The following is a 115,343-nucleotide window of genomic DNA, read 5'->3' on the forward strand; positions in this document are numbered from 1 at the left end:
AGTCGGCACAAACGGGTGTTTCCCAGTCCTGCTGTTCAACGCGGGTAAAACCAAATTGTTTTTCCCAAAGCGATTGCCAATGCTGCGGCCCCGAATTACCCAGGCCCGGGATGATGAGGATAGTTGATTTGAACATGATTTTTCGCATAGTGTTTATTTTTAAGGGTGCTCAAGAGGGCTGCGCCGTTTAAGGATTTTACAGGATTAACAGGATTTTTGAACACGATTGAAAGATTTTACAGGGTTAACAGGATTTTTTTCGAAAGTTTAATGTCGCGTCCTAACTCCCCTTTCACGGGGCCGGGGGCCTTCTGCCGCTTTTTTTATTTCCTGGTTGCGTTGTTGCAGCAAGCGGGTCATATAGCGTTCCAAAAACAGGAAGTTAGCTATAATTCCTAAAAATCCCAAGGGAGCGTCAAACATAAAAATATCCTTCATCAGGGTTTGGTTATTGATGGGATAAAAATAATGTTCGTGACGGAAGGCTTTAAATGCGCCCTTAACCATTTCGTCTGTAAAATAATTGGGATATTCCATTTCGGTAACCCTGGAGGTTAGGGTCTGCCAGATGCCGAAATGCTTTGCCCGCCAGGTAACGGTTTCACCCAGCTCAATCAGACCGCTGGTTCGCCCGGCAATAGCTGTTTCGCCGCTTTGCTGCATCGAATCTACATGCATATCAATGCTCCTGGCCAAATCGAAACACCGGGTAACTGGGGCATTAATGTGGGTGGCTAATTCAATAATCGGCATGATTTTCAGGATTATACAGGATTAACAGGATTTTTGAAGATCGGTAAGATTAATTACAGGATTTTTTTGACAATATGAAAATCAAAAAAAATCCTGTTAATCCTGCAAAATCCTTAAATCCTGTCTAAAACTCCGCATTCTTCGGGAACCTTGGGAAAGGGATCACATCGCGGATGTTGCCCATGCCGGTAACAAACAGCACCAGGCGCTCAAAGCCTAAGCCAAAACCGGCATGCGGGCACGAGCCAAAGCGGCGGGTATCCAGGTACCACCAAAGCTCGTCCTTGGGGATGCCCATTTCGTCCATGCGCTTTTCTAACAGATCCAAACGCTCTTCACGTTGCGAACCGCCCACAATTTCGCCTATGCCCGGGAAAAGGATATCCATAGCGGCTACCGTTTTACCATCGTCATTCTGGCGCATGTAAAACGATTTGATCTCTTTAGGGTAATCGGTCAGGATCACCGGTTTTTTAAAGTGTTTCTCAACCAGGTAGCGTTCGTGTTCGCTTTGCAGGTCGGTACCCCAGCCTTCAACGATATATTGGAATTTCTTCTTTTTATTCGGTGTCGATTCCTTTAGGATCTCGATAGCCTCGGTGTAAGTAAGGCGTTCAAAATCGTTATCTAAGCAAAAGTTCAGCTTCTCTAATAAAGTCATGTCCGATCGCTCGTTCTGTGGTTTTTGCTTTTCTTCTTCGGCCAGGCGTTGGGTTAAAAATTCAATATCATCGGGACATTTATCCAGCGCGTATTTGATCACGTATTTCAGCATGTCCTCGGCAAGGTCCATGTTGTCGTGCAGGTTGTTAAAGGCCACTTCCGGCTCAATCATCCAAAACTCGGCAAGGTGGCGGGTAGTGTTCGAGTTTTCGGCACGGAATGTTGGTCCGAAGGTATAAATATCGCTCAGGGCCATAGCACCCAGCTCGCCTTCCAGCTGGCCGGATACGGTAAGGTTGGTTGATTTACCAAAAAAATCCTGCTTGTAATCTACCTCGCCGGTATCTGTTTTAGGGATGTTGTTTAAATCGAAGTTGGTTACGTGGAAAGCTTCGCCCGCACCTTCGGCATCCGATTGGGTGATAACCGGGGTATGCAGGTAAATAAAACCACGCTCCTGAAAAAATTGGTGCACCGCGAATGCCAGGCTGTTACGCAGGCGGAATATCGAACCAAAGGTGCTGGTACGGAAACGCAGGTGGGCGTTTTCCCTCAAAAACTCCAGGCTGTGTTTTTTGGGCTGGATAGGATATTTTTCGGGATCGCTGTCGCCTAAAATTTCGATATCCTGTGCTATAACTTCAACTGTTTGACCTTTGCCTAATGAAGCGATGAGTTTGCCCGATACGCTTAGCGCCGCGCCAACTGTTATACGTTTTAGCAAAGCAGGATCGGTGTTTTCAAAATCAACAACAATCTGGATGTTATTATTAGTTGAGCCATCATTCAAAGCAATAAAACGATTTGACCGGAAGGCACGAACCCATCCTTTAACTGTTACATCAATATCCGTTTGCTGGCTTTGCAGCAATGCTTTGATCTTTGTGCGCTGACTCATAATGTGTAATTATGTATAAAATTGTGTATTTTTTTGAGCCGCAAAAATACAATTATTTATGTAATGTAACTTTGAATTTGCCATCTAAAAAACTTATACTATCGGCCTTAGCGCCCGGCTGGCTATCATATGTTTTGATGAATTTCAGGTCGAAAAAACCTTGTATGATCATATCTGCCTGGTTAACCGATATAACGCTCACCGAGTTTAGATGGGTAGGGCTAAGGGCATACTTTTGGGTAATGGCGCCGTTTTTTTTGAGCATGTAATATCCCTGGTGATTTTTTAACGGATAGTAGCCAACGCCGCCTATGCTCAGTTTAATTGCAAAAGTTTCCTCTTCGCCGGCCTGGGTTTGGGTGCCGGCTATGGTTGTTGTATCGCCCAGTATGCTGGAGGCAGCAGGTTGTATTTCCCATTTGGCACCGTCTTTATCGGCAATAATAAAATCGGGTGTTACCGGCACTACGCAACATGATTTTTTGGCGCATGAGCCCAAGAGCAATAAGGTAACGAAAAAAAATGAAAGCAGGCATTTTTTCATAACGGTGAAACAGCGGCGGGTTGGCAATAAAGGTTGTACTAAAGGTATACAAATTAAGGGACATGCATTAGGGTATTTAATTTGTGCACAAAGTTGCCCTATGATATATTCGATGGTTAAAGCGCCGGGATGAGGAGCTATTTGCTTAAGTTTGCCGCTCAATTAATTCGTTATCATGAACCCTAAAGTGAGCCTGGTTATTGGCATTTTATGCATCTCGTTTTCGCCAATATTTGTGAAGCTTGCGGGGGTATCGCCAATTGGCTGCGCATTTTATCGGGTGTTTTTTGCCTGGCTTTGTTTGCTGCCCTATTGCATTATCAAAAGCAAGCTCCGGGTTAAAAAAAAGCAATTGGTAATTGCTATCATAGCGGGTGTAATTTTTGCCGCCGATGTAGCCGTTTGGAATTTATCACTGTTAAAAATAAGCGCCACCGTATCAACGCTGATTGCCAACCTGGCGCCTGTTTGGGTTGGGCTGTTCAGTTTCCTGTTATTTAAAAAAAGTTCGGGCAAGTTGTTTTGGATAGGTACGGTAGTGGCCATAGCAGGCATGGTGGTGCTGGTAGGATATCAGCATATTTTACACCTGGAGCTTAACGCGGGTATTTTGCTTGCCGTACTGGCCAGCCTGTTTTACGCTACGTACATCATGACATCAAAAAACATCATGGGCGGCATTGATGTTTTTACCTTTATGTTTTACAGCATGATGGGGGCAAGCGTGTTCCTGCTGGTTGTTAATAATTTTATGGGCACAAGCATTTTGCATTTCCCGGTAAAAGTTTGGCTTTGCTTTTTGGGGATGGGGGTAATTTGCCAGCTTGTCGGCTGGCTTACCATTAATTATTCTTTACGCTACCTCGAATCGACCAAGGTATCTATCGCCTTGCTGAGCCAAACTGTTTTTGCCGCCATACTGGCCGCTATTTTACTGAACGAAAAACTGGAGCTGAACGAGATCATCGGCAGCGTAATTGTGCTGGCTGGTATTGCGGTAACATTTTTAAAGCGCAGGCAAGTAACCATGGTTTAGGTTAAGGATATAATTTATTATCTTCAATTAATGAATTTTCTCCCTTTCGAAAACCTTGTCATTTTAACTCCGCATCAGCCGGCCGAGGTTGAAGCGATATTGCAAAAGGCTGTAATGCCCTCCCGCTTTAATTATGAAAACTGGGTATTTTACAACAAAAGGGAACCATTATTCATTGGTGATGTATTTGACCTTCAATTCAGGTTTGAGCCGCCACATAGCCCCCGAGCGACCATGGTGCCCATAGCCAAAGGAGGTATTGCGCCGCATTTGCAGGGAAGTAAAATAAGTTTGAAGATTTTTCCGTCAATGATCATCTTCATGGTGATTGGCGTGCTTTTTTGCTGGGAAATGGCTTTTATATTTATTTCAAGGACAATTAAAGATAATTTTAGTTATTGGTTGCCTTTCGTAGCCCCAATTTTGGCTTACCTGCTACTTATCGTTTTCTATAAATATGAAGCAAGCGGTGTTAAATCATCGCTGCTTAAATTGTTAGATGGTAAGTTTGCTTAGCGTTGGCGTTTGAATTTTAAAGCCCTCGCCATCAAATAAAAGTGTAATTTAACGTTTGCGGATTTAGGGCAACGCTCATCTTTGCCTACATTTGCATTTTAGCGCATGATCATAAAATCCACCATCGACCGTATTATGGAAGCCACCGACATTGTGGAGGTGATAGGGGAATTTGTGCAGTTAAAAAAGCGGGGCGCCAATTACGTGGGCCTGTCGCCATTTGCTAATGAGCGCACACCTTCGTTTACGGTGTCGCCGGCAAAGGGCATCTTTAAAGATTTTTCGACAGGCAAAGGTGGCTCGGCGGTTACCTTTTTAATGGAGCTGGAGAAATTCAGCTATCCCGAGGCCTTAAAATGGCTGGCCAAAAAGTATGGTATCGAGGTAGAGGAAACCGTTGAAGCCCCCGAAAACCGGGAAGAAGACCTGCGCCGCGAAAGCCTGATGATTGTATCGGGTTATGCCGCCAAATTTTTTCATGAAAGTTTGCTTGAAACAGACGAAGGTAAAAGTATCGGCTTAAGCTATTTTAAGGAGAGGGGCTTCAGTAACGATATCATCAAAAAATTTGAGCTGGGTTACTCGCCCGATCAATGGGAGGCGTTTACCGGCAGCGCCATAAAGGAGGGTTATAAAGAACAATTCCTGGTAGATAGCGGCCTGTCTGTAAAACGGGATAACGGTACCTTGTATGACCGTTACCGTGGCAGGGTAATGTTCCCTATACATAATTTTACAGGCAGGGTTATCGCGTTTGGCGGCCGTACCTTAAAAAAAGATAAAAACGTACCCAAGTATGTAAACTCGCCCGAGAGCGAGATCTACCATAAATCGAACGTACTTTACGGCTTATATTTTGCCAAAAAGGCCATCCGCGAGGAAGATAACTGCTACCTGGTTGAAGGCTATGCCGATGTGCTTTCGGTAGTGCAGGCCGGTATCGAAAACGTGGTGGCATCATCGGGTACATCCTTAACCGTTGAACAGATCAAACTCATCAGCCGGTTTACCAAAAACATTACCATTTTATATGATGGCGATGCCGCGGGTATAAAAGCGGCCATCCGCGGGTTGGATATGATCCTGGAGGAAGGCCTTAACGTAAAGGTAGTAACCTTCCTTGATGGGCACGATCCCGACTCGTACGTACAAGCCAATGGCTCAAGCGCGTTTAAAAAATACATCGAGGAAAATAAAAAGGACTTTATCCTTTTTAAGGCTAATACCCTGCTAAAAGATGCAGGGAACGACCCGATAAAAAAGGCAGGCGTTATCCGCGAAATTGTAGAAAGTATTGCCAAAATTCCAGATTCCATCAAGGCATCGGTGTTCATTAAAGAGTGCAGCTACATTTTGCAGATTGATGAACGCGCGCTGCTATCCGAACTTAACAAAATGCGCCAGGCCAAGGCCAAAAAGGATGGCCAGCAGCAAAATCATAATCGGTACCAGCCGGAAATGCCGCCTGATGAGCCTCATTTTTTTGACGAGGTTGACCTGGCGCCAAGCACTCCTAAAAAAGAGTATTTCCAGGAGAAGGAGATTATCCGCCTGCTGTTGTTATACGGCAGTAAAATGATTGACTGGGATGGCATTGCCAATACCTACATTGGCCCTTTTATGATAGCCGAATTAGGCGATGTTACCTTTGAGCATGAAACCTGCAAGCTATTTGTTGAACTTTATCAAAAAGAGGTTGAAAATGGTATTTTGCCAGAGGATGCCTATTTCATTCACCACGCAAATAAAGGCATTGTTGATATCAGTATTGATTTGCTCAGCTCCAAATATACCCTGAGCGAGAACTGGTACGATATGCACAAGATTACTATTCATGACGAACAGCATAATATGAAGGCCACCATCCTGGGCGCTATTTTTCATCTTAAAAAGCATAAGGTAGAGGGCATGCTGGATAACCTTCGGGTCGAACTCAAAAATGCATCGTCGGAAGCCGACCAGGAAATATTGCTTAACCAGTATATGCGCATGAAAAAGGTTGAAAAAAGTATCTCCGACTTTTTAGGGTCAGTAATTATCAAATAATGGCCCAACACCTTGATCTTGGTCGCGCGGGCGAGGCTTTAGCCAAAACACACCTGGAAAATGCCGGTTATGAAATACTGGACGAAAACTGGACGCACGGTAAAGCCGAAATTGACCTTATTGCATATAAAGACAAGGTTATTATATTTACCGAAGTGAAAACGCGCACCGGCACCGGTTTTGGCATGCCCGAGGATTTTGTTGATGCACGCAAGCAAAAACTATTGGCCGATGCCGCCGACGAATATATTTACATTATGAACCACCAGGGCGAGGTGCGGTTTGATATCATCGCTATTTTGTTTGACAAGGATAAAAATTATATACTAAACCATATCGAAGACGCGTTTTGGCCGTCGGGTACATTATGAAAAAGATGAATAGTAAATTAAAGATATTTTTTGCAGCCGGTTTACTGCTGGCTTTGGGCTGTAACAGTTGCAAACAAAAACCGGCTGATAACGGCGCTGATTATACCATGAGCCCGGAAGCCGGCACCACTTACAAAGCCGGTGATGTAGTGAAGGTAAAAGTGGGCTTGCCTGCCGATACCAAACCCGATTCGGTAGTGTACATGATGGAAGAAACCCGTTTAGGTGTTGCTAAAGATTCATCGGCCATCAGCGTGAAAACAGACAGCATCCCCCTGGGTATAAAACTGATTACTGCCAAAGTGTACCAGGGAGGTAAAAGCCAGGATGTAACTACCAATATTTTGCTGCTGGCTGGTAAAGCGCCCGAAGCTTACAGCTATAAAGTAGAGAAGACTTACCCGCATGACACAAGCTCATATACCGAAGGGTTAGAGTATTTGGATGGCATTATGTATGAAAGTACGGGTGATCCCGGTCATTCTACCATTCGTAAAAACAACCTGGAAACAGGTAAGGCAATACAGCTTACCAAATTAGGCGACCAATATTTTGGCGAGGGGTTAGCTGTAGTGGGCGATAAAGTAGTGCAACTTACCTATCGCGAAAAAGTTGGTTTTGTGTATGATAAGAGCAATTTAAAGCTGCTAAAAACATTTACCAACAACGTAGGCGTTGAAGGATGGGGTATGTGTTTTGATGGTAAAAAACTTTACATGGATGATAGCACCAACAAGATTTGGTTTTTGGATAAGGATACCTACCGGCAAATTGGCTCTATTGAAGTTTGCGACGATAAAGCCAAGATAGATTCTGTAAACGAGCTGGAATATATTAATGGTAAGCTATATGCCAACGTTTACCAAAAGGATGAGATATTGGTAATTAACCCTAAAACAGGTGCTGTTGAGCAAAAAATTGACATGAGAAACCTGTATCCCGAATCGGAGCGGCCCGCCGGCCGCGATTGGGGAAACAACGTGCTTAACGGTATAGCCTACGATGCCGCCACCAAACGCATTTTTGTAACCGGCAAAAAATGGCCCAAAATGTACCAGGTAAAGTTTATAAAGCAATAGTGTTAAGTCGGAAGTACTAAGTCTAAAGTCTAAAATTAAGAAAAACAGATCGTCATTGCGAGGTACGAAGCAATCCCCGATATGYTAAGTCCCACTTAGTTAGGGATTGCTTCGTACCTCGCAATGACGGTAGTTTAGTACATGGATTTGGCCATATCTCGTTGCGCGTCATCACGTTTTTTTATTTTTAAAAGAGCATTTTTTGTAAGTTATTGGCCCTTAATATACTCAAAAGCTCTCACTCCCTGATGCCCGCAATCCTTCCAAACAAACAGCATGCCCGCAAGCGGCTGTTGCTCCAGTTCATTGGCGGTAAGGCCTTTTTGGGCGGTGGTGATGTACAGGTCACTTAGGTTGGGGCCGCCAAAGGTGCAGGATGTTACATTGGCTACGGGTAGGGGTAAGGTAAATAATTTGGTTGCGGTATGCGGGTTCCAGCGGCTTACCTGCCAGCCGTTCCAGTGGGCAATCCACAGCATGCCTTCGGCGTCGATGGTCATGCCATCCGGGTAGCCATCTTTTCCATCGATAGTGATCACCGTTTTTTTGTTGGAGATTGTGCCGCTGTGTACATCAAAATCATAGGCCACCACATTCATGGTCGGTGTATCAATATAGTAAAACGTTTTATGGTCGGGGCTACATGCTATTCCGTTGGATATGGTGGTGCCATGTATTTTGGGTGTGATTTGCAGGTCGGCATCCAACGTATATAATTTCCCGGCGTTCGGCGTTTCGTCAATAGCCATCGACCCGATCCAGAACCTGCCGGCCGGATCGCATTTGCCATCGTTAAAACGGTTTTGGGGCAAATGAGCTTCCGGCTGGGCAAAAAATGCAGGCTCGCCACTTTCACGGTTAACCATAGCCAACCCGTTTTTTAACGCGGCAAGTAATTGTCCATCGTTGCAAACTGTTACCGCGCCAACCATCTGTTTAACATCAATGGTTCTGAAAGCCTTGTTTTCGGGATTGTATTCATGGATATGGCCGCCCATAATATCAACCCAGTATAATAGGTTACTACGCCAATCCCAAACCGGCCCTTCGCCCAAAAAGCTGGCGTGGTTAACTGCTACTTCTACCATTGTGTTATTTTATTTAATGCCATCGGGCAAAGTACTTACAGATGTCCAACCACCATCAACAATCAGGCTTTGGCCGGTAATGTGTTTAGCCTCGTCCGATACTAAAAACAGCGCCGTGTTGGCAATGTCGGTAACGTAAGCCGGCCGCCCCATGGGGGTAATGTTCGACCATACACGTTCATAATCTGCTTCTTCCATAGTTCGTTCGGTTAAGGTGGCGCCCGGCGCAACGGTATTTACATTGATGCGGTAGTGCGAAAGTTCGATCACCAGGTTTTTGGCCAGCATCTCTAACGCGGCTTTGGTCATGGCATAGGCGGCAAGGCTTTTGAGCGCCTGGTGCCCTACTACCGATGAGGTAAAGAGTATTGCCCCGCCATTTGCCTGATCTTTCATTTGTTTGGCCGCCACCTGCGCCAGGAAGAACGAGCCGCCGAGGTTTACGTCCATTACTTTGGAGAATGACTCTTTGGTATAGGCAAAAAAATCGCCATATAAGGTAATGCCGGCATTGGCTATCACAATATCCAGCCGCCCGTATAGCTTTACGGCAGTATCAACCATGCTATTGATGAAAGCTACGTCGCTTGAATCGCCGGGGACGGCTAAACAACTACCCGGATGGTTTTGGTTGATCAGGTCTTCCGCTTTTTTCGCTAAATCGATATCTATATCATTCAATATTACGGTAGCACCTTTTTGGGCCAGCATGCGGCAAATTTCAAACCCTATGCCCTGGCCCGCGCCGGTTATTATGGCTACTTTATTTTTAAAACTCATTATATCAGCTTAATGTGAATCTCTTAAAACCTTACTGCCCGAACCACCCACCAGGAAATCCATATCGGCCCCCAGGTGCGCCTGCTGCACATGGTCAATATACAGTTTTACATAACCACGATTAGTAACCGGTTCGGGCGAAACGTATTGCCGCTTTCGTTCGGCAAACTCTTCGGTGCTAATAGCTACATTTAACGTACGGTTGGGCACATCAAGGGTTATCATGTCGCCGGTTTGGATAAGGGCAAAATTGCCGCCTGCCGCAGCCTCTGGCGATACGTGCAATACTACAGTGCCAAAGCCTGTTCCGCTCATACGTCCGTCGGATATGCGCACCATATCTGTAATTCCCTTTTCCAGTAGCTTTTTGGGGATGCCCATATTACCAACCTCGGGCATACCAGGATAGCCTTTAGGGCCGACATTTTTTAATACCAAAACGCTGTTTTCATCAACCTCCAGCTCGGCGGTATCAATACGGGCTTTAAAGTCTTCAATGTTTTCAAACACTAAGGCTTTGCCGGTATGCTGCATTAAATGCGCACTGGCAGCCGATGGCTTGATCACGGCACCCTGCTCGCACAGGTTACCTCCTAAAATAGCCAGGCCGGTAGCCGTATTAAAAGGCGCATCAACCGTAGTTATTACGTTGCTGTTATAGCCCACGGCATTGCTGTAATTATGGGCAATGGTTTTACCGTTTACCGTGATGGCATCCCTATGAAGTATGCCATCCAGTGCCTTTAAAACAACAGGCAGGCCGCCGGCATAAAACAGGTCTTCCATAAAGTATTGCCCGGATGGCTGCAGGTTGGCTATCAGCGGGATGTTTTTTGATAACGGATCAAAATCCTTCAGTTCAAGTGGTACGCCAATGCGGCCGGCAATAGCCAGCAAATGGATCACAAAATTTGTCGATCCGCCTATGGCGGCGTTGGTCATGATGGCGTTTTCAAAAGCCTGGCGGGTAAGTATGTCGGATAATTTCAGATCTTCCTTAACCATCTCGACAATGCGTAAACCCGAGAGCTGCGCCAACACCTTCCGCCTGGAATCGGCAGCAGGAATAGCCGCGTTGCCCGGCAATGAAAGGCCCAATGACTCAACCATACAAGCCATAGACGAGGCTGTGCCCATAACCGCACAATGCCCCTGGCTGCGGCACATCGCCGCTTCTATGGTGAGCAATTCTTCTTCTATGATCTTGCCCGAGCGTACATCATCATGGTAGCGCCAAACATCGCTGGTGCCTATTTGCTTGCCACGGTGGTTACCCGTAAGCATTGGTCCGCCAGATACCACGATAGTAGGGATATTTACACTACAAGCGCCCATTACCAACGATGGGGTTGTTTTATCGCAGCCGCACAAAAGTACCACGCCATCCAGCGGGTTGGCGCGGATAGATTCTTCTACATCCATACTGGCCAGGTTACGGTACAGCATGGCCGTGGGCTTCATTAAAGTTTCGCCAAGCGACATTACCGGGAACTCGACCGGGAACCCGCCGGCCTCTAAAATACCCCGTTTTACCGAATCGGCAAGCTCGCGAAAATGAGCGTTGCAGGGGGTAAGCTCGCTCCAGGTATTGCAGATGCCTATTACCGGTTTACCTTGAAATTCATAGTCGGGGATGCCCTGGTTTTTCATCCAGGCGCGGTAAATAAAGCCATCCTTGCCTTTACGGCCAAACCATGCCCTGCTTCGTAGTTCTTGCTCGTCCATTAGTTGATATTGTTTTGCAGCCCGGGGGCGTTTATAATTGGTGCTGAAACAAATATAATCGCAATATTTAATTATGGATGCGCATTCATTGGTTGTTTTTTCTTTTGTAGAGGCGCATCACATGCGTCTTCCGTGGGATATTCAGGATTTGCATGGCCGATTTGAAGGCCGGATTTGCATGCTGGAGGGTAATTATGCGTCTTTCAGAAAAAAAATCATAGGCTACCCACCAAATCGCCCAGCACCTTAATACTCTGCTCCACCACATTGTCAAAACTTAGCCCAAAACTAATGCGGATAAAATTGGTGAACCGGGCATCGGTGCTAAAAATCTGGCCGGGGGCAATGCTGATGTTTTGTGCAATGGCAAGCTGGTAAAGTTCAAAAGCGTTGATGTGTTTATCCAGCTCAACCCATAGCGCGTACCCGCCTTGCGGCCTGCTTATTTTAGTGCCCGGCGGAAAATAGGTAGCGATAGCCTGTGTATACCTGAGCGATTGCGTGTACAAAGCCTTGCGCAGGTTACGCATATGCAAATCATACCGGCCGGTTTCAAAAAAATGGGCAATGGCAGCCTGCGTTGGCGTGGCCGCACTGATGGTATGCATCATTTTTAGATTGATGATTTGCTCTTTAAACCGCCCGGGGATACACCAGCCCACCCGGTAGCCTGGCGCTATCGATTTGGAAACAGAAGAGCATAACAATACCCAGCCATCCTTGTCATAGCTTTTGCAGGTACGCGGGCGGCTTTTACCAAAGTATATCTCGCCATAAATATCGTCCTCAATCAGTGGGATTTTTTTGGCGGCTAACAAAGTAACCAGTTGCTGCTTGTTTTCATCGGGCATACAGCTACCTACCGGGTTACTAAAATTGGTAACAAACAGGCATACTTTAATATCAACCTCATTGATGGCCTGCGTTAAATAATCCAGATCGATACCTGAGTCGGGGTTAACCGGAATTTCAAGTACTTTTAAATCAAGGCTGAGCATAATATTAAAAATGCCAAAATAGGTAGGGCTTTCAATAGCGATGGTATCGCCGGGTTTGGTAAGTGCACGCAGGCAAAATATCAGTGCCTCCATGCAGCCCTGGGTGGTAACTACATCATCTTCCGTAATATTACCGCCCCAGTTAAATGCGTTTTTGGCTATCTGTCTGCGCAACGAAACGTTGCCCTGCAGGTTTTCATAATTGATATTGCCAGATGGACTTTTGCGAATAGCCTCCATCATCGATTTATTGAGTTTGGCCATCGGTATCATGCTGATCGGTGGCGATGAGCGCGACAGGCGCAACACGCTATCGCAATCCATGTTTTGGTATACCATGGCTATCATATCGGTAACGCTGGCTTGCGCTATTTTTTGGATGGGCGGCTTTGTGGCCGGCACATGGTTAACTTTTGCAGGCGAAAACTTAACATAATAGCCCGATTTTGGGCGGGCCTCTATCATTCCCATATTCTCCAGCTCCACATAAGCTTTATACGATGTACTGATGCTAATGCCCTGCTCCAGGCTTAATGCCCGTACAGATAGCAGCCTGTCGCCGGTTTTTAACAGCTTTTGTTTGATTTGTTTTTCAATGCGCGATACTATCTGTGCATATAAAAAATCATCGGCCTGGGCTACTAATTGTTTTTCCATATCAAAATCTGTTATGGTCAAAATTAATAAAACTGAATCTGTTTTACTACAGGCAGATACTTTTACTTTGTATTTATAAATGATTTAAAAAAATGGAACTGCAACTCATCGATTATCAGCCCGAATACCAGCCTTACTTCGAAAAGTTTAACAAGGCCTGGCTCGAAGGATTTTTTGTGGTTGAACCGCTTGACAAATGGGTTTTAGAAAACCCCGGCGAAGCCATGCTGAAACAAGGCGGCAAAATATATTTCGCGGCGTCCGGCGATACCATTATAGGCACTGTTGGGCTGCGTTTTATTGAAGATGGCGTTTTTGAACTTACCAAAATGGCTGTTGATAAAGCCTATCACGGCGGCGGGGCTGGCAAATTTTTATGCCAGGCCGGCATAGATAAAGCCAGGGAAATGGGCGTTAAAAAACTTATCCTTTTCTCGAGCCGCGTTTTGAAAAACGCCATTCATATTTACCACAAACTGGGCTTTACCGAGATACCCGTAACACCCGGTACATATGGCCGCGCGGATATCATGATGGAGATAAATTTTAAATAATTGTTTCGGACAAAGGCGCTAACAAAGTAAACAAGTCAATAGAAGCTTAGCGTCTTTGAGCGAAACACTTCAACCCCTACTAAACTAACCATGAACATCACCCCAATAACCGAACAGCAAGTAGCGCAATTACGTGCCGAAACAATTGGCACAACTCAAAAAATACATTTCAACAACGCGGGGTCATCTTTAAACCCCGATGTAGTGGTGGATACCGTAATTAACTACCTGCGCGAAGAAGCAACCCTGGGCGGCTATGAAATTGAAGATAAATACCGGGAGCAATTAAACAATACTTACAACCTGGTAGCCAAATTGATTAATGCCGATGCGGGCGAAATTGCCATTGTTGAAAATGCAAGCACCGCCTGGGGCATCGCCTTTAACGGTATCGATTTTAAGCCCGGCGATGAGATCATTACCTGCGAAATGGAATACGTAACCAATATTATTGGTTTTTTAAATGTTCAAAAAATATTGGGTGTAACCCTTAAAATAATACCCAACGATACACAAGGGAATTTTCCGCTGGATGTTTTTGAACAGGCCATTTCGCCCAAAACAAAACTCATCGCCATAACACAGATCCCGTCGACGGCAGGTGGCATGATCCCGGTTGTGGAGATTGGGAAAATAGCCCGCAGGCACAACGTTTTATATTTGGTTGACGCCTGCCAAAGTGCCGGGCAAATTCCGCTTGATGTAAAAGAGATTGGCTGCGATATGCTATCCGTAACCGGCCGCAAATACCTGCGGGCCCCGCGTGGCACAGGATTTTTGTTTGTGCGTAAAGAGATCCAGGACTCGTTGAGGCTATTGTTTATGGATGGTTACAGCGCACCAACCGTAAGTTTGCATGATTTTAAACCACGAGGCGATGCCCGCAGGTTTGAGTTGTACGAGAAGAACCGTGCCCTCACCCTTGGGCTGGGTAAAGCAGTGGACTACGCCTTAAATATCGGCTTGGACAGGATTTGGGAGCGCATACAATACTTAGCCACCCTATTGCGCCGTGAACTGGCCGCGATTGAGGGGATTACCGTTCATGATTTTGGCGCGCAGCAATGCGGTATTATAACATTTTCGGTAAAAGGATTGGAGAATGCATTTGTAAAAAATAAACTGGCCGATAAAAACATCAATGTATCTGTTGGCAAAGCCATATCCACCCTTATTTATATGGATAAACATCATTTGCCAAGCAACGTAAGGGCATCGGTGCATTATTATAACACGGAGGAGGAGATACAGATACTTTGCGCCGAACTAAAAAGCATGCTTGTCAGCTAAAGTCCATATTGTGTTTACCTTACATTAAAGGCTTCTTAACATCAGGTTTAAATAGTTATTTTTGAAACCGATGTTAAGGAGCCTTTTCAGTTTTTGTCGATTTTTTATTTTCTGGACCATACTGGCCATCATTACCCGTGTGGTGTTCGAAGTCTATTTTCGCAACAAACTTAGTGGCGCCAGCTTTTCGGAGATAGCCCAAACCTTTCAGTACGGGTTCCTGATGGATGCTTCAGTTGCTGCATATATCAGTTCAATTCCACTGCTTGTATTTTGTGTTAACTGGTTTACCAAAAAGCACATTGGCAGTAAATGGCTCAGGTTTTATGTTTACCTGGCTGTGATTATCATCGCTATTGTAACGGTTGTTAACCTCAACATCTTCCGCGAGTGGGGTACCAAGGTGAATTTCAGGGCGTTTGACGTTTTCTTTAACGCGCCATCCGAGGCATTTGCAGCGTCCAGTTCGTCGCCGTTGTTTTTAACTTTTGTGCTGTTTGTGGTGTTGATAGCCGGGGGTGTTTTTCTGTCGAAATACATTATCGATTTTGATTTCAAAAAACCCAACGCGCCACTGATTCTCAAGCCCGTTATAGTGGTTTTATTGTTGGGCATAAACCTGTTGATCATCCGGGGCGGCCTGCAGGTAGCGCCGATAGCCCAAAGCAATGCCTATTTCTCGGCAAAACCCATCCTTAACCAATCGGCATTAAACACCGAATGGAACCTGATCCAGAACGTGGTTGAGAACCTGGAATCGCCGGGTAATCCTTACGTATTTATGCCTGCCGAAAAGGCTTCGGCGATGGTTGATAGCATGTACGCTGTAAAAAAGGACAGCACTTTACACATCCTGACAACCAACCGGCCCAACGTAGTTATTTTTCAACTTGAAAGTTTTACTGCCGACCTCATTGAATCATTAGGCGGCGAAAAAGGCGACTCACCTAACTTTGAAGATTTTATAAAACAAGGCGTTTTGTTTGATAGTGTATACGCAGCCAGCGACCGTACCGACAAAGGCATCGTAGCCATTATGAGCGCTTTCCCGTCGCAGGCTACGCGCACCATTATCATTGATAACGAAAAGCAGGAACGCCTGCCGGCCCTCTCCGGTGTTTTTGCCGACCTGGGTTACCGAACATCGTACTTTTATGGTGGCGAAAGTGAGTTCATGAACTTTAAAGCCTACCTGCTAAGCCACAAAATAACTGACCTGGTAGATAAAAGAGATTTTGAAGCTAAAGAAATGAACTCCAAATGGGGGGCACACGACGATATTTTGTTCCGGCGGAATATCAGTTACCTGAACAAAGTACAAAAGCCGTTTTTTAGCTATGTTCAAACGCTAAGCAACCACGAACCCTTTGAGCTTCCGGTTCCACCGCATTTCCCCGGCGATGATATGGGCAACAAATTCAGGAGTACTGCCTACTATACCGATGCCAGCCTTAAACAATATTTTGATGCCGCTAAAAAACAAAGCTGGTATAAAAACACGCTGTTTATTTTAGTGGCCGATCATGGGCACCGCTTACCGCTGGATAAATCGGAACCTTACCAACCCCGTAAATACCATATCCCCATACTGTTTTTTGGCGACGCCATTAAACCAGAATACCGCGGTCTGAGGGTGAAAAAGCTGGGCAACCAAACAGATATAGCCGCCACCCTGCTGGCTCAGTTAAACCTGCCACATCAGCAATTCAAATGGTCGAAGGATTTACTGAACCCCTACAGCCGGGATTTCGCATTTTTTGACTGGGATAATGGCATGGGCTTTATGCTACCCAACCAGGCTGTTACTTACGATAACGCAGGCCAAACGGTTAGCTATATTCAGACTAAGAACGCACCAAAAGGTTATACTGACAAAACGTTGGACTATGCCAAAGCTTTTATGCAACAGGTGTTTACGGATTATTTGAAGTAGCTGGGTTCAGCGGCTTCTTACAGATCATAAGGATTAAAAATTTTCAATTCTACAATCCTTTTAAAATCCGAGGTGTCATTGGTGATTAAAGTAAAATCGTTGACCAATGCAGTTGCCGCGATAATGGCATCTGGTGTTTTTATTTTTATTGCTTTTTTTATCGTAATAGTCCGCTCAACCAGATCTTCAGTTAGCGGGATGATATTTGAATACTTTAAAAATTCCAGCATTTTTACCTCTTCTGCCTCATCACTGTTGTAACCAAGCAGTTCAATTTTGGTAATAACGGAAATACGAAGCGCCTCATCAAAAATAATATCCAATGATTTAAGCTGACCTTTTGTAAATCGATTAGCAATATAATCTATCAGGACATTACTATCTACAAGGTATCCCATTCAGCCCTGCTCTGGTTAACATGTTCATGCATTAATTTAGCACTTTTTTCGGATAAAAAACCACGTAGTTGAGAGGGTTTAAGCGTTGGGGGCGCTACCTTCACGTTATGCTCGTCTTCTTTTATTTCAAACGCAATTATCTCTATCATTTTGCCTACGAGTTCATCTGGCAAAGTGAGTGTGAGGTTATTTTGATCTGATTTTAAAATTGTGCGTATCATGTATAGCAAATATATGCATTTTAAATACCATTTTATTCAAAGGTGTTAAGAACAACAATTTCGCCCGCTTTATAACTATCAATACATCTCCATAAATGCCTTCAACGCCCTTGATTGTGGTACATCTCTCCGGGTTATCAGTACGGTGGTCATAGTACCTATTTTCTTGTTCATGGCAAAAGTATTTATCTTCCGGTTGTTGTAATACTGGCTAATCACTTCTTCGGGTAATATACTTACGCCAAGGCCGGCTTCTACAAAGTTGATGATGCCTTCGATGGAGTTAACCACGATGCTTTTGTAGCGGATGATGCCTTTTGAACCAAGCCACGATTCCAACCTCGACCTAAAAATACAGCCCTGGTCAAACACCACAATTTTTAAGGGACTAACGGCAATGGCGTCGTCAATATTTTTGATGCCGGCCGGTGCTAAAATAGCCAGTTGCTCGTCTTTAATCATCACCTCCTCCAACTCGGGTATGTTAACCGGCGCAGGCACAAAAGCCGCATCCAGCTTATAATTCATAACATCGCTGATAAGGCTGCCCGCCATGGCCGATCTGAACTCCAGCTCAACCTCCGGATAAGTATCTGCAAAATAGTTTATGATGCCAGGGGCTTTGAGTGCCATGGTGGTTTCAATACAACCTATTTTGATGTGTCCTTTAACCTGGTCGGCATTTTGGATGTCTTTTTTTGCTTCCTCAATCAAGTGGCCTACCTGTTTGCTGTACTGCATCAAAGTTTGCCCGGCGGCCGTCAATTCAACCTTGCGTGATGTTCGGGTAAAAAGCTCGGTGCCAAATTCTTCCTCCAAACTTTTAATGCGTGCCGTTACGTTTGATTGCACCGTAAACATGAATTCGGCAGCTTTGGTAAAACTGCCATTGGCCGCCACGGCTTCAAATATTTTAAGATCGTTGGTATTCATAAATCACAAAATATGATAATATAAATCATTATAAATCGTTTTTAACAATCAAATGTAAGGGTTAGTTTTGAATAAGCGAAACAGCAAATGAAAAACATAACAAAAACAACACTCTCGTTATTAACAGCGGTCAGCCTGGCAGGTAGCCAGTCGCACGCTTTCGCTGTTAAACATTCACAACCAAATAAAAACACCATGGAAACCACTCAAGTTCATTACCGCAACATTAAAGCTAACGGGCTGAACATATTTTACCGCGAAGCCGGATCAAAAGATGCCCCCGTAATTTTATTGCTGCACGGCTACCCAACATCATCGCACATGTTCAGGAACCTAATACCCATACTTAGCGAAAAATACCACGTGATAGCCCCCGATTTACCTGGCTTCGGCTATTCAGACGCGCCCGACCATACCCGGTTTACCTACACATTTGATAACCTGGCCAACACCATGCAGGCTTTTATAGACGAACTTAGCCTTAAACAATTTGCACTATACATATTTGATTATGGTGCGCCAACCGGGTTAAGGCTGGCAATGGCCAATCCCGAAAAAATCACCGGCATCATATCACAAAACGGCAACGCCTATGTTGAGGGCCTGGGCGACGCGTGGAACCCTATCCAGCGGTACTGGAAAGACGATTCAAAAGCAAACAGGGATGCCTTGCGGGATTTTGTGAACCTAAAAATAACCTGGTTCCAGTACCACGAAGGTGTAGCCGATTCATCATTGATAGCCCCCGAAAGCTACACTTTAGACCAATATTTTTTAGATCGTCCCGGAAACGTGGAGATTCAATTGGATTTAATGAAAGATTATAAAACCAATGTGGAACTGTATGCAAAATTTCAAGCTTATTTTAGGCAATATGAACCTAAATTCCTGGCTGTTTGGGGCAACAAAGATCCCTTCTTTTTACCAGCCGGTGCCGAAGCTTACAAACGCGATAACCCTAACGCTACCGTTAAATTTTATAATACGGGGCACTTCGCTTTAGAAACCCATGTTAACGAAATTGGCGGCGATATTTTAAATTTTATGGCGGGTCTTTAAGCCAAAAAAGCACAGGAGCACCAACGGAAAAGCACAGAGCGATATGCCCTGTGCTTTTCTGCTTATCGTGCTTGCCCGACCTAAAAACCTGCCGTTGCCGATGCTGTTTCGCCACTATTCCTTGCGGGAGGATCTGTACCCAGTAAATGTTTTACAAAAAAATCGCGCTTCTTTTGTCGCCCGTAAACACCGCCATCGCCGTGGCCCATGCCCGGCACGGTAAGCAAATCGAAAAATTTATTATTTTTTATCAGCGCGTCGGCAAAACGATAGGTGGACTCGGGTGGTACATTGGTATCGGCCTCGCCCACTATCAGCATTAAATTGCCCTGTAGTTTTGCAGCGTTGGTGATGTTTGATTGTTCGGCATAATGCGGGCCTACGGGGTAGCCCATCCATTGCTCGTTCCACCACTGTTTATCTATGCGGTTATCGTGGCAGCCGCAAGCAGAAACCGCGGCTTTATAAAACTCGGGGTGAAACAATACCGCCCCTGCCGAATTTTGCCCGCCTGCTGATGTGCCATAAACACCCACCCTGCTAATATCAGCCTGCGGGTATTTGGCCGCCAGCGCTTTCATCCATAAAATACGGTCGGCAAAACCTGCATCGGCAAGGTTATGCCAGCATACATCATGAAAAGCTTTGGAGCGGTTGGCGGTACCCATGCCATCAATTTGTACCACAATAAAGCCAAGCTGGGCTATACTTTGCATTTCGTTAACGGCTGCAAAGTTTTTAGGTACAAATGAATCCTGCGGCCCGGCGTAAATATTTTCAATTACCGGGTAACTTTTAGCAGTGTCCATATTGGCAGGGCGATAAACTACGCCCCATATATCGGTTATCCCATCGCGCCCCTTTGCTACAAACACTTCGGGCAATTTTATGCCGGTATTTAATAAGGGCGTTAGATCAGGGTGCTCCAACTCCATAACAGTTTTCAGCGTAGCTGTATTTTTGAGCACCATACGCGGCGCAACATTTACCTCCGAGTAAGTATCTGTATAATATTTCCTGTCGGGAGAGAAAGTAAGCCGGTGATTCCCTTTTTCGGGTGTAAGCTCAACCATATTTTTACCATCCAGGCCCATACGGTAATAATGGATAAAGTAGGGGTCTTCGGCCGTGTTTTTGCCGCTGGCGGTAAACCATAGCTGCCTTTTATTTACGTCAACGCTATCAATATCCCGTACCACCCAATTGCCTTTGGTAATTAGCTTTTCTTTGCCGGTAAGCTCATCAACCAGGTAAATATGTCGCCAGCCATCTTTTTCGGTTATCCATACTACCTCATGCGTTTTGGGCAAATAATATGTATACAGCCTTTGCTCGTAAATAAAAGTATTCGTTTTCTCCTCGATGATATTGCGGGTTTTGCCTGTTTGTACATCCACCTCAATAACCCGGAACCGCTGATGCCCCCTGTCAACCTTTTCATAAGTGTAAAAGCGGCTGTTACCATTGCGCCAGTGCAGTATGGGCGCTCCAAAAAAATCAATCTTTTCGGCATCAACGGGTAGCTTGCTTTTATCGGTTATGTTAAAAATAAAAGGCTGGTACGATGTAAATTCATCGCCCGGCTGGTCGTACTCATGCGATTCGAGCTGCCCCCTTGTGGTGCCGGGTACCGAACTTAATACATAGTATACCTTCTTTGTTTTTTTAGGATCGGTAAGGTAAGCCACCAAATGCTTACTATCCGGCGACCATGAGATTTCGGCATACGGCTTATCATTTGTACCATCAGTTGTAAACTGTATTTCGGCAGAGCCCTTTAATGCCCTGGCATACAAATTCCCGTTCCTGATAAAAGCCGTCCATTGTTTATCGGGCGAAACCGAATCGGTAACATTAGCCTCCCAGCGATAGGTGCGTTTTTGCAGCGGGGCGGTCGGGTCGTAATCCTTAAAAACGGTATCGGTAGTTTTTTCGCAATGGTAGTTACTTAAATCGCATTTGAGCCAGTTTTTGCCGGTTTTAAAAGTAACCTGCTTTTCATCGGTGCCATAAAACATGGTCGCGATGCGTAGTTTATTTGCCGGTACAGGTTTACCTAACGCGGCAGCCACAGCATTGGCCATTTGTTTGGTATCAAAGGCCATTTGTTTGGTTTGTTTTTCGGCATTAACAAAGTAATATTCGGTACCATCGGCTCCTGCGCGCTTGTCATACCAAAATTGCTTGCCGTTTGCCTGCCAGTTGGGCCTGATGTTGGTTACAACCGGGATCTTTTTCCAGGCAGAATCCAACCTGTCGGCGTTGGCATAGGCCTGCAGCATTTGTTGATGGGTTGGCAAATATGGCGTAATCGCCGGTTTTTGGGCATAGCTAAAGTTAGCTGCAAAAACCAGCAACAAACAAAAACGAATGTATCGCATTTGGAGACAGATGAAATTGATGAATATTTTTAATGCCGCCCGGCGTTAAAACCGGGCGGCATTTTGTTATTTATTAAAATCGTAAAACTTCCAGCTGGTGGCAAAATCCCTGGTTAATGGCTGGTTAATAAATGTGGCCCGCATCATTTCAATAGGGATAAGGTTCTGTTTCATAAATGTATCATGAAATTGCTTGTAGCTCATTTTACCACTATCAACCATCTCTTTTTTAAGCTCCATAATTTGCAGGCCGCCCAGCAGGTAGGCTACCTGGTAAAGCGGACTGTAGCCCCCTTCAAAAGAACGCCTTACTTCGCCTGCCGCATTGGCCTTTTCGTGCCCTACACGGTCAATCAAAAAGTCGATACATTGCTGTGGTGTCCATTTACCCAGGTGATAGTTGAGCGAGAAGATGATCCTGGCGCAACGGTGCATACGCCAAAATAGCATCCCTACCCTTTCTTCGGGAGTTTTGGCAAAGCCCTTATCATACAGTAATAATTCCCAGTATAACGACCAGCCTTCTACCCCAAATGGGGTCACAAAATCCTGCCTGTAGGCTTTGTACCTGCTGTTCATAAAATATTGCAGGTTATGGCCGGGTATTAATTCATGCTGTACTGTTCCCCTCGAAAAATAAGGGTTATTGCCGCGCATGCTCATCAGTTTATCCTGCGCTTCCATACTATTGGTTGGGTACGATATCATGATCTCTTTACCACCCAAAAAGAACGGGTTAACCAATTGTCGTTCGGGCGACATCATTGTCATGCCCCAGGTTTCTTCGGCCAATGCCGGTATCGTGATCAGGTCACGCTCCTTAATAAAGCTGATAGCATCGTTATATAATTTCACAATCAGTTCTGGCTGATGACCTACCGGAACATAGCTGTTTTTTACCTTCTCCAATGCTTTTTTCCAATCGCTGCCGAACCCCATTTCCTGCGATGCCTTTAACATTTCTTTATCGCACCAGGCAAATTCTTTATTGGCCAGTTGGATCAGTTCTTCAGGAGTATAGGGTATCATCTCGGCCTGTAACTGGCTTATCAGGGCATCGCGGCCAATGGGCACGCCTTTTATGCCGCTGCTATCGGGCTTTTGGCTTGTTATCACTTTGCCTTTGCTTAAAGCTATATCGCTGTACTTGCCAAGGGCAGCATCAAGGGCTTTATAGGGCGCGGGCACCCACCATGTAAAGGCAGGATCGTATGTATTGTAAAAGCTATAAAAGTCTCTTAGGCGCCCCTTAAGGCCTGCCAGCGCCTCTTTAGTAATGCGAGCCAATGGCATATCCAGGCTGGGAAGTTTATGATATGCCGCGGTATCGGCTTTTAATTGTTTCAGTATGGCGGTTAATTCGGTCGCCACTTTTTCGCCGTCCATAAAATCGCCGTGGCGGCGTTTCTTTTCCAGGGCGTAAATACCATCGGCACATGAAAGGTATTTGGCAACCTGGTTGTACTGTTCCTCTTCCTTTTTCAGATCGCCCAGGTCAAAGTTGATGCGTTTCTTTAGTAAAATATAATCTACTTTACCATAAATGCTCATCGATTCAAAATCGGCTTGTTGTAGTTGCTTCAGATAATCATTATCAATCTCAACCAGCCTTTTGCGTTGCTCGGGCGAATTAAGCACACTCATTTTATACTCATCCTCGTTATGCTCGTTGACATAATAAGGCGAGTAAAAATCTTTAATGGCATTAACATCCTGCCCGTAACGGATGATGGTGCCCGCCATTTCGCTGGTTTGCTCATAAAGGGCGTTGTTAGCGGTAGCCGTTTGCGCCTTGCCCGCCAATGAGCAGGTTGTTAAACAAATTGCAGCAAAAAAGGTGGTGGTTGTTTTTGTGATGGTAAACACAGTTTGTTTTTTTTTATGGTAAGTTAGCTGTTTTATTTAAAAGCTTAAAGCAAAAAGTGCAAGTCTTAAAGCTTTAAGACTGTCGAATTAATTGACCCTGCCTGGGGTATGTTAGCTTGCCGCCCTGCTCAGGCTTACAAGGTTATTATTATATGAATCAAGGTAGCCGCGGGGCGAGTTGCCTATTACAAATTTAAATACCCGGTTAAAATTGGTGATACTTTTAAAACCACATTTGTAAGCTACAGTATTAATACTCTCAAACTTGTGGGCTATTAGTTTTTTGCAGGCCTCGTTTACCCGTATCTCGTTTAAAAACGATATAAAGGTATGCCCGGTATGCTTTTTGAAATACCGGCAAAACGATTCGGGCGTCATAAAGGCTACTTTGGCAACATCCTCCAGCGTTATTTGCTCGCTATAGTGCTGCATAATAAAATTGTAAATATTGCCTATCCTGATCCCCTCATTCTCGGTAATACCGGGCAGGTTGCCATAGGTTGATAAAGGATCGAGCTTTGTTTTCATATTCACCAACGCCTTAAGCAGGTTAAAAAACTGAACTAGCTGATCTGTGCCACCGGCATTTCGTAAAGCTATCATGGTTTGTGATACCTTGTCAGAAGCACTATGGGGTAATTTAAAACCCTGTTGGTGCTGCTGCAAAAACATCTTGCTCGATTTTAGCTCTGGTAAATCAAACAGCGGGGCTAAGGTTCCTTCGGGGTTAAAGAAAATAGTTATAGCCTCAATTTGTTTATCGCCGCCGCTTACAAAATATTCGGGGTTGCTTTTAAACACATGCGGTAAATTGGCGCCCAGTAAAAAAATATCGCCCGATGAATAATCGTGCATGTTGTTGCCGGCAATCAGGGTTCCTTCTCCTTTCTGGATCCAGGTAATCTGTATTTCTTTATGGCGGTGCAAATAAGGATAATGGTATGGAAGAGAAACTTTTTCTGCTATCACACTCTTATCATGGGGTACAGGGATAGTAAATTGTAAAACTTTCATATGAACGATTGTTAATGTTCCCTGAATTTACAATTACTTAACTCTAAAAACCAACAATTGACCCTAAACGGATAAAATGCTGCTATCATCTGTTAATTTCATGCAGATGAAGCTGTTAAAACCGTAACCAATAATGCCTTTTTTAACCATTTCAGCAACAATATTAAATGTTATTTATACAATAATAAAATACTCATTATAACTATCAATCATGCGTTTGCGCCATTATTGAGTAAATTAATTGTATCGCGAACAATTAAAATAAATTTGACAGAAACGGCAGTTTTTGGGAAGAAATTGAATGGGCCGGATACTTTGAGAACCAAAATAGCCAGGTACAAAAACACCCGCATCCTGTTAAGGAATACGGGTGTAATAGTTATGCTATTGTGGGCAAATTATTTAACATCCCACCAAAGCCTGTCTGTAAGCTTAGCTGTTTGCTGTGGCTGTGGGTTTGATGTAATTTCGGCCTGCGGATATAATACCCTGCGTGGTATAGCCGATAGCGCGTTTGGCACTGCCGGCAAAACAGGATATCCGGTGCGTCGGTAGTCGGTAAAATTTTCCAGCGAAAGGAAGTTGGCAATACCTTTTTCTTCGATGATCAACTGCTCGGCATTGCTGCTGGTTAATGCTCTTGAGGCCAGGTACGTGTTGGCGTTAGCTGTACTTACGCCAAGCTTTGTCATGTGCGATAAAACCGCGCTTTGGTAAACAGGGGCTGCGCTTGCGTAGCCCGATGTTATCAATGTAGCCTCGGCCTTTAAAAACAATGCTTCAGAATAATTTACAATATAGTTGGTGGCACCTGTTGCACCATAAAAATCGCCGGGGCGCGAGTAATCTTCCAGCTGGCCAATGGTATTTAAACCTTGCCCCAGTCCGGTATACAGGCCTGTTGCCGTAGCAGGAGCTACCATAACACTCAGGCGCGGGTCGCTACGGGTTGCAAAACCATTAACAAAGGTACTGCCCAACACAACCGTACTGGCCGATATGAAGTTTTGCTGCCATGGGTTTTCGCCGCCGGCCGCGCCGGTATAAGCCATTTTTAAATCATCGTCATTTGATTGCATGCCGTTTGTTAAAGCGGTAAGCGCCAGCTGGGCCTGTGCGGCAGCCGTGTAACCGGGTGCTTTGGTTAAATGCATGTAATAACGGGCTTTTAAGGTGTAAGCCAATTTTTTCCATTTGCTCATATCGCCGGCATAAAAAAAGTCGTCGCCAGATGGGCTTACAGTACTGTTTTTGGCAATATCGGCAATACCGGCATCCAGTAAATTTTGTATCTGGGTATAAATGTCTTTTTGGGCATCATACACCGGTGTAAAGTTAGCGCTTCCTTTAAACGCCTGCGAATAAGGAACATCTCCCCAAAGGTCGGTACCAGTGCCAAGGCAGTATGCGGTTAGTATTTTAGCTATACCTGCATAATTTGATTTACCGTCGGCTGTAGCTTTTTTATTTAGTGTTGCCAGGTTATTTAGGCAGGTTACGTAAAGGTTGGTCCAATCGCCATCCATATCTGAGTTATACATCAGGTAAGTGCCTGCGTTTGGCGCTACCTGGTTAAGGGCCGCCACCTGCATATACTCCTGCACAATTACGGCCACGTTGCCCGCATACAGGCTTGACGATATATCCAGTTCAACAGGTGCCAGGATCTGGGCTTCGGCTACATCAATAGGTTGATTAGGGTTTTGATTTACGTCGATATATTTTTTACACCCCGAAGCACTTATCAGGATACATGACATTAAAATCATTGATATTTTTTTCATGATACTTTTTTGTTTGATAAATGGATTAAAGTGAGAATTTTAAGCTAAAGTCGATAGAGCGGGAAGTTGGGGTAGAGAAGGAGTAAATACCCTGCGATCCGTTTGATGCACCAAATGAACTTACTTCCGGGTCGCCGCCGGTAAAGTGCGGCGCGTAAATCCACAGGTTACGACCGGTTACACTAAAATTAAGCGATTTGAAAGGCGTGCTTTTTAACCAAACTGGTTTTACGGTATAGCCCACGCTCACATTTCTCAATTTAATATAGGTACCATCCTGTATTACCGATTCGGTGATACCATTTATACGCTGGTAATAAGCCTGGCCATTAACAGATATGGTATTCGGCTGACCTGTTGCTGCACTTATACCGTCAACCACCCTTGGGCCGCGGTTCTCGGTAACTTTTGGTGTTCCGTAAAAGTATCCGTAGCCGTCAACATTATTCTGGATGTCGCCGCCTTTTTTAACATCAAAAAAGAAGCTCAGGTTAAACTGCTTGTAGCGCAGGTTGTTGCTAAAGCCGCCTGTCCAATCGGGGTTGGTATTGCCAATTATACCTTGTGTATCATCAGCATAAGGTAAGCCGTTGGCATCTATCAGCAATTTGCCCTGGGCGTTGCGGGCGTAACGTGTTCCATAAATAATACCATAAGGCTGGCCTACAATAAGCGATGTAAAACCATTGCCTAATTGCTGCAAATCGCCGTACAGGTTAAGCACTTTGTTGCGGGTGCGGGTAAAGTTAAGGGTCATGGTCCAGTTAAAATTTTTAGTTTTAATTGGTACTACATTTAGCAATAACTCAATGCCCTTGTTTTGCATTACGCCCGTATTAACTGTTGTACCGCTATAACCAGTTGATGGCGCAATACTTACACCCGGGATAATACCATCGGTAGTTTTCTTGGCAAAGTAAGATGCCTCCAGGCTTATCCTGTTGTTAAAAAAGCCCGTTTCAAATCCTGCTTCAAACTCGTTTATCCTTTCGTTTTTCAGGAAAGGGTTACCCAAAGTTGAACTTAGTAAGAATCCAGACTGGCCCTGGTAAGGGAAAGTAATGTTGCGGATAGTTTGGCTATAGTAAGGTGTGGTAAGCGAATAAGCACCTACGTTACTGCCACCCACGGTAGCGTATGATACCCTGAACTTACCCAGGTTCATGATCTCTTGAAAGTCTTTAGAAAAGAACTCAGAAAATATAAAGCTGGTGGCTGCCGATCCGTAAGGGTAAAAATTATTGGATGTTGATAATACCGAGCTGCCATCGTACCTGCCGGTTAATGATAATATCAGGAATTTTTTGTAATCGATGTTCGTTTGCAGGTAAAAACCAATCCTGCGTACCAGGTAATGATTTTCTGAGTAACTAACTGTTGATGCCGAACTGATGTTATTTAAATCGGCTACAGAAAGGCCTACACCATTGGCATAAGAATCTTCGGTATACTGCGAGAAGATGTTGTTACCCAGGATGCCATCGATATTAAAATCGCCAAATTGGTGGTTAGCGGTCACAATCAGGTCGTTATTAATCTGCCTGAAATTGGCATTATTAACCACGATACGCCCATTAGGGTTTGATACCGATTGGGCCGATTCATGATAGTTATCCTGCTCGGTATACACATCGGCGCCAAAACGCTCGGTTATAGTCAGCCATTTAAGCGGTTTGTAATCTGCCGTGAAGGTTGGCATAAAGCGGTTTACGGCCGATTTGTTAGATATATTGTTAAGCACCCAGTAAGGATTATTCCTGGAGTAACGGTACAAACGCTGGGTGCCGTCGGCATTTTCGTAAGGCTGCAGGTTGTATGATATAGGCGCGGTAAAAATTGTCCATACCGGGCTTTCCAACGCATAACCTTCGGGTAACCTGTCATTTTTTGAGTTGGTATAATTTAACTGGAAAGTAGTGGTCAGGTTTGGCAGTATTTGCGCACCGTATTTGGCAAATATGCTGTTACGCAAAAACGACGTTGTTGGCACTGTACCCTGTTGGTTAAAGTTTGAATAGGAGATGTAATAATTGGAGGCCTCGCCGCCGCCATTAATGCTCACTACGTTGTTATAAGTATGGCCGGTTTTAAAAAACAGGTCCGATTGATTGTATTTTTTTGCAGCCTGACCGTTTATTTTCAGGGTATCCATCAGTGGGCCCCATGAGGTGCTGGTTTTTAGCGTTGTACCATCATAAAACTGCCCGTTTGTTCCCTGGGCATATTTACTCTGGATTTGGGGCAGTAAAGGATTTTCTGACGAAAAATCTGACGAGAAATTGATAGTGGCCTTTTGACCTGCCTTGCCGTTTTTGGTAGTAATGATGATAACACCATTGGCACCTAACGAACCATATAACGCAGTTGCCGCGGCACCTTTTAACACGTTGATGCTTTCCACAATATTAGGGTCCAAATCGGCAATCCTGCTTGTACCAGGGCCGGAGTTAAGGTTGCCTGTTTCGCTGTTATCAACCGGGATACCGTCAATAACCATCAGCGCGTTATTATCGCCATAAAATGACGATGCGCCACGTATAACAATACGTGTTGAGCTGCCGGGGTTGCCGGATGAACTGGTGATTTGCACGCCGGAAACTTTGCCCGCAATGTCATTAACAATGTTAGGGTCTTTTCCCTGAACCAGCTCGGCGCCTTTTACTTCCTGGCTGCTGTAGGTTAATACCCTTTTATCGCGCTTTATGCCAAGTGCGGTAACAACCACTTCGCTAAGCGATTTGTTATCCTCGGGCAACACAACATTAATCTCGGTTTCGCCGGTAAGCTTAACTTCTTTTGGAATGTACCCAATGGCCGAAAAGATAAGCGTGCCGGTACCCGGGTAGCTAATGCTATAGGCACCATTTACATTGGTACTTACACCTTTATTGGTGCCTTTTAACCTGACAGTGACACCTGGGAGGGGTAAGCCTTTATCGTCAGATACTTTTCCTTTTACGGTAACTGTTTGCGCATTAGCGTTAATGCAAAATACAAACAGTGTTACTAAAGGTAAAATGAACTTTTTTAGTAATTGTTTCAACTTCATAAATTAAAGTTTTGGGGTTAAAATCTATTTATCTACAACCTGATTTTCAGATATGTAAATCTATTTGCCCCCAACACTGCATTTTTTACAAAATTTTGCCAAAGCTGCCCATATATTAACTTTCTTATTACAATGGCATTAATAAATTGTAATTATTACATAAAGCCCGCCAATTAAGGCTATTTTACTATTAACATTAATAAAACCCCAAAAATGTCAACGCCACATAAAAAGGGCTAATATCCGGCTAAAACCTGCCAATTATTATCCATAAACATTCATTTCATCCCGGTAATTTTATAAATTGAATTTATAGTATTAACCTTATGCTAATGTTTGTAAACAAGTATTTTAAAATAAGCTGCTGCGCTGTTGTCTGTTTTATTGCTGCCGAAAAAACGCAGGCACAATCTTATTTACCCGAGTGGAACGATACACGCTTTAAAGTAAAACCCATTGTCCCGGTTAAAGCCTATAGCTTCGACTTAAAGGATGTACAGCTTTTAGAGAGTCCTTTTAAAAAGGCCATGCAAGTTGATGCCGCTTATTTATTAACTATTGAGCCCGATCGTTTACTTTCAGGCTTCCGCTCGCACTCGGGCTTACAGCCTAAAGGGAAAATATACGATGGCTGGGAAAACTCGGGCCTGGCCGGGCATACTTTGGGGCACTACCTATCGGCCATTGCCATGCACTACGCATCAACCCGCGACCCGGAGTTTTTAAAACGGTCAAATTATATAGTTAGCCAGTTGAACGAATGCCAGGTGGCGCGTAAAACCGGTTATGTTGGCGCTATACCTAAAGAAGATACCATTTGGGCCGAAGTAGCTAAAGGCGATATCCGCTCGCGTGGGTTCGATTTAAATGGCGGCTGGTCGCCGTGGTATACAGTACATAAGGTTATGGCCGGGCTTTTGGATGCCTATTTATATACCAACAATACACAGGCGCTTAAAATATGCCAGGGCATGGCCAACTGGACAGGCGAAACCATCAAAAACCTTGACGACGACAAGCTGCAGAAAATGCTGCTTTGCGAGTATGGCGGCATGGCCGAAACCCTGGCTAACTTATACGCCATAACCGGCGACAAAAAATACCTCGATCTATCGTACAAGTTTTACGACAAGCGCATATTAGATCCGCTTGCCCAAAAAAACGACATATTGCCCGGCAAACACTCCAACACCCAGATACCTAAAATAATAGCCAGCGCCCGCAGGTATGAGCTTACCGGCGATGTAAAGGATAAAGCCATAGCCGATTTCTTTTGGGAAACCGTTACCGGCTTTCACTCTTACGCAACCGGCGGCAACAGTAACTACGAATACCTTACCGAGCCGGGTAAACTAAATGACAAGCTTACCGAAAACACTACCGAAACCTGCAACACCTATAATATGCTAAAGCTTACCCGCCATTTATTTGCGGTTGAGCCTTCGGCAAGGTTGATGGATTATTACGAAAAGGGTTTGTACAACCACATCCTGGCATCGCAAAACCACGAAACAGGCGGGGTATGTTATTTTGTGCCGCTGCGCATGGGCGGTAAAAAAAGCTACAGTACCCCCTTTGATGATTTTACCTGCTGCGTAGGCTCGGGCATGGAAAACCATGTAAAGTATAACGAAAGCATTTACTTTAGGGGAGCCGATGGCAGTGTTTATATCAACCTGTTCATACCATCGGTATTAAGCTGGAAACAGAAAGGCCTGAGCATTAAACAGGAAGGCAATTTACCTTCGGCCGATCAAACGGCCTATACCATCACCCTTGCAAAACCAGCTACATTTGCTATCCGCATCCGCAAGCCCAAATGGGCAACTAACCCTGCTATCAGCATCAATGGAAAAGCACAGCAGCTAACTGCTGATGCGGAGGGCTATTTTGTATTGAACCGTAAATGGGTTAACAACGATAAAATAACGTTTACCACTCCCGAGAGTTTATATACCGAGGCCATGCCCGATAATGCCAACAGGCGCGCCATATTTTATGGCCCGGTATTATTAGCCGGTGTTTTAGGTAACACCGAACCCGACCCATTAAAGGGGGTACCTGTTTTTGTAACCAGCGAAACCGATCCCAACAAATGGCTGCAAATGGTTGATAAAACGCAGTTAAGCTTCCGTACCGACAACGTTTCAAAACCCGGCGAAGTAAAGCTGATGCCCTTTAACCAAACGAAGGATGAATATTACTCGGTTTATTGGGATGTATTTACACCGGATGCCTGGGTAGTACAGCAAAAAGCTTATGATGAGCAAAAGAAAAAGCAACAGGAGCTGGAAGCCCACACTACCGATGTTTTACGCATAGGCGAAATGCAGCCCGAGCGCGACCATAATTTTGCCGGCGAAAACACTACCACCGGCGAGGACCATCAAAAGAAATGGCGGTCGACAGAGAACGGTGGCTATTTTACCTTTGATATGAAGGTTGACGCACATGTCCAAAGCACACTCATTAACACCTATTGGGGCATGGATAACCGCGGCCGCACATTTGACATTATGATAGATGGCACAAAAGTAGCAACCGAGGATTTAAACAAGTATAAAGAGAGCCGTTTTTACGATATCAGTTACCTGATCCCCATCGAGTTAACCAAAGGCAAGCAAAAAGTAAGCGTTAAATTATTACCTAAAAAAGATAACAGTGCCGGCCCGGTATATGGCAGCCGCATGGTAAAAAACTAACATATGATGACCCATAAAATTAAAATAGCCTGCCTGCTTTCGGCATCGGTATTAGGTTTAAGCAGCAACTTATTTGCCCAGCAAAAAGATTATCCTATTCAACCCGTGGCATTTACCAGTGTGCACGTAAACGATAAATTCTGGGAGCCTAAAATGACGGTAAATGCCAATGTAACTATCCCTTACGTACTTGCGCAGTGCAAAAAGAATGGCCGAATGGACAACTTTTTACGCGCCGCCAAACAATTGGATGGCGATAAGTTAAGCGAATTCCCATTTGATGATACCGATGTGTATAAAGCCATCGAAGGAGCATCATATTCCATGCAAAATAAAAAGAACCCTGCGCTGGATAGGTACATCGATACCCTCATTGGCATTATTGGGGCCGCACAGGAGCCTGATGGTTACCTATATACCTTCCGCACCGTAAACGCCAAAAAACCACACGAGTGGATAGGCGACAAACGCTGGGTGAACGAAGAGGTGCTGAGCCACGAACTGTATGATTGCGGGCACCTGTACGAAGCCGCCGTTGCCCATTACCAGGCCACCGGCAAACGTACTTTGCTTAATATCGCGATAAAAAACGCCGATTTGCTGGTAAAAACCTTTGGACCCGGTAAAATTGAAGAGTACCCCGGCCACCAGATCGTGGAAATAGGCCTATCCAAGATGTACCGCGTTACCGGTAAAAAAGAATACCTTGACCTGGCCAAATTCTTTTTGGATGTACGCGGCCCCAAAGGCGATTCATACAATCAGGCCAATAAAAAAGTGGTTGACCAGCACGAGGCCGAAGGCCACGCTGTACGAGCGGCCTACATGTATACCGGCATGGCCGATATTGCAGCCTTAACCGGCGATACCAAATACCTGAGCGCCATTGATGATATCTGGGGCGATGTGGTTAACAAAAAATTGTACATAACCGGCGGTATTGGCGCAACCGGCAACGGCGAAGCTTTTGGCGATGCTTACCAGTTGCCCAACATGTCGGCCTATGCCGAAACCTGTGCGGCCATTGGCAATGTTTACTGGAACAACCGCATGTTTTTACTGCACGGCGATGCTAAATATATTGATGTGCTGGAGCGTACGCTGTACAACGGCCTGCTTTCGGGCGTTTCGCTTAGTGGCGACCGCTTTTTTTACCCCAACCCGCTGGCATCCATGAACCAGCACCAGCGCAGCGCCTGGATAAGTTGCGCCTGCTGCATCAGTAACATGACACGCTTTTTGCCATCGTTACCGGGCTATGTATATGCCAAAAACAAAAACGACCTGTATGTTAACCTGTTCATGAGCAACACAAGCAATATTAAACTAACATCGGGCAATGTAAACATTGTGCAAACAACTGATTACCCCTGGAAAGGCAAAGTTGATATTACCGTTAACCCGGTAAAAACAACAGCATTTACCCTAAGGATACGCATCCCCGGATGGGCTAAACAGCAGCCTGTTCCCGGCGATTTATATTCGTTTATGAATAAAGTACAGCTGCCTGTCGTGTTATCTCTCAATGGCAAAGCAACCTCATTTGTAACCGAAAAAGGTTACGCCGTACTAAAACGCAGCTGGAAAAAAGGCGATAAGGTAAGCCTTAACCTGCCTATGGAAACCGAAAAGGTGTTAGCCAACCAAAAAGTAAAAGATGACCGGGACCGTTTTGCCTTCGAGCGCGGCCCTATTGTTTATTGCCTGGAAGGTCCGGATAACCGCGATAGCCTGGTACAAAACATCATGATAGATAAAAACGCCATAGCAAACGCCAATTACCAGGCCGACCTGTTAAACGGTGTAGATGTAATTAACGCCGATGGCAAAAGCACCAAGAGACAGCTCAACAGCAATAAGCTTACCGAAACCAGCCAGCAGGTAAAAGCCATTCCCTACTATGCCTGGGCTAACCGCGGGCCAAGCGAAATGACGGTTTGGATCCCTTACGAGGCATCAGCATCCAGACCGCAACCGGCACCTACCATTGCAAGTACCAGTAAAGTAAGTGCATCATTAAAAAATAAAAAGATGTTTGCATCTATCAAAGACCAGTATGAACCGGCCAGCTCCAACGATAACAGCTTCCCCTTCATGCACTGGTGGCCTGCCAAGGATACCACTGAATTTGTACAGTACGATTTTGACGCGGCGCATACCGTAAGCGAATCAAAAGTGTATTGGTTTGATGATGGACCATGGGGCGGTTGCCGTATCCCGGCATCGTACAAAATATTGTATAAAAAAGATGGGCAATGGGTGCCGGTTAAAAACACAACGCCTTATACCATTGGCAAAGATAACTTTAACACGGTAAGTTTTGAGCCGGTAAATACTACCGCTTTGCGGATGGAAATCCAGCTTCCGGTTGATAACTCGGCCGGTATTCATGAATGGGCCGTAAAATAAAGCTGCATAATATTTCAGACATTTTTTTAACCAGTAGGAAATTTTTGTACTTAAAACAGAACGGAGCGATTGTAAATAGTTGCAATGTTCTGTTTTTGTGGCACACTTTATTTGCAATTTAATCAAAAATTAACCAAAATGACGTGCCGATTAAAATTCGGTATCAAACTTGTCTCTCCATCAATACGCAAGGTGGAGAGATATGGAAAAAAGAATTTACCATAAGGCTATTTCAGGGATCAAAATAGCCCTATTTATCATTATAAGCTGCCAGTGGTTTATGGCAAATGCCCAGTCGCTTAAAACGGGCTCCATAACGTACTTAACATTAAATAACGGCCCCGGCAACAATGTTGTTTTAGGCGCTGATATTAAGGACCTCCAAACAGCTAACTTATCCTACCTTGATGGCGATGGCCGTGTTGATGCCGACAGTTGCTTAAAATATGCTTATAATGACCCCAATGTGTTGACTTTGGGCGATAGCTTAAACCTTGACATGGTAGGCATCCGCGCTTATAAAGATAAGGTTGTGAATATTTACTTGTTTTTTAAAATAACGGATGCGTATAAAGTTTTACAAAAATTCATCAGCATGTATGGCCAGTTTACCGACAAGCCCGATAACTACTCAGATATTTATAACTGGAATTCGAGCCTGCTAACTCTTTCGTTACGGTACCAGTACAAGGCCGACCTTGGGGTTGCCATATTTACCAGCAAAACGGTGCAAAACGAAATAGTCGCCGATAAACAAAAAGCAACAACCGGGGATTACAGCCAGGCATTATCCCTCAATAATTAAACTGCTTCTTTCATTTCATTCGGTATTAAGTATTGTAATTTTATATATTGCCGTTAACTATTAAGGCAATGATATACACACTTATGAGATACCTCCTGATCCTGCTTTTTATGACCGGCCTCAACTGTTTTGCGCAGGACTATAAAGCGCAAATAGACCAGTTTCGCCAGGGTTATATGAACGATTTTTTGACCGATACCCACTCGCCATTAAAAAAGGACGACCTTAAAAACCTGCGCTTTTACGATGCCGACAGCACTTACCGGGTTACCTGTAAAGTAACGCTGCTAAGCAACGAAACCAATTTTGTGATGCCCGTTTTTCATGGAACAGGCAGCCAGTACGTTAAATATGCCCTGCTGAAATTCATATTGCAGGGCAAGCCGATGGAACTTACGGTTTACAAAAGTATTTACTTGTCGCAAAACCCTATGTTCAGCAATTATTTGTTCGTGCCCTTTACCGATGATACCAACGGACAGGAAACGTATGGAGGCGGCCGGTACATCGATCTTAAGACAACTGATTTTAAAGGTGCTGCGCTGGTTGTCGATTTTAATAAAGCCTATAATCCATATTGCGCATTCAGTCCCAATTACTCCTGCCCTAAACCGCCCGATGAAAACCGGCTAACTTTAGCCGTAAAAGCCGGCGAAAAGCAGTTTGCGGGCGGCGTAAATCATTAACCTGCATTCATCAACGTCAAAAAATGAGCAGTTTAAATATGCAGGCATTGCGTACAGAAATGTGTTACTGGCGACGGGATTTACACCAATACCCCGAATTTGGTTTTGAAGAACAACAAACCGCTGCCTTTATAGCTGCCAAGCTGCGCGAATTTGGCCTGGACGACGTAACCGAAGGCATAGGCAGCACCGGTGTAGTTGGTACGCTAAAAAAAGGAACCGGTACAACATCGATAGCGTTGCGTGCCGATATGGATGCGCTGCGCATAACCGAGCAAGGCAATTATCCCTACAAATCAAAGAACGATGGCGTAATGCATGCCTGCGGACACGATGGGCACACCAGTATGCTTTTAGGCGCTGCCAAATGGCTGGCAACCGAAAGCACGTTTAACGGCACCATATATTTCATTTTTCAACCAGCCGAAGAATGGGGCCAGGGGGCGCTGGCCATGCTTAACGATGGCCTGCTGCAACGCTTTCCGTTTGATGCTGTTTATGGCATCCACAACTGGCCGGGCTTGCCGGTTGGGCATTTTGCCACCTGCGCGGGGCCGCTTATGGGGGCCGAAGACCTTTTTGAAATTACACTGACCGGCCTTGGCGGCCATGCATCGCGCCCCCATACGGGGCGCGAGGTTCTGGTAGCAGCCAGCTCGCTGGTGATGGATTTGCAAACTATCGTTTCCCGGCGGGTAAACCCTGCCGATATAGCCGTTGTATCTGTCACCGAATTTATTACCAACGGCACCCGCAATGCTTTACCTGGCCAGGTAATATTAAAAGGTGACGCCCGCAGCTTTTTGCCCGAAGTGAGCCAAACCATCCAAACCGAAATGAGACGGTTGGCGGCCGGTACCGCATTGGCTTATGATTGCATCGTGGAGGTAAAATACTCCCACGAATTTATCCCGCTTATTAACGATGACCATTGCACAAAAGCGGCGTTACGAGCCGCCGCCAGAATATTTGATCCGGGTAATATTGATAGCAGCTTTAAACCGGTAACGGTATCTGAAGATTTTGCGCAGTTTTTAAAGCATGTACCTGGCAATTTTGCCTTGATTGGCAATGGCGAAAAGTCGATGCCGCTGCATCACCCGGCTTATGATTTTAATGACGAAGCTTTAATTTATGGTGCAGAATATTTTATAGCCCTGGCCGAATCGGTATTGATTGCATAGATAAGGCTTGGTTATAGCCATGTCGCTAAACTTCCGGTGTATTAAACACGGAAGTTTAACGGAGCTATTAACTATCAATAATTATTTAATACCAGCTGGTTGGCCAGGTCAATCTCCTGTTGGGTGATGGTATGCGGCCGGCCGGGGTATACTTTAAGGGTTACATCAGCACCGAGATTTTTGATGATGGCAACACTTTCCTCAACCCTTGTTAATGGTACATGCGGGTCGGGGTTACCGGTGGTTATCAGTACGGGTGTCCCGTTAAAATTACCCTGGTAGTTATTAAGGTCGAGGACCTCGCCTATCAGGCCGCCGGTGAACGCCATGGCACCGCCATATGTTTTGGCATGGCGGGTAATATAGTCCAGCGTTAAACAGGCCCCCTGCGAAAATCCGAGGAAATAAATTTTTTCTTCGGAGATGCCGTCAGTTTTAATCTGTTGCACCAGTTGATCTATTGTATCCAAAGCCGAGTTTAAAGCCGGCTGGTTCATTTTATCACCTGCCATAAAGCTGTAGGGGTACCAGCTATTATTGGTTGCCTGCGGGGCGTAAATGGCCATACCCTGCACATTTAAGCTATCGGCCAGGCTGGCAATGTTTTGGGCAGTGCCGCCACGGCCGTGAATCATGACCAGGGCGGCCCCGGCTTCGGTTGCCGGGGTGCCTGTGGTTATATAGTTTTTTTGATGTGCGTACATGATCAATATAATTGAGGTAATGTTTTCTCTAAAGTGCTGCGGAACCTTTCGTGTTGAGCAGGCAATTTTAAATGGGTACCCAATTCGTCAACCGGTTCGTCAACAGCAAAACCGGGATTATCGGTAGCCAATTCAAACAATACACCACCTGGTTCGCGGAAGTACAGCGAGTAAAAATAGTTCCTGTCTATTTTATCGGTGATATGCAAACCAAGGGCGGCAATTTTCTCGCGGTATTGCATCAACACCTCCTCGTTTTTAACGCGGAATGCAACGTGGTGAACCGATCCGCCGGCTACATGGCCAGCAACTTCGCCGGCAACCTCAACCAGGTCAACAATGGCGGCGTTTTCAACCGCATCGGTAATAAAGCGGTAACGGTTTACGTGCTGCTCCAGTAAACGGTAGCCAAATACGCCGGTTAAAATATCGGCAGTAGGCTGCATTTTATTGGTAGTGATAGTTACACTGTGGAAACCTTTGGTGGCGTTTTCGGCCTTAACATCGGTAGTTTCCCATGGTAAACGGTTATCGGCAGTTTTTGAAGCTATCAGTTCCAGTTTTAAGCCGTCGGGATCTAAAACGGTAAGGTATGGCTCACCAAATTTTTCGGATACCTTGTTATATATGATATTGTTGGCATCAAAACGTTTCAGCCAAAAATCAAAACTGTTTTCAGGAACCGAGTAACCAATTTCGGTAGCCTGGCGTGCACCCCTGCGACCTGCAGTAATACCTTCCCAGGGGAAAAAAGTAAGGATAGTACCGGGCGTACCTTCTTTATCGCCATAATATAAATGGTAAGTTTCAGGATCGTCGAAGTTTACTGTTTTTTTAACCAGGCGTAAACCCAGTACATTGGCATAAAAATTATAATTGCGTTTGGCATTGCCTGCTATTGCTGTAATGTGGTGAATGCCGTTTACTGTATTTTCCATGATGTCGATTATTTTATGAGTTGCTGTTTTATTTACATCAAAAGTACGGTGACATTGGTTGGCGAAACTTGACCTACAACAAGAAATGAAAAGGTGCGCATTTTTTCCGTAGAGACACATAACTGCGCCTCCCGCGTTCAGGTAAACGCCCTGCAATTATTTTAGTTCCCGAGAGAAGAATCGCACTTTCCCTCCCTTTTTTAACACAAAGGCAAATGTGATTTATATAACAAATATATTTATATAAGATGTTCACTCAAGCATATTACTGTACGGTGGTTATATTAACTAACTTTACGATATGATAAGGTCCGCAACAGCCGCAGACGCACCCACGCTAAGCCAACTCATTATCCTTGCCATGGGTGAACTCGCGCCGAAATTTGTAAATGGTAGGGATGTAAACGAGGCCGGTTCCCTTTTTGAGCTGTTCACCGGTAAAACAGGCAATCAATACAGTTATGAAAATGCTTTAGTTTACCAGGATGAATCCGGCCTTTGCGGCATGATCATCGGTTATGATGGTGCTAAACTGGCCGCATTAAGGGGGCCGTTTTTGCAATACATTAAAGCAACTTACGGCTTTGAACAACCGGTGGAAGACGAAACTCAGCCCGGCGAATATTATATTGATTGCCTAAGCGTATTCCCCGGTCACCAGGGTAAGGGGATAGGCAAAAAGCTCATTAAAGCATTTGCCGAATATGCAGCTGATAAAGGGTATTTCACCACAGGCCTGCTGGTTAGCAAAAATAACCCCAAGGCAAAATCTATGTATACCAGCCTGGGTTTTAAGGTGATGGACGAGCGGCTTTTTGTGGGGGATATGTATGAGCACCTGCAATATGGGTTTCAGAAATAAGGCTGGTTTAAAACATTACTCTTCAAAAATGCGCAGGTATCTGTTTACCGAAAAATCCATCACCGCCATAGCGTCTTTTAAAATATAACGACCAAAAGCACCATACATGGCTTGATATTTAAGGTGACTGATGGATTGCTGTATTTGCAAAATATCCTTTTTGGGCAGTGGGATAAGATTGGGATAGCTATACATAAATGATACCGATTTAAGGTCGGGACTTACCTGTATCACATCGCCAACTAACAATAGGCCGTCATTTTGCGGGCTGTACAAAACGCTGCCTCCGGGGAAGTGACCGCCGCTGCGTATCAATTTAATATCGTCCCACAAGGTAATTTCCTGCTCATCCCATAAATGTAATGGTGCATCCTTCCGGCAAAGCCACTCTTCATCCAGTGCATTAATGTAAACAGGTGCATCGCCAAAGGCTTTACTCCACTCCACTATCGTGGTAAAATAGTGCGGGTGCGATAGGGCGATGGCTTTGATGCCGCCAAGTTTATTCACTTCGGCAATAGTTTCCTGGTCAATATTGCTGATGCAATCCCATAAAATATTACCGTTTGGCGTTATCAGCAGGTGGGCACGCTGCCCTATACCAAAAGCGGGCCCGGTATAAATGGCATACAAATTTGGGGCAACCTGCTCAATTACGTTTTTATAGCGCTGATTTAAACCGGTAAGCGTTATCCAGCTTTGTCCCTTTGGGTTTACATACTGGCGGTCGTCTTCGCAAATTTTGCAGGCTAATGGCGGCGTGGCCGATGGAGGGTATTGTACGCCGCAGGTGGTGCAGATGTGGGGTATAAGTGGCATATTGGTCAGAACTTGTAAATTATTTTATATAAGTCCTGCAAAGGATATTCTCCCTGTAATCCATAATCTTCAATTACAATTTTGTCTGTAGCGGTATAAAACGTTATTATCGATTTGGGCTGATCTGGAACGCTAACAGAATATTTATTTTTCAATTTTTTTAAATCAGTATGCTTGAGTATCCTGTCAATTTGTTGCATTTCGTTTTTATTTAACGAATAAGTAGAATCTTTGTACTTAGAGTTATCGTAGGTTTTTTTACAGCTACTTGAATTATTTGCCAGGTTTATCAGGCAATGGATTGACGGATACCATTCTGATTCTACCCCAAAATTGCTCAGATCTGATTCGATTTTAACAATGGAGCCGTTCTCAACTGACTTTTGTTGGCAACTGAATGTGAGGGCAATGATACATAGAGTAATAAAAAGGCCGCACCTTAACCAGGATCCCAAATACAACATTTGTTAATCTTTAAAGATGTTAACGGTTTTTAAACAGATTATCAAGGATGATCGCATCTTAAGTCTTCAACGTTTTTTGCTTATTCCGAAGCATGATCATTGCCTTATCGGCCCTCACTTTGCGTGTATCTTCCTGCTTTGCCGAGCCTACCCAATCGCAGTAACCCTGCTTGTATGATTTAGATAGGCTTTCAAAAAACTCCATAGCCTCGGGTTCCTGGTTAAGCAGTACCTGTAGCTCGGTTGGGGTACCTTCAATGTGTTCGCCTTTTTTTAACATTTTGGTTTATATAGAGATCTAAATATGGCTTTATTTTTCTTCCTTCCCAAATTCCAACGGCGTTAAATCGGCAATTTGTTCCCATCCCATAAAGCCTTCAAATAAAAGGCCATTGGTTGGGCTGTAATTGCCTTGGCTATCAATAGTTATGTTGTTTTCCAACAGGTTAACCATCGACATTTGCCCGTTAGGGAATTTTGCCCGTACGGGCCTCTCAATTTTAAATCCGCTGTTTTCAAACCCTGCGGGGTTGCGCTCTTTGGTGTAAACCACAAACAAGGCATCTTTAAACGTGAAGTTTTTTAAATTATCGGCAGCAGGCGTCACCAGCGAATCGACCGTTACTTGGTGGTCATCAAAGGTCATGCGGTTTTCATTGCTATATTTTGTGCCGATGGGCGGCTTATGCAGCAGTTTATAAATCTCGAAGCCGGCTTCATAAACCTTATCGTTATAAATGGCTTTCATCAAATTAATGATAGATCCGTTATAAGCTGTTTCTCTGTTCTTTTTCCATCGGGCTGCTTCCTTATCGGTTTTAGCGGGCATTTCTTCAAAAGACGGATAACCCTGGTACCGTAGAATATTATTGGTGTTATCGTACTCAAAATTGGTTAACAGGTATTTTATGCGATAGCCTAAGGCTTTATTTTGAATGATCAGGAACTCATCGGCGCTTGCCGTAAGCGTAAGGCTCTGCTTATCGTAGTGGAAAAATAATACTTTGGGATTCAAAATATCACAATCGCCGGCATTTAGGGTGGTACCCAGGAACCATTTTTTAAACTCCCGGTAATGCTCTTCCCAATTATTATCGGCAGTAATGATAACCTCTTTGAGTTTATTAGTATTGGTTTTTAAAACCAGGCCCAGTTGTACTGTGTGATTCTTAACAACAACCGGCATGGAAAGCGGCTCGAACCCAATCATTTTGGCCACCAAAACATACTGCCCCGGCGAAACATGATCAAGGTGAAATATACCATCATTATCGCAGGCTGTAATGGCTTTGGTACCCGTAAGGAAAATGGTTGCCCCCGGCAAAGGGCCGGTATCATCGCGCACGGTGCCTTTTATGGTGTAGGTTTCCTGGGCCTTTAAATGACTGCCGACAACTAAAAATGTGAAGACCAGCAGGTACTTAAATTCCCTTAACGCGGGCAAAATTTTCATAGTGGAATTTACTAAAATAACCACGATACATTAGATATGCTAATTAGTTTCCTTTCTTATTCGTAATTAATCTAAATAAAAATAACTTTGCACAAAAAATAGCCCGGCACTTGGTCGCCAAACTTCATACCGGGCAAATAACAATCTGTTAAAATTTATTATTTAAGTAAAACTATGCATTTTACCCCTACCTGCCCCTCAACATCTATTAAATTCCGCCCCGTTTTATTAAAAGTCTTCAACGGTATAAAACTCGCCTCTTTCTTTGCGCTCCTTATAATTTCTTGCCGGGTATCTGCCCAGGTTGCATCAAACGGAGCGGTAAAAGGAACAGTAAAAACAGCCGACGGTAAAGCCGCGGAATATGTAAATATTACCATTACCGAAACCAGCCAGGGCGAGGTTACCACGCAAAGTGGTCATTATATCATTAAAAATATTAAACCAGGCAACTACACATTGGTTGCCAGTTTTATTGGCCTGCAAACCCAAACCAGGCAGATAATCGTAACCGCCGGCGAAACCACTACTGTAAATTTTGTTTTGAGCGAAGGCGGGAAGCAATTGCAGGAGGTTTACATACAAAGCGCCAAGCACAACAAGTTTTTGAAAAAGGAAACCGAAGATGTTGCCCGCCTGCCCCTCAAAAACCTTGAGAACCCGCAAGTGTACAGTGTAGTTACCAGCGAACTGATGAAAGAGCAGGTGGTAACCAGTTATGTAGATGGATTTAAAAATATTCCGGGTACCGGCGTTCCGCTGGTATATAACAACGGGCGCACAACCTTGTTGTCGCGCGGTTTTGTAACCGGCAATTTTATCCGTAACAGTGTTGCCGGCTATAATTTTAACAGTATAGACCCGGCGGATATTGAAAAGATTGAGGCCATTAAAGGCCCCACCGGTACCTTATTTAACAGCAGCCTTGCATCGTTTGGCGGTTTGTTTAACCGGGTTACCAAACAACCCTTTGAAACCGCCCGCACCGAAATTGCCTACCAAACCGGTAGCTTTGACCTTAACAGGCTTACTGCCGATGTAAACCTGCCCCTAAATGCAGATAAAACCGTATTGTTTAGGGTTAATACCGCTTTGCATAACGAGCACAGCTTTCAGGATGCCGGTTTTAACCGCAGCTTTTTTGTGGCCCCCAGCATTACCTATATCGTAAACGATCGTTTATCGGTTGATTTAAATTTAGAAATAGGCAATTCAAATGCGACATCGGCCTACCGCCTGGCACCGGATACCAAAGGAAAGATATATAATGTTAAAGACCTGGGGATTGACTACAAACGATCCTTCGCCAATAACAGTGTTGATTACCTGAGCAGGCAAATTGACGTTTACGGGCTGATAAAATACAAGATATCAGATAACTGGAAATCGCAGACCATGTTTAATAAAACCTACTCGAGCACCAAGGGGTTTGTTACCCTGTTAACCCTGGTTGATAGTGTAAAAAAGATAAAACAGCAGGCTACCAAAGAAGATTACCCGTACTACATAACCAACGTTCAGCAAAATTTTATAGGCGATTTTAAGATCGGGCAATTCCGTAACCGTATTGTGGCCGGGGTGGAGTATTATAACCAAAAAAGCAATAATGCCAATGTTACCGTAACCATGCCCGCTATAAGCTACCTTGACCCGGGAGCGGCGTACAACAATTTTACTGCCGATAAACTTTCGGCACTGGTTGCGGCAGCTACGCCTAAAGCCAGCGATTACGTTCAGAATAACCAAAGCTCATATGCGGCCTATGTATCGGACGTATTTAACATTACCGATAGGTTAAACGCCATGGCCAGCATCCGTATTGACAGGTTTGATAACAAAGGCGCTTATACGCCGGCCGATGGCAAAATAACGGGCAATTTTAAGCAAACGGCCTGGTCGCCCAAATTGGGTATGGTTTACGAACTGGTTAAAGGGCAGGTATCGTTATTTGGTAATTATATGAATGGGTTTAACAACGTAAGTGCCACCAGTTTTGATAATACCCCATTTAAGCCGCAATATGCCAACCAGTGGGAAGGCGGGATAAAAGTTGATGTCTGGGATCATAAAATCAGCTCGACAGTGAGTTACTACGATATTTCGGTAACCAATACCACCATGGACGACCCCGCGCACGCCGGCTTTTCGACCCAGGCAGGTACACAGCTAAGCAAAGGTATCGAAGCGGAGTTGATTGCCAATCCGTTTAAAGGCTTTAATATTGTTGCAGGCTTTGCCTATAATGATAGTAAAATAACAAACGCCGCCGCAGGTACCGGCCTGCAAGGTTTACGCCCGGCCAACGCCGGCCCCGCGCGTTTGGCAAACCTGTGGATGAGTTATCGTATTGTAAGCGGCGGGCTACAGGGCCTGGGCGCCGGGGTAGGGGGCAACTACGGCAGCCAATCGTACCAAACCAATACACAAACATTTAAATTTGTTATCCCATCATATACTACCATTGATGCCACGGTATTTTACGATAAGCCTAAATACCGCATAGGCTTTAAGCTGGATAACCTGACCAACGAAAAATACTGGTCGTTCCGCCTGGCGCCTCAAAACCCAACCCGAGGAACGTTAAGCTTGAGTATTAAGTTTTAATGCTTTGAGGATGTGGGGCAAGTATTTAGTCGAAAGTCTTGAGTTTTAAGTCAAAAATGACAACTCAGACTTAGGACTTACGACTTAGACTTAACCTGAAAATGTTATATCAATGTAAAGTGTAAAAAATACACCATCTAAATTACCTTGCTGACTGTCATATCCTTAAATTTGCGTTATTATTAATATTGAATACGCATGGAGGCAGAAATTGGCACAGATACTACATCATCAAAGGTTAGCTTAACCATAATCGGTTTTGTAGCATTTACGTTTATCGCCTATGTGTCCATCGGGCTGTCGCTGGCTGTGCTGCCGGTATTTATCCATCAAAAACTGGGGTTTAGCGCTGTGGTAGCGGGCATCGTCATCAGCCTGCAGTATATCACTACCTTTTTATGCCGCATGTTTGCCGGTAACATGGTAGATAAACGGGGGCCAAAGCCTGCGGTTACCATGGGCATGGCTGCTTTTACCGTAAGCGGCGTAATGCTGCTTTTTGCCTGGCTGCTGCGCGATACGCCGCTGATAAGCCTGGGTATGCTGATAGTTACCCGGCTGGTAACCGGTATAGGCGAAGGCTTTGTAGGATCGAGCCCCATAAACTGGGCTATATTTGCCACCAGCGACGAGCACACAGCCAAAGCAATATCATTTAACGGCATTGCCAGCTACGGAGGTATCGCTGTTGGCGCGCCGCTTGGGGTTATTATCAGTAATAGCTTTGGTTTGGGCGCCATTAGTTTACTGATTGCAGTGCTTGCCTTAGGCGGCTTTTTATACGCCAGAAATAAAACGGCGCTGCAAGGCAGCAGTAAAGCGCCCCGCCAGGGCTTTTTGCAGGTGCTCAAAAAAGTATCACCGTACGGTATTGCTATGGGGCTTGGCGGCCTGGGTTTTGGTACTATTTCAACCTTTATAACGCTGTATTACATGGCGCTTAGATGGCAGGGAGCAGTGTTGTGCCTCTCGGCCTTTAGTGGTATGTTTATTTTGGGGCGCTTGTTGTTTTCAAAAGCCATTAACAAATATGGCGGCATGAAAACAACCCTCGTTTGCCTTTCGGTAGAAGTGGTTGGTTTACTGGTGCTATGGCTGGCCCCTGTGCCTTACCTGGCTGTAATAGGCGCGGGTATTGCCGGGCTTGGTTTTTCGCTGGTATTCCCGGCACTTGGTGTCGAGGCGGTTAAACTGGTGCCTGCATCCAACAAAGGTGCCGCGCTTAGTGGCTACAGCCTGTTTATCGATATGTCTTTAGGCTTAACCGGCCCACTGGTTGGTTTTGTGGCCAGCCAGTTCGGGCTGATGTATATTTTTCCGTTTAGTATGGCTATGGTAATGATAGGGTTGGGGATGGCACTGTGGCTTTATTATAGAAGTAGCCCCCTATAAATAGTCGTTCCTCAAAAGTCCATTTTAATTTTTGATGTCGAATATAACATTTCGATGAATTGCCAACTCCTAATTGCCTCTTATGCTATGCTTCATGATTCTTTTAAACTTCATGGTGCCCGCCGCCACGGCTTCATTCATCAGGCCACCTAATATCCCCTTCGATAAAATTGGATTTTATCCAGCTTTTGTGAGTGTGCGGCAACCCACACACCATTCAGCAAGAAAAGTAAAATGACTTTCCGGTACATTTTTAGCGATAGTTAAAGATATGGTATTCAGCTAATTGTTTTCCTGGTAAAAAAATATTTTAACATATAACAGCCTGGTACAACTGGTGGGAACTTAAAATAAAAAAACATTTGCGCAAGTAAATGCTTGCGTTTATATTTGCAAGTAAGTACTTGCAAATAATGAAAACCAGACGAGACGTTTACCAGGCCATAGCCGACCCTACCCGAAGGGCCATCATTAACATGATTGCTACGCAGCCGCATAATGTGAATACTATAGCTGCAAACTTTGATGTTACACGCCAGGCCATATCGTTGCATATCCAGATCCTGGCCGATTGCGGCCTTATTAATGTTAAGCAGCATGGACGCGACAGGTTTTGTGAAGCCCGGCTCGATCAGCTCGGCGAGGTATCGGCCTGGATAGACCAGTACCGCCAACATTGGGAAAGTAAATTAGATAATCTTGAAAATTATGTAGTACAATTAAAAAATGAACGAAATGGAAAACACAAAAAGTAACACTGCCGACCGCGAATTACGCCTAACCCGAACATTGGATGCCCCGGTCGAACTGGTATGGGAAGTATGGACCCAGCCAGAGCATATTGCCAAATGGTGGGGCCCAAACGGTTTTACAAACACCATTAGTAAAATGGATGTTAAGCCCGAAGGCGAGTGGGACCTGGTAATGCATGGCCCCGACGGAACTGATTATAAAAACAAAAGCATATTCAAAGAGGTTATCCCGCTTAAAAAAATAGTATATGAACATGTAAGTAGCCCTAAGTTTGTTGCCACCATTGAGTTTGATGCAAAGGGCGAACAAACGGAGCTCAGCTGGCATATGCTGTTCGAGTCGCACGAGCAATTTATACAGGTTGTAAAAACCTTTAAAGCCGACGAAGGGCTGAAACAGAATTTGGAAAAACTGAACCAATACGTAAAAGGTGTAAAACTGGGGTAGGTTGTATTTAGCCTGCGGGGGATGTTGCGTGAACGCTAAGCTCCATTTTAGTGCAGATCTTGTGCGAAGCTCTGTAGGGAGAGGCAACCTTTGCCCTAAAGGCAGCCTCTCCCCATGTTACCGCCCGTTAATTGAACGATTGCCTGAACTCCAGCGGCGAAAAATGGGTTTTTGTTTTGAATAATTTGCTAAACGATTGGGGATGTTCGAACCCTAATTCGTAGGCGATTTCGCTTACTGATAAACTGGTAGTGGATAGTTTTTCTTTTGCCTTTTCTATCAGCTTATCGTGAATGTGCTGCTGGGTGCTTTGTCCTGTTAATATTTTTAATAAGCCGCTTAAGTAATTGGGCGATACATTTAGTGTTTCGGCAATGTAAGCAACTGTAGGCAATCCTTTTTGTGCCAGGGCCTCGCTGCTAAAATAGGCTGCAAGAATAGCTTCCAAACGATCAAGAACCTGGTGGTTAGCTATTTTACGGGTGATAAACTGGCGTTGATAGAACCGTTCGGAGTAGGTGAGCAATACTTCAATTTGAGCGATAATGATGTCCTGGCTAAACTTATCAATGTTTGAATGATATTCCTGCTGGATGTTTTGCATCATCGCTCCAATTATGTTTTCCTCCTTCTCCGACAGAAACAAGGCTTCTTTTACCGAATAATCAAAATACTCATAGCGCTTAATTGATTTAGCCAAAGGCGTGTTCCACAAAAAATCGGGATGAAACAATAACATCCACCCGGACTGATTTAATGCGGCATTCGGATCTGTCTCAATTTTTAACACCTGGCCGGGTGCCATAAAAAACATGATACCATCGTCAAAATCATAATCGTGCTGTCCGTATTTCATCCGCGCATTAAAATTTCTTTTTAATGCAACCGAATAAAAATCTTTTACCATGCTCATTTCGGCACCGGGTACCTGGGTAACGGTTTCTAAGTTTATAACGCTTATTAACGGATGCTCCGGCTTAGGCAAACCCCTGAACTGGTGAAATTCGCTGATTGTTTTAAACCGCCTGGGTTGCGTATTTGGCATATCACAATATACTTAATTTTAGTAAAAGGCAACGGCAATTTCCTAACTAATCATCTTCACCGCTCCTTATTTTGTCAGTTCAAAGATATGTATCCGAAGGTTCCATGGCGTAGTCAAATCTACTATTGTTGTAGCTGAATAATTAGCAGGGTCCAGTATAGGCCTGCGATTGGTGCGGTTCATGCTAACCAAGATGTATTTGTCTGCCCTACCGGTGTCATAAATGTACTATTCGCCGTAAAAAAACTCAGCACGCCACGTCATTTTACGCCGCCCGAAAACTGTTCTTGAGGGATAGGATGCTGGCATAAATAACATTACATAGCATAGCAAGAGTCGTAGGTGTTGTATAATATATTGATAGTCAATTATATATATGATTTTTATATAATATGAAGTTCTTTTAAATCTTAGTGTAATTATTACACTAAGATGAATATTCTCATGCCAGGAAATCACACCTTTGCAGTGGAAAACAGGACACCAATATATAACCCCACAGGGCTACAATATCGGGTTAAAATTGGCCCCGTTTTTTGGTTGCATTCATAGGTAAGCAATGCAATTAATTAACAATTACAATTAAAAAAATACAAAAATGAAAACCAAAATTTTATCCGTAATCACAATATTTGTTGTTGTGTTAGGATTAACACAATCAACCTACGCCAAGTCACTAACAATTGATGCCTTCACTGTATTAAATGATATTAGCACCATCAATAAGATAGAAGTTCATGGTAATGTAGAGTTATACATCTCTGATGACACCCGCGACCAGGTAAAAGTTTACAATAAATACTATGCCGAACGTGCTTTGGTGCAAACCAAAAATGGCGTGTTAAGCATTGCCTCTTATACCACCGAAAAACTGGTAGTTTGGGTAAGCGCTGCCGACCTGCGTTCAGTTTCGGTATTTGATAACTCATCCGTAACATCATTCGGTAAACTGTCAAAAATTGAATTTAACGTTGATTTGCATAACAACGCGGTAGCCAGTTTAAACTTAGATGCTTTTAGCACTACCTTAACTGTAAAAGATAACTCGACAGCAGATTTAAAAGGCGCAACACAAGAATTAAACCTTAACAGGGCAATTCAGTCGAATGTTAAAAGCAGCAACTTTGCTGTAACCCATTTAGTTGAAAACAAAGCCATTTTAGCCGCCGGTATGGGCCGTAGCGTAATTGGCATATAAGCCCGACTTTTGCAAAAGTCCATCATATATTACGGGAGCTATCTGCTAAGCAGGTAGCTTTTTTTGTTTCAGGGCTTTTGCTTTATAGCAGATATTGATTGAGGACAAGCTTTTAAGTGACGGGGCTCATTTTTTGGCCCAACGCTTTTACCCAACTTTATAATATCTTATTAAAGTTGAGTCATCATGAAAACAATAGCCGTACTTATCGATTTTTCTGAGCGTTCAGAGCATATAGCCAAATATGCGCTGCACCTGGCCAAAAAAATAAAAGCAGATGTTTTGCTGTTTAATGCATTCCTGGTGCCGGCAGATGTACCTATGGCCGCCGCCCAGATGGCATGGCCCGTTTATGAGTACGACGAGATAAAAAAAGACGCCGAAAAAACTTTAAAAAAACTATGCGATAAGTTAAAGCACGGCCTCAACGAAAGACCTTTACCAGGTGCATTTATGCCCGCTATTACCTGTAGGTGCGAAGAAGGCCCGGTTGTAAACACCCTGGAAACCCTTGAGCAAGATAAAAATATTATGCTGTTGGTTGCAGGTACCCACGGGGCCGACACCGTATCTACATTTGTTTTAGGTAATAATTGCCGCGAACTTATTGACGATACCAAACTTCCTTTATTGCTGATTCCTGAAAATGCCGCGATCAAACATATTGAACGACTCATTTTTGCAAGCGACCTGGATCCCAACGATGTTAAATATATAAATGCAATAGCCGGCCTGGCGCATCAATATGCTGCCAACATTGTGATTGGCAATGTGAACCCCGAGTTGCCTGCCGATACCAAACATAACAAAGCAGAAAATTCGTTTATGCAGGAGGTAGTGCTTAAGGTTGATTATAAACGTATTAGTTACCGTAATTTTCCTAACGAAGATGTGAAAAAAGGATTGGCCTGGGTATTAGAAACCGAAAAGCCGGATATGCTGGTGATGGTTCACCGGAAAAGCAACCTGCTTGATTTCTTTCTTAAATCGAGCGTGACTAAAAAAATTGCTGCAAAAACAACAGTGCCTTTGTTAGTTTACCCATACCCGATGGATTCAGTTCCTGAATTTTAGGCTTATCACGTACCTGTACAGGCATGAAAATAAATAAACAATGGCACCTGGATAATCCGATGCCTAAAAACCCAACCTTCGATGAGCGCGTGGACTGGCACCTGCAGCATCAAAAAAATTGTGCATGTAGGCCAATTCCGGCAAAATTAGCCTCGGAAATGATTGACCGGGGAATTAGATTGTAGCTCCCGGTTCCTGAATACCCACCCGGTTATCTGAATTTTTGCTGTAATTATCGTGGAAAATACCCCAACGGTGTAAAACAGTACCCGAAAACAAAAAAGGTTGGTATTTTTGAATAGAGCAACCTGCATACATTAAGAATAAGTAATTCATAATGCTGCCTGCTGGTTCCTTAATTTAAAAAAACGGGGAAATTTGATGGAAATATCCAGGTACAAACCGGGCATTATTCAGCTCCAGGTGTTGATATGGGCGGCCGTACTGCTGTTAATTTTCTTTTCGTTGTTGCCGATGGATGGTTTGCCTAGATCGGTTATCTATACAGTAGTCAACACAACATCGTATGCCATTATTATTTATGGCAACATCCTTATCTTATACCCTGTATTTTATCAGAAGGGAAAATTTGTTTGGTATGGTATCCTGGTGATAATTTTCCTGTTGTTTATGGGGATTTTGCGGGGTTGCCTATTAATAACCTTGTACCAGCATTATGCATTAATGAAAACAGGGCAACTAAGTTTGCTTACACTGCTTGGCTATGTTCCGGGTGGTATTCTCATCTATATTCTCAGCCTCATTTTCCGGATATCCATTGCCTATTTTGCCCTGAAACAACAAACGGAAGAAATAATGCTGCAAAAAAGCCAGGCCGAGCTTAATTTGCTTAAATCGCAGGTGCAGCCGCACTTTCTGTTCAATACGTTAAATAACATATATTACAAAGTGTATAAGGTTGATCCGATATCGGCCGGTTTAATAGAGCGGCTATCGGATATCATGCGCTATTTTGTTGACGAAAGCCCCAAAGATGTAGTACCTGTAAACACCGAAGTTACGTTTATTGAAAATTATATGGAACTCGAAAAAATCCGGATAAGGCACGGCGCTACCATTAACTTCGAGAAGGCATATAACCCCGAACTGCGTATTCCGCCTATGTTGCTCATGACCTTTGTTGAAAATGTTTTCAAACATGGGATCGATAAGTCGCTCTTGCAAAATGAGGTGAATATTTCGCTGGTCCAAAAAGATGGTTATTTGATTTTTAAAACCAGCAATCGTACAATTATATCAACAGCAACCGGGCCATCAAAGGGATTTGGGATAGCCAATTTAACAAAAAGGCTCACCATGTTATATGGTGCGGATTTTGAGCTGACTATTGATACCGGTGCTGGGTTATACACCGCATTGCTAAAAATACCGCTCCAATGAATTTAAGCTGCATTATTATTGATGACGAACCAGACGCGGTTGACCTGCTGGAGTTGCTGATAAAACAAAGCACCCAGTGGCAGTTAAACGCTAAATGCTATAACGCTTTGGAAGCGCTTGCTTTTTTAAAAACAAACCAGGTTGATTTTATTTTTTTGGATATTAATATGCCGCAACTCACCGGTATAGAGTTGGCTACCCTGTTGCCAACCCGAACCAAAATTGTTTTCACCACAGCTTATTCAGAATATGCCGCGGAAAGCTACATGTATAACACCATCGACTACCTGCTGAAACCCATTACCCTAAAACGATTCCTGTCATCGGTACAAAAAATAGAAGCTTATTTTGCAAAACACCAACCAGAGCAAGCACAGGATGCAGCGCAGGCCCATGATTTATTTTTTGTAAAATCGGGTAAAACATTACGGAAGATAATGTTAAGGGATATCCTGTATTTTGAGGGCGAAAAGGATTATGTAAGGTTGGTAACCGGTAGCGAGCAATTATTGATATACCGCCGTTTAAAAGATATTGAAGAGCAGCTTAACCCGCCATTTATCAGGGTTCATAATTCCTATATCATCAATTATGAACAGCTTAGTAAAATTGAAGATAACCACATTTATATTGCCGATAAACGAATCCCTGTCAGCGAAAAATTCAGGGATGGGTTTATGGATATCATTAATAAAAAGAAATTCTGAAATGGCCTGAATGCCGGGCAAGCTTACGCCTGTTTTCCGGAAATAGACTGTTCAATATATCCGCTTTACATTACTGCTTCAACAGGCTGCAAAATTTGGACATAGATTTGGGTGTCATACTCCAGTCGGGGGCTTTAATGCTGCCCCAGGCTTTGGGGTTATCATACAAGTTAAAGTAGCACACGCCAAAAACATGCGGATTGGCATTTATTGTTTTGGCGGCGTCGGCAAGCCACTTGTCCTGAAAATCCTCTGATCCTTTAACGCCAAACTCAGTTATAAATAAGGGCTTATCCAAAAATCTCATCCGGAAATACTTTCGGCTAAAAATGTTGTTGAACGCTTCCTGCTTATCCTGGTCGGTGATGTTTTTATCGGGCAGGCCATAAATGGCAATACTTATATAATCAACCACATCGCTGCCGGGCCAAAAATCAGCCGATCCCCTGTCGCCCGCAGGGCCCCAAACTTTTTTTACATTTTTGCCCGGGCCGCCGTTAAACTGCATAAAATAGCGGTAAGCATCAATGTAGGTAACCGGGTCCTGGCTTTGCCATGCATATCGGTGAATAGGGATCTCCATTTCGTGCATCCACCGCAAATAAACCGTTTGGTTGGTTGCCGAAATGATGCTGAATAATTTTTTGATCTGCGAATCAAATGTACCATTCAATATCCTCTCCAGTGTAAGCGTATCCGCTTTGTGGGCAACATCTTTCCAGGGCTCCATAGTAACAATAACATCATGGTGGCGGCCGGTAACCTCCAAAAAGCTTTTTTCAAATTCGCCGCGTTCTACTTGTCCCAAATCGGTAAATAAATGTTCAACGCTGATGGCTTTTTGATTAAGCAATCGTTTATTAGGATCGAATACACCAACCTGTAGTACTTTCCTGATGGGCTTTGTTTTGCAGCTATCGGCGTAATTGCTATCCGAATATACCGTTTGTCGGTATTTGTTAATGTAGGCCTTCTCCTCCGCCAGCCACGATGCATTGAAAGCGCCTTTGGTAATATTCCAAACATCCACAATTAAAACCGGCTTTTTAATAAACCGTAAGCGATGCAGTTTCTGCCTCATCATTTCCTGTGGTGTTTTCACCATCGGGAAATAATTAAGGCTATATTCAGATGGGCTGCCAAGGGTGATGCTTACATAATCAGCATATTTATTTCCGGGCCAATATTCGGTATCGCCAGGATAGCCGGATGGGCTCCACACTACTTTAGCGTTGGGCGCATACTGCTTTAGCTTTTTTGCAAAATAATTGAAAGCGGTAATGTACGATGCCGGCGATTGATATTGCCAGGGATAAAAATTTGTGGGCACCTCCATATCCGGGTTCCAACGGATGTATGCCTGGTGTGGTGCTTTTACAATGATGGATGCTAATTCGCGTATCTGGTCGTCAAATTTCCCCTTTTTTAACTCTGTTAAAACATCAGTATTATAGTTTACGCCCGATAGCCAGGTTTCAACAGTTAACATTACATTGTGTTTTGCCAGTTCATTTTCAATATCCCCCTTGTCCGACCATAGCGCGTTGTTTCGCCAAACTGCCTTATATGCCACCACGCTACCCGGCTGCAAATCGCTGCCCGGATTGTCAGCGTTAAAAACGGCAAGTAAACGATCATCCGCCGGGTAATAAATGTTAAGATAATAGGAGCGATACAGCGGGTTAAGCAGCCAAAGCGCCACCGCCAGCAATACAATGCCCAAACCAATAAATAAATAACGTTTTGAACGGGTACTTTTCAAGGTTGTTAATTTTTAAGTGGAGTATTTAATGTAACATAATCATCGTTAACATTGGTGCCGTTTACAGCCACCATGTATAAACGGTAGCTGTTGTTATTTGGCGGTATATTAACATAAACGGTGGGGCCTTCGCCAACTTTGCTCATATTAGTAGCTGTGCCAAGCGCATTGGTTTTAACCAGGTACCATTCAAAACGCAGGTTGGTTTTTAAAAAAGTGGCAATATTCCATTTGTCATACGCATATACCAACGCGCTATATGGCAATAAGGCGCCTGTGGTAGTTGTTAATGCAGGTCTTAAAATTCTTACCGGTGGTAAATCATTACCAGGTATTTTAACGTGCCAGGTTGCGCTTATTTGATACAAATAAGGCTTGTTGCGCCCCCATACATCTTTCAACCCGTCAAAAGTGGTAACCGAACCGCTTTGCTGGTCCTGCCAACTGGCATAAAAAACACCTGTTCGCGGCCATACGGCTTTTTGTAAACCTTTTGGATTTACATTACTCATAAAGTAAGGGGCGCCGATACCGGTGGTAACATATTTTAACGATTGCTTATCCTTAACAATAAGGCCAAAAGCATCTATGGCTGGTATTTGGGCGTGCAGTAAATTTACGGTGGTTGCCAATTCAGGTACCGACAATACATCAAACGTTACGGGCCGTGCCGGATCTGCAAGTTTAATATCGTTAATCAAATGTTTTAACCACCTGATGTAGCGGTACTGGGCGTAAAATAATTGCGGCGCATGATAAAAACGGTTTAATTGCTGGTAGCTGTAATTGGCCAAATTCCAGGCGGTGATACTGGTATTGGTTTTGTTTTTATTTACGGTTTTTAAAATGAGCGAGGCTACGTCGTTTAAATTGTCAGCGTCATCAATAAAGTTTTGGGCATCGGGTATCCAAAAACTATAATGAATTTTAAGCCCATGTTGCGCGGCAGCATCAAAAGTAGAGTGATCGTAAATATTGGGCCCGTATATTTTTACGGTATTTACACCAGCCTTACGCATCTCGTCAAAATCATTGACGATTATATTTTTTGTGAGCGGCGATATGTTTTTATACCAATAGTGGCCCTTTGGATAAATAACGCCCTGAACATCCGTAAATACACGGGGATTTAACAGGATGTTCTTCACTTCGGCAAGCCTGTCGTTTTCGGCTTTAACGCTATCTGTAGATGCAGCCGGCCTTGCAACGGGGGCGTACAACCTGTTTTGATTAACAACTTGCCATAAACCGGCGGTATCGGTGGTCGTATTTTTAATAATGGAGTTTTCGCCGTTATGCACTCCTTCAAAGTTGATATTACCCATGTCGGCATCATCATCGTTACCCTTACTTGATACGTAAATGCTGATGCAGATAACAAGTACCGTAAGTATCATGCTTACTTTTCGTACGCCGGTATAAATCTTTCTTCTTAGCAGCCAAAAATATTTTTTTCCGGTTTTTACGTTACTTGCAATATTGAACATGGTGCTATGGTTGCCCAAATACATCTGCAGCTTAAGCTCAGAACTGGCTATCAGCATAAATACCATAAACATGCAATTCAACAACGCAATTGCCGACATGAAAAATGTAAACGGGCTCCAGTCGGTATAAAGGCCATAAGCTATGGCCGCCAGTGACACCACCAGCACGCCAATGTTAGGCAGGTTGTTTTTTAAATTTTTCTCGTCCTTAACATCTTTAGGGGTCGGGATGTACGGAACATTTTTTCGGATGATAGTGTATACAAAACCTAATATAAAAATCCACCAGGTGCCGATGAGTAACAGCCCGCCCACTAAATGGAAGCCCCTTTCGTTATCCTCCATTACCCATTCCTGCACAAAGTGCCGTATTAAAACAACCGATGTAATAAAAGGAATGCTGATAACCAAAAATTCCGAAAAGTCCATTTTTAACGGATAGACATCCATGAACAGCGATAAAACTGGAATAGAAAAGTTGATTAAAAATATAAAACCCGATAAGTAAAAAAGAGGCAGCAACCCGTAATGAATTTTTTGCCGCCAGGTAAATTTTGTAAACAGCTTTACATATGAAGTAACCAGTAGTTCGAAAACCCCGCGCGACCATTTTATTTGCTGCTTATAATAAGCTGATAAGGTAGCAGGTACCAGGCCGCGGGCAAGTACCTGCGGCACATAAACAGATTTCCATTGTTTGGCGTGCAATTGCATGGCGGTATGCATATCCTCGGCCAGCCCCGCGGCATGGCCGCCTATTGACTCCAGCGCGGTACGCCTGAAGGTACAATTGGCACCGATAGCCTGGGCGGTACCATAGCTGTTCATGCACATCATCATTGGGCCGTAAAAATGGTAGGTTTGTTGCGCCGCACCCTTTGCAATCCAGCCAATGCGTTGGTTATAATAGGCCTGTACTACCTGCACATATCCTATTTCGGGATTATCAAAATGCGCCACAATAGGATCAAGAAAATCGGGGAAAGGTACATGGTCGGGATCAAGCACCAGGCACAACTCGCCTGATGATTGCGCCAAAGCATTATTGATATTACCTGCCTTGGCATTTATTTTTTTAATACGGGTAACGTGGTGTACCCCCAATTCCTGGCACACCGACTTCAGGTACGGATCGTCGGCCTCATCGCATAAGTAAGTTTGATGCGGGTAGGTTATATTTTGTATGGCGGTAAGCGTTTCTAAAATCATTTCGTAGGGCTCGCCCGCGCAAAATGTTGTAAAAACATCTACCGTATATTGCCTGGTAACCGGCGGCGTAGCCGGTACGCTGATAGACCAATAGTGGTACCACTCATAAATTACTTTAAAAAAGGTATAAACAAATGTTACAATAAGTAACCAGTAAAGGGGCTTATAACCAATAACCGATTCGTGAAGCAAGCTATACATGAAAAAAAACATGCAGGCCAGCCCTATCACTATCATCAGCCTTAAATTAAGCAGCTGCTTTTTTGAAGGTGGTTTTATATTACTACTATTCATGGATTATACAGCACGTAAAAAGGGACATTAGCAGTTGAAAAATAGCCGTTATTGTTATAAACATACACGTATAAGCGATATGGACCCTCGGTTTCAGGTACTTTAAATTTAACTATCGGCCCGTTATTTTCTGTAATTGCGTTTTTGATATCCTTTAGCGGCTTATCTCTGAAAGTGCCATTCGGCTTAAACCAATCCTCGGCAAACAGCTGCCATTTATAAGTTAGTTTAGCAGTGCCAGGCTCATTCATATATGCAATAGCGAAAGAGGTGGTTTTGGGGCTAAGCAAAATATTATCGCGCCCGCCTTTATTCTCCACCAGCATGTATTTTATATCCGGTGCTTTTACAGGCGGTTTTTTGCCCGTCCACAAGTATTGCATGGTGTTAACTATTTCGGTTTGCCCGCCATGCTCGTCAAAAAGGCTAAACCAGGTTGGTGTAAGCTCCTGTTTTTGCCCCCAATAAAAAACCATCGAACCTAAAAATCGCGGGTTATCAACCGGCATATAGTTACGATAGGTGGCTAAATATTGTTCTGCTTTTTTTGTACTGGTATTTTCTACATATGCGCCCCATACATTTTGGCTGGCTGCCACCCAGGGGCCTTCAACAGACCACTCGGTTATTAAAAACGGACCGCTCCAAAGCCATTTAAAATCCTGCAGGTCCTGTTTTAAAGTTTGTATCGAACCAAAAATATTGAAAGATATAAAATCAATTTTTGTACGGTACCTGATATTAAATATGTTTGGTTTTTGGAAACTCATCACAGTTGTGGTAACCGGATGCTGTGGGTCATTATGGTGAATAATATCAACAAGGTTATTAAAAACAGTGTAAAACTGGTTAAAACGGGGGCGGTAAGGGAATGTAAGTTCGTTACCCAGGCACCAGCACAAAAGCGCCGGATGGTTTTTATATTTATTAATTAGGGCGGTAATTTTTTTTGTAAAAACAAGCGCCTGCGGGGTATTGTAAAACTCAGCCATGCTCAGGCTGGGCGGCATGGGCAAACCTACTATTACCGCTAAATTGTTGGCCTGTGCCGAATCTAATATATTAGCCAGGTGTACGGTGTCCCAAACCCTGATGGTATTGCCCCCCGCTTCTTTTAAACGTTTAAGATTAGTATAGCCTGATGCCCCTTTTACTAAAAAAGGCTGGCCTTGGCGGTATAAGGTATATCTGCCGTTTTCATTTTTAATGTAAACAGTTTTGTTGGTATCGTTTACCGGTTGCGCCTTATTACAGGCAAGGGAAAAGAAACATGATATTAAAATAAAATAAGTGACGACTAATCTGAAAGAGTAAAATTTCATAAATTTTAAGCCAATTCGCTCACAAAATGGGTTTTTGGTTAGTGTTTAAGGTTGATTTTAGACGTTGTATTCTTGAAACTAAACATACAGCTTTTTACGGGATTTAACCGCTTTATGTTGTGATTGAGTTTTAGCTGCCCAATGGTTTTAAAAATTCAATAGCGGCCGGTACAAAGCCACAACCCGTTTTTAAATTAAACACTTTGTTACAAAACAATTACGCCAAAATAAATCAACCGGTTTTCATTCAAAATAACTTAAATTTAAACATGATTTTCGTCCTCAACAAAACCAACACTATTGCCAATCAGTTTTTGGCCGAATTGCGCGATACGGAAATTCAGCAGGATAAGGCCCGCTTTAGGCGCAACCAGGAAAAACTGGGCGAAATTTTGGCCTATGAGCTGAGTAAAACCCTGCATTACCAACCCAAAGAAGTACAAACCCCTTTGGGCATAGCCAACATCAATACTCCTGCCGACCAGCCCGTGTTAGGTACCATCCTGCGGGCCGGGCTGCCATTTCACCAGGGTTTTATGCATTTTTTCGATCAATCCGAATCGGCATTTATAACCGCCTATCGTAAGGTAAAAAGGGGAGGATCGTTCCTGATCCAGGTAGACCATATCTCGACCCCAAACCTGGACGGTAAAGTCCTCATCCTGTGCGATACCATGCTGGCCACCGGCCAAAGCCTGGTATCTGTTTGTAAGGAGCTGATGGCGCAATATGACATTAAAGAGCTGCACATAGCCGCCGTAATTGCCAGCGCTGTAGGCATAGCACATGTACGTGCTAACCTGCCCAAAGCCAAACTATGGGTGTGTGCTATTGACGAGGAAATGACCAGCAAAGGCTACATTGTACCCGGCCTGGGCGATGCCGGCGACCTTGCGTTTGGCGAGAAGGTTTAGGGGTATTTCGGAAATAGGATTTTCGATGTCGGGTTTAATAAATTTTAGAATAATTTGCAGATACTAATTGTGGATTAAAAAGGTTTATAAGACAGGTAATTAACCCGACTTTTGATGCTACTTCGATTTTCAGAGCAAATAATAAATAACTTTTTAGTGCCGTCGTTTTCTTTGGCAAACGGCGAAATTGTTATTATTAGAATCCCAGAAGGAGAGTTTTTTTATCCGCTTAAGTTGGAGATAGTCAAAATGCTTACTGGAGAGGCTGTAAACGATAATGTTGAAATTGTTTCACCATTGCAATTTGTTGCAGATTTTGAAGAGTCTTATTTTCGATACCGCTTCTTTCCCACTACAATTGATAGCTATCACAATAAATATGCTAACAAGGCTAATCCGGTTTATAAAAATATCTACGGAACAGAAGGGATTACTCCGCAAACTAAGGTAAAAACTGTAGACAACACTTTGAGAAGACTCCTCTCACTTTATACCACATTATCGTGGACAAATAATATTGTTTTTCATTTGGCAGGCATTGGCCCCCAGGGAGGGCAGGATATTTATAGAATTGTTAAAACGATGGTAAACTCCGGAGGGGCCGCCATATTGATTGATCGTTGTGACGAATTTCAAAATGACTGTACAACGTTTATTAAGGCCGGGTATATTGATAGCCTTTAGCCAAAGGGAGGTTGGAACAATAACTACAATGTCTATTTATTTCAATTTCTATACGGTAAACAGATTTGTTCAATCATTATAAATTACATCCGCTTTTTTTATAAATTAGGCTGTAGTTTAAATACTGTGCAAATGCTAGACGATTTTCCGTTTTATTTATGCCTGGTTATTGTGATATTATTATTGATCATGCTGAGCAGGAAAATAAAAGTTGCCTACCCTGTTTTGCTGGTATTGGCCGGCTTGGGCATCAGTTTTATCCCGGGCCTGCCTACATTGCATATCGAATCGGAATTGATTTTTATTTTGTTCCTCCCTCCCTTATTATATGATGCTGCATGGCATATTTCATGGAAAGAACTTTGGCACTGGCGACGGATCATCGGAAGCTTTGCCTTCCTGGTTATATTTTTTACTGCCCTGGCAGTAGCATTGGTTGTTAATTATTTTATCCCCGGCTTTACGCTGGCCCTCGGCTTTTTGTTAGGTGCAATAGTTTCGCCTCCGGATGCGGTAAGCGTGGGGGCTATTTTAAAATTTGTAAAGGTACCCAAGCGACTATCTTATGTTTTAGAGGGCGAAAGCCTTTTAAATGATGCATCCTCGCTCATCATTTTTCGCTTTGCGCTGATAGCGGTGGCAACCGGCAGTTTTGTTTGGCATCAGGCCGCTTTAAGCTTTGTGTGGATGCTGGCAGGCGGTACAGGCATCGGCCTTATTATAGGCTACATGTTTATGAAAACACATAAATACCTGCCAACTGATACCAATACAGATATTGCATTATCCCTGTTAACGCCCTATATCATGTACATAGCTGCCGAGGCCGTTCATAGCTCGGGCGTGCTGGCTGTAGTAAGTGGCGGTCTGCTGCTATCCAATTACCGGCTGCGTTACCTGAGCAGTAGTTCAAGGCTGGGTGGTTTAAACGTTTGGGACAGCCTTAGCTTTGTGCTCAATGGATTGGTATTTATGATCATCGGGCTCGATTTGCCCCAGATTACGGCCGGGCTCGAACGTGTGTCCATTGCTACAGCTATTGGTTATGGTTTATTGGTAACCGGGGTTTTAATTGCCGGGCGCATTTTATCAGCCTTCGCGGCCGTGCTGGTTACCCTGGTAGCCCGGAATTTTATAACTGTTGCCGATAGTAGAAATCCTGGCTTTAAGCTTCCTTTTTTGATTGGCTGGTCGGGTATGCGGGGCGTGGTGTCGCTGGCATCTGCTTTATCCATACCGGTTTACCTGGCCAACGGGTCGGCGTTCCCGCAACGGAACCTTATTTTGTTCATCACATTTATAGTCATTTTAACCACCTTATTGCTGCAGGGTTTAACCTTGCCTTACCTGATCAGGAAACTGAATTTACCCGACCCCGATGAGATGGCGCCGGATGAAGAAGTTTACAACGATATCAGGAAACAGTTAAACCAGCATGCGCTGCTATATTTAAATTCAAACTGCTGCGAGCAAGTGAGCAGGCAGCCAATGCTTCAGCAAATGGCACTTAAGTGGCAAAATAACGATCAATTAGCTGATGGTTTATTGATGACAGAAGAATCTAAATCCGTTTACCGCGATGTGCTGGACCTGCAAAGGAAATGGCTGATCAACAAGAATAAGGAAGATGTGAATATCGACGAAGAAATCATCCGTCGGCACCTGTTATACCTTGACCTGGAGGAAGAAAAACTGCAGTTTATTTAGGCTTCAATTATATCATAAAGCAGGCCGGCCTCTCCCTGCGAAAATCACTTCGTTTCTTCAGACCGCAACCATATTATACCAGTACCGGGAATCTGAAAGCTGGGTTACGTCTGATTGCGCGATATTCAGTTACATCGCGTCGTGACTTTTCTTTAGCCGAAATTTTTACCCGGCCTTGCCTAAATAGCTTGTAAATTAAACAATTAGCAAGTTAAATAAATGGTTTTATATTATACTATATGAAACTATTCGATTTAAATCCCGTATGAGTATACGCCAAACTAACTTAAAATGATGCTGCAATAAAAAGTATTAACACAACAAAATGAGTCGAATATTTCTTTTTATTTTCTGTTTGTACCAACTTTTTGCCGGAGTATCATATTCGCAAACACCCTCCCTTAAATTTAAACAGTTAAGCACAAACCAAGGCCTTTCCCAAAGCCATGTAGTGACCATTCTAAAAGATAGCCGTGGCTTTATGTGGTTTGGAACCGAAGATGGCCTTAATAAATACGATGGCTATAAATTTACCCATTATAAGCACGACCAGAATAACAAGACAACTATTATTGATAATTATGTACAATCGATAACGGAAGATAGTTCCCACAATTTATGGATTGGAACCGAAAGCGGGCTTGATAGATTTGATCGGGCTACCAATACGTTTATCCATTACTCCAATCAATCAAGTTTTGCAGTTATGTCTGTTTTTTTGGATAGCAAAAAAAGGATGTGGCTGGGCACCAGTAAAGGCTTATACCTGTTTAATGCTGCAAATGGTTCCTTTAAAAAATTTACACATGCAGATAAAAGAAACAATATAATTAACGATTTTATATACCAGGTTACCGAAGATAATAATGGCTGGCTATGGATAGGAACTGATGACGGGCTGTATCATTTTAATCCCCAAAACGGTAAGTTTATTGGTTATTTTCATGATGCGGCAAATAACAGCAGCATAGGAGCCAGTTGGATAAAAACAGTTTATAAAGATAGCAAAGGCAATATTTGGGTAGGTACACACGGCGGCGGGCTTGCGTTATATAACCCCGCCAGCAACTCGTTTATAAATTTTAAACACGATCCAAATAACAGCAATAGTATTTGCCATAACGACATCCTTTCGATACTCGAACACAACGGGAAGCTATGGATAGGGACCGAAAATGGCGGCATAAGTGTGCTGGACTATCCGGCCAATAAGTTTGTTGGCTACAAGTTTGACGCAAATGACCCTTACAGCCTTAGCAGTAACTCCGTTTATTGTTTATATAAGGATGATACAGGAAATATATGGATAGGCACTTACTCGGGTGGTGTTAACTTTTTGCCGGCGTTTGGCAATAAATTTACCTCTTATAGCCAAAACGCCAATAATTCAAATAGCCTGAGCAACAATAATGTGCTGGCCATATCGGGTGATGGCAGTGATGAAAATATTTGGATTGGCACCGATGGGGGAGGCCTGAATTTATTTAACCGAAAGAAAAAAACCTTTGTGCATTACCTGCATAATGATAATAACCCCAACACTATAAGTGATAATTACCCGATGGCCATAGTGCCGATAGATAAAAACACTATCGGTATTGGCTACCACATTGGCGGGTTTGATTTGTTTGATAAGACAAAGGGTACTTTTATACATCACATGCCGCAGGCAAATAACCCGCATAGCCTGTCCCTTTCAGATATCAACAATGTGTATAAAGACTATGATGGTAACATATGGCTGGGCACCTGGAAAGGGGGGCTTAATTATTTTAACGTAAAAACCGGCCGCTTTACACAATACAGGAATAACCCGCAGGACAATAACAGTATAAGCAGCAATATTGTCCCCACTGTATACCAGGATAAGCAGGGCAATATGTGGATAGGTACCGATAACGGCCTGGATATGTTAAACCCCAAAACCGGGCGCTTTACGCATTACCGGCACAATGAGGAGGACAAACACAGTTTATCAAACAATACTGTCGAATCGGTTACCGAGACTGATGACGGCGATATATGGGTAGGTACCAACGGCGGCGGCCTTAACCTGCTGAACAAGCGCAGCCAAACATTTACCATATACACCGAAAGGGAGGGCTTGCCTAATAACGTGATCTATACGATTTTGAAAGATCGTAAAGGCAACTTTTGGTTGAGCACCAACAAGGGTATTTCACGGTTTAACCCCAAAACTAAAGTCATCAGGAACTATGGTATTTCTGACGGATTGCAGGGCGATGAATTTAAAGGGCACTCCTGTTTTCAAACTGCCGATGGGGAAATGTTTTTTGGAGGCGTAAACGGATTTAGCACCTTTTATCCGGATAGTTTGAAAGATAATGACTTTATTCCTCCGGTTTATGTTACCGGGCTGCAGATTTTTAACAAACAGGTAAGCACCGCCGATAAAAATTCGCTGCTCCAAAAAGATATCAGCGAAACAAGCTCGATAAACCTTTCCTATAAACACTCGGTACTTACCTTTGAGTTTGCGGCCCTGAATTATATCATCCCCGAAAAAAACCAATATGCTTATAAGCTGGAAAACTTTGATAAAGACTGGAACTATGTTGGTAATAAGCGAACTGCCACCTATACCAACCTTGATCCGGGTACATATACATTCAGGGTTAAGGCATCAAATAACGATGGTAAATGGAACAACAAAGGCACGGCTATCACTATTTATATTGCGCCTCCTTTTTGGCTCACCTGGTGGTTTAAGCTAATTGTAGCTTTAACTTTTATGATAAGCGGCCCGGCATTTTATGTTATCCGTACGCGTGCCATATTAAATCAAAAGGCCGAGTTGGAGCGCCAGGTAAAAGAACGTACCGAACAACTGGCACGGGCAATAGAGGTGGAGAAAAAATTAGCACTTGAAGCCGAGGAAGCCAACCGGGCCAAAAGTATATTTTTAGCTACCATGAGCCACGAGATTCGTACACCCATGAATGGGGTAATAGGGATGGCCTCTTTACTTGCCGAAACACCGTTGAATGAAGAACAGTTAACCTTTACCGAATCTATACAAACCTGTGGCGAAGACCTGCTGGCAGTTATTAACGACATTTTAGATTTTTCTAAAATAGAATCGGGCAATATGGAACTGGAGGAAAAGGATTTTAGCCTGCACACCTGTATTGAAGAAGTTTTTGATGTTTTTGCTTTAAAAGCAGCCCACTTAAAGCTCGATTTGGTTTACCAGATTGACTATGATGTACCGGCGCAAATTATTGGCGATAGTTTAAGGCTTCGCCAGATCCTGATCAATTTAATAAGTAACGCTATCAAGTTTACAAAAAAAGGTGAAATTTATGTAGCTGTACATTTGCTCAGTACGTCAGAGGATAATCACATCGAATTAAGCTTCGAGATAAAAGATACCGGCATTGGTATTTCTGCCGACAAGCTGCACCGGTTATTTAAAGCGTTTTCGCAGGTCGATTCATCAACCACCCGCCAGTATGGTGGTACCGGCCTTGGCTTGGTTATAAGCGAGCAGCTGGTGAAGCTAATGGGCGGTAAAATTAGCGTGGAGAGTGAAATTGATAAAGGGAGTACTTTCAGGTTTAATATTCATACGCAAAGGAATTTGCTGCAAGATGCCGTGCAAATAAACCATAGTATGAATGGTTTTGAAAAAAGCGGGATTTTGATTGTTGACGATAGCGATACCAATTGCCGGATTTTAAAAGGCCAGCTGGAGCAGTGGCAATTAAGCCCGGTGGTAGCCAATTCGGGCGAGCAGGCCCTTGATATTTTATCGCAACAGCACGATTTTAAACTGGTTATTACCGATATGCAAATGCCGTTTATGGATGGGATAGAGCTTGCCAATTTAATACGGGCTAAATATCCCGATTTGCCGATAATGCTTTTAAGTTCGATAAGCTATATTTTCCATAAAGATAATCCCGGTCTTTTTTGTGCGATATTGACCAAACCTGCCAAACAAAATAATTTATACAAGCATATTATAAAAGAGCTTGCCAGGCATGTAAACGGGCCCGGAAACGAGCCGGTGCCAGCTGATGTCGTTAAACATAAACTGCCTGATAATTTCTCGGAAAGGTACCCATTGCATATTTTGGTTGCCGAAGACAACCAGATGAACCAGAAATTAATTATGAAGGTTTTGAGTAAACTGGGGTATGAAGCCGAATTGGCCGCCGATGGATTGGAAGCCCTGGAGCTGGTTAATAAGAAAATATTCGACGTTATTTTGATGGATGTGCAAATGCCCAAAATGGATGGCCTGGAAGCCACGCGAATAATAAAAAAACGTTTCCCCGAACGTCCTTTTATTATTGCGATGACAGCAAACGCACTGCAAACCGACCTGCAAATTTGTATGGATGCAGGTATGGACGATTATATAAGCAAGCCATTTAAACTGGATGACCTGGTGAACAAGCTGGAAAAATGGGCGTTGAAAGGTAGTGTGCGCATTAGTTAGGCAGGTTAGTCGCCCTCTGTTAAAAATCCCTCATCAACGGTTTTAAACTTTAGTATAGTTTCAGACAGGATTTTTCTCTTGTTCGAAGCCGATTCTTTCATGCTTTCAGTCATAAAAGAAACAAGCAGTTCAACATGGTTCCTGTAAATTCTGCCTTTGCCGTAAGGATCTATATACATGCCTGTTTTTTTCCTGAGGTGCGAAGAAACAAATTCAATTTCATCAAAATCATCCTGGCTGATTTCAAATAACACCTTTTTTTTATTTGCATCCAACAAGTCGTAAAAATCTATAGCCATATTTTTGAATTCGGTAAAATAATGATTTGATCTCGTTCTATAACGCTTTGTATGGGTTGTTCGATTTCAATTAGTTTATAAATAACCCTTCCTAAGGGCCATCGGCCCGACACATCTTGTAGCCACGGGTTTCAACCCGTGGACTATTGGCCAAAGCACAACAAGAGTGCCATCGGCACGGCACATATTCGGGTGTAAATCCAGATATTTTCAATTTGTCCAAACGATATATATACGTGTTGCCCATATGGATCGAACCTACGGCTCGCCATCTTTTTCTCCGTTTTTTTCCACGGGTTTTAACCCGTGGCTACAAGATTGGCCGAGGCTACGCCTCTAAGTCGTGTTGAACAAGCACCGATGTGTCAACAAAAAATATCTTTAGAAACTGATCTGTAGCCACATAGACGTTGCCCATACAAAGCGTTATAGAACCGTACTTTTTTATTAAACTCAGCCTGTATAAAAAGCTTCCCTTATCTGCACCAAAAGCAATCCGGCATTACCCACATCAGGCCTTTCGGGCAGGGCTGATGTTTCATAGGCCGCTTTTACGCTTTCCATTTTTTCTTCCACCATTTTCATCAGCTCGTCAATCTCAAAATCGCCGTTGCGGATTTTGAGTAAAAAATCACGGTCGTGGCGTTTTACTATTACCTCTTGGTGTACAGCTATTTCTTCGGCCATATTGAGCAACCGGAAGGTGTGCATCATATTTTTGGCATCGTAGCTTTTGCCGTGTGCCAACGTGTTTTGGTAGCGTAAATCGTTCCGTTTATCTTCCCACTCCTGGTACTCCTTATATTCCCGGCAGTAAATGGAATAGCTGTCTTTATTAAAATTCATCACTGCCAGGTTTTCAATCCCCTTGGGTACCTGGCTTAGCTGTACATCATCAGCCCCGGCGCCAGAGATAAGACCTTTTAACCGGCCTTCTGTCAGCTGGTTTTGATGGTATAACAAATATACATTCTTGAAATGGTCCAGGTTAATAAGGCCGCATTGCTCCTGCGTGTAGCTATTTTCCCTGAGCCATTCCTTTAGCGGGATACTGCCGTTGTTGTGTATTACATAGCAAAAATCCAATACCGATTTACGGTTACTATCCATCGGCCGGTTTATTTTTTTGTTGAGGCCCTGCGCCTTTTTTATTTGTGTTTGCGCATAACCGGCAAAGGTATCCATACACAGTTTTGATAAAAAATCGGCAGGTTTAACCAAATCCATCAGCGGATGACGGTACAATACATGTTCGGCCGGGGTGTTTAGCAACTCCAGGATATTGGGGTTATTTTTAACCAGCAGATCAAGAAACCGGCCTACCTCAAAATAAACCTCATCATTGGTGGCATTGGCTATCTGCTCCTGCCGTTCAAACCCGTATAATTGTTTTTGCGGCATCATGAAGATGCCCTTCTTGTCCACGTCCGACCCGGCCACGTTGAGGTTATACGCGGTACTGCCGCTTACACAATCCAGCAGGATAAGTTCTTTGCGTAGTTTTAATTCCTTGTAGTCCATCATTGTATATGCCTCCTGAACAACTCATTTAATGGCTGCGCCGGTTGCTGTTCTGATGTAAATTGTTGTAGTTGCTCTTTGCATCTATTCAGTGTATCAGCCAGCCATTCGTTTAATAGATCAACCGGCTTTATCATCGCCTTTTCATCGGCCATTTGTTTTTGTGCCAATAACCCGTTTATTGCATCCTGTATTTTATTATCGGTTAGCAATACCCGTAGCTTATCAAATTCCATGGGCGGTACGGTTTGTTTCTCCACTATCCACCGGCAGGCAAGCGCCGGGCGCAATGCGTAAAAATATCGCTTAAGTTTTATCTCTTTGCCCTGCAAATCATCCCGAAGGGTGTTGTGCGCCATAGATAAATAGTGGTTTCCGGCAGATCTTAAGGAAAAATAGCCTGGCATCAAACTGCGCAGTTCATCAACAAAAGCATCATCCTGCCGGTATACTATCGGCGATTGCAGCCACTCGTACAAAGGCGCATTTGATTTCATGAACAGCTTTAACGTTTTCTTTAAATCCCAGCCGCCTATGTCCAATACCTCGTTAACCGGCAAGCCAACCACATCAGGCATTTCAACAATGCTCAAATAATCGTTGGCAGGGCGGGAGTAGATAAACCGTACATCAAAATCACTATCGGGCGAGGCAAAGCCCCATGCCCTGCTGCCCGATTCGCAGGCGTACAGGATTTTTATATTTTCCGACTGCTCCAGTTCGAGCAGTTTTTGGAGGATGGTTTGTTTCACGTTAAAATATTTTTCAAATGTAGAGACGCATAATTGCGTCTCCCGCAGGACAGTCTCAATTGCAAATCTTGCACTTAAACGCGGACGACGCAATTATGCGTCTCTACAAAAAATTACAACCTTGGGTCAACCGGCTCGCTTTCCATGGCCAGTACACCAAACACGCACTGGTGCACACGCCTTAACGGCTCCTTATCGGTAAAACGCTGCAGTCCTTCAACGCCGAGTAAAAACTCGCGCAGGGCCAGGCCCCGTTTGGCGTTTAGCCCCCTTGATTTCAGCCGTTCCATATTTTCGGGCGCGGTATATTCCGGGCCGTAAATAATGCGCAGGTATTCCCTGCCCCGTATTTTGATAGCTGGCTGTATCAGTCCCTTTTTATCTTTTTCGATAAAATGATAGGGCTTAACTACCATGCCCTCGCCGCCTTTAGCTGTTAAAGCTAACCACCATTCTGTTGCCTCGTTTATGCTGGCAGCATCATTCAGGTTTACAACCTTGTAAGGCGTTGCCAGTAATATGGCCGGGTCATGCGTGCAGATCTTCGCAATCTGCTCCATATGCCACTCATGGTTTTCGTCCGTCCATAACTTGCCTTCGGATGCCATGATGTGGAAGGGCGCCAGCTTGTAATCGTCCAAACTGTTTACCGGCCAGCAATAGCGTTGGTAGGCGGCAGTGAATTGTTCTGCCTCCTGTTGCCTTTCACCGTATTCGGCCAAAAGAGTTTCGCCATTGGCATCTCTGGCGGCCAGTTGCTTTAAAGCGTCGGTCACTTCGGCTAAAGCATGCGTGGCGGCGGTACCCACAGCAGCATACTGCGTTTGCAATAAAGCCTGCGCTTTGGCGCTCCAGGGCATTAGTTCGGTATCCAGACAAACCCAATCGGTATCAAAACGCTCGTAAAATTCCGAATTTATCAACGCCTCATTCAGCCTGCTCAATAAAGCCTGTTCGGTATTTTTATCATTAAAAAAGGCCCGGCCTGTACGGGTATAAATAGTACCAATACCCTCATTGCTGATGCCAAAGGCTTTGCTGATAGCAGCCTCGTTTTTACCCACAATAACCACTGCCCTTGACCCCATATGTTTTTCCTGGCAAACTACCTGGCCAATTTCTGCAGCCTGGTAATAATCAAAAGCCTCGGTCGGGAACTCCAGGTAGTCATCCAAAATGCTGGTTTTGCTTGGGCTCATGGTTGGCGGCAAATAAATGAGCCATTTTGGGTTGATAGCAAAGCGGCTCATCACTTCCAAAGCTGCAATGGCATTCTCTTCCCTGATGGTGATATTGTTGCCCAGCCGTGTTTCTACAATTTGTTTCCCCATAAAATCGGCAATATCCAGCACCTGGTCGTTTTCCTGTTGCAGGGTTAAGCTTTCTGTCGAGGGCTTAACATAGTTTAAAGGCTTTGCCGGTTCGCAGTAAACCTCCTTGGCCTTTACAGCAACCAGTTCCCGTTCGGGATAACGCAACGCTGTAAGCGAACCGCCAAATACGCAGCCGGTATCAATATCGATGGTGTTGTTTAACCATTGCGCCAGCGGTACAGGTGTATGCCCGTAAACCACCATGGCCTTGCCGGTGTATTCGGCAGCCCAGTTAAGCCTTACGGGTAAACCAAATTCATCTATCTCGCCCGTTGTATCGCCATATAAACAAAACTCGCGTACTGCGCCAGATCCCCGGCCCTGCATGCTTTCTTTTAATCCCGCATGGGCAACCACCAGTTTGCCATCGTCAAATACGTAATGGCTTATCAAGTCATCAATGAATTTGCTAACCTTATTCTTAAACTCAGGTGTTTCCGTGCTCAACTGCTCAATTGATTTTTCTAAGCCGTGTTTAGCCTGTACATTTTTACCATTAAGCCAGCGCATCAGTTTAACATCGTGGTTGCCGGGTACGCAGTAAGCCGTGCCGGCTGCTGTCATCGCCATTACCAATTTTAACACTTCGGGCGTTTTTGGGCCTCGGTCAACCAGGTCGCCTGCAAATACGGCTTTTCTGCCTTCGGGATGCACCCAGGTTTCTGTATTGTTTACATAACCTAATTTGCCCAACAGCATTACCAGTTCGTCATAGCATCCATGTATATCACCTATAATATCCAGCGGACCGTTTTCGTGCTTTTTGTTATTATACAATGGGTCGCGGACGATGCCGGTTATGGCATCCACCTCCTCTGGCGACCGTAATTCGATGATATTGCGGAAACCTTCATACTTCAGCTTTTTAAAACTGCGCTTTAACTGCGAGATATGCTGCGGGATAACATGAGCGCCAAAATTACGGTCGGGCCGCAGAGCGTTCCTGGCGGCGCAAACTTTTTCGGGCATATTCAGGATGATGGCCACCGGCAGGCAATGGTACTCTTTGGCCAGTTTCACCCAGTCGCGGCGTGCTTCTTCCTGTACGTTGGTAGCATCTATCACGGTAAGCAAGCCGTTTTTTAAACGCAAGCTGGTAATGTACCTTGCCAGGGCAAAAGCATCTGCCGATGCAGCCTGGTTATTTTCATCATCGCTCACCATGCCACGGCAGGTATCTGACGATATGATTTCCGTGGGTTTAAAATGCTTCCGGGCAAAGCTCGATTTCCCCGAGCCGGTTGCACCTATCAGCACTACTAAAGCCAATTCGGGTATTTTTATATTTTTATCTCTTGACATTTCTTCTTTCGTTTTATTTTAAGTCCTCTCCCGCGATTCTTAAACAAGTTATCCATGAGGTATTTCGGTTCAAATAGCCATCGGCTTTGAACGCTGGCCACCACTCACCCCGGCTACGCTGCGCTGGCCCACCCTCTCTCCGGCTTACGCCGCATAGAGGGTAAACTCCATTTTTTTTCGCCCCTCTATGTGACGCAGTCGGAGAGAGGGGCAGAACGAGCATAGCGATGTTCGGGGTGAGTCCTCGCCGCCATGCGATATACATCATTCCCCTTCAGAATTTCTCCAAATCCGGGTTATAACCCACTTTCCTCTTGCTTAAATACCGCCATCTGGCTTAATGCACCTACCTCGGGATCAAACTCGCCAACGGGTTTAAATGATACGGTGTAGCCAAATTGTGCGGCCACCCGGTTTGCCCATGCTTCAAATTCGGGCCTTGTCCATTCAAAGCGATGATCGTTATGGCGCATTTTACCTGCTTCATGATTGGCAAAGCGTACGTTATATTCGACGTTGGGCGTGGTTATTACTACCATTTCTGGTTTGGCATATCCAAACACCGATATTTCCAGCGCGGTTAAACGCTGCTCGTCCAGGTGTTCAATTACTTCTACCAGGGCAGCGCCGTCAAAACCTTGCAGGCGTTTATCGCGGTAGGTTAATGAGCCCTGGATCAGCTGCACCCTTTGCAGCTGCCTTTCGGTCATCCGGTCCAGCTTCAGCCTTTCTTTGGCAATTTCCAGCGAGCGGTAGCTTACATCCATCCCTAAAACAAACTCAAATTGCTTTTCGGCTAATAACAGTTTGATCAGGCGGCCCTCGCCACAACCCAAATCAACCACGCGTTTGGCACCGGCAGATAGTAATTCATCTTTGGTAGCCAGTAAACGCAGGTCATGGATGCGCAACTGCGGCTCTTCCGCATCATTTATTCCGGGAGTTTCAATTTCAGCAGCATCGGGGTCAGCCTGATCTTTACTCAGTAAAACATCCAGTGTTTGGTTTGCCAGTGAACGCTGGCCTTTCATGTACCGGCGAACGATGAGTTCCCTTGCGGGATGTGTTTCCAGCCAGCCCTTGCCTTTGGCCAGCAACTTTTCTATCTCTTCCTGGTTTACCCAATAGTGCTTATCATTATCACATACCGGGATTAACACATACAGGTGCGATAACAATTGCTGTAGCGTTACCCGGTTGTTTAACTCCACTGTAAAATAACGGCTATTGCCCCAATCAGGGTACGTTGTATCCAGTGAATGCTGTACCGCATTAATGGTATATCCCAAAGGTTCAAAAAGCGCTTTCAATAGTACTTCGCCTCCTTTAACAGGCAATACAGCCAGCTTTGCGGTAAAGGGCATGGCTATATCAACCAGTTCGGGCTTGTCTTTACAACGGCCGTTAAGGGCCGATGAATAAGCCTTGGCAATGGCTGCGCTCATGAACGAACTGGCTACATAAGGCCGGTCATTTACGTATTGCTCCAGTGCAAAATCGTTTCCTTTGGGCCCGGCGCTGCGTACCAGCCTTACAGGATCTATATCCAGCAGCAAAGCGGCAGTACATTTTTGCGCGCTTACCTCCGGATAAAATATATGGGCCTTGCCCGAAGAAATATCGACAGATTGGATCTTCGCCGGGTGCTTGTGCAGCAAAAAGCTCAGATCATCGGCCGGGAAATGGGTGGTGGATATAGTGAGTAACATAAATTGATAGCTGCGCTTAATGTATAATTATTTATTGATGTTTTGTAATAGGAAACAAAGTAAGGAGGGGAGTGCGCAGTCTTTTTGCGTAGTGGGGAGGGAAAGTTGTGAAATGTGATTTTATTAGTGGCTGTGAATGGTGCATTTAGTATGGCGGCGGCGACTCACCCCGACGAGGCTACGCCCGTCTGCCCCTCTCTCCGACTGCGTCGCATAGAGGGGCAATAAAACAAAAATGATGTTCACCCTCTTTGCGGCGTAAGCCGGAGAGAGGGTCGGCCAGCATAGCGTAGCCGGGGTGAGTCTTAGCCGGCGTTCAAAGCCAATGCTTCAATAAAACCATACACATCAAGATTACCCATTAGCTATCCCCTCAAACATTTAATTTTTATTCCCCGCAATACCCCGTACTATTGTAAACCAATATAATCCGTTTATGAAACCAATTTTTAAAATAGCCAGGGCTTTTGTGTTGTTGCTGTTAAGCCAGGCATGTTTTGGGCAGACTACAACCAATGTGCTGCCCGACTGGGCTTTTGGCGGTTTTGCACGCCCGGCAAAGTTGAACCCTATTATTTCGCCCGATACCAGCCTCACGTTTATTGACCCGATGAGCAAAAAGCCCGTAGCCTGGGAGGCTAACGATACTTTTAACCCGGGCGCGGCAGTTAAAAATGGCAAGGTGGTGGTTTTATACCGTGCCGAAGATAAGTTTGGTATTGGCATTGGTTTCCGCACATCGCGGCTGGGCTATGCCGAAAGCAGCGACGGTTTGCATTTTGCCAGGCGAAAAGCCCCGGTGCTTTACCCGGCCAACGATGCGGCCAAACCCTATGAATGGCCCGGTGGCTGTGAAGACCCGCGAGTGGCCGTTACCGCAGGTGGCACTTACGTTGTGTTTTATACCGAATGGAACCGTAAACTGCCCCGCCTGGGCGTGGCTACTTCAACCGACCTGATCCACTGGAAAAAGCACGGGCCTATTTTTGAAACGGCTTACCATGGCCAATTTTTTAACATCGCCAGTAAATCGGCATCGATACTCACCAAAGTAGTGAATGGCAAACAGGTGATCATCAAAATAAACGGGAAATACTGGCTGTATTGGGGCGAGCAGCATGTATATGCAGCAACATCAACCAATTTGGTTGACTGGGCACCTGTGGTAGATAAAAACATGGAATTGAAACAGCTGATATCGCCACGCCCAGGCTATTTTGACAGCGACCTTACCGAGTGCGGCCCGCCTGCGTTGATGACCGATAAGGGGATCATATTGTTTTATAACGGCAAAAACAAACCTGCCGAAGGCCGGGATACCAGGTTTAACCCAAACTCGTACTGCGCGGGGCAGGCCTTGTTTGATAGTAAAGACCCGGCGAAGAACATCACCCGGCTTGATCTGCCTTTTTTGCGGCCGATGGAACCCTTCGAAAAAAGCGGGCAGTATGTTAACGGAACGGTGTTTATTGAGGGGATGGCTTACTTTAAAAAGAAATGGTACCTGTACTATGGCTGCGCCGATTCGAGGGTAGGGGTGGCGGTTTATGATCCGGCCAGTCCGGCTAAGCCCGATCCGGTTGGAGGGAATTAGGGCTAAGTCTTAAGCCTTAAGTTCTAAGTCCAAAGTCAATTTATTCTTGTTGATGTAGAATTTGAAGGTTTCGATGAAAGGCAGCCCGCTTAATAGTATTAAAGTGTATAATCAAAAGTTAAGTCAATTCTTTTCTGACTTAGAACTTAAGGCTAAAAATTTAAGGGCGCATACTTTTTAAGCACTAAGTGTGCACCCTTAAACACACAGGCCAAGGGGTGGCCTGCCTGCGCAAAGAGGTCGTTATAAAATTCTCTCTAAAACGATAACGGTCCGTGGCTGCTGCCGAACGGAAACTTATTAACCCGCCCATGCGAATGGTCGCAACGCGTATGATCGCGATACATTTTGGGGTTAAAACTTTGGCAGGGTACTGATTCAGATTTTGTAGCCTCCGCCTTCTCGGGCTGATTAACTACAGTGACATTTTTCTTCATGACGACTTCTCCTGTATGTTTGGTTTATTTGAAATTGGTAGTATGAAGTTAAGTACAAAATAGCTCATTTACAATAGGGTTAGGAAGAAAAAAATAGTATTAAATAATATGGCTTTCCGGCTTACAAAAGTCAATCTACAATAAACGGGCTGGACTCACTTAACAGGATTTTGTAACAGCCATTGAACAAAGTAATCGTGAATGACAGAATCGATATTTGTACTATCTGCACCAACCCAATACCACTGCATTTCACCATCCGCCAAGTCTTCTTTAGCCGAACATAAAGAATCAAAATCATAAAGATAGCTCTCATAGCCCAGTTCGATATAAATTTTGCGCAGAATACGTAACGCCTTTAACGTGGCGATGCTTTCACTTAAGGCCAAGCCTATTAGATAATGTGCATAGTTCTTAATGATTTGGTTTTTATCATTGTAACCTAAACCTAATTCCATTAGAGCCTTTGTCGCTAATGCCTGCAATTCAAACTGATTATCATTAAGACTCGCGCCCGCGAGTTCCACTACGTATTCCGTATCAAATCCCGCTCTCAACATGTCGACAGCCCAGTTGATAAATGTTTTGTCAACACTTCTGTTAAGTACTTTGTAAGCCAATATTTCGGCAGTTGATGGGATAGGTTTCATCATAAATAAAATTAGCGCTGGCCCGTAAAACGAACCAACGCAGGTTTAGGAATTAATTTGTTAATAAATGTACAGGATATGCATCAATCCTCCGGCTTCTCCCTTGCATCTGCCATCCTTACAATCCTTGGCTCAAATTTGGCCAGCACCTCAACCAGGTCGCTTTGGGCGGCCATTACAGTGTGGATATCCTTGTAGGCCATCGGGGCTTCGTCCATATCGCTTCCCATCAGGGTGATGCGTTTATCAATTAGGTTGGCGGCAATGGCTGCTTTATCAAGTGTTTTAAAAGCCGCGCTCCGGCTCATTAACCGGCCCGCGCCGTGCGATGCCGAGTTGATGCTGGCCGCGTCGCCTTTACCACGTACCACAAAACCGGGTGTACTCATAGATCCGGGGATGATACCCAACACACCTTCGCCTGCCGGCGTTGCCCCTTTACGGTGAACCATTACATCGGTACCATCGGCCAACTGTTCTTTCCAGGCAAAATTATGGTGGTTTTCAATCATCATAACGGGTTGCCGGTTAAGCGCGCGGGCTATTTTGTTGTGTATCTCGTGGTGATTGGCGCTGGCATACTCGCCGGCCAGGTTCATGGCAATCCAGTATTCCTGTCCCTCGTCCTTATCCAAATCCAGCCAGGCCAGGTGTTTGGCCTCGGCAGGCAGCCTGGTTTTGTCCATGGCTATTTTAGAATAATGATTGGCCACGCTACCCCCAAAGCCCCGCGAACCGGAGTGCGACAACAAAGCCAGGTAATTACCGGCTGGTATCCCGTCCAAAACACCATCGGCAATGCTTAGCTCGCCCCACTCCACAAAATGGTTACCTGTTCCGCTGGTACCCAACTGCGCGTAAGCCTTGTTTTTTAACGAACGGATCACCCTGGTTTCACCCCAGGTATTGCTATCAAACAATGAGCTGTCAAAATGCGATTTTGTAGTACATCCCATGCCAAAAAAGGTATGGTCGCCTAGCATGGTTTTTAATTTATCCGTTTCGGTATCTATCATTTGGGCAGGTAAATCAAAAATGCTCAGGCACATCCGGCAGGCAATATCCACGCCCACCGCGAAAGGTATAATGGTATTGGCTGTTGTAGCCAGCACACCGCCAATAGGCAGGCCATAGCCTTGATGGGCATCGGGCATTAAAGCGCCTGCAACAGCAACCGGCAACTGCACAGCCGAACGCATTTGGGCCATTGCGCCTGCATGAATATGCTCTGCTCCCCAAACCGGGAAATCGGTAACTGTCTCTTTTAGCTTAAACTCGTCCTGTAGCTGTTTTAAAAAACGGCCCTGTTTACGCAAAGCGATAACATTTTCGGCAAGGTTTTTAAATTTGCCATCGTTGTTAAACAAGTAAGGTGTAGGGTCGTTAATTAAAGCTTCCAGGTTGACCAGTATATCGGTTTTGCTCATTACCTCGTTTTTCAATAAGCCCGATGCCACGCGGCCAAAGCTTACCAATATATCCACGTCATTAATACCCAGGTCTTTTAAGTTGTTGTTGCTGATCTTTTCTTTTTCCATGATCATTATTATCTTTTTGATGATACAAAATGAAACAGCCACTGCGCAGTCTTTTTGCGCAGTGAAAAAATAATTGATTTAATGACGGATTTTATTGATTAACCATTTTCAATTATTTTATCGGCATCGTTTAATTTACCACGCAGCAACAAAGACGAGACGGTGGCGAACCCGGCAGTTTTAAAACGTAAAATACCCAATTTTTCAGACTGCCTTTTCTGATCTTTTGTGAAAAAAATCTCTTTTTGTTTTTGTGTTAATAAATGCACTATTTGTGTAAATAAACTGTGCATTTATTGCTAAATAAGTGCAGATTAGTTACCTTATTTTTAACCATTTATGCATGGATAATGGGTGGTTTTGAAAAACAAAAAGAAGCGTGTAAATTTGTACTGTTTACCCACAAAGAAAAACGATTTCTATGTTGTTTTGCAAGCATTGGATTTGTGGAATTAGCTTTAATTTGTTTGAATTAGTATCTATCCATTTTGCCCGCCCACACGATACTTCATAGTATCCCAATAATTTATAAATTCATCCAAAATAAAAATCAAAAATAAATCCCAATTCGAACATCCCAATTCCGAAATCAAAAGATGCCTGTAAACCGCAATGCCCTTATCCGCTACCGCACCATTGACAATTGCCTGCAAAACCGCTATAAAAAATGGACGCTTGATGATTTAATTGATGCCTGCTCAGATGCCTTATACGAATTTGAAGGCATTGATAAAGGGGTAAGCCGCCGATCGGTACAGGCAGATATAGAGATGATGCGCAGCAATAAGCTGGGCTATGAGGCTCCCATTATAGTGGTTGATAAAAAATACTACACCTATGCCGATAAAAACTACAGCATTACCAACAGCCCCATCAACCAGCAGGATTTAAAAGTGCTGAGCGAGGTATCAAGTCTGCTAAAACAATTTAAAGGCTTTAACCACTTTACCGACCTCAACGAAATGGTGAGCAAGCTGGAGGATAAAATCTATTCCCAAAAAACGCACAGCACGCCGGTTATCGATTTTGAAAAAAACGATAACCTGAAGGGGCTGGAGTATATCGAAGTTATCCGTAAAGCCATCGTAGCTAAAAAAACGATGTGCATTACGTACCAATCATTCAAAGCGCGCGAGGCCAACACCTTTTGCTTTAGCGGGTACTTGCTAAAAGAGTACCGCAACCGTTGGTTTGTATTGGGCATGCCACATAAAAGAAACGCGCAAATGCTAAACCTGGCGCTCGACAGGATTCAAACCATAGAAGAGCATGCCGATGAGTACCGCGAAAATAAATCGATAGATTTTGGCACCTATTATAATGATGTTATCGGCGTAACCAAATCGCCGGGGCAGCGCGATACGCAGGTGGTGTTCTGGATTGATGATGCCAACGCGCCTTACGTGATTACCAAGCCCCTGCACCATACCCAAAAAGTAGTAAGCGAAGAAAATGGCGGCAAAGTTTTTACCATCCGCGTGATCGTGAATTTTGAACTGGAGCGCGAACTGCTGGGCTTCGGGCCAAAAATAAAAGTGTTGGGCCCCAGGATTTTGGTAAAACAGATGAAAATGTTATTGCAAAAATCATTGAACAGGTATGATACACCATCGGCTATTGATGAAGGCACCGAAGGCTAAGTTTATTTTAACCCCGTTCACTTTTTTTATATCACGCAAACGTTTGACAGGGCGTTGTTTAGCATCTGTTTGGTTGGCTTCCTGCCGGGAAGTTAACCCGATTGCTTTAACAGGATAGCTTATTTTTGAGACAAGGGGTTCATTACCTTCAAAATCGATATCAAAACAGGTCGCCAACGCCAATTAGTCAAACGTTTGCGTTGTGCCCGGCAATGTAAAAGCCAACCTTAATCAATAATTTCAGGGATTGATAATTATGGCGGCCAAAACTGTCCGTGCTTCCCAAATCAAAGTATTGATCATGATAAAAAAACATACCTACCTGTGGCTGTTAGCCGCGTTGTTGATGCCGGTTTCTGTAATGGCGCAAAGCAAATCAACCTATGATCCGTTGCAGGTTTTTGACTATAGTTTTTTTAAACACAATGGCAACGATATCCGTAATGCCAATGGTGCGCCCGGCCCTAAATACTGGCAAAACCGGGCCGATTATCTAATTCATGCCGCGCTGGTTGAAAAAGATACCGCTATAACCGGCGATGTAACCATCAGCTATACCAACAACAGTACCGATAGCCTGAATTATTTGTGGCTGCAACTGGATCAGAATTTGTTTAAATCCGATTCGCGTGGCGTGGCAACCACACCGGTTAAGGGCGACAGGTTTGATTCAAACGGTTTTGAAGGCGGATACCAGGTTACGGCAACAACAGTAGTATACAACGGTAAAAGCTATACCATTACCCCATCTATTACTGACACCCGGATGCAGTTGCGCTTGCCTTTTGTAGTAAAGCCTCATGGCGATAAAATCAGCATCAAAGTAAATTACACTTTTGCGATACCCGAGCATGGTGCCGACCGCATGGGTCGGCTGGCTACCAAAAATGGCATTATCTTCCAGCTGGCGCAATGGTTTCCGCGCATGTGTGTTTACGATGATGTAATGGGTTGGAACACTTTGCCCTACATGGGTACCGGCGAATTTTACTGTGAGTATGGCAATGTTGATTATTACATTACCACCCCTGCCGATATGATTGTGGCCGCATCCGGCGATCTGCAAAACCCGCGCGAAGTATTGACCGCTACCCAGGTAAGCCGCCTGGCCAATGCCGCCAAAAGCGACAGCACCGTTAGCATTATTAAACAGCAGGAAGTACTTACTACCCGCATCCGTCCAAAACAAACGGGTACTTTAACCTGGCATTATAAAATGCAAAATACCAGGGATGTTGCCTGGTCGGCATCAAGGGCGTTTATGTGGGATGCAGCAAGAGTAAATTATCCATCGGGCAAAAAGGGGCTGGCCATGGCCGTTTACCCGGTAGAGAGTGTGGCACCCAACAAATACAACCGGGCTGTGCAGTATTTAAAACACAGCATGGAGTTTTATTCAGAAACCTATTTTGAATATCCATGGCACTCGGCAACCGTAGTGGCCGGTGTGGCTTTGGGCATGGAATACCCGGGCATTGTGTTTTGCAGCTATAGTATTAAGGACGATGACCTGTTCCGGGATATTACGCACGAGATGGGGCACAACTGGTTCCCGATGATTGTGGGCAGTAACGAGCGGCGCTTTGCCTGGATGGATGAAGGCTTTGATACATTTATAAATGGTTACGCATGGTCGCATTTTAACAATGGCGAGTATGCCGATAAAAGTAACCCGGCGGTTGGTATTACCCCGCAAATGCTGAAAGCTAAAGATGCCCTGATGGTAGCACCCGAGGTGAATAACGAAGGAGGGATGTATTATTACAAAACTGCCTTCGCCCTTAATTTATTACGCAATACTGTTTTGGGTGCCGATAGGTTTGATTACGCTTTCAAAACATATATAAAACGCTGGGCTTACAAACACCCCCAGCCCGACGATTTTTTCCGTACCATGAACGATGCCGCAGGCGAAGATCTTACCTGGTTTTGGAAAGAGTGGTTTTACACCACCTGGAATATCGACCAGGCTGTTACCGATATTAAGTATGATAAAAACGGCGCGGCATCGGGCGCCATCATCACCATAGAAAACCTGCGCGAAATGGTAATGCCTGTTACCGTAAAAATTGTGGAGCAAAACGGTAAAACGCAAATTGTAAAATTACCGGTGGAGGTATGGCAGCGTGGTCCTAAATGGAGCTTTAAGTGTAATACAACTTCTAAAATTGCCAGGGTAATCGTCAATCCTGATAATTTACTACCGGATGTCGACAGGAGCAATAATACGTTGAGGGATTAAGAGTTACGTCTCATTGGGCCATATGTGTCCTCACAAGTCGCTCTTCATCATACTTCTCGTAAACCATATGACATGTCGGGAAGATGACTGTGGGGACACAGTCATCGGGAAGCTATGGATTACCTTTTGCCTTAAATCTTTCGCCTTTAACCTTCTCTCCCCGTTTTTTAGATGCCTTAGCTACCTTATTAAACTCCAAAGCCAATGCCATCCAACGGCTAAATTTTTTGTTGGCGTTAATGTCGTTGCCATCAACCCAAACATAGTCCTTCATTACACGGCTGCCGTTTATCATCTGGCGGCAATCGCCTTTTTCTAATTCCACGGCTGCCTGGTTTTGGCCAATGCGGAAAAGCAAGCCGGTATCGCGCACGCAAACACACATTTTATCATCAACCATAAAGCACAAACCCTGGAACATTTTTATCTCGTCAATTTTGGGCTGTTCGCTTAATGCTTCGCGTACGCGGTTGGTCAATTGTTCGTCGTAGGCCATGTGGTGTTAAGTTAATAGTACTAAGTATTGAGTTAACAGTCAGATTTATCCTTTTTTATTGAGAGCTTAAGACTTTCGGTTAAAGACTATCCGTAATTGCATGATAAACAAAGTTGTAGATATTATTATACATGTAGGGATAAAATTAACGAAAATCAGGTCACTTTAATTGTTCTAAATCTTTTTTGATACGGCTTTTCTCGCTTGCTGTTTTGGCCAGGTTTAGCGCGGTTTTCAAATGGGCTATGGCCAAGGTGTTATCTGCATCTTTATACAAATGACCCAATAACACATGGTACAGGTGATTATCGTTCAGCTTTAATTTTTCGGCTTCAACAATGGCATCCCGCTTACCACGGGCTTTATACAAGGCATAGGTACGGTTAAGGGCGGCCACCGGCGAATAAGCAATTTGCAGCAGGCGGTTGTATAATTGCAGAATGCTTTCCCATTTATCTATGGTATCCTCCTTTACGGTATGCCAATAGGCAATGGCCGCTTCCAGGTGGTATTTGTTTACCTGGTTACCTTTGGAGGCCAGTTCCAGGTAGTGTTTTCCTTTGTGTATCAGTTCATCAACCCAAAGGCTGGTATCCTGGTCGTCATACCGTACCATTTCGCCATGTTCGTCGGTACGCGCATCAAAACGTGAGGAATGGAAACACATCAGCGCCATTAGTGCATAAGTTTCGGGCAGGTTGGTCAACTCATTTTCGATGAGCAGGTAGGTAAGGCGCATAGCCTCTAAACAAAGGTCTTTACGTAAAGTGGTGTCCTGGCTGGTTGAGTAATAACCTTCGTTAAACAGTAAATATAGCGTAGTTAAAACAGCCTGCAGCCTTTTGCTAATTTGCGAGGTTGCCGGGAACTCAATCTTCACTTTTTCTTCCCGCAGTTTTTCCTTCGCCCTGAACAGGCGTTTATTGATGGTGGCTTTGTTGGATAAAAAAGCGTCGGCAATTTCATCAATCCCAAACCCGCAAAGAATTCTTAACGCCAGGCTCACCTGTGCTTCGGCAGGCAACACTGGCTGGCATATGGCAAACATCAGCTGTAGCTGGCTGTCGTTAATGTGTTTGTCCGAAAGGTCTATTTCAAATTCAGCATAATCCGTCTGTGCTGACTGCAGGATGGGGGTAACCTTTTGATCGAAGATTTTATTGCGCTTTAAATAGTCTTTGGCCCTGTTGCGGGCTACGGCGTAAAGCCAGGCTACGGGGTTTTCGGGCAGGCCCTTAAGCCCCCAGGTTTCGGCGGCACTTAAAAAAGTCTCGCTGGCAATATCTTCGGCAATTTCGGGATGCTCAAAACCAAAGTGCTTGTACAGTACAGATACTATTTTGCGGTACTCGGTACGGAATAAATGCGGCAGCAGTTCGGTTTTGTTCATGGCGGTATAAAGCCACCTCCCCGGTACAGGGAGGTAGCAGCATAAAATTACATATTCATGGGCACAACCTGGCGTACCTCAACATTGCCGCCAACCAGCAAAATGGGGCAGCCTTTTGAAATTTCGGTAGCCTCTTCCAACGTATCGCACTTGATCATGGAATAGCCGCCTATTAATTCTTTTATTTCAACGTAAGGGCCGTTGGTAACTATCCCATCGGGCCTTACCACCGATCCTGTGCCGTTATACAGGCGGTTGCCATTGCTAACCAGTTTGTTTTGCGCGGCAATACCGCCTAGCCAGTCCATCCATAATTTCATGGTTTCCTGCATCTGCTCTGGCGACCGCGACTCAGTTGCGGTTTCTTCAACTTGTCTGAAGATCAATAAGAATTCGTTCATGATGATTTAAATTTTGGTGATTAAAGCTATAGGACGATCAGGTTTTATGGAATAGGACAGCAAGCTAAAAATAATTTATATATTTCAATTACCGGTTCAAGATACGCCAAATTTGCAATCGGAAAATAAATGTAGCATTTTAAAAAATCCGGTATCTAAACAATCGAAACAAAACAAGGGCATGTCGTTTGAAGAAATTTACGATACATATTACAGCAAGATCTTCCGCGTATGCATGGGCTACATGAACGATCATGGCCGTGCCCGCGATGTTACGCAGGATACATTTATTACCGTTTGGCAAAAGCTGGATCAGTTCCGGAACGAATCGGCCATAGGTACCTGGATTTTCCGGATAGCATCAAACCATTGCCTGCGCCAGTTGGAGAAACAAAACCGAATGCCACCAGGCGAGATGCCGGTAGAACTGGAAGATAAACCGCCACCTGATACGGAAGGCCAGGTGCAACTGCTGTATAGATGTATAGCTGAACTGCCCGAGATTGACCGCATCATCATTTCGTTGGAACTGGAGGATGTAAAGCAAGCCGAAATAGCCGCTATTACTGGTCTTTCCGAAACCAACATCAGGGTAAAGGTTTATAGGATTAAAGAAAAACTATCTCAAAAATTTAAAAAGTATGAGCAGCAATATTGATTTAAAAGCGCTTTGGCAGCAACAGCCAGCCGGCGACAAACCGGATATTAAAGCGGTAATAAAAAAGGCCATGGGCATAAAAAATAAAACAAGGAATAAACTGATATGGACCAACCTGGTATTGCTTGCAACAGTAGTTTTGATAATATACGTTGGGGTGAATTTAGATACCCGTGTGCTTACTACTACCATTGGTGTTGTGCTCATTGTATTTGCCATAGTTGCTTTTATGATCGTCAGCAATGGCCTGTATATGGGCCTCTTTAAAAGCCACCCCGAAACGGATACCTTTACTTACCTGGCCGAATTAATGTCGATACAAAAAAAGCAGCAGTTCATTCAAACCAGGGTATTAAAATTATATTTCCTGTTTTTGGGACTGGGCTTGTTTTTATATATGATAGAGTTTGAAAGAAAAATGAGTTTTTTTTGGGCGATAGTATCCTGTGTATGTTCATTGGGGTGGTTAGCCTTTGCCTACTTTTATATAACACCCCGTGAGTTTAAAAGACAGCAGGCCGACATGAATGCTACCATAGCAAAATTACAGGCTATAAATAAGCAATTGCACGAATCTGAAGGAGCGCAGTAAACAGATCGCCTTAAATCTATTACCACTCTTTTGGCTTTTTGTGCTAATTTTACCGTCGCAAAATATCGCCCGCTATGATCCAGGTTTTCCGGTCTTTTAATCCTTTGAATGTATTGTGGCTGGTGATTGTATTGTTTGTTACCCGGTTGGGTTATATAATACAGGTGCCTGGTAAACTGGAGTTTGTGTTTGTTGAGCCGTTTGCACGCTTGCTGGTGCCGGTTGCTTATGAGTACGCATTGTCGCCCGGGTTGAATGTTTTTCTTGCAGCGGTGTTGATACTAATACAAGCGTTGCTGCTTAACTATTTAATAAATCACTATAATTTATTAAGCAAGCCCTCTTTTTTGCCGGCTTTAATGTATGTAACGCTATCGGGGTTGTTTTCGCCTTTTTTGATATTGAGCGCACCACTCATCTGTAATTTTTTGCTGATATGGATGTTGTTTAAGTTGTTTAGCCTGTACAAAGGCGATAGCGCCAAATCAATATCTTATGATGCAGGTATGATTGTGGCGCTTGGCTCACTTATTTACTTCCCGTTTATTTACCTGTTCTTGATCATTTGGATATCGCTTATATTATTTAAGCCATTTAACTGGCGCGAGTGGGTATCGGGCGTTTTGGGGTATGCCACTATCTTTTTCTTTTTGGCTGTGTTTTACTATCTGAACGATAAAATTGCCGTTTTTTACAATATCTGGTTGCCGCTGGGTAAAAAGTTTCCTGATCACATCAGCATCAATTCCTATAATTACCTGCTGCTGATACCTGTTTTACTGATATTGGTGCTTTGCATTTTTAAATTACAGCAAAATTTCTTTAAAAGTTACGTGCAAACCCGTAAATCTTTCCAGCTTTTATTTTTCATTTTTTTGATTGCCGGCTTTTCATTTTACGTGAACGCCTCCTTTCAACTTAACCATTTTTTGTTGTGTATAGCACCCGCCGCTGTGTTTTTTGCCTATTATTTTTTATATGCAACCAAAAAATGGTTTTACGAAAGCCTGTTTTTATTGCTGTTAATCAGTATTATCTACTTTCAGTTTAACAAATTTTAACTTTTACATTCGTCCAAATTTCAGCGGTTATATTAGTTTTGTAGCGTGAAACTATTATTGGCTGCTGTTTAAACAAACAACAAGGCGATTGTAGTATCATAAAAACTTACACAAAAAACAAATCAGATGAAATTTGGCGTAGTTATATTCCCCGGCTCTAACTGTGATGAAGACATCATATATGTATTAGAAAAAATAATGGGTCAGCAGGTTGTGAGGTTATGGCATAAAGACCATGATTTACAAGGTGTAGACTTTGTTGTTTTACCCGGTGGTTTCTCCTTTGGCGATTATCTTCGTTCAGGTGCTATCTCCCGTTTTTCGCCAATTATGCAGGAAGTTATCCAGTTTGCTGCAAAAGGCGGTTACGTAATGGGTATTTGTAACGGTTTCCAGATATTGGCCGAAGCAGGTTTACTGGATGGCGCTTTGTTGCATAACGAAAATCGTAAATTCATTTGCCGTAACATTTATCTTAAACCGCAAACAACCCAATCGTTGCTTACCGTTGGTTTGGAGCAGAACCAGGCATACAAAATACCTATCGCCCATGGCGAGGGTAACTTTTTTGCCGATGCTGATGTGATAAAACGCTTAAATGATAACGACCAGGTAATGTTCCGCTATTGCGACGAGGCAGGTAATATTACAGCTGATGCTAACCCTAACGGATCGTTGGAAAATATTGCCGGTATCACCAATGCTGCCCGCAACGTATTTGGTTTAATGCCTCACCCCGAACGTGCTGCCGATTCATTATTGGCTAACGAAGACGGACTGGCCATTTTTGAATCAATATTATCAGTAGTTAGGGCCTGATGACCAGCCTGGTTATCGATATTGGTAACACATTTACAAAGATTGCTGTATTTGAGCTTGATGAATTACTTACGGTTGAACAATTTGAAGATGTACCCATAACCAGGCCGGATGAACTGATCAGCGAGTATCAGGTTGACAGGGGAATAGTATCGTCGGTAAAAAAAAATGTGGAGCCCTGGCAAACAAGCTTAACATCAAAAATACCGCTGGTTACATTTAACAACACCATGACCAGTGGAATACAAAGCCACTACCTAACCCCCGAAACACTTGGTACAGATAGAATGGCTGCTGTAATAGGGGCAAGCCATATATACCCAGGGAAAAATACCCTGGTAATAGCAGGCGGCACCTGCATAACGTACGACTATGTTGACGCCAACCGGAATTATTTTGGAGGCAGCATATCACCGGGTTTAAATATGCGTTATAAGGCAGTAAATTATTATACTGCTGGTTTGCCGCTTATAAATGCCGATGCCGGGTTTACGCCGGGTTACGGAAACAATACCGAAACTGCTATACGTTCGGGTGTGCAAAACGGTATAAAACATGAGTTAACCGGGTTTATTGAAAGCTATAAAGCCATTGATAACCAACTAAATATTGTGCTAAGTGGGGGCGACAGTATTTTTTTTGATACGCTGTTAAAAAACAGCATCTTTGCCCCCTATATAAAAATTGAACCTTATTTGGTTTTAAAAGGATTAAACGCAGCTATACAAAAGCATAATGATTAAATATACCAGGTTTCTTTTAACACTTCTATTTTCTGCAGTAATTGTATTTGCAGCAAACGCGCAGTCTACCACCAGCTCTCCATATTCAAGGTTCGGTTTGGGCGATATGACCCCACAATCAACTGCTCAAAGCCTTGGCACAGGCGGCATTGGCGTTGCTACCAACAGGATCAGCTTGTTTAATAACATCAACTTCCTTAACCCGGCATCATACGCGGCTATTAATTTAACTACTATTGATATAGGTATTTACAGCAACTTTTCAACCCTGAGCCAAACCGGGCAAACCAGCCAAAGCAATAAAAACTTCAGGTTAAGCCACATCGCTTTTGGTATTCCTGTTAGTAAGCATTCGGCATTTAGTTTTGGCTTGTTGCCCTATAGCGAACGTGGATATAACTACAAAAAATCGGTTAGCAGTTTAGGCACTTCTTCGCCGGCCGATACCAATACTACCAACTATACTTATAATGGCGACGGTGGCCTATCAAAAGCGTATATCGGTTATGGCTTTACAATTGCCAAACATTTATTAATAGGTGGTAATGTATCCTATATATTTGGTAATTTAAAAGATAATACAACCACCGAAACGCCCGGACTTGCAGGATTTTTGAACACAAAAATTGAGCAAACCAATGCTATTGGCGGTTTAAATTATGATTATGGTTTACAATATTCCATTGACCTTTCCGAAACCAAACATGTTATCCTGGGTTACTCGGCATCAGCGGGATCAAAACTCAACTCACAATCGAGCTTCATTGTAAGCCACTATACCAACGATGCTAACGGTAACCCCAACATCGCGGTTGATAGTGTGATAAATAAACAAGGGTCATCAGTAAAACTGAAGCTGCCGCAAATAAACAGGTTTGGGGTATCGTTCCAAAATGATGGTAAATTTTTAATCGGGGCCGACTACTCGATGGGGCAATGGTCAAATTACACTATTGATGGTCAAAACCAGGGTTTGGTAAATAGCCGCACCATTAATGTTGGCGCGCAAATTACACCAAACATTGGTACTATACGCAACTACCTGGCTACTGTTGATTACCGTATAGGTGGTATTTACGATGAAACTTACATGGTTGTTAATAACACCCGGATAAAAAGGGTAGCTGTAACCGCTGGCTTTGGCTTGCCTTTACGTCCTAACAATGGCAGCTTTTACAAGATCAATTTCTCGGCCGAGGTTGGTAAAAGAGGTACGCTGGCCAATGGCCTGGTTAAAGAAAACTACGTTAACCTGCACTTAGGCTTTACGCTTAACGACAGGTGGTTTACCAAATATAAATTTGATTAATAACAGCATGTACAGCGGGGCAAAATATATGAAGGGCGCAAGCCTGCTGTTATTGCCTTTATTTGGCTTGTTTATAGCCTCATGCGAAAACGACCTGAACAAGGTTAAAGAGATTGCCTCTACCGAAATGGGCGTAGTGGTTGAACCGACAACCGGGGTTGACTTGATTATGAGCGATTCGGCAAGGGTTAAATTGCACCTGTTGGCACCGCTTATGTTGCAGTACCAAACAAAAGAACCCTATAAGCTGATGCCCAAAGGGGTAAAGGTTATACTTTACGATAAGCAAACCCAGCAGGAATCGGGTAATATTGTTGCAGATACGGGTATTTCCCGCGATACTAAAAAGCTTATTGAGTTTCACAAAAACGTAGTGGCAACCAATGCCAAAGGCGAAACCTATAAATCTGACGAACTTTACTGGGACCAGACCACAAAAAAAGTTTATTCGCACAAACCAGTACAGGTAACCATGAACGGCGGCAACGTGATGAACGGCGATAGTTTTGAAAGCGATGACGCTTTCCTGCACCCAACATTAAAAAGCAGTACCGGCATATTTCACGTGGACGAAAAAGTGACACAATAATGTTGTTTTTTTCAGGAAAATTTTGTGTTATAGAATTTTACTAAAAATTGTATCTTGCGCCCTCTTTTAAAAGAATATAATAATTACAGAAGTATATGGGTATAATGGGTTTCTTGCGCGAACGGATGGGAAAAATCCTGGCAATCTTTATTGGGGTTGCACTTTTTGCATTCATCGTGAGCGAGGTAGTAAGATCAGGTGGGTCCTTTTTTAAAGACGACCGCAACGAACTTGCCGAAGTAAACGGCGAAAAAGTTCAATTAGATGAGTTTAACAAAAAACTCGACCAAAACACAAACCAGTTTAGGCAACAGTCGGGGCAAAGTATTTCGCCCCAGATATTAAACTATGTTCAGGAAACTACCTGGAACCAGGTGATAAGCGAACTGTTGCTTAACAAAGAGATTGAAAAATTAGGCTTAACTGTAGGCGGCGATGAAGCTGCTGCCATGGTAACCGGTAACAACCCAGACCAGCAGATAACCCGCGTGCCCCAGTTTGCTGATCAGCAAACCGGCCAGTTTGATAAAAACAAACTGAACCAGTATTTAGCTTTTATATCATCTGCAAAAGCCGATACCACTGCAAAACGTCAGTGGGGTGATTTTTTGACGCAGGTATTTGAAGCTAAACAAAAAACCAAATACATGGCTATTGTTACCAATGGCTTATATGTAAACTCGTTAGAGGCTAATGATGATTACCAGGCAAAAAACAAATTGGTTAGCTTTAAATACGCTACACTTGATTACGCGTCTATCCCCGATGCCAAGGTAACTTTAACCGATGCCGATTACAGCACATACTATGATGCCCACAAAGCTGAGTTTAAAAATCAGCAGGAAACCAGGTCATTTGATTATGTAGCTTTTAATGGCGCCCCTTCTAAAGAGGATAGCGCTGCTATTAAGACCGAAGTAAACAAACTGGTTGATAGTATTAAAGTAAGCACCAACGATTCGCTTTTTGTACAGATTAACTCTGAAACAAAAACTCCGCTGGTATTCCAGAAAAAGGGCGCGTTTGAGCCTAAGTTAGATACTTTGATGTTTAACGCTGCCAAAGGTTTTGTTTATGGCCCTTACGTATCAAACGGAAGCTATAAAATTGCCAAGCTAAGCGATGTTAAAACAACCTTCGACTCGGTGCGGACCAGGCATATTTTGATTAACCCTCAAATTGAAGGTGGTATCGAAAAAGCAACGGCTAAAGCAGATTCACTTAAAAAATTAATTGAAGGCGGCAGGCCGTTTACGGATTTTGTTGCCAATTTTTCGACAGATAAAGGCAGCGCTGTTAAAGGTGGCGAAATACCTTCATTTGATGTTAATGGCTTAATGGCTGGTGGCCAGGGTCAAATTGCCGCCGAATATGCAAACGCGGCTTTTAAAGCAAGCAAAGGCAGCCTGATTGTGGTTACCTCACAGTTTGGTGTTCACCTGATACAGGTGGAGGATCAAAAAGGATCGGTAAAAGTTATTAAAGTGGCTGTTGTTGATAAACCGATTGTTGCCAGCAGTAAAACACAAACTGTTGCTTACAGTAAAGCCCAGGGATTTTTAGCTGCTTTAACAAAAGATAATTTTGATGCCGAAGCTAAAAAAGAAGGTATTAAAAAGCTAAGTGCTGACGATGTTGCCGGTACAGCTGCAGGCCTGCCAGGCTTGGATAATGCCCGCGAAGTTGTAAGATGGGCGTTTAAAGCCGACAAAGGAGACCTGTCCGATAAAGTATTTACGGTTGGCGATCAATACATCATCCCTCGTTTAACTCAAATTAAACCTAAGGGGATTTTGCCGCTTGACGTTGTTAAAAAGCAAATTGAACCGGCTGTGCGTAACGAAGTAAAAGCAAAACAACTGAATGAAAAATTCGTGGCTGCGCTGAACGGATCATCATCAATTGATCAGGTAGCTCAAAAAGTAGGTACAAAAGCAGTTCCTGTACAAAACATTGTTTTTGCTAACCCGATAATACCGGGCCAGGCAGGCGCCGAATACAAAGTTGTGGGTTCTATTTTCGGTTCTCAGCCTAATAAGCTTTCAAAACCGGTTAACGGCCAACAAGGCGTATTTGTTTATATTGTTGAGGGCTTTACCAATCCGGCACCGCTCACCAACAACTTAAGGCAAAAGCAACAAATAGCGCAAACCTTAATACAACGTGCAGATGGACAGGTATTGGATGCGCTGAAAGATAATGCCAATGTAAAAGATAACAGGGCTAAACTGTTATAATATAAATTAAAGTAATTTTACATCCGGGAACAGCGTTAAACCTGTCGCCCGGATTTTTTTTGCCTGGAGATTTTTTTAAAATCGCCTAAAAAACATCGGCGAAAGACTTGCGGAGTTTTAAAAACTTCGCAAGTCTGGGATTTTCCAACATGTCATGAGTAGGGACGGAGGATCTATTCGAGAGCTTTTCTATCGGTAGGAACGAAGATTTACAAGGCAAATCAAACTCAGCCTACATGTTGGGGTTAAAAAAATCAGGATTTAGAATTTAGTGCAATTAGGATTTAGAATTTGAACTTATGGATATCCAGGAAAACATAGTAAACAAAGTGGCCCAAAGCGGCTTGGTTACCTTAGATCCCGCATCGTTTTACCCGGCAGGCGAACGCGTTATTTACGATATTAAGGATAACCTGTTCCATGGCCTGATGCTGCGCGAAAAAGATTTACGCGATTTTATAAAGGAACACGATTTTACGCAATACCAGGACAAAAACGTAGGAATTACCTGTAGCGCTGATGCTATTGTGCCAACCTGGGCATACATGTTACTGGCAAACCGGATGGCGCCTTATGCCCGCGAGGTTGTTTTTGGCAACGCAGATGTATTGGAAACAGTTTTGTTTGAAAAAGAGATTGCGAAAGCCGACCTGGAACAATACGCAGGTCAGCGTATTGTATTAAAAGGATGCGGCGATATAGCAGTACCGGTTTCGGCCTATGTGGAGCTGACCAAAAAGTTAACCCCGATAGTAAAAAGCATGATGTTTGGCGAGCCGTGCTCAACTGTGCCAATTTATAAGCGTAAGGATTAATATTAACTATTTGCTTTTAATTGAATCCCACTAACCAATAGTTTCCGGTTCATGCAATAAAAATGGGTTTAAACCATTTATAGTATCAATTGTCCTATTCATGTGCTGGTTATAAACATGAATAGGCTTCAGTTAAAAGCAAACATTAATGAAAAAAATCTTCTCGTGCTCCTTGTTCTTTGTACTGTTTTACGCTTCGGGCTTTGCACAGGAACTTGCGAAAGTAAGTGAGCCGGTATTTAAAGTGGGCGAAAAACTGAGTTATAAAATGCAGTATGGCTTTTTTACCGCCGCCGAAGCCAATATCAGGATTGAGGCCAGCGATAAAAAATTACCCGGCAACGCATTTCATTTGATTGCCGAAGGAAAAACAGCGGGCACCTTTGATATATTTTATAAGGTGCGCAACCGTTACGATTCGTATGTAGATCAAAATACATTGTTGCCTTACTTTTATAGCGAAGACCGGCACGAAGGTAAATGGAAGCATACCGATAAAGCTACCTTTGATCAAAAAGACAATAAAGTAACCGCCAATAAAGGCGAATTTTCATATAAAGGCGATTCATTTGATTTTGTATCGGCATATTATTTTGCCCGCACAATTGATGTATCCAGGCTTAAAACAGGCGATACATTTGACCTGCAATATTTTTTAGAGGATGGCTTTCATAAAATGAATATCACCTACGTGGGTACAGAAACTATTAAATGTGATATGGGTACCTTTAATTGTTTGAAATTTAACCCTACAATTATCCCCGGGCGTATTTTTCGTAAGGATAGTAAGTTGTACCTTTGGATTACCAATGATGGCAACAGGATACCTGTAAAGGCGCATGTTGAGGTTATTTTAGGCAGCATAACAATGGAGCTACAGGCCGCAAGCGGATTGAAGTATCCATTAAACCCCATTAAGAAGTAAATTAAAATATGATTGAGGTAGGTAACGTGTTGGTGCACGAAGATGTAGTTAAAGAAAACTTTGTTTGCAATTTAAACAAATGTAAAGGTGCCTGCTGTTTAGAAGGAGATTCGGGTGCACCATTAAATGCCGACGAACTCGATATTTTAAAAGAAATATATCCAAAAGTAAAGCCATATCTTACGGCAAAGGGCATTAAAACCATTGAAAAGGTTGGCACTTATGTTAAGGACTTTGAAGGCGATTACACTACCCCATGTGTGGATACCAACAAGGAATGTGCTTACGTGATTTGGGAAAACGGGATTACTAAATGCGGTATCGAAAAAGCTTATGAAGAGGGCGCTGTTACCTGGAAAAAACCCATTTCCTGCCATTTATACCCCATACGCATTACAGCCTACCCGGAGTTTGATGTGTTAAATTACGACCGCTGGAGCATTTGCAGCCCCGCCTGCACCTTTGGTGACGAACTAAAAGTACGTGTTCACGAATTCTTAAAAGGCCCGCTGATCCGCAAATATGGTGCTGAATGGTACCAGGAATTGGAAGATGAGGTAGCCGGAAGGTAAGCGGGCTTGCTTTCTGGGATTAAACTGCTTCGGTATGCTGCTTTTAAGGTGTTGAGGGCGGTTAATTATATTTTGCCTGTTGCTCCCTGTTTAAAAAGCCGATAATGTGTTTTAAGCGACTTCTGGCTTTTGCATAAAATATTCTGTAAATTTGTTTAAATACCAAAACGGAGGTCTTAATGAAACCCGAAATTACGCTGCCACCTAACGGGGTGTTCAAAACCCATAAGGCATATTCGCCCGAAGAAATACTTGCTGCGGGCGGGGCTACTGCCTTCGGTAAAAAATCAGGCAAAAACAATAAAAGTTTAATTAAGGCTCTGAAAAACGCGCCCGCAGCTGAGCCGTTTACTCAACAAGAATGGGATCAAACCTTGCAGCGGCTAAAAGATGCTAAGTAGTGAATTTATTATTTGATACCAACATTATTTTAACGCTAATCCGTTCAAATAATTACGATAATATTATTGGCTTAATAAATCCTGATAGTGTTCCTGTTTATATTTCTGTAGTTTCAGAAGCAGAGATCAAATCAATAGCAATACAAAATAACTGGGGCATTAACCGGCGTAATAAGCTTAATTTGTTTTTAGATAACGTTAATATTGTTGAGATCAGCCAGATGTTTATCAATACATACACGGAGATCGACAGTTATTCTCAGCGTCGAAATCCTGCTTTTGTTGATTATCCTTTCTCAACCCATCGGAACATGGGCAAAAATGATTTATGGATCGCCTCATTAGCTGCATTACTTGGGTTACAACTTGTTACCACCGATGGCGATTTTGACCATTTAAACAGAGTGTTTTTTGAAGTGCAAAAGTTAACACCAACATTGTAAAATAGTATTGTAAACAGGCACCGGCCTAATTTGCTTAAAGTCGAAACTTTACGAGGCCTATCAAAAAATTGATAGGTTATGCAAAAGCATTAAAACATCCCCACCAACTCTTTCAAATGCCCTATCTGTACGGGTACATCGTTGGGCTTTGGCGCATTAAAGGGGTTAAAATAAATGGCGTCCATACCAAATTCTAAAGCGCCGTAAATATCGGCTTCCAGGCTATCGCCAATCATCACGCTTTCTTTTTTGTTGGCTCCGGCAAGGTCTATCGCATGCTGAAATATAGCTTTATCTGGTTTGTTGACACCTACATCCTCAGAGATGATAATATTTTTAAAATAGCCTGCCAAGTTACTGCCGGCAATTTTTATCTGGGTGGAGTCTTTAAACCCGTTTGAGATGAGGTGTAGCGTATATTTTGATTGCAGATAAGTGAGCGTTTCATGAGCGTGCGGGAACAGGTTTGTTTTTGTAGGGCACAACTGCACATAGGCATCCTCAAAATCAACAGGCATCAGGTCGGGGTGTAGGCCAAGATCGGTGAAGGTGCGTTTAAATCGTGCATCACGCAGTTCGTCTTTAGTGATTTGCCCGGTATGGTATTGTGCCCAAAGCTGATGGTTATTGCGCGTATAAGTTTCAATAAACAAGCCCGCAGAAGTAAGGCCGATACGCTCCAACTGGTGGAGGTGATAAAGTTCATGTAAAGCCTCCTCCGCATTTTTATCAAAATCCCAGATGGTATGATCAAGATCGAAAAAGATATGTTTTTTAATTTCGGACTTCGGGGCTTTAATTTCAGATTGATTTTTCATTTAGATATTATGCGTTGGCGATATGAAGGGGCAACATCCGCCAGTCAATTATCCATCGCCCTGCAAAGTTCGTTATTAGATTGGTTGCCGCTACCTTTTTTTGTTTTTTTAACATTAACAGCTGATTCGCCGTCAAAATATAATCAGGACGACCCTGGCGTAAATAAACCTTCAATTCGCCGGCCATATGCTGTCTCAAATCTCATATCTAACATCTTATATCTCTTTTGGCGATATCCAAAAGTTATTGTACCCCAGGCCTATTTGTATTTCTATCAGTTCCTGTTGCAGCATCTCCAGCACGGCCAAAAAGTTGTATACAAAATGTACCTTATTTTCCGATTCTTTGGCGAGCGCCTTAAAATCGAGCATTTTATTGATCTTAAGCAGGTCGGCAACAGCTTGCTTTTGTTTTTCGATAGTATAAGGATACTGAACCACGGTATGCTTTACCTCTTCGCTGCGGTTAAGGTAGTTGCGCATCAGGCGTTCATGCACCATCATCAGCTTGTACAGGCTTATTTCTGATAGCTCTTCGCCGGGAAGCACCACTTTTTCTACCTGCTCCAGGTCGTGCTTAATGTTACCCCGTTTCTCCTGTTTAAAACGCTCTTCTTCATATGGCCGTAGTTCGTCGCACAGTTCTTTAAACTTTTTATATTCTATCAGCTTACGAATCAGGTTTTCCTTGGTATCGGTATCATCTGCGGTATTTTCGGCCTCGTAGCGGGGTAACAGCATTTTGGCTTTAATGCGCATTAGCGTTGCGGCAACAAAAATAAACTCACTGGCCAGCTCCATGTTCAGGCTGGTCATCTGGTGAATGTAGTTTAAAAAATCGTCGGCAATTTTGGCAATGGGGATGTCATGGATGTCCAGTTCATCGCGTTCAATAAAAAACAGCAACAGATCAAACGGGCCTTCAAACTGGGGTAAATGTATGGCAAAGCTGTCGTCGGTCATATATCAACGGTAAAAGTAACGATTTTTGATTTCGGATTTTGGATGTTCGATTTCGGATTTACGAAAAATGCTTTCATCTAAATTCAGATCCTGATAACCCGCTGTTGCGTTGCGCAACAAGTGAAACACACGAAAAAAAACATCTATTTAATAATCAACACATTATCAATTGTCATAAAATCAAAAACGCAACAAAAACGCAATAGCAAAACAAAAATGAAGCCTTTTAAAAGAACTCTCCGTTACCTTCCCCCTTTTACCTTTCGCCTTTCACCTTATTCCCGCTCTTTTTTAATACAAATCGATATGCTTTATTTATAAATAATTAGTTTACTTTGTAGGTTAAATACAGATTACAAATGTCAATGCAGGTACCGGCCGGCGATTTATTGTCAAAAATAAATTACCCTTCTGATTTAAAGCAACTTAGTGAAGATCAACTTGGACAGGTTTGCCAGGAGTTGCGCCAGTATATCATCGATGTTGTATCGGTAAATGGCGGCCATTTCGCCGCCAGCCTGGGGGTTGTGGAACTTACAGTTGCATTGCAATACGTTTTAAACACCCCTTACGACCAATTAGTTTGGGATGTAGGCCACCAGGCATACGGCCATAAAATACTCACCGGTCGTCGCGAAGAATTTCATACTAACAGGATTTATAAGGGCATCAGTGGTTTTCCTAAACGATCTGAAAGCGAATATGATACTTTTGGTGTTGGCCACTCATCAACATCCATATCTGTTGCTTTGGGAATGGCCGTGGCATCGCAATATAAAGGCGAAACCGACAGGCAGCATGTTGCCGTTATTGGCGATGGCGCTATGACAGCCGGTATGGCCTTTGAAGCATTAAACCATGCCGGTATCGAAAATTCCAACCTGTTGGTGATCCTGAACGACAATAACATGTCTATCGATCCTAATGTAGGCGCTTTGAAGGAATACCTTACGGATATTACTACTTCAAAACCCTATAACCGTTTCAGGGACGATATTGCGCATGTACTGGCCAAGCTATCGGCTATTGGCCCGGATGCGTTTAAAATTGCCCAGAAATTAGAAAAAAGCATAAAAGGCACCCTGCTTAAACGAAGCAACTTTTTTGAAGCTTTAAAATTCAGGTATTTTGGGCCGATAGACGGCCACGATGTAAACCACCTGGTAAAAGTTTTAAAAGACCTGCGCGATATTCCGGGGCCCAAAATATTACATTGCGTTACCACCAAAGGCAAGGGCTACGCCCTGGCCGAAAAAGACCAGACCAAGTGGCATGCCCCCGGTTTATTTGATAAAATTACCGGTGAGATAAAGAAAGCTAAATACGATAAACCGCAACCGCCTAAATACCAGGATGTGTTTGGCCATAGTATTATCGAACTGGCCGAGCAAAACCCTAAAATAATGGGTATTACGCCGGCAATGCCATCGGGCTGTTCATTAAACCTGATGATGAAGGCTATGCCTAACCGTGCTTTTGACGTGGGTATTGCCGAGCAGCACGCAGTAACTTTCTCGGCTGGTTTGGCAACACAGGGCCTGGTTCCTTTTTGTAATATCTACTCCAGCTTCATGCAACGGGCGTATGACCAGGTGATACACGATGTGGCCATACAAAAACTCAATGTGGTGCTTTGCCTTGATCGCGCCGGTTTTGCCGGTGCCGATGGCCCAACACACCATGGCGCTTATGACCTGGCCTATATGCGTTGTATCCCGAACATGACGGTATCGGCACCAATGAACGAGGAAGAATTGCGTAACCTGATGTACACAGCCCAGCAGGAAAACATGGGGCCGTTTGTAATAAGGTACCCCCGTGGTAATGGTGTCATGGTTGACTGGCAACGCCCCTTTAAGGCTATACCCGTAGGCAAAGGCCGCAAAATTTGCGACGGCGAGGATGTGGCGATACTATCTATCGGTGCCATTGGGAACGAAGCCGTAAAAGCCATAGCGGCGTTAAATAACGAGGGCTACTATCCTGCTCATTACGATATGCGTTTTGTAAAACCGCTTGATGAAGCTTTACTACACGAGGTATTCAGAAAATTTGATAAAGTGATTACCGTTGAAGACGGCTGCCTTGAAGGAGGTATGGGTAGCGCAATACTTGAATTTATGGCCGATAACGGCTATCAGAAAACCCAGGTAAAACGTTTAGGCATACCCGACAGGATTGTTGAACACGGCGAGCAGCCCGAACTTTGGGCCGAATGTGGTTTTGATGCCGAGGGAATTGCCATGCAGGTTAAAAACTTAGGCGCACAGCGCAACGCGCATACTATCGCATCGTAAAGCTATTAGTGTTAAGTCAGCAGTACTAAGGCTAAAGCTGAGTTTTTTTCTTTTTGACTTAGAACTTAAGACTTTGAGCTAAATACAATCCGTCAATTTATCGTTGACACGACATTACCGTAATTCGATGGTCGATAAATAGCTTGTTTTACTCGGTTTCCTGTCTAAACCTGTCTAACAGATTTTTAACATCCATTTTGGCGTCAAGGTCTTCGGCATCGGTTTTGTCGTCCTCGTCGGCATCGGTGTTAAATTCTTCGGGATTGTATTTGAAGATAGTCCAGTTACCGTCCTGGTATTCAAGTGAGGATAGGCTTTCAACCCAATCGCCCGAGTTAAGATACAGTACAGAGCCCGTTTTGTCGGTATTTTCTATCTGCCTGATCTCGGCATGGTGTATATGCCCGCAAATAACATATTGGTAATTTTTATCAACCGCCAGGTCGGCGGCGGTTTGCTCAAATTGGTTTATAAACTTTACGGCCTCCTTAAAACGGGCTTTCACTTTTTGCGAGAAGCTCATTTTTTGACGGCCGATGGCAGTTAATAACCAATTGGTCATGCTGTTAATGAGTATCAGGGTATCATAGCCTACGGCGCCAAGTTTGGCCAGCCATTTGGAGTGCTGCATGGTAACATCAAACACATCGCCATGAAAGATCCAGGCTTTTCTGCCGTCAATATTTAATACTACTTTGTTGAGCAGTTTGAAGGAACCGAGGTCAAAATCGGCAAACTTACGCAGCATCTCATCGTGGTTGCCGGTAAGGTAGTATACGGGGATACCTTCCGTAACAAATTTTAATATGCGCCTGACTACTTTCATATGCGCCTCGGGCCAGTACGATTTGCTAAACTGCCAGATATCAATAATATCGCCGTTAAGGATAAGTATTTTAGGCTTAATGCTTTTTAAATATTTAAGCAATTCTTTTGAATGACATCCATAAGTACCAAGATGAACATCGGATATTACTACAATATCTACTTCGCGTTTTGCCATTAAAATTAGGGGATTAAATGCACAGGCGGCAGATTTTGCCGGTCATTGAATTTTAAATAAATACTAAACAAACGATTATTCGTCGTCTTCGTCCTCATTAACGGTTAATTCATAAGGGCTGATATAGAAGATACCTACCAACAACAGTAAAGCTATAACAACCAAATAAGCGTATTCAAAATTCATCACAATGATTTTTACAAATATCAGAAACCTAACATTATCACACTGTTAAGACTCTGTTAAATGTGAAAGGTTTCATGCTTGCGATAATTTATTTTTGATACGCGCCAACTGTTTTAAATGATGCTCCAGGTGTATCCGGATAAACCTGAACCATTGCCTGGCGTTAAGCATGCCTAACCGCGGATGTTTATAACGGCTTGCTGCCGAGGCCCCGTCAATAAGCGGCGCGGTTGTATCCATTCGCTTACGGCATTTAATAATCAGGTTTTTGGCGTCTTCTTTGCTTATTTTGGCAGCTACCATTTTATCAGAAACGACATCAGGTATTTTAACCTTTACCGGCGGAAACATTCCCATCAACAATAAAAGGCGCCCCTCCCAGGTTACGCCGGCTTTAGTTGGCGGGCAACTGCCATGTGTGCACCGCTCCAATGCTATTGACGAACCTAAGGTAGCCTGCAATATATGGCTGTAAACCTCGGCGTATGACCAGCCGCCTCCGGGCGGAGTTTCGGTAAACTGTTCATCAGGAATGGTGTCCAGTTTTTCGCGGTAACTGTCAAGGGCGGCGTTAATGTAGCGGCGTTCTTTTACGGTGCTCATGAAGTTAAAGGTAACGCTTTTAAATGATGTACCATAACAACCCGGTTATCACATTGTTGGGTTATAAGCAAGTATAATTATATTTGAATCGCCGCGTTTTAATTCAAATCATTCAGCCTTACCATGAAATATATCTGCCTTTTTCTGTCACTCCTTGTTACCCAACAAATCTTTGCGCAATCAAAACTGCCGGTTATAAAAGCTACTTCAAAAAGTGTATCAATAAATGATGGTGGCTATTTTGATAAAAATGTATGGTCGCTTTCGCCAACAGCCCGGCCCGATGTTTTTACCGCTGATAGAACGCGAAAAACCAAATGGGTTACATTTTATACAGATATTGATTCCATCAGGGTAAAAGTAAAACCGGGTACACGGTTCAATTTTATTGTCCTGTTAAACGGTAAAGATTCCTGTTACACCCAAATTGCCAGCGCCATCCCGCCCGATGATAAAATAAAAAATATAGCAGTTAAAAACGATACCATTCCTTTTACCCTTACCGGTTTTAACGCCATTAAGATAGTTGCCGTTATTAATAATACCGATACATTAAACCTGCACTTTGATATCAGCTCTTTTGATTTTCATTTAACCAGGGATGCCATATTGCACAAAACAAAATTATTATCAAACCAGCCCGATGCTCTGGCAGGCAAAACCAAGCCCAATTACAATAATCTTAACAAGATTTTTAAACTGCAAATGGGTAACCTGGTGGTAAACAATCCCGAGGTGCTTACCACTAACATAACGGCACATGAAATGGATGGCCGTATTGGTTGGAACGTGTTTGAAGGCAAGCAGGTAGAGGTGGATTATGATCACAGTCTACTTATTATCCATTCAGAGTTACCTCGTGCTCTAAATGGTTATGTTAAATCAAAAATGGAATTCGCACGTTCGTTTCCGTATATTAAAGGCACGTTTGTAATAAACGGCAAAAAACATGCAGGTAATTTCAGTATGGATATAGGGTCTGAACAAGCCATTATTTTAGATAGCACCTGGGCTGCGAGAGAAAAATTTGCCTCCAATTTAAAACTCATTCGCACCGTTGTACTCCACGACCCACGGCGAACAGCATATGAAACAAGGACAGTGTTATCGCCGGCCTTTGAATTGAACAGCTTTAACCTTAAAAATATCCCAACGCTAATATTAGGCTCTAAAAATCCGGTTGGTTTTGAGATAAACTATTTGGGCAACGATTTGTTAAAAAGGTTTAATATGATCCTTGATTTTAAAAACGATTACCTGTATCTGAAGCCCAATAAGTTGACTAATATAAAGTACAGGGATAACTCGTAACGCCGTTGGGGAACCATATTTCGCTTTAATCAAAGCAACTTATGTATGGCCCAATGGCTGTTTTTACAATTAAATTGGATAATATTGTAATATAGAAGTATTAGCACTTTAATATTGATGAAAAAAGCTTTAATAACGGGCATTACTGGTCAGGATGGTGCATACTTAGCCGAGTTTTTGCTAAAAAAAGGCTACGAAGTACATGGCGTAAAAAGAAGATCGTCGTTATTAAATACAGACAGGATTGATCATTTATACGCGGACCCGCATGAGGCTAATGTAAAATTTAAACTTCATTACGGCGACCTTACCGATTCTACCAACCTCATCAGGCTGGTTCAGGAGGTACAAGCCGATGAGATTTATAACCTGGCCGCCCAAAGCCATGTTAAGGTAAGCTTTGACACTCCCGAGTATACTGCCAATGCTGATGGAATAGGCACACTCCGTATTTTAGAAGCGGTGAGGCTACTTGATCTTACCAAAAAAACCAAAATATACCAGGCATCCACATCCGAGCTTTATGGCCTGGTTCAGGCTGTGCCACAAAGCGAAACTACACCGTTTTACCCAAGATCACCGTACGCAGTAGCAAAAATGTATGCCTACTGGATAATAGTGAACTATCGCGAAGCCTATGGCATGTATGCCTGCAATGGTATTTTATTTAACCATGAAAGCCCAATACGTGGCGAAACATTTGTTACCCGTAAAATTACGCGGGCAGCTTCAAAAATTGGCTTAGGTTTGCAGGAATGCCTGTATGTAGGCAATCTATCGGCCCAGCGCGATTGGGGACATGCCAAGGACTATATTGAGGCCATGTGGCTGATGCTGCAGCAGGACAAAGCCGAGGATTTTGTTATAGCTACCGGTGTAACCACAACCGTGCGCGATTTTATAAAAATGGCTTTTAACGAGTTAGGCATCGAAGTTGAGTTTAGTGGCCGTGATCAGCATGAACGCGGCGTGATTATTGATATTGATGAACAACGTGCTTTTGAACTTGGTTTAAACCTCGATTTTTTAAGGTTCGGGCAAACGGTTGTCAAGGTCGACCCCAGGTATTTTAGGCCTACCGAGGTTGATTTGCTGGTTGGTGATGCCACAAAAGCATTTGAAAAATTAGGCTGGAAACCTAAGTATAATTTGCAGGCCCTGGTTACCGATATGATGCAGGCCGATTTGCATTTGGTAAAAAAGGACGAGTATTTAAAAAAAGGTGGCTTTGCAACACTGAATTATTTTGAATAACAAAAATTGATTGATCAATTCTACATATGAAGAAAATATTTACCGCTATTATATTATTTGTTTTAACAGGTGGAATTGTAAAAGCCCAGTCTGAGTATCAACCCTATTCGTACCAGTTTTACCAAAGACTTAACGAAGATGTGTACTCCACCAAAACCCGGGTGCATAGTTCCTTAAAACCGTTTTTGGACGATTCGTTACTGAAACATCATTATGATTCACTGATGAATAGTGCAGGTGGTTTTAAAGGTCGTTTTTTTAGCGAGCATCAGATAGATGTAAAAAGCAATAACGCCACCTTTTATGCCGACCTGCTTCCCGACTTTAATTTGAGCCGCGATTTTTCCGGCAAAAAAAATACAAGTTTTGGCTCGTTAGGGTTACAAATTGGTGGTACCCTGGGCAGCCAGCTATCTTATAACATAACAGGTTATGAAAACCGGGCTCAGCTGCCAGAATACCTGGCTACTTACACCAACCAGGTGGGCATAGTGCGTGGGCAGGCCTATGGCAGCCTTTACGGCAGCGAGTACCGTTGGTCGTACATTACAGGGCTGGTATCTTATACGCCAAGCAAATATTTAAATGTGAGCCTGGGGCGCGATAAAAATTTTATAGGCGATGGTTACCGTTCGGTGCTTTTATCTGATTATGCATCGCCCTATCCGTTTTTTAAAGTAACAGCTACCTTAGGCGATGTTAGGTATATGGCCATGTGGACATATATGGATGATCCTTTATCGGCAAGGGTTGATAACAATGATCGTAAGAAGTTTGCCGTATTTCACTATTTAGACTGGAATGTAAGTGACCGCTTAGCTTTTGGGTTTTTTGATTCGATTATATGGGGTGCCAAAGACGATGCCGGCCACCAGCGCGGGTTTGACTTTACCTATATCAATCCTTTAATATTCCTGAGGCCTGTTGAGGCATCTAACGGATCGCCGGATAATGCCTTATTGGGTTTTACCGGCAGGTATAAAATTACCGATGGTATCACGGCTTATGGCCAGTTTGCGTTGGATGAATTTGAAAGTAAAAACTTTTTCTCCAGTAACGGCAGCTCCCGTAACAAGTATGCCTGGCAAATTGGCTTCAGGGGCGCAAACCTGTTTGCCATTAAAGGCCTTAACTATTTAGTTGAAGGCAATAATGTTAAGCCATATACCTATTCGGAACGCAGTTCGGTACAAAACTACGCTGATAATGGCGAGCCATTGGCGCACCCCTGGGGAGCAAACCTGCGCGAGGTTGTGGGATTGTTAAATTACTCGTACAAACGTTTTGATTTTAGCGGTGAGCTTGATTACGGGCATTATGGCTTAGATATTAACGGTCAAAATTATGGTAAGGACCTTTTTCAAATATACCTCGATCCGTCAAGGCAGCTTGGTAACTATACCGGGCAGGGCTTAACCACCAACATGGTTTTCCTGGAGGGGAAAATAGCTTATTTACTAAATCCCAAATATAACCTGCGCATCGAGCTGGGCGGCCTTTACCGCACTGAGAAAAATGATCAGTTTCATGACAAAACCGCTATGCTGAGTTTTGGTATCCGTAGCTCTTTCAGGAGCATGTACAATGATTTAGCAAGCTATAAGGCGCATTAAAAATAGCGTAAATACATCTAAACTGGGTTAACATAACTTAACACATTTCAGAAATTTTATTTATAAATACTTAATAATCAATACATTGTAATTTTTCATGGTTAACACTAAATTGATGTTTTGCGCAAACAGGCGCATCTGAATTTTTGTGCCTGTTTGCGTCAAACAAGTGCCGGAGAGACTTGGATCTTTTAACCAGAACGACTATTAAGCACGTCTCTTAAAATTCAGTCTTAAAGATTGTTTTGGAACCATAGCCGTTGATAAACGAACGGCATTCCCTACAAATGCCTCGACTGGTATCCCCTCACCACGAAACTAATCACTGCCAGAAATACGTTCAGCCCTAAAATAACAGCGATATAAATGATGTGGCTATCGTGCGGTATGGCACCCAGGTAATCGGCAACGGGTATGGCCTGGGTAAGGGCGTAAGTAAGTAAAAAAAAGATGATCTCGAACAGCTTTTTACCCTTGCTGATAATTCCAATGCAAACAGCTAATAAAACAATGCAAATTGCCCCGCTGATGATATTGAAGATTGCGTAACCGTTGCCTGCAATTATATAACGTGATACCAAGGGAAATGCTAAAACGATACACAATATTACTCCCGCCAGTATTTGTGCGGGCAGCATACGCTGTAACGGTTTGTAGGATGTATAAGTAAAATAATGCAGGCGATAGGTTTCTTCCTTGGTAGCCAGTTCCGATAGGCGTGTTACCTGCAAAAACCAAAGTACAGGCAATATATACAGGTGCGAAATAGCTACAGGTGCAAATAGCATACTTAAAGATGCAGCGCCTATAATAAGCCATAACCATTTAGATCCTTTACGTACCAGTAAAAGCAACTCAGTTTTGATGAAGGGGAAGATACCGTAATCGGTAACCAGGGGTGGCATAAGTGCGCGGTTGATGCCGGTTGCGGCAAATGCCGGCGTTGCTGGCTTCTGCTCGTTAGCAATCACTTTTTTCCTTTTACTCACGGCTTGCTTAAAATCAAACCGGTGAAAAAAGGATGATGAAAGATAAACCAAACCCAGGGATATCATAAGCCACAATAAACGGCTTGCTAAAAACAGGCTGGTTATGGTTATGCCGTTCCACTCAAATATCCGGAAGCTGCGTTTACCGCCAAAAGTGAAACCAAGGTTAACACCTTCAATATGCTGGTGATATTGGGTATTTACCTGGTTTTTGATGCTGGTTGTCATGGTGCGTACGCCATACGGGTCGATAATAACAGCAAGTGTTTCGTTTTTTTGCCCGTTAACATTGGCCATCAACGCGCCGAAAAAGAAAAAGAACGTGATGTATTGCAGGATGCTTTTTCGGCCCAAAAACACTTCGGACGCTACCGCCAGCGATGATATAAAAACCATAGCCGGCACTACAAACAATAAATAAGGGATAATAAAATTGCTGATAATAAACGGAGAGCCGCTGGTACGCACAAAAAACATAATGATACTTACCACAAAAGTGCAGCCGGCAATAGTGAGCAGCACCAGTAAATTACTAAGCATTTTACTAAGCAGGTAACCAAAATTGGTAATGGGCGTGGTGGCTATAATTAAGCCAACCTCGGTATCGATATCTTTTTTAATACCGCCATTTACCAAAAAGAAACCATAAAGCGAAAGCATAATAGCGGTCATCATTCCCGAAACATAACCTACCCAGGCCGAATTATAAACGCCTTTAAAACCTACAACATTTAAGGTGGTGTATGATGCCGTAGGTGGAGGCACAAATGAATATGCCGCGTAAAAAGTAATAGCCAGGGTAATCAGGAAAGCGTAGCTGCGCGTGCGCTGCAGGTAGTCGGCTTTAATAATGCTGTAAATGTATCTCACGGCGCTTAGTTGTTATTTTGCGTTAAAAACAAATAAGCATCTTCTAAACTGGCATTTACAGCTATTGCTCCCATTTCTGGCTGCCCGGTCCTGGTAATAAAACGAACCTTGGTTTTATCCTTTTGCCGGCTGGTATCAATAACCTGGTGTTTGGTACGGATGCCGGCAATTTCATCATTACTTACCAGTACTTCAAATACTTTACCATCAACCAACTTTATAATATCCGGTTGGGCAGCTTTATTAAGCAGTATGCCGTTTTTCATGATGGCAACTTCATCGGCTATGGTTTCAATATCCGATACGATGTGCGATGAAAGGATGATGATACAATCGTCGGCCAGGTCAGATATCAGTTGCCGAAACCTTACCCGCTCTTCAGGATCAAGGCCAACGGTGGGCTCATCAAATATCAGCACTTTAGGGTCATTCAACAGCGCTTGTGCTATGCCAATCCGTTGTTTCATCCCGCCGGAGTAGGTGCCAATAGGGCGTTTGGCATCGGCAGTTAAATTAACGCCTTCCAACAGCAGGTCTATCCGCTTGCGTAAGCCATTGCCGCCTACGCCTTTCATAGCGGCTATGTATTCTAAAAACTCGTACGCGTTAAGGTTAGGGTAAACCCCAAAATCCTGCGGCAGGTAACCCAATATTTTCCGAATTTTATCAGGATTGGCAACAATATCTTCATCATCTAAAAATAAGGTACCCTTTGTTGGTTTGCTGATGGTAGCAATAATTTTCATCAGTGTTGATTTGCCAGCGCCGTTGGGGCCAAGTAGTCCCAATACACCTTTTTCAATGGTGATGGAATAATCGGTAAGGCCGCTTTTATGCTGGTTATATTGTTTGGTCAGATTTTTTATGACTAAGGACATCGGTGTGCTTTTTATGCCCTGTAAGATGCATGTTACACATTTAAGTTACACCAACCGGCGAATTTACATCAGGTTACCGATCCAATTTACCGCCTCCTCATCAATCTCTCTCAACGTAGCTTTGCTCAATAACAATCTTTAGCTATTTAAATATCATCAAAACATTTCCTTTTACTAAATTGCCCCTAATTCTATATACATGAAAATACTGTTTGCCATACAGGGAACCGGCAACGGGCATATAAGCCGGGCCCGCGAAATTGTACCTTTATTACAGCAATATGGCGAGGTTGACCTGCTGGTGAGCGGCACCGAGGCCGAGGTTTCATTATCGCAGCCTTTAAAATACAGGTTTCATGGGGTTAGTTTTGTTTTTGGCACCAACGGCGGGGTTGATAACTGGGCTACGTGGAAAATCATGAACCTGCGCCGGTTTTGGCACGATTTGCGGCACCTTCCCTTAAAACAGTACGATTTGGTAATTAACGATTTTGAGCCGGTAAGTGCCTGGGCCTGTAAGTTTCAGCGTGTACCCTCGGTATCGTTAAGTCATCAGTGCTCCTTTGTATCGCCTAATACCCCCCGGCCCGAAAAAAAAGACCCTTTTGCGCAGTGGCTCTTAAAAAATTATTCGCCTACCACCTATCATGTGGGCTTTCATTTTGAACGTTACGATACTTTTATAAATACACCCGTTATCCGCAGCGAGATACGGCAGATGGAAACCAGCAACCTGGGGCATTATAGCGTTTACCTGCCTGCGTATGACGATAAAACACTGTTGAAACACTTGGGGGCGGTAAAAGATGTACAATGGGAGGTGTTTTCAAAACGCCAGAAAACGCCGATGCAGGCCGGCAACGTGCAGATATTCCCCGTAAATAACGAAGCCTTTAATAAAAGCCTGGCCAGTTGCGAGGGGCTACTAACGGGTGGAGGATTTGAAGGCCCTGCCGAGGCATTGTTCCTGAAAAAGAAAGTGATGATGATACCCATGAAAGGGCAGTATGAGCAGCAATGCAACGCCCTTTCGGCCTCAAAACTGGGCGTGCCCGTAGTGCCCGAGATTAACGACTCCTTCGGCAGCCATTTAACCAAATGGATTAATGACGATAAAAAAATTATTGTTGATTTCCCTGATGAAACCGCGCAGATAGTTGATAAACTGGTGAAGCAATACGCAAGGTAGTACTAAGTCAACAGTACTAAGTCGTAAGTATAAAGTGGAGTTTTCGTGTTGGACGTAAAGCGGCCTAAAAAACGATCGTTATTGCCTCGTACTTATCTTGGTATTTACGTAACCCATTCGCTTGAACGCAGGCTAAGACTCACCCGGTCGAGGCTGCGCCCGACCACCCTCTCTCCGGCTTGCGCCGCAAAGAGGGTTGAAGCTCATTTTTTTTTATTTTTTTATCCCTCTATGCGCGAAGCGGAAAGAGGGGTGACGGGCGCAGCCTCGTCGGGGTGAGTTGTCTCCGCCATGCGATATACATCTCCCTTCAGTTTTTTTGCAAAACTTTAACACTCAAAATGATGCGCGGATAACTGAATGTTTATACCGCCCATAAATTTGTGTTTTTTATACTTGTTGATTACCTATTACGCAGTTTGTTTTAAGCGCAATTACCGATTTATATGTTGGTTTGAAACAAATTCAATAGCTTTACATCTAAATACCATGGAAGGCAATAAAATAATTAACACAGTTACTAATTTATTTAGAGGCGCCGACGACCGCGACTGGCCCTTGATAGAAAGTATACTGGCACCGGTGGTTACACTTGATTACTCTTCAATGAATGGCTTTGGGCCGGCAGAACTTAGCCCGGCGCAGATAGTAGATAACTGGGCTTCATTTTTACCGGGTTTTGATAAGACTGACCATCGTGTTTCGGCATTCAAAGTACAGCTTAACGGTAAAATGGCCGATGTTTTTTACAGCACGGTTGCCAGTCATTTCCTGGGCGACCAAGTTTGGGTTGTTACAGCAAATTACCATACCAAACTGGCCAAATACGATGATACCTGGCTTATTACTTACCATAAAATTGATTTTGAAAGCCAGAGCGGTAATGCAAACCTGCCAAAACAGGCACACCAGGTTATAGCCGATAGAAAAGCTGTGCAGTAGATTTCGCGGAGTTTATCATTCCTTTCAAATATTGTTGAGCAATATCACTTTGCACCTGGGCGTCTCAGCGCGAAAAAAATCTTATCAATTTTAAAAGCAGTTATGGTCTTAAAATCCTTAATCCAAAAAACTTTTATCTTTGCTTCCCTAAATGAAATATCTAATAGTAGGACTTGGAAATATAGGCCCCGAATATGCTGATACCCGGCATAATATAGGCTTTATGGTTTTGGATGAACTGGCTAAACAGGAGGGCGCCAAATTTTATAATATGCGCCTGGCTTATTATACCGAGGTATCTGTTAAAGGGCGCACACTTTGCCTTATCAAACCTACTACTTTTATGAACCTGAGCGGAAAAGCCCTTAACCACTGGATGAAAGATTTAAAAATTCCGCTGGAGAATGTGCTGGTTATTGTTGATGATATTGCGCTACCCCTGGGTACCCTGCGCCTAAAACCCAAAGGAAGCGCGGCCGGGCACAATGGTTTAAAACATATTGAAGCTACACTTGGTCACAACAATTATGCGCGCCTGCGTTTTGGAGTGGGCGATAACTTCCCTAAAGGCAGGCAGGTTGACTATGTGTTGAGTGGTTTTGATGATGATGAAAAGCCCGAACTGCCTGCGCTGATTGATCGCTCGATAGAAATGGTGAAGAGTTTTTGTACCATCGGTACCGAACTAACCATGACCAGGTTTAACAAATAAAAAATTTACCGGCTGATAACTAACCAATTAGTTAAAAAGTGTTAAATAGTTGTTCCATGTTGCAACACATGGGTATCTTGCTGCGTCATATCACCTAAATTCCTTATGCAAAAATTTTTACTAACAGTAATTTGCTGTTGTTTCTCCATATTGGCTATAGCGCAAAACCCCAGCACTTCAAATATTACCGTTAAAGGTGTAGTTATCGATTCGGCCGCAAACAAGCCATTGGGCTATGTTACGGTTGTTTTGCAGGATGCTGCAACAAAGGCATCGGTAAAAAGTACCCTTACAAAAGACGATGGCAGCTTTGAGCTTAAGGCGCCCGAAGGTAAAACTTACCAGATTGCTGTTGCATTTGTTGGCTTTGCATCAAAAACGTTTCCTGTTAAAGTTGCCGCATCTGTAGTTGATGCCGGTAAAATATATATGTCGGCGGCCAGCAAGCAACTGGGCGAGGTGAGTGTTACCGCCGTAAGGCCGGTTATGAAACAGGAGGTTGACCGGCTCACTTATGATGTACAGGCCGACCCGGAAAGTAAAGCAATATCCGCCCTGGATATGATGCGTAAGGTGCCCTTGCTATCGGTTGATGGCGACGACAAGATAAGGCTGAAAGGAAGCGGCAATTATAAGATACTGGTAAACGGTAAAGAATCGGCCCTGATGGCCAAAAATCCATCGGATGTGCTGAAGGCTATGCCGGCAACCAATATTGAAAGGATAGAGGTAATTACCACGCCACCCGCAAAGTACGATGCGGAGGGTTTATCGGGCATTATCAATATCGTTACCAAAAAAAATGCCGACCAGGGCTATAACGGCAGCATCAATTCGCGATTTAACAGTATCTGGGGGCCGGGCTACAATTTAAATGCTACGGTAAAACAAGGCAAATTTGGCCTGTCGGGCTACGCCGGTTTTGGTAACCAAAACAGGGTTAACAACAGCAACCAAAGTTCGCAAACACAAAACGTTTCGCAGTCGGTTTTAAATCAAAATGGTAATGGCTGGTTTGAGGGAAAGTACAAATATGCCAACGCCGAGTTAAGTTATGAATTGGATAGTTTAAACCTGGTAACCGGTTCGTTCGAGCTTTTTCAGGGAAATTTTAACCAGAACAGCGACCAAACATCAACACAGATAAAAAAAGACGGTACAATTGCCGAGGCTTACCGGAGCCTGAACGATGGGACAAACCACGATAAGGGAACAGATATTTCTGTTAATTACCAGCTTGGCTTCAAAGATAAAAAAGACGAGTTGCTTACCGCATCCTATAAATACAGCTATTCGCCAGGTAACCAGTACAACAGCAATAATTTTACCGATAGGGTGAATTTTGATGACGTTAACAACCCCAATTTCAGACAGTATAATAAGGCAGGCGACAAAGCGCATACCTTTCAGTTAGATTATGTGTACCCTTTTAAGAAAGTAAACCTTGAAATGGGCGGTAAGGTGATACTGCGCAATAATTTCAGCGATTACAGGCGCGAAAACCAGGATGCCAATACAGGCGATTATGTGGTAGATGCCAACCAAACCAATACGTTTGATTATCACCAGGATGTATACAGCGCCTATAATTCATACCAGGTAAAATTTACCAAATGGACTGCCAAAGGTGGCTTACGCCTGGAACATACCCAGGTAAACGCCGATTTTGCCGGTACACCACTGGATAGGGGATACAATAACTTAATCCCGTCAATATCTATACAGCGAAGCTTTAAAACAAGCAGTTTTAATTTTGGCTTCACGCAACGTATTCAGCGCCCCGGCATATACCAGCTAAATCCATTTGTTGATAACTCAAACCCTAAGTTTGTAACCACCGGCAACCCGCAGCTGCGGCCCGAGCTTAACAATACATTTGAGCTTACGTACAGTAATTTTAAAAAAGCAGCTATCAATGCCGGGCTTAGCTACGCTTTCTCCAATAACTCTATCCAAAATGTGAGCACGCTTATTGATACCGTTACTTACACCACGTATCAAAATTTGGGCAGCAACCGCACCCTTGGATTAAACCTGAATACCAATTTAACTATCACCAAAAAGTTTACCGTTAGTATCAATGGCGGAATTTCGCACATCTGGCTCAAGGGGACTTATAATGGTAGCTTTTATACCAATGATGGTTACACCGGCCGCGCTTTTGGAAACCTGGCCTATAAGTTTGACGGCGGCTACCGCCTGGCGCTGGACGCCGGTTTCTTTAGTGGCGATGTAACGCTGCAGGGAAAATCAAGCAGTTTTATATTTAACTCCTATGTGGCCTCCAAAGAGTTTTTCAAAAAAACATTTACGGTATCGTTGGTTGCCAATAACCCGTACAGTAAATACCGTACTTACCATGGCTATACCCGCACAAATGATTTTTATAATACCTACAGCGGTACCAATCCTTACCGCAATTTTGCCATAAGGCTTAACTATAAATTCGGCAAGCTTAACAGTGATATTAAAAAGAACCAGCGTGGTATCAATAATGATGATACCAAGGGCGGCGGTAGTAAAAGTGGAGGCGGAAATCAATAGCTTTGCAGTATGAAAGTTTACGGAATTACCAATTGCAATACAGTAAAAAAAGCCCTCGACTGGCTTAAAGCAAACAATGTAGATTACGATTTCCAGGATTTTAAAAAACTGGGTGTTAGCGCCGAAAAACTACAGGAGTGGGATACAAAAGCCGGATACGAAAAGTTCATGAACAAGCAAGGCCTAACCTGGAAACAACTTGACCCGGCGGTTAAAGAGAGCGTTAAAACAAATACCGATGCCCTGCAATTGCTGCAACAAAAAACCAGCATGATTAAACGCCCGGTTATTGAAGACGGCGGTTTCCTGTTTTTTGGCTTTGATGAAAAGGTATATACCGATCATTTTTTAGGGAAATAAAAAGATCCCGGGTTTAAATTTACAAATGTTCGAAGAAGATAGACGGCAACTTTTCTAAATCTAAAGTTTGGATGTAAGACTTGCTGTTAAGCCGTATGCCCCAAAAATGAGGATGCATATTCAACCCGTTTTTTAGCTCTTCGCATCTGTTTTTTAGAAAACTATAAATGCCGCCTTTGTGCTTGAGGATTTGCTGGATAAATAACTCGTATTGTTTATCAAAACAATTTAAATAGTACTTAGGATGCTCGTTTTCGAAAACAACAAATTCGCCATAAGTCAGGTCTCCACGGGAATAGATGTTTTTGCGCCCCCACAGGGTATAAATAGGCGTAACCCGAAAGCCAACTTTTTCAAAATTATTGCCTGACTGAATTTGACTCATCCTCGTGACGCACTTATATAGATGTGTTTTCAAATATATAGATGTGTTTTATTAATAGTATATCATTTCCAGGAAATTACGCTACTTCGAACTGAAAAACTGCCATTTGCCAGTCTAATCACTAATTAATACTCACCAATTGTCAGACGATTCACTAAATCACTAACTCACTAATTAATAAGCAAATCAATAATTCACTAATTCAGTCATTCAATAATTAACAAACGCGTAACAATCATTTTACGGGCTATTTAAAAAAGCTTTTTTGTGTATACTTGCTTTGTATTCTCAAAATTGACTGAAATGAATTTAAAACTAATGGCCGGTTTAAGTACGGCCTTTATGATGGCTATTGCTGCCGTTAACGCGCAACAGGCACCAACCCCTCCTCCAGCAGCCGCACCGGCATCTGATTACAGTTACCATGAAGCTTTTGGCCCGCCGTTTTATACTAAAAATGGTACCGAGTTTCGTGCAGCCGACGGGCAACCAGGCGCAAAATATTGGCAAAACCGCGCCGATTACAGCCTGGCCGCAACCCTTGATGATAAAAGCAACCTGATTACCGGTTCGGAAGTGTTAACCTATACCAATAACAGCCCGCAAAACCTGAGTTTTTTATGGATGCAGCTGGATCAGAATTTGTTTAAGTTAGATTCCCGCGGTACGGCAATTGTTCCGCCAGCAGGCAGCCGCAACTGGGGCCGGGGCGAAGCATTTGAAGCCGGGTACAAAATAAAATCGGTAAAAGCTGTTGATGCAAAAGGCGGCACTACCGATGTTAAATTCCT

At 43.5% G+C, this 115,343-nt stretch carries 99 protein-coding genes (2 of these 99 cut by a window edge); 53 read left to right on the forward strand and 46 right to left on the reverse strand.

Annotated elements, in window-relative coordinates:
- The 4 genes from AC1DU2_RS07450 to AC1DU2_RS07465 form a co-directional block, all read right to left on the reverse strand.
- On the reverse strand, nucleotides 1-148 hold the 5' end (the start) of the coding sequence (locus tag AC1DU2_RS07450; protein ID WP_477354142.1) for an RBBP9/YdeN family alpha/beta hydrolase. The gene continues 401 nt to the left of window position 1, outside the view; 148 of the gene's 549 nt are visible here — the first part of the coding sequence; it begins with the start codon at nucleotides 146-148; its stop codon lies off the left edge, out of view.
- 119 nt (nucleotides 149-267) lie between these two features.
- On the reverse strand, nucleotides 268-753 hold the full coding sequence (locus AC1DU2_RS07455; RefSeq protein ID WP_477383563.1) for an SRPBCC family protein: 486 nt from the start codon (nucleotides 751-753) through the stop codon (nucleotides 268-270).
- Between the two features lie 124 nt (nucleotides 754-877).
- Nucleotides 878-2,314, reverse strand: coding sequence for an asparagine--tRNA ligase (gene asnS / locus AC1DU2_RS07460; protein WP_477383564.1), 1,437 nt, complete (start codon nucleotides 2,312-2,314; stop codon nucleotides 878-880).
- A gap of 52 nt (nucleotides 2,315-2,366) precedes the next feature.
- The gene (locus AC1DU2_RS07465; protein ID WP_477383565.1) at nucleotides 2,367-2,858 is read right to left on the reverse strand and encodes a hypothetical protein; all 492 of its coding nucleotides are present in this window, start codon (nucleotides 2,856-2,858) and stop codon (nucleotides 2,367-2,369) included.
- Nucleotides 2,859-3,033: 175 nt separating this feature from the next.
- On the opposite strand from AC1DU2_RS07465, the gene AC1DU2_RS07470 reads away from it, so the two are divergent.
- From AC1DU2_RS07470 to AC1DU2_RS07490, 5 genes are all read left to right on the forward strand, one after another.
- Nucleotides 3,034-3,894 (forward strand): DMT family transporter, encoded by an 861-nt coding sequence (locus AC1DU2_RS07470; RefSeq protein WP_477383566.1) that lies wholly within the window; start codon nucleotides 3,034-3,036, stop codon nucleotides 3,892-3,894.
- 30 nt (nucleotides 3,895-3,924) lie between these two features.
- On the forward strand, nucleotides 3,925-4,410 hold the full coding sequence (locus AC1DU2_RS07475; RefSeq protein ID WP_477383567.1) for a hypothetical protein: 486 nt from the start codon (nucleotides 3,925-3,927) through the stop codon (nucleotides 4,408-4,410).
- Nucleotides 4,411-4,515: 105 nt separating this feature from the next.
- Nucleotides 4,516-6,456 (forward strand): DNA primase, encoded by a 1,941-nt coding sequence (gene dnaG / locus AC1DU2_RS07480; RefSeq protein WP_477383568.1) that lies wholly within the window; start codon nucleotides 4,516-4,518, stop codon nucleotides 6,454-6,456.
- On the forward strand, nucleotides 6,456-6,827 hold the full coding sequence (locus AC1DU2_RS07485; RefSeq protein ID WP_090641244.1) for a YraN family protein: 372 nt from the start codon (nucleotides 6,456-6,458) through the stop codon (nucleotides 6,825-6,827). Before dnaG ends, AC1DU2_RS07485 begins: the two co-directional genes overlap by 1 nt.
- A 5-nt stretch (nucleotides 6,828-6,832) precedes the next feature.
- Nucleotides 6,833-7,906 carry a glutaminyl-peptide cyclotransferase gene (locus tag AC1DU2_RS07490; protein WP_477383569.1) on the forward strand — a complete coding sequence of 358 codons (1,074 nt, stop codon included), beginning with the start codon at nucleotides 6,833-6,835 and terminating at the stop codon, nucleotides 7,904-7,906.
- Nucleotides 7,907-8,115: 209 nt separating this feature from the next.
- Here AC1DU2_RS07490 and AC1DU2_RS07495 read toward each other — a convergent pair whose 3' ends face one another.
- The 4 genes from AC1DU2_RS07495 to AC1DU2_RS07510 form a co-directional block, all read right to left on the reverse strand.
- Complete coding sequence (locus AC1DU2_RS07495; RefSeq protein WP_477383570.1) at nucleotides 8,116-8,994, reverse strand: SMP-30/gluconolactonase/LRE family protein; 879 nt, start codon at nucleotides 8,992-8,994, stop codon at nucleotides 8,116-8,118.
- A gap of 9 nt (nucleotides 8,995-9,003) precedes the next feature.
- Nucleotides 9,004-9,774 carry an SDR family NAD(P)-dependent oxidoreductase gene (locus AC1DU2_RS07500; RefSeq protein WP_477383571.1) on the reverse strand — a complete coding sequence of 257 codons (771 nt, stop codon included), beginning with the start codon at nucleotides 9,772-9,774 and terminating at the stop codon, nucleotides 9,004-9,006.
- Between the two features lie 9 nt (nucleotides 9,775-9,783).
- The gene (locus AC1DU2_RS07505; protein WP_477383572.1) at nucleotides 9,784-11,499 is read right to left on the reverse strand and encodes an IlvD/Edd family dehydratase; all 1,716 of its coding nucleotides are present in this window, start codon (nucleotides 11,497-11,499) and stop codon (nucleotides 9,784-9,786) included.
- Between the two features lie 215 nt (nucleotides 11,500-11,714).
- Complete coding sequence (locus AC1DU2_RS07510; protein ID WP_477383573.1) at nucleotides 11,715-13,154, reverse strand: aminotransferase-like domain-containing protein; 1,440 nt, start codon at nucleotides 13,152-13,154, stop codon at nucleotides 11,715-11,717.
- A 92-nt stretch (nucleotides 13,155-13,246) separates the two neighbouring features.
- Here AC1DU2_RS07510 and AC1DU2_RS07515 point away from each other — a divergent pair, with 92 nt between their 5' ends.
- The 3 genes from AC1DU2_RS07515 (at nucleotide 13,247) to AC1DU2_RS07525 (ending at nucleotide 16,931) form a co-directional block, all read left to right on the forward strand.
- Nucleotides 13,247-13,708 (forward strand): GNAT family N-acetyltransferase, encoded by a 462-nt coding sequence (locus AC1DU2_RS07515; RefSeq protein WP_477383574.1) that lies wholly within the window; start codon nucleotides 13,247-13,249, stop codon nucleotides 13,706-13,708.
- A 90-nt stretch (nucleotides 13,709-13,798) separates the two neighbouring features.
- Entirely contained in the window at nucleotides 13,799-14,998 is a 1,200-nt protein-coding gene (locus AC1DU2_RS07520; protein ID WP_477383575.1) for an aminotransferase class V-fold PLP-dependent enzyme, read from the forward strand.
- A gap of 70 nt (nucleotides 14,999-15,068) precedes the next feature.
- Entirely contained in the window at nucleotides 15,069-16,931 is a 1,863-nt protein-coding gene (locus AC1DU2_RS07525; protein ID WP_477383576.1) for an LTA synthase family protein, read from the forward strand.
- Between the two features lie 17 nt (nucleotides 16,932-16,948).
- On the opposite strand, the gene AC1DU2_RS07530 is transcribed toward AC1DU2_RS07525, so the two are convergent.
- From AC1DU2_RS07530 to AC1DU2_RS07540, 3 genes are all read right to left on the reverse strand, one after another.
- On the reverse strand, nucleotides 16,949-17,329 hold the full coding sequence (locus AC1DU2_RS07530) for a type II toxin-antitoxin system VapC family toxin (RefSeq protein WP_477383577.1): 381 nt from the start codon (nucleotides 17,327-17,329) through the stop codon (nucleotides 16,949-16,951).
- On the reverse strand, nucleotides 17,314-17,550 hold the full coding sequence (locus AC1DU2_RS07535) for a hypothetical protein (protein WP_477354191.1): 237 nt from the start codon (nucleotides 17,548-17,550) through the stop codon (nucleotides 17,314-17,316). The genes AC1DU2_RS07530 and AC1DU2_RS07535 overlap by 16 nt, the downstream gene beginning before the upstream one ends.
- Nucleotides 17,551-17,628: 78 nt before the next feature.
- Complete coding sequence (locus AC1DU2_RS07540) at nucleotides 17,629-18,483, reverse strand: LysR family transcriptional regulator (protein WP_477383578.1); 855 nt, start codon at nucleotides 18,481-18,483, stop codon at nucleotides 17,629-17,631.
- Between the two features lie 87 nt (nucleotides 18,484-18,570).
- On the opposite strand from AC1DU2_RS07540, the gene AC1DU2_RS07545 reads away from it, so the two are divergent.
- Nucleotides 18,571-19,542: an alpha/beta fold hydrolase gene (locus AC1DU2_RS07545; RefSeq protein ID WP_477354197.1), complete on the forward strand. Its 972-nt coding sequence runs from the start codon at nucleotides 18,571-18,573 to the stop codon at nucleotides 19,540-19,542.
- An 80-nt stretch (nucleotides 19,543-19,622) separates the two neighbouring features.
- Here the strand turns inward: AC1DU2_RS07545 and AC1DU2_RS07550 are convergent, their stop codons facing one another.
- The 5 genes from AC1DU2_RS07550 to AC1DU2_RS07570 form a co-directional block, all read right to left on the reverse strand.
- Nucleotides 19,623-21,923 (reverse strand): S9 family peptidase, encoded by a 2,301-nt coding sequence (locus tag AC1DU2_RS07550; RefSeq protein WP_477383579.1) that lies wholly within the window; start codon nucleotides 21,921-21,923, stop codon nucleotides 19,623-19,625.
- 66 nt (nucleotides 21,924-21,989) lie between these two features.
- Nucleotides 21,990-23,789: a DUF885 family protein gene (locus AC1DU2_RS07555; protein ID WP_477383580.1), complete on the reverse strand. Its 1,800-nt coding sequence runs from the start codon at nucleotides 23,787-23,789 to the stop codon at nucleotides 21,990-21,992.
- A gap of 111 nt (nucleotides 23,790-23,900) precedes the next feature.
- Nucleotides 23,901-24,803, reverse strand: coding sequence for an AraC family transcriptional regulator (locus AC1DU2_RS07560; RefSeq protein WP_477354207.1), 903 nt, complete (start codon nucleotides 24,801-24,803; stop codon nucleotides 23,901-23,903).
- A 398-nt stretch (nucleotides 24,804-25,201) separates the two neighbouring features.
- Nucleotides 25,202-26,587: a SusD/RagB family nutrient-binding outer membrane lipoprotein gene (locus tag AC1DU2_RS07565; protein ID WP_477383581.1), complete on the reverse strand. Its 1,386-nt coding sequence runs from the start codon at nucleotides 26,585-26,587 to the stop codon at nucleotides 25,202-25,204.
- 25 nt (nucleotides 26,588-26,612) lie between these two features.
- Nucleotides 26,613-29,636 carry a SusC/RagA family TonB-linked outer membrane protein gene (locus AC1DU2_RS07570; protein ID WP_477383582.1) on the reverse strand — a complete coding sequence of 1,008 codons (3,024 nt, stop codon included), beginning with the start codon at nucleotides 29,634-29,636 and terminating at the stop codon, nucleotides 26,613-26,615.
- Nucleotides 29,637-29,968: 332 nt separating this feature from the next.
- Between AC1DU2_RS07570 and AC1DU2_RS07575 the strand changes: the two genes are divergently transcribed.
- From AC1DU2_RS07575 to AC1DU2_RS07595, 5 genes are all read left to right on the forward strand, one after another.
- Nucleotides 29,969-32,338, forward strand: coding sequence for a beta-L-arabinofuranosidase domain-containing protein (locus AC1DU2_RS07575; RefSeq protein WP_477383583.1), 2,370 nt, complete (start codon nucleotides 29,969-29,971; stop codon nucleotides 32,336-32,338).
- Nucleotides 32,339-32,341: 3 nt separating this feature from the next.
- Nucleotides 32,342-34,747 carry a glycoside hydrolase family 127 protein gene (locus AC1DU2_RS07580; RefSeq protein ID WP_477383584.1) on the forward strand — a complete coding sequence of 802 codons (2,406 nt, stop codon included), beginning with the start codon at nucleotides 32,342-32,344 and terminating at the stop codon, nucleotides 34,745-34,747.
- Nucleotides 34,748-34,949: 202 nt separating this feature from the next.
- Nucleotides 34,950-35,552: a hypothetical protein gene (locus AC1DU2_RS07585; RefSeq protein ID WP_477383585.1), complete on the forward strand. Its 603-nt coding sequence runs from the start codon at nucleotides 34,950-34,952 to the stop codon at nucleotides 35,550-35,552.
- Nucleotides 35,553-35,635: 83 nt separating this feature from the next.
- Nucleotides 35,636-36,238 carry a DUF1684 domain-containing protein gene (locus AC1DU2_RS07590; RefSeq protein ID WP_477383586.1) on the forward strand — a complete coding sequence of 201 codons (603 nt, stop codon included), beginning with the start codon at nucleotides 35,636-35,638 and terminating at the stop codon, nucleotides 36,236-36,238.
- A 23-nt stretch (nucleotides 36,239-36,261) separates the two neighbouring features.
- Complete coding sequence (locus AC1DU2_RS07595; protein WP_477383587.1) at nucleotides 36,262-37,422, forward strand: M20 aminoacylase family protein; 1,161 nt, start codon at nucleotides 36,262-36,264, stop codon at nucleotides 37,420-37,422.
- A gap of 74 nt (nucleotides 37,423-37,496) precedes the next feature.
- Here the strand turns inward: AC1DU2_RS07595 and AC1DU2_RS07600 are convergent, their stop codons facing one another.
- Both AC1DU2_RS07600 and AC1DU2_RS07605 read right to left on the reverse strand, forming a co-directional pair.
- Nucleotides 37,497-38,126: an alpha/beta hydrolase gene (locus AC1DU2_RS07600; RefSeq protein ID WP_477383588.1), complete on the reverse strand. Its 630-nt coding sequence runs from the start codon at nucleotides 38,124-38,126 to the stop codon at nucleotides 37,497-37,499.
- A 2-nt stretch (nucleotides 38,127-38,128) separates the two neighbouring features.
- On the reverse strand, nucleotides 38,129-39,064 hold the full coding sequence (locus tag AC1DU2_RS07605; RefSeq protein ID WP_477354235.1) for a ring-cleaving dioxygenase: 936 nt from the start codon (nucleotides 39,062-39,064) through the stop codon (nucleotides 38,129-38,131).
- A 301-nt stretch (nucleotides 39,065-39,365) separates the two neighbouring features.
- Here AC1DU2_RS07605 and AC1DU2_RS07610 point away from each other — a divergent pair, with 301 nt between their 5' ends.
- Nucleotides 39,366-39,926, forward strand: coding sequence for a GNAT family N-acetyltransferase (locus tag AC1DU2_RS07610; protein ID WP_477383589.1), 561 nt, complete (start codon nucleotides 39,366-39,368; stop codon nucleotides 39,924-39,926).
- A 15-nt stretch (nucleotides 39,927-39,941) separates the two neighbouring features.
- On the opposite strand, the gene AC1DU2_RS07615 is transcribed toward AC1DU2_RS07610, so the two are convergent.
- From AC1DU2_RS07615 to AC1DU2_RS07630, 4 genes are read right to left on the reverse strand one after another with little or no spacing between them, the layout of a single operon-like run.
- Nucleotides 39,942-40,745: an MBL fold metallo-hydrolase gene (locus AC1DU2_RS07615; RefSeq protein ID WP_477354242.1), complete on the reverse strand. Its 804-nt coding sequence runs from the start codon at nucleotides 40,743-40,745 to the stop codon at nucleotides 39,942-39,944.
- A gap of 5 nt (nucleotides 40,746-40,750) precedes the next feature.
- Nucleotides 40,751-41,209, reverse strand: coding sequence for a DUF6438 domain-containing protein (locus tag AC1DU2_RS07620; protein WP_477383590.1), 459 nt, complete (start codon nucleotides 41,207-41,209; stop codon nucleotides 40,751-40,753).
- Between the two features lie 58 nt (nucleotides 41,210-41,267).
- A complete protein-coding gene (locus tag AC1DU2_RS07625; protein WP_477354248.1) occupies nucleotides 41,268-41,489 on the reverse strand; it encodes a YdeI/OmpD-associated family protein in 222 nt (73 codons plus the stop codon).
- A gap of 30 nt (nucleotides 41,490-41,519) precedes the next feature.
- Complete coding sequence (locus AC1DU2_RS07630; protein ID WP_477383591.1) at nucleotides 41,520-42,662, reverse strand: carboxypeptidase-like regulatory domain-containing protein; 1,143 nt, start codon at nucleotides 42,660-42,662, stop codon at nucleotides 41,520-41,522.
- A 174-nt stretch (nucleotides 42,663-42,836) separates the two neighbouring features.
- Between AC1DU2_RS07630 and AC1DU2_RS07635 the strand changes: the two genes are divergently transcribed.
- The 4 genes from AC1DU2_RS07635 to AC1DU2_RS07650 all read left to right on the forward strand — a co-directional run bounded on the left by AC1DU2_RS07635 (nucleotide 42,837) and on the right by AC1DU2_RS07650 (nucleotide 47,858).
- Nucleotides 42,837-45,266, forward strand: a complete 2,430-nt coding sequence (locus tag AC1DU2_RS07635; protein WP_477383592.1) for a TonB-dependent receptor domain-containing protein — start codon at nucleotides 42,837-42,839, stop codon at nucleotides 45,264-45,266.
- Between the two features lie 198 nt (nucleotides 45,267-45,464).
- Complete coding sequence (locus AC1DU2_RS07640; protein WP_477383593.1) at nucleotides 45,465-46,658, forward strand: MFS transporter; 1,194 nt, start codon at nucleotides 45,465-45,467, stop codon at nucleotides 46,656-46,658.
- A gap of 413 nt (nucleotides 46,659-47,071) precedes the next feature.
- A complete protein-coding gene (locus tag AC1DU2_RS07645; protein ID WP_477383594.1) occupies nucleotides 47,072-47,413 on the forward strand; it encodes an ArsR/SmtB family transcription factor in 342 nt (113 codons plus the stop codon).
- Nucleotides 47,394-47,858 (forward strand): SRPBCC family protein, encoded by a 465-nt coding sequence (locus AC1DU2_RS07650; protein ID WP_477354263.1) that lies wholly within the window; start codon nucleotides 47,394-47,396, stop codon nucleotides 47,856-47,858. The genes AC1DU2_RS07645 and AC1DU2_RS07650 overlap by 20 nt, the downstream gene beginning before the upstream one ends.
- Before the next feature lie 127 nt (nucleotides 47,859-47,985).
- Here AC1DU2_RS07650 and AC1DU2_RS07655 read toward each other — a convergent pair whose 3' ends face one another.
- Nucleotides 47,986-48,903 (reverse strand): helix-turn-helix domain-containing protein, encoded by a 918-nt coding sequence (locus AC1DU2_RS07655; protein WP_477383595.1) that lies wholly within the window; start codon nucleotides 48,901-48,903, stop codon nucleotides 47,986-47,988.
- Between the two features lie 598 nt (nucleotides 48,904-49,501).
- On the opposite strand from AC1DU2_RS07655, the gene AC1DU2_RS07660 reads away from it, so the two are divergent.
- Both AC1DU2_RS07660 and AC1DU2_RS07665 read left to right on the forward strand, forming a co-directional pair.
- Nucleotides 49,502-50,101, forward strand: a complete 600-nt coding sequence (locus AC1DU2_RS07660; protein WP_477383596.1) for a GIN domain-containing protein — start codon at nucleotides 49,502-49,504, stop codon at nucleotides 50,099-50,101.
- Nucleotides 50,102-50,287: 186 nt separating this feature from the next.
- The gene (locus tag AC1DU2_RS07665) at nucleotides 50,288-51,175 is read left to right on the forward strand and encodes a universal stress protein (RefSeq protein WP_477383597.1); all 888 of its coding nucleotides are present in this window, start codon (nucleotides 50,288-50,290) and stop codon (nucleotides 51,173-51,175) included.
- Nucleotides 51,176-51,349: 174 nt separating this feature from the next.
- Here the strand turns inward: AC1DU2_RS07665 and AC1DU2_RS07670 are convergent, their stop codons facing one another.
- Nucleotides 51,350-51,511 (reverse strand): hypothetical protein, encoded by a 162-nt coding sequence (locus tag AC1DU2_RS07670; RefSeq protein WP_477354275.1) that lies wholly within the window; start codon nucleotides 51,509-51,511, stop codon nucleotides 51,350-51,352.
- 45 nt (nucleotides 51,512-51,556) lie between these two features.
- Between AC1DU2_RS07670 and AC1DU2_RS07675 the strand changes: the two genes are divergently transcribed.
- Together AC1DU2_RS07675 and AC1DU2_RS07680 are read left to right on the forward strand one after the other, a co-directional pair.
- Nucleotides 51,557-52,576: a sensor histidine kinase gene (locus AC1DU2_RS07675; protein ID WP_477383598.1), complete on the forward strand. Its 1,020-nt coding sequence runs from the start codon at nucleotides 51,557-51,559 to the stop codon at nucleotides 52,574-52,576.
- Nucleotides 52,573-53,283, forward strand: a complete 711-nt coding sequence (locus AC1DU2_RS07680) for a LytR/AlgR family response regulator transcription factor (protein ID WP_477383599.1) — start codon at nucleotides 52,573-52,575, stop codon at nucleotides 53,281-53,283. The genes AC1DU2_RS07675 and AC1DU2_RS07680 overlap by 4 nt, the downstream gene beginning before the upstream one ends.
- A gap of 70 nt (nucleotides 53,284-53,353) precedes the next feature.
- Here AC1DU2_RS07680 and AC1DU2_RS07685 read toward each other — a convergent pair whose 3' ends face one another.
- The 3 genes from AC1DU2_RS07685 to AC1DU2_RS07695 are packed head-to-tail and all read right to left on the reverse strand — an operon-like array spanning nucleotide 53,354 to nucleotide 59,357.
- Nucleotides 53,354-55,045 (reverse strand): glycoside hydrolase family 26 protein, encoded by a 1,692-nt coding sequence (locus tag AC1DU2_RS07685; protein WP_477383600.1) that lies wholly within the window; start codon nucleotides 55,043-55,045, stop codon nucleotides 53,354-53,356.
- A 5-nt stretch (nucleotides 55,046-55,050) separates the two neighbouring features.
- Nucleotides 55,051-58,035 (reverse strand): glycosyltransferase family 2 protein, encoded by a 2,985-nt coding sequence (locus AC1DU2_RS07690; RefSeq protein WP_477383601.1) that lies wholly within the window; start codon nucleotides 58,033-58,035, stop codon nucleotides 55,051-55,053.
- Nucleotides 58,032-59,357 carry a glycoside hydrolase family 2 TIM barrel-domain containing protein gene (locus tag AC1DU2_RS07695; protein WP_477383602.1) on the reverse strand — a complete coding sequence of 442 codons (1,326 nt, stop codon included), beginning with the start codon at nucleotides 59,355-59,357 and terminating at the stop codon, nucleotides 58,032-58,034. Before AC1DU2_RS07695 ends, AC1DU2_RS07690 begins: the two co-directional genes overlap by 4 nt.
- A gap of 269 nt (nucleotides 59,358-59,626) precedes the next feature.
- Here AC1DU2_RS07695 and upp point away from each other — a divergent pair, with 269 nt between their 5' ends.
- The 4 genes from upp (at nucleotide 59,627) to AC1DU2_RS07715 (ending at nucleotide 67,127) form a co-directional block, all read left to right on the forward strand.
- A complete protein-coding gene (gene upp, locus AC1DU2_RS07700; RefSeq protein WP_477383603.1) occupies nucleotides 59,627-60,271 on the forward strand; it encodes a uracil phosphoribosyltransferase in 645 nt (214 codons plus the stop codon).
- Nucleotides 60,272-60,385: 114 nt separating this feature from the next.
- A complete protein-coding gene (locus AC1DU2_RS07705; protein ID WP_477383604.1) occupies nucleotides 60,386-60,955 on the forward strand; it encodes a hypothetical protein in 570 nt (189 codons plus the stop codon).
- 132 nt (nucleotides 60,956-61,087) lie between these two features.
- Nucleotides 61,088-62,662 (forward strand): Na+/H+ antiporter, encoded by a 1,575-nt coding sequence (locus AC1DU2_RS07710; protein WP_477383605.1) that lies wholly within the window; start codon nucleotides 61,088-61,090, stop codon nucleotides 62,660-62,662.
- Nucleotides 62,663-62,987: 325 nt separating this feature from the next.
- The gene (locus AC1DU2_RS07715; protein WP_477383606.1) at nucleotides 62,988-67,127 is read left to right on the forward strand and encodes a two-component regulator propeller domain-containing protein; all 4,140 of its coding nucleotides are present in this window, start codon (nucleotides 62,988-62,990) and stop codon (nucleotides 67,125-67,127) included.
- Nucleotides 67,128-67,132: 5 nt separating this feature from the next.
- Here the strand turns inward: AC1DU2_RS07715 and AC1DU2_RS07720 are convergent, their stop codons facing one another.
- From AC1DU2_RS07720 to AC1DU2_RS07740, 5 genes are all read right to left on the reverse strand, one after another.
- Complete coding sequence (locus AC1DU2_RS07720) at nucleotides 67,133-67,426, reverse strand: hypothetical protein (protein ID WP_477383607.1); 294 nt, start codon at nucleotides 67,424-67,426, stop codon at nucleotides 67,133-67,135.
- Nucleotides 67,427-67,879: 453 nt separating this feature from the next.
- On the reverse strand, nucleotides 67,880-68,950 hold the full coding sequence (locus AC1DU2_RS07725; protein WP_477383608.1) for a DNA polymerase beta superfamily protein: 1,071 nt from the start codon (nucleotides 68,948-68,950) through the stop codon (nucleotides 67,880-67,882).
- A complete protein-coding gene (locus AC1DU2_RS07730) occupies nucleotides 68,947-69,699 on the reverse strand; it encodes a nucleotidyltransferase domain-containing protein (RefSeq protein WP_477383609.1) in 753 nt (250 codons plus the stop codon). The genes AC1DU2_RS07725 and AC1DU2_RS07730 overlap by 4 nt, the downstream gene beginning before the upstream one ends.
- A 113-nt stretch (nucleotides 69,700-69,812) precedes the next feature.
- On the reverse strand, nucleotides 69,813-72,374 hold the full coding sequence (locus tag AC1DU2_RS07735; protein WP_477383610.1) for a polynucleotide kinase-phosphatase: 2,562 nt from the start codon (nucleotides 72,372-72,374) through the stop codon (nucleotides 69,813-69,815).
- A 296-nt stretch (nucleotides 72,375-72,670) separates the two neighbouring features.
- Nucleotides 72,671-74,083 (reverse strand): 3' terminal RNA ribose 2'-O-methyltransferase Hen1, encoded by a 1,413-nt coding sequence (locus tag AC1DU2_RS07740; RefSeq protein ID WP_477383611.1) that lies wholly within the window; start codon nucleotides 74,081-74,083, stop codon nucleotides 72,671-72,673.
- 436 nt (nucleotides 74,084-74,519) lie between these two features.
- Between AC1DU2_RS07740 and AC1DU2_RS07745 the strand changes: the two genes are divergently transcribed.
- Entirely contained in the window at nucleotides 74,520-75,677 is a 1,158-nt protein-coding gene (locus AC1DU2_RS07745) for a glycoside hydrolase family 130 protein (RefSeq protein ID WP_477383612.1), read from the forward strand.
- A gap of 257 nt (nucleotides 75,678-75,934) precedes the next feature.
- On the opposite strand, the gene AC1DU2_RS07750 is transcribed toward AC1DU2_RS07745, so the two are convergent.
- From AC1DU2_RS07750 to AC1DU2_RS07765, 4 genes are all read right to left on the reverse strand, one after another.
- A complete protein-coding gene (locus tag AC1DU2_RS07750) occupies nucleotides 75,935-76,114 on the reverse strand; it encodes a hypothetical protein (protein WP_477354324.1) in 180 nt (59 codons plus the stop codon).
- Nucleotides 76,115-76,269: 155 nt separating this feature from the next.
- Nucleotides 76,270-76,767: a hypothetical protein gene (locus AC1DU2_RS07755; RefSeq protein ID WP_477383613.1), complete on the reverse strand. Its 498-nt coding sequence runs from the start codon at nucleotides 76,765-76,767 to the stop codon at nucleotides 76,270-76,272.
- An 80-nt stretch (nucleotides 76,768-76,847) separates the two neighbouring features.
- Complete coding sequence (locus tag AC1DU2_RS07760) at nucleotides 76,848-78,302, reverse strand: RtcB family protein (protein WP_477383614.1); 1,455 nt, start codon at nucleotides 78,300-78,302, stop codon at nucleotides 76,848-76,850.
- A 98-nt stretch (nucleotides 78,303-78,400) separates the two neighbouring features.
- On the reverse strand, nucleotides 78,401-78,595 hold the full coding sequence (locus tag AC1DU2_RS07765) for a hypothetical protein (protein WP_477383615.1): 195 nt from the start codon (nucleotides 78,593-78,595) through the stop codon (nucleotides 78,401-78,403).
- Nucleotides 78,596-78,898: 303 nt separating this feature from the next.
- Between AC1DU2_RS07765 and AC1DU2_RS07770 the strand changes: the two genes are divergently transcribed.
- Complete coding sequence (locus AC1DU2_RS07770; RefSeq protein WP_477383616.1) at nucleotides 78,899-79,942, forward strand: helix-turn-helix transcriptional regulator; 1,044 nt, start codon at nucleotides 78,899-78,901, stop codon at nucleotides 79,940-79,942.
- Nucleotides 79,943-80,243: 301 nt separating this feature from the next.
- Complete coding sequence (locus AC1DU2_RS07775; RefSeq protein ID WP_477383617.1) at nucleotides 80,244-82,184, forward strand: M1 family metallopeptidase; 1,941 nt, start codon at nucleotides 80,244-80,246, stop codon at nucleotides 82,182-82,184.
- Nucleotides 82,185-82,296: 112 nt separating this feature from the next.
- Here AC1DU2_RS07775 and AC1DU2_RS07780 read toward each other — a convergent pair whose 3' ends face one another.
- The 3 genes from AC1DU2_RS07780 to AC1DU2_RS07790 form a co-directional block, all read right to left on the reverse strand.
- On the reverse strand, nucleotides 82,297-82,680 hold the full coding sequence (locus AC1DU2_RS07780; RefSeq protein ID WP_477383618.1) for a TfoX/Sxy family protein: 384 nt from the start codon (nucleotides 82,678-82,680) through the stop codon (nucleotides 82,297-82,299).
- Between the two features lie 160 nt (nucleotides 82,681-82,840).
- The gene (locus AC1DU2_RS07785; protein ID WP_477354342.1) at nucleotides 82,841-84,070 is read right to left on the reverse strand and encodes an RNA polymerase sigma factor; all 1,230 of its coding nucleotides are present in this window, start codon (nucleotides 84,068-84,070) and stop codon (nucleotides 82,841-82,843) included.
- Between the two features lie 47 nt (nucleotides 84,071-84,117).
- A complete protein-coding gene (locus AC1DU2_RS07790) occupies nucleotides 84,118-84,471 on the reverse strand; it encodes a YciI family protein (protein ID WP_477354345.1) in 354 nt (117 codons plus the stop codon).
- A 181-nt stretch (nucleotides 84,472-84,652) separates the two neighbouring features.
- On the opposite strand from AC1DU2_RS07790, the gene AC1DU2_RS07795 reads away from it, so the two are divergent.
- From AC1DU2_RS07795 to AC1DU2_RS07855, 13 genes are all read left to right on the forward strand, one after another.
- Nucleotides 84,653-85,129, forward strand: a complete 477-nt coding sequence (locus tag AC1DU2_RS07795) for an RNA polymerase sigma factor (RefSeq protein ID WP_477383619.1) — start codon at nucleotides 84,653-84,655, stop codon at nucleotides 85,127-85,129.
- Entirely contained in the window at nucleotides 85,113-85,721 is a 609-nt protein-coding gene (locus tag AC1DU2_RS07800) for a hypothetical protein (protein ID WP_477354351.1), read from the forward strand. The genes AC1DU2_RS07795 and AC1DU2_RS07800 overlap by 17 nt, the downstream gene beginning before the upstream one ends.
- A 74-nt stretch (nucleotides 85,722-85,795) precedes the next feature.
- Nucleotides 85,796-86,782 (forward strand): DUF6427 family protein, encoded by a 987-nt coding sequence (locus AC1DU2_RS07805; RefSeq protein WP_477383620.1) that lies wholly within the window; start codon nucleotides 85,796-85,798, stop codon nucleotides 86,780-86,782.
- Nucleotides 86,783-86,908: 126 nt separating this feature from the next.
- Nucleotides 86,909-87,601 (forward strand): phosphoribosylformylglycinamidine synthase subunit PurQ, encoded by a 693-nt coding sequence (gene purQ / locus AC1DU2_RS07810; RefSeq protein WP_477383621.1) that lies wholly within the window; start codon nucleotides 86,909-86,911, stop codon nucleotides 87,599-87,601.
- Entirely contained in the window at nucleotides 87,601-88,344 is a 744-nt protein-coding gene (locus AC1DU2_RS07815; RefSeq protein ID WP_477383622.1) for a type III pantothenate kinase, read from the forward strand. Before purQ ends, AC1DU2_RS07815 begins: the two co-directional genes overlap by 1 nt.
- A complete protein-coding gene (bamG, locus tag AC1DU2_RS07820) occupies nucleotides 88,337-89,653 on the forward strand; it encodes a BamG family beta-barrel-assembly machinery protein (RefSeq protein ID WP_477354360.1) in 1,317 nt (438 codons plus the stop codon). Before AC1DU2_RS07815 ends, bamG begins: the two co-directional genes overlap by 8 nt.
- Nucleotides 89,646-90,242, forward strand: coding sequence for an LPS export ABC transporter periplasmic protein LptC (lptC, locus tag AC1DU2_RS07825; RefSeq protein WP_477354363.1), 597 nt, complete (start codon nucleotides 89,646-89,648; stop codon nucleotides 90,240-90,242). Before bamG ends, lptC begins: the two co-directional genes overlap by 8 nt.
- 95 nt (nucleotides 90,243-90,337) lie before the next feature.
- Complete coding sequence (locus AC1DU2_RS07830) at nucleotides 90,338-92,479, forward strand: peptidylprolyl isomerase (RefSeq protein WP_477383623.1); 2,142 nt, start codon at nucleotides 90,338-90,340, stop codon at nucleotides 92,477-92,479.
- Between the two features lie 299 nt (nucleotides 92,480-92,778).
- Nucleotides 92,779-93,294, forward strand: a complete 516-nt coding sequence (locus tag AC1DU2_RS07835; protein WP_477383624.1) for a DUF2480 family protein — start codon at nucleotides 92,779-92,781, stop codon at nucleotides 93,292-93,294.
- 148 nt (nucleotides 93,295-93,442) lie between these two features.
- Nucleotides 93,443-94,219, forward strand: a complete 777-nt coding sequence (locus tag AC1DU2_RS07840; RefSeq protein WP_477367264.1) for a DUF3108 domain-containing protein — start codon at nucleotides 93,443-93,445, stop codon at nucleotides 94,217-94,219.
- An 8-nt stretch (nucleotides 94,220-94,227) separates the two neighbouring features.
- Nucleotides 94,228-94,791, forward strand: a complete 564-nt coding sequence (locus tag AC1DU2_RS07845; RefSeq protein WP_477367260.1) for a DUF3109 family protein — start codon at nucleotides 94,228-94,230, stop codon at nucleotides 94,789-94,791.
- 179 nt (nucleotides 94,792-94,970) lie between these two features.
- A complete protein-coding gene (locus tag AC1DU2_RS07850; RefSeq protein WP_477367257.1) occupies nucleotides 94,971-95,192 on the forward strand; it encodes a hypothetical protein in 222 nt (73 codons plus the stop codon).
- Complete coding sequence (locus AC1DU2_RS07855; protein WP_477367253.1) at nucleotides 95,192-95,635, forward strand: type II toxin-antitoxin system VapC family toxin; 444 nt, start codon at nucleotides 95,192-95,194, stop codon at nucleotides 95,633-95,635. Before AC1DU2_RS07850 ends, AC1DU2_RS07855 begins: the two co-directional genes overlap by 1 nt.
- 89 nt (nucleotides 95,636-95,724) lie before the next feature.
- Here AC1DU2_RS07855 and AC1DU2_RS07860 read toward each other — a convergent pair whose 3' ends face one another.
- Entirely contained in the window at nucleotides 95,725-96,453 is a 729-nt protein-coding gene (locus tag AC1DU2_RS07860; RefSeq protein ID WP_477383625.1) for a YjjG family noncanonical pyrimidine nucleotidase, read from the reverse strand.
- A gap of 216 nt (nucleotides 96,454-96,669) precedes the next feature.
- Nucleotides 96,670-97,416, reverse strand: a complete 747-nt coding sequence (locus AC1DU2_RS07865; RefSeq protein WP_477367246.1) for a segregation and condensation protein A — start codon at nucleotides 97,414-97,416, stop codon at nucleotides 96,670-96,672.
- A gap of 365 nt (nucleotides 97,417-97,781) precedes the next feature.
- On the opposite strand from AC1DU2_RS07865, the gene dxs reads away from it, so the two are divergent.
- Entirely contained in the window at nucleotides 97,782-99,713 is a 1,932-nt protein-coding gene (gene dxs, locus AC1DU2_RS07870) for a 1-deoxy-D-xylulose-5-phosphate synthase (RefSeq protein WP_477367271.1), read from the forward strand.
- Between the two features lie 148 nt (nucleotides 99,714-99,861).
- Here dxs and AC1DU2_RS07875 read toward each other — a convergent pair whose 3' ends face one another.
- Nucleotides 99,862-100,716, reverse strand: a complete 855-nt coding sequence (locus tag AC1DU2_RS07875; RefSeq protein WP_477367243.1) for a UDP-2,3-diacylglucosamine diphosphatase — start codon at nucleotides 100,714-100,716, stop codon at nucleotides 99,862-99,864.
- A 258-nt stretch (nucleotides 100,717-100,974) separates the two neighbouring features.
- Nucleotides 100,975-101,505 carry a DinB family protein gene (locus AC1DU2_RS07880; protein ID WP_477383626.1) on the reverse strand — a complete coding sequence of 177 codons (531 nt, stop codon included), beginning with the start codon at nucleotides 101,503-101,505 and terminating at the stop codon, nucleotides 100,975-100,977.
- Nucleotides 101,506-101,628: 123 nt separating this feature from the next.
- Here AC1DU2_RS07880 and AC1DU2_RS07885 point away from each other — a divergent pair, with 123 nt between their 5' ends.
- From AC1DU2_RS07885 to AC1DU2_RS07895, 3 genes are all read left to right on the forward strand, one after another.
- On the forward strand, nucleotides 101,629-102,816 hold the full coding sequence (locus AC1DU2_RS07885; protein ID WP_477383627.1) for a hypothetical protein: 1,188 nt from the start codon (nucleotides 101,629-101,631) through the stop codon (nucleotides 102,814-102,816).
- A gap of 117 nt (nucleotides 102,817-102,933) precedes the next feature.
- Nucleotides 102,934-104,070: a GDP-mannose 4,6-dehydratase gene (gmd, locus tag AC1DU2_RS07890; protein WP_477383628.1), complete on the forward strand. Its 1,137-nt coding sequence runs from the start codon at nucleotides 102,934-102,936 to the stop codon at nucleotides 104,068-104,070.
- 26 nt (nucleotides 104,071-104,096) lie between these two features.
- Complete coding sequence (locus AC1DU2_RS07895; protein WP_477383629.1) at nucleotides 104,097-105,683, forward strand: gliding motility protein RemB; 1,587 nt, start codon at nucleotides 104,097-104,099, stop codon at nucleotides 105,681-105,683.
- Nucleotides 105,684-105,964: 281 nt separating this feature from the next.
- On the opposite strand, the gene AC1DU2_RS07900 is transcribed toward AC1DU2_RS07895, so the two are convergent.
- Both AC1DU2_RS07900 and AC1DU2_RS07905 read right to left on the reverse strand, forming a co-directional pair.
- The gene (locus AC1DU2_RS07900) at nucleotides 105,965-107,542 is read right to left on the reverse strand and encodes a hypothetical protein (RefSeq protein WP_477383630.1); all 1,578 of its coding nucleotides are present in this window, start codon (nucleotides 107,540-107,542) and stop codon (nucleotides 105,965-105,967) included.
- 5 nt (nucleotides 107,543-107,547) lie between these two features.
- Complete coding sequence (locus tag AC1DU2_RS07905; protein WP_477367225.1) at nucleotides 107,548-108,420, reverse strand: ABC transporter ATP-binding protein; 873 nt, start codon at nucleotides 108,418-108,420, stop codon at nucleotides 107,548-107,550.
- Nucleotides 108,421-108,619: 199 nt separating this feature from the next.
- Between AC1DU2_RS07905 and AC1DU2_RS07910 the strand changes: the two genes are divergently transcribed.
- The 5 genes from AC1DU2_RS07910 (at nucleotide 108,620) to AC1DU2_RS07930 (ending at nucleotide 114,167) form a co-directional block, all read left to right on the forward strand.
- The gene (locus AC1DU2_RS07910; RefSeq protein WP_477367222.1) at nucleotides 108,620-109,609 is read left to right on the forward strand and encodes a glycosyltransferase family protein; all 990 of its coding nucleotides are present in this window, start codon (nucleotides 108,620-108,622) and stop codon (nucleotides 109,607-109,609) included.
- Between the two features lie 489 nt (nucleotides 109,610-110,098).
- Entirely contained in the window at nucleotides 110,099-110,551 is a 453-nt protein-coding gene (locus tag AC1DU2_RS07915) for a nuclear transport factor 2 family protein (protein ID WP_477367219.1), read from the forward strand.
- 151 nt (nucleotides 110,552-110,702) lie between these two features.
- Nucleotides 110,703-111,263 carry an aminoacyl-tRNA hydrolase gene (gene pth, locus AC1DU2_RS07920; protein ID WP_147055656.1) on the forward strand — a complete coding sequence of 187 codons (561 nt, stop codon included), beginning with the start codon at nucleotides 110,703-110,705 and terminating at the stop codon, nucleotides 111,261-111,263.
- Between the two features lie 105 nt (nucleotides 111,264-111,368).
- Nucleotides 111,369-113,807, forward strand: coding sequence for a TonB-dependent receptor (locus AC1DU2_RS07925; RefSeq protein ID WP_477383631.1), 2,439 nt, complete (start codon nucleotides 111,369-111,371; stop codon nucleotides 113,805-113,807).
- A 9-nt stretch (nucleotides 113,808-113,816) separates the two neighbouring features.
- On the forward strand, nucleotides 113,817-114,167 hold the full coding sequence (locus AC1DU2_RS07930; protein ID WP_477383632.1) for a Spx/MgsR family RNA polymerase-binding regulatory protein: 351 nt from the start codon (nucleotides 113,817-113,819) through the stop codon (nucleotides 114,165-114,167).
- Between the two features lie 19 nt (nucleotides 114,168-114,186).
- Here the strand turns inward: AC1DU2_RS07930 and AC1DU2_RS07935 are convergent, their stop codons facing one another.
- Nucleotides 114,187-114,585: a hypothetical protein gene (locus tag AC1DU2_RS07935; RefSeq protein WP_477383633.1), complete on the reverse strand. Its 399-nt coding sequence runs from the start codon at nucleotides 114,583-114,585 to the stop codon at nucleotides 114,187-114,189.
- Between the two features lie 270 nt (nucleotides 114,586-114,855).
- On the opposite strand from AC1DU2_RS07935, the gene AC1DU2_RS07940 reads away from it, so the two are divergent.
- Nucleotides 114,856-115,343, forward strand: the 5' portion of a protein-coding gene (locus AC1DU2_RS07940; RefSeq protein WP_477383634.1) for a M1 family metallopeptidase. The gene runs 1,516 nt beyond the window's last position; the window shows 488 of its 2,004 coding nt (coding positions 1-488); it begins with the start codon at nucleotides 114,856-114,858; its stop codon lies off the right edge, out of view.

Source organism: Mucilaginibacter sp. P4_C11, from assembly GCF_056402115.1.

Excerpts from the sequence above, each read along its gene's own strand:
- AC1DU2_RS07580 (WP_477383584.1), top strand. The coding sequence starts at position 32,342 with ATGATGACCCATAAAATTAAAATAGCCTGCCTGCTTTCGGCATCGGTA.
- pth (WP_147055656.1), top strand. The coding sequence starts at position 110,703 with ATGAAATATCTAATAGTAGGACTTGGAAATATAGGCCCCGAATATGCT.
- asnS (WP_477383564.1), bottom strand. The coding sequence starts at position 2,314 with ATGAGTCAGCGCACAAAGATCAAAGCATTGCTGCAAAGCCAGCAAACG.
- AC1DU2_RS07695 (WP_477383602.1), bottom strand. The coding sequence starts at position 59,357 with ATGAAATTTTACTCTTTCAGATTAGTCGTCACTTATTTTATTTTAATA.
- AC1DU2_RS07760 (WP_477383614.1), bottom strand. The coding sequence starts at position 78,302 with ATGGAAAAAGAAAAGATCAGCAACAACAACTTAAAAGACCTGGGTATT.
- AC1DU2_RS07910 (WP_477367222.1), top strand. The coding sequence starts at position 108,620 with ATGAAAATACTGTTTGCCATACAGGGAACCGGCAACGGGCATATAAGC.
- AC1DU2_RS07560 (WP_477354207.1), bottom strand. The coding sequence starts at position 24,803 with ATGAAAGTTTTACAATTTACTATCCCTGTACCCCATGATAAGAGTGTG.
- AC1DU2_RS07645 (WP_477383594.1), top strand. The coding sequence starts at position 47,072 with ATGAAAACCAGACGAGACGTTTACCAGGCCATAGCCGACCCTACCCGA.
- AC1DU2_RS07465 (WP_477383565.1), bottom strand. The coding sequence starts at position 2,858 with ATGAAAAAATGCCTGCTTTCATTTTTTTTCGTTACCTTATTGCTCTTG.
- AC1DU2_RS07735 (WP_477383610.1), bottom strand. The coding sequence starts at position 72,374 with ATGTCAAGAGATAAAAATATAAAAATACCCGAATTGGCTTTAGTAGTG.
- AC1DU2_RS07840 (WP_477367264.1), top strand. The coding sequence starts at position 93,443 with ATGAAAAAAATCTTCTCGTGCTCCTTGTTCTTTGTACTGTTTTACGCT.
- AC1DU2_RS07670 (WP_477354275.1), bottom strand. The coding sequence starts at position 51,511 with ATGAATTACTTATTCTTAATGTATGCAGGTTGCTCTATTCAAAAATAC.
- AC1DU2_RS07585 (WP_477383585.1), top strand. The coding sequence starts at position 34,950 with ATGGAAAAAAGAATTTACCATAAGGCTATTTCAGGGATCAAAATAGCC.
- AC1DU2_RS07640 (WP_477383593.1), top strand. The coding sequence starts at position 45,465 with ATGGAGGCAGAAATTGGCACAGATACTACATCATCAAAGGTTAGCTTA.
- AC1DU2_RS07895 (WP_477383629.1), top strand. The coding sequence starts at position 104,097 with ATGAAGAAAATATTTACCGCTATTATATTATTTGTTTTAACAGGTGGA.
- AC1DU2_RS07720 (WP_477383607.1), bottom strand. The coding sequence starts at position 67,426 with ATGGCTATAGATTTTTACGACTTGTTGGATGCAAATAAAAAAAAGGTG.
- AC1DU2_RS07915 (WP_477367219.1), top strand. The coding sequence starts at position 110,099 with ATGGAAGGCAATAAAATAATTAACACAGTTACTAATTTATTTAGAGGC.
- AC1DU2_RS07520 (WP_477383575.1), top strand. The coding sequence starts at position 13,799 with ATGAACATCACCCCAATAACCGAACAGCAAGTAGCGCAATTACGTGCC.
- AC1DU2_RS07540 (WP_477383578.1), bottom strand. The coding sequence starts at position 18,483 with ATGAATACCAACGATCTTAAAATATTTGAAGCCGTGGCGGCCAATGGC.
- AC1DU2_RS07690 (WP_477383601.1), bottom strand. The coding sequence starts at position 58,035 with ATGAATAGTAGTAATATAAAACCACCTTCAAAAAAGCAGCTGCTTAAT.
- dnaG (WP_477383568.1), top strand. The coding sequence starts at position 4,516 with ATGATCATAAAATCCACCATCGACCGTATTATGGAAGCCACCGACATT.
- AC1DU2_RS07510 (WP_477383573.1), bottom strand. The coding sequence starts at position 13,154 with ATGGAAAAACAATTAGTAGCCCAGGCCGATGATTTTTTATATGCACAG.
- AC1DU2_RS07805 (WP_477383620.1), top strand. The coding sequence starts at position 85,796 with ATGATCCAGGTTTTCCGGTCTTTTAATCCTTTGAATGTATTGTGGCTG.
- AC1DU2_RS07530 (WP_477383577.1), bottom strand. The coding sequence starts at position 17,329 with ATGGGATACCTTGTAGATAGTAATGTCCTGATAGATTATATTGCTAAT.
- AC1DU2_RS07655 (WP_477383595.1), bottom strand. The coding sequence starts at position 48,903 with ATGCCAAATACGCAACCCAGGCGGTTTAAAACAATCAGCGAATTTCAC.
- AC1DU2_RS07930 (WP_477383632.1), top strand. The coding sequence starts at position 113,817 with ATGAAAGTTTACGGAATTACCAATTGCAATACAGTAAAAAAAGCCCTC.
- AC1DU2_RS07925 (WP_477383631.1), top strand. The coding sequence starts at position 111,369 with ATGCAAAAATTTTTACTAACAGTAATTTGCTGTTGTTTCTCCATATTG.
- AC1DU2_RS07715 (WP_477383606.1), top strand. The coding sequence starts at position 62,988 with ATGAGTCGAATATTTCTTTTTATTTTCTGTTTGTACCAACTTTTTGCC.
- AC1DU2_RS07710 (WP_477383605.1), top strand. The coding sequence starts at position 61,088 with ATGCTAGACGATTTTCCGTTTTATTTATGCCTGGTTATTGTGATATTA.
- AC1DU2_RS07595 (WP_477383587.1), top strand. The coding sequence starts at position 36,262 with ATGAGCAGTTTAAATATGCAGGCATTGCGTACAGAAATGTGTTACTGG.
- AC1DU2_RS07775 (WP_477383617.1), top strand. The coding sequence starts at position 80,244 with ATGATAAAAAAACATACCTACCTGTGGCTGTTAGCCGCGTTGTTGATG.
- AC1DU2_RS07550 (WP_477383579.1), bottom strand. The coding sequence starts at position 21,923 with ATGCGATACATTCGTTTTTGTTTGTTGCTGGTTTTTGCAGCTAACTTT.
- AC1DU2_RS07495 (WP_477383570.1), bottom strand. The coding sequence starts at position 8,994 with ATGGTAGAAGTAGCAGTTAACCACGCCAGCTTTTTGGGCGAAGGGCCG.
- AC1DU2_RS07525 (WP_477383576.1), top strand. The coding sequence starts at position 15,069 with ATGTTAAGGAGCCTTTTCAGTTTTTGTCGATTTTTTATTTTCTGGACC.
- AC1DU2_RS07590 (WP_477383586.1), top strand. The coding sequence starts at position 35,636 with ATGAGATACCTCCTGATCCTGCTTTTTATGACCGGCCTCAACTGTTTT.
- AC1DU2_RS07830 (WP_477383623.1), top strand. The coding sequence starts at position 90,338 with ATGGGTATAATGGGTTTCTTGCGCGAACGGATGGGAAAAATCCTGGCA.
- AC1DU2_RS07565 (WP_477383581.1), bottom strand. The coding sequence starts at position 26,587 with ATGAAAAAAATATCAATGATTTTAATGTCATGTATCCTGATAAGTGCT.
- AC1DU2_RS07610 (WP_477383589.1), top strand. The coding sequence starts at position 39,366 with ATGATAAGGTCCGCAACAGCCGCAGACGCACCCACGCTAAGCCAACTC.
- AC1DU2_RS07650 (WP_477354263.1), top strand. The coding sequence starts at position 47,394 with ATGGAAAACACAAAAAGTAACACTGCCGACCGCGAATTACGCCTAACC.
- AC1DU2_RS07500 (WP_477383571.1), bottom strand. The coding sequence starts at position 9,774 with ATGAGTTTTAAAAATAAAGTAGCCATAATAACCGGCGCGGGCCAGGGC.
- AC1DU2_RS07615 (WP_477354242.1), bottom strand. The coding sequence starts at position 40,745 with ATGCCACTTATACCCCACATCTGCACCACCTGCGGCGTACAATACCCT.
- AC1DU2_RS07885 (WP_477383627.1), top strand. The coding sequence starts at position 101,629 with ATGAAATATATCTGCCTTTTTCTGTCACTCCTTGTTACCCAACAAATC.
- AC1DU2_RS07905 (WP_477367225.1), bottom strand. The coding sequence starts at position 108,420 with ATGTCCTTAGTCATAAAAAATCTGACCAAACAATATAACCAGCATAAA.
- AC1DU2_RS07835 (WP_477383624.1), top strand. The coding sequence starts at position 92,779 with ATGGATATCCAGGAAAACATAGTAAACAAAGTGGCCCAAAGCGGCTTG.
- AC1DU2_RS07860 (WP_477383625.1), bottom strand. The coding sequence starts at position 96,453 with ATGAAAAATCAATCTGAAATTAAAGCCCCGAAGTCCGAAATTAAAAAA.
- AC1DU2_RS07470 (WP_477383566.1), top strand. The coding sequence starts at position 3,034 with ATGAACCCTAAAGTGAGCCTGGTTATTGGCATTTTATGCATCTCGTTT.
- AC1DU2_RS07865 (WP_477367246.1), bottom strand. The coding sequence starts at position 97,416 with ATGACCGACGACAGCTTTGCCATACATTTACCCCAGTTTGAAGGCCCG.
- AC1DU2_RS07770 (WP_477383616.1), top strand. The coding sequence starts at position 78,899 with ATGCCTGTAAACCGCAATGCCCTTATCCGCTACCGCACCATTGACAAT.
- AC1DU2_RS07505 (WP_477383572.1), bottom strand. The coding sequence starts at position 11,499 with ATGGACGAGCAAGAACTACGAAGCAGGGCATGGTTTGGCCGTAAAGGC.
- AC1DU2_RS07850 (WP_477367257.1), top strand. The coding sequence starts at position 94,971 with ATGAAACCCGAAATTACGCTGCCACCTAACGGGGTGTTCAAAACCCAT.
- AC1DU2_RS07665 (WP_477383597.1), top strand. The coding sequence starts at position 50,288 with ATGAAAACAATAGCCGTACTTATCGATTTTTCTGAGCGTTCAGAGCAT.
- AC1DU2_RS07575 (WP_477383583.1), top strand. The coding sequence starts at position 29,969 with ATGTTTGTAAACAAGTATTTTAAAATAAGCTGCTGCGCTGTTGTCTGT.
- AC1DU2_RS07750 (WP_477354324.1), bottom strand. The coding sequence starts at position 76,114 with ATGAAGAAAAATGTCACTGTAGTTAATCAGCCCGAGAAGGCGGAGGCT.
- AC1DU2_RS07875 (WP_477367243.1), bottom strand. The coding sequence starts at position 100,716 with ATGGCAAAACGCGAAGTAGATATTGTAGTAATATCCGATGTTCATCTT.
- bamG (WP_477354360.1), top strand. The coding sequence starts at position 88,337 with ATGATTAAATATACCAGGTTTCTTTTAACACTTCTATTTTCTGCAGTA.
- AC1DU2_RS07635 (WP_477383592.1), top strand. The coding sequence starts at position 42,837 with ATGCATTTTACCCCTACCTGCCCCTCAACATCTATTAAATTCCGCCCC.
- dxs (WP_477367271.1), top strand. The coding sequence starts at position 97,782 with ATGCAGGTACCGGCCGGCGATTTATTGTCAAAAATAAATTACCCTTCT.
- AC1DU2_RS07625 (WP_477354248.1), bottom strand. The coding sequence starts at position 41,489 with ATGTTAAAAAAAGGCGAACACATTGAAGGTACCCCAACCGAGCTACAG.
- AC1DU2_RS07745 (WP_477383612.1), top strand. The coding sequence starts at position 74,520 with ATGAAACCAATTTTTAAAATAGCCAGGGCTTTTGTGTTGTTGCTGTTA.
- AC1DU2_RS07790 (WP_477354345.1), bottom strand. The coding sequence starts at position 84,471 with ATGAACGAATTCTTATTGATCTTCAGACAAGTTGAAGAAACCGCAACT.
- AC1DU2_RS07475 (WP_477383567.1), top strand. The coding sequence starts at position 3,925 with ATGAATTTTCTCCCTTTCGAAAACCTTGTCATTTTAACTCCGCATCAG.
- AC1DU2_RS07755 (WP_477383613.1), bottom strand. The coding sequence starts at position 76,767 with ATGATGAAACCTATCCCATCAACTGCCGAAATATTGGCTTACAAAGTA.
- upp (WP_477383603.1), top strand. The coding sequence starts at position 59,627 with ATGATTTTCGTCCTCAACAAAACCAACACTATTGCCAATCAGTTTTTG.
- purQ (WP_477383621.1), top strand. The coding sequence starts at position 86,909 with ATGAAATTTGGCGTAGTTATATTCCCCGGCTCTAACTGTGATGAAGAC.
- AC1DU2_RS07795 (WP_477383619.1), top strand. The coding sequence starts at position 84,653 with ATGTCGTTTGAAGAAATTTACGATACATATTACAGCAAGATCTTCCGC.
- AC1DU2_RS07485 (WP_090641244.1), top strand. The coding sequence starts at position 6,456 with ATGGCCCAACACCTTGATCTTGGTCGCGCGGGCGAGGCTTTAGCCAAA.
- AC1DU2_RS07600 (WP_477383588.1), bottom strand. The coding sequence starts at position 38,126 with ATGTACGCACATCAAAAAAACTATATAACCACAGGCACCCCGGCAACC.
- AC1DU2_RS07605 (WP_477354235.1), bottom strand. The coding sequence starts at position 39,064 with ATGGAAAATACAGTAAACGGCATTCACCACATTACAGCAATAGCAGGC.
- AC1DU2_RS07455 (WP_477383563.1), bottom strand. The coding sequence starts at position 753 with ATGCCGATTATTGAATTAGCCACCCACATTAATGCCCCAGTTACCCGG.
- AC1DU2_RS07800 (WP_477354351.1), top strand. The coding sequence starts at position 85,113 with ATGAGCAGCAATATTGATTTAAAAGCGCTTTGGCAGCAACAGCCAGCC.
- AC1DU2_RS07515 (WP_477383574.1), top strand. The coding sequence starts at position 13,247 with ATGGAACTGCAACTCATCGATTATCAGCCCGAATACCAGCCTTACTTC.
- AC1DU2_RS07545 (WP_477354197.1), top strand. The coding sequence starts at position 18,571 with ATGAAAAACATAACAAAAACAACACTCTCGTTATTAACAGCGGTCAGC.
- AC1DU2_RS07570 (WP_477383582.1), bottom strand. The coding sequence starts at position 29,636 with ATGAAGTTGAAACAATTACTAAAAAAGTTCATTTTACCTTTAGTAACA.
- AC1DU2_RS07630 (WP_477383591.1), bottom strand. The coding sequence starts at position 42,662 with ATGAAAATTTTGCCCGCGTTAAGGGAATTTAAGTACCTGCTGGTCTTC.
- AC1DU2_RS07765 (WP_477383615.1), bottom strand. The coding sequence starts at position 78,595 with ATGCACAGTTTATTTACACAAATAGTGCATTTATTAACACAAAAACAA.
- AC1DU2_RS07740 (WP_477383611.1), bottom strand. The coding sequence starts at position 74,083 with ATGTTACTCACTATATCCACCACCCATTTCCCGGCCGATGATCTGAGC.
- AC1DU2_RS07880 (WP_477383626.1), bottom strand. The coding sequence starts at position 101,505 with ATGAGCACCGTAAAAGAACGCCGCTACATTAACGCCGCCCTTGACAGT.
- gmd (WP_477383628.1), top strand. The coding sequence starts at position 102,934 with ATGAAAAAAGCTTTAATAACGGGCATTACTGGTCAGGATGGTGCATAC.
- AC1DU2_RS07815 (WP_477383622.1), top strand. The coding sequence starts at position 87,601 with ATGACCAGCCTGGTTATCGATATTGGTAACACATTTACAAAGATTGCT.
- AC1DU2_RS07705 (WP_477383604.1), top strand. The coding sequence starts at position 60,386 with ATGCTACTTCGATTTTCAGAGCAAATAATAAATAACTTTTTAGTGCCG.
- AC1DU2_RS07780 (WP_477383618.1), bottom strand. The coding sequence starts at position 82,680 with ATGGCCTACGACGAACAATTGACCAACCGCGTACGCGAAGCATTAAGC.
- AC1DU2_RS07620 (WP_477383590.1), bottom strand. The coding sequence starts at position 41,209 with ATGTTGTATTTGGGATCCTGGTTAAGGTGCGGCCTTTTTATTACTCTA.
- AC1DU2_RS07675 (WP_477383598.1), top strand. The coding sequence starts at position 51,557 with ATGGAAATATCCAGGTACAAACCGGGCATTATTCAGCTCCAGGTGTTG.
- AC1DU2_RS07490 (WP_477383569.1), top strand. The coding sequence starts at position 6,833 with ATGAATAGTAAATTAAAGATATTTTTTGCAGCCGGTTTACTGCTGGCT.
- AC1DU2_RS07725 (WP_477383608.1), bottom strand. The coding sequence starts at position 68,950 with ATGATGGACTACAAGGAATTAAAACTACGCAAAGAACTTATCCTGCTG.
- AC1DU2_RS07680 (WP_477383599.1), top strand. The coding sequence starts at position 52,573 with ATGAATTTAAGCTGCATTATTATTGATGACGAACCAGACGCGGTTGAC.
- AC1DU2_RS07785 (WP_477354342.1), bottom strand. The coding sequence starts at position 84,070 with ATGAACAAAACCGAACTGCTGCCGCATTTATTCCGTACCGAGTACCGC.
- AC1DU2_RS07660 (WP_477383596.1), top strand. The coding sequence starts at position 49,502 with ATGAAAACCAAAATTTTATCCGTAATCACAATATTTGTTGTTGTGTTA.
- AC1DU2_RS07845 (WP_477367260.1), top strand. The coding sequence starts at position 94,228 with ATGATTGAGGTAGGTAACGTGTTGGTGCACGAAGATGTAGTTAAAGAA.
- AC1DU2_RS07535 (WP_477354191.1), bottom strand. The coding sequence starts at position 17,550 with ATGATACGCACAATTTTAAAATCAGATCAAAATAACCTCACACTCACT.